The organism is Granulicella aggregans, assembly GCF_025685565.1.
GTDB lineage: Bacteria > Acidobacteriota > Terriglobia > Terriglobales > Acidobacteriaceae > Edaphobacter > Edaphobacter aggregans_B.
Window position 1 is genome coordinate 54,300 of sequence record NZ_JAGSYE010000004.1, and the last position, 115,343, is coordinate 169,642.

A 115,343-nucleotide genomic window follows, 5' to 3' on the forward strand; every position below is an offset into this window, starting at 1 on the left:
GACTGCAATCGTGACGGGATCGGCATCGGGGATTGGGCAGGGTATCGCGTTGCGGTTTGCCAGCGAAGGAGCGAACGTCGTGATCGACTTTCGTAGCCACCCGGAGGCCGGCGAAGAGACGCGGGCAAAGGCGGAGGCGTTTGGCGTGAAGGCGATCCTGGTCCATGCTGATGTATCCAAGATCTCTGATACGCAAAACCTGGTCGAGCAGGCATGGACTCAGTTTGGCGGCTGTGACGTCCTGGTGAACAATGCTGGAGTGGAGAAACATGCGGCGTTCCTTGATGTAACGGAAGAGGACTATGACACTGTTCTCGATACAAACCTGAAGGGCGCGTTCTTCCTTACACAGGCCTTTGTGAAGCGGCTGCAAAGCGCGAAGAAGCCGGGTGTGGTGATCAATATCAGTTCAGTCCACGAGGACATGGTCTTCCCGAACTTTTCGACATACTGCGCGTCAAAGGGTGGCATACGCATGGTGATGCGCGACCTGGCGGTGGAGCTTGGGCCCATGGGGATCCGGGTGAACAATATCGCTCCGGGGGCGATCGCAACGCCGATCAATACGGCATTGATGGCAGACAAGCCGAAGCTGAATGCGCTACTGGCGAATATTCCACTCGGACGCATGGGGACGACGGACGATGTGGCGGGGTTGGCGGTTTTTCTGGCGTCCGAGGATGGCGGGTATGTGACGGGATCGACCTTCGTGGTGGATGGCGGGCTGATGCGCAACTATCATGAGCAGTAGGTTTTGATGGGAGTTGCGGATTGAAGTTGACGCTGGGGCAGGTTGCGGATTTTATCCATGCTGAGGGCGAGTTCCGTTCACAGGATGAGGCGGTTGGATACTCGATCGACTCGCGGACGATTGGGGCGGGGGAGCTTTTTTTCGCGGTGAAGGGCGAGCGGTTCGACGGGCACGATTATGTCGAAACGGCGCTGTCGAATGGTGCTGTCGCAGCAGTCGTCTCGATGAGCTGGATGCCGTCGGATGAGCTTGATCCGTGTCTGCTGCTGCGGGTACCGGATGATTGCGAGGACTGCGTGCTGAGGGCGATGCAGCAGCTTGCGAACGCCGTGCGACGCCGTTGGGGCAAGAGGGTGATTGGAGTTACCGGTTCGGCGGGTAAGACGACGACCAAAGAGGCCGTCGCGACTGTGCTGGGCAGCAGATTCCGGGTGCTGAAGTCGGCGGGGAATCTGAACAATCACTTTGGCCTGCCGCTGCAGTTGCTGAAGCTGGAGCCGGAGCATGAGATTGCAGTGATCGAGATGGGCATGAACCACGCTGGCGAGATTCGGGCCCTGGCGAAGATCGCGGAGCCGGACTGGGCGGTGGTTTCGAATGTTGCTCCGGTGCATCTGGAGTTCTTTCCGGAGGGGATCGCGGGGATCGCAAAGGCGAAGTATGAGTTGGTGGAGTCCCTGCCTGCTGATGGGATTGCGGTGCTGAATGCGGACGACTCATATGTGGCTGCGTTTGCGCGGGGGCTGGGGGACCGGGCGATTTTGTATGGAATGTCCCAGAGCGCTGCGGTAAGAGCGGAGAATGTCGTCGATGCCGGGCTGGATGGGGTGCGATTCACCGCCGTCGCGGGCGAGGAGCATGCGGAGGCAAGGCTACGCGTGCTCGGGCGGCACAATGTTTCGAATGCGTTGGCGGCGATCGCGGTTGGGTTGAAGAGCGGGATGTCGCTGGCGGAGTGCGTGGCGGCGGTGGGAGAGTTCCGGGCCGGGGATCGCCGGGGCGAGGTGCTGACGTGGAATGGCGCGACGGTCATCAATGACTCGTACAACTCGAACCCGAAGGCATTGGATGCGATGGTGGATGCGCTGATGTCGGTGCCGGCGAAGCGGCATATTGTGGTGGCCGGGGAGATGCTGGAGCTGGGGCCGGATGCGGCGGATCTTCATGCGGCTTGTGGGCGGAGGATGGCGGAGCGCGGGGTGTCGGTTGTGGTTGGAGTTCGGGGCGACGCGAACGCGTTGGTGGATGGAGTGAGGGAGGGTGGCGGAATGGCGGAGTTTGTGGCGTCCGCTGAGGCTGCGGGGAGCTGGATGAGGGAGAATCTGCGCGAGGGAGATGTGGTGCTGCTGAAGGGATCGCGTGGGGTAAGACTGGAACGGGCGTTGATTGCTTGAGGAGGCATCGCTGGTTCGTGGTGGGAAACTCCCTCTGACCGTGTCTCCGTGCCTGTTAAGATGGGCCTGTGTCCCAAATAGGCTGTTTTCGTGGGGCGCTCCATCTTGAGGGGCGGAATCGACTTTGCTCTATTGGCTGCTGTACCAGAAGCTGTTTCCCTACTTCCGGCTGTTCCGCATCTTCCACTATCTGACCTTTCGGACGGTGTTCGCGAGCCTGACGGCGCTGTTGACCGGGCTGCTGATCGGGCCGTTTCTGATCGCGAGGCTGCGCGAGTTCCAGATCGGCCAGTACATTCGCGAGGAAGGGCCGCAGTCGCACCAGAAGAAGGGCGGGACGCCGACAATGGGCGGGCTGCTGATCGTGATCTCGATCCTGGTGCCCACGTTGCTGTGGTCGGATCTATCAAACCCGTTTGTGTGGGTGGTGACGCTGTCGATGCTGGCGTTTGCCGGGATCGGGTTTATCGATGACTACGCGAAGGTGACGAAGCGGACGAACAAGGGGCTTTCGGCGCGCGGAAAGCTGATACTTCAGTTCCTGGCGAGCGGCGGGGTTGCGGTGGCGCTGGTGGCAATCGAGCAGCGAGGGAACTACTCGACGCGGCTGATGGTGCCGTTTCTGAAGCGTTTCCGGCCGAATCTTGTGATCGACAGCTTCCTGCATATGCCACATCTGTACTGGCTGGCGTTTGTGCCGTTCGTGCTGTTCGTGATGGTGGTCATTACGGGGGCGAGTAACGCTGTCAATCTGACGGACGGGCTGGACGGCCTGGCGATCGGATGCACGATCATCGCGGCGGGCGCGTTGACGATGCTGACCTATGTCAGCGGGCATGTGGTGTTTTCTGACTATCTCGAGCTGCAGCGTATGCCTATGGTCAGTGAGCTGACGGTCTTCTGCGGAGCGATGGTGGGGGGGAGTATTGGCTTCCTTTGGTACAACGCGCATCCGGCAGAGGTATTTATGGGCGACGTGGGATCGCTGGCGCTGGGCGGGGCGATTGGGACCGTTGCGGTCGTTATCAAGCAGGAGCTGCTGCTGCCGTTGATTGGCGGCGTCTTCATCATGGAGCTGCTCAGCGTGATCCTGCAGGTGGGTAGTTACAAGCTGCGGAACGGTAAACGCATCTTCAAGATGGCCCCGCTGCACCATCATTTTGAACTCCTGGGGTGGTCGGAGTCGAAGGTGATTGCAAGGTTCTGGATTCTGGCGCTGATCTTCGCGTTGCTGGCTTTGACGACTTTGAAGCTAAGATGATTCATTTGGGCATTCGGCAGAACGTCTATCCGTCCTCGTTTGTCCAATGGTTCACGAGAAGAGCGTTTGTCGGGACCAACCTCCAGAAATAGAATGTGAAGATGAAAGCGCAAGAACCAGTGCTGGAAACCGCTCTTGATCTTGTGCGGCGCTTTGTGGCCAGCTACGCGCCTGCGCCGCCCTGTGTATTGTTGGCGGGTTCGCGAGGGCGAGGCACAGCGAAGAAAAACTCCGATTACGATCTGGTCTTTCTTTATTCCGAGCTTCCTTTAGGAGCCTGGAGAGAGATGACTTTGTATGAAGGGGCAGATCTCGAAATATTCGCTCACGATCACCGTAGCCTGCAGTACTTTCTGCGTGAAATTGAGCGTCCCTCCGGCGAAGCAAGCTTAGCCTGCATGGTTTCCGAGGGAATCTCCATTCTTGGCGCGAATGGCGTAATTGAGAACAAGGCAAAAGATATTGCGCGAGAGTTTCTCGTTTCCGGACCATTACCTCTCGATGATGTGAGATCGTCGCAACGCAGATACGCGATCACGGATCTCGCCGAGATGCTGAAATCCGCAGACTCAACTGCGCAGCGGATTGCGATTGGCAGTGCTCTATATCCCGCCCTGGGCGGCTTCGTGCTATCCGCAAACGGGCGCTGGACGGCCACTGGTAAAGCCTTACCAGCCGCTCTCCGAAACTTCAGCCCAAGCCTGGAACTCGAGTTCACAGATGCATTTGAGCATCTCTACACAAGCGGAAATGATTCGTTGTTGCAGAATCTCGTCGATGACATTTTGAAACCGTTCGGCGGTCGATTGCGCAGTGGCTTCCGTCAGCAGGCACCGGCCTCTTGGAGATAGAGGAGCGTCACTCCTGATAAGTCGGCTTATCGCACCCGACTTGGTCAATCCCCATCGAGCAACAGGACGTTCCCAGAGTACTTCGGCCCCGCCAGATGAAGAATCGCCTTATCCATCGTGACCAAGACGCCGTCTTCGCGCACCGCAAGGCCGAGCAGGCAGGTGTCCGTGATCTGCTGATGGCCGGAGAGTCGCTCCGCAAAGGGCGCGGAAAGTGTGCTCCAGTCGTCGACGACAGGCCAGAACCAGTGTCCGGGATGTCCTGGAAGAAGCGACAACGCCTCCATTGACTCGGCCATGGTGTGGCCGCCGATTCTGGGATTCGTCATGACTCGGATGAACCCGGCCTGTGTCAGCAGACAGGTTGCCCAACCAGCGCCGCTCCGTCCCTCGCTCAACCGCGTATCGAACCATCTGTGCGATGGTGGGGATGGGCGCCGTCGTGGAGTGCAATGAGAACGTTGACGTCGGCAAGATGCGCCGCGTCAGTCAATCTCGTCTTCCTGAGCGGCCTTGACCATCTCTGGTGTCAGCACTCGCCCGTTCGCCGGAAAGAACGCCAGCCCGTTGTCTGCAATCACCATCCGGGACGGACGCGGAGATGGCTGTGAACGGCGCATCGATTCGAACTCGGCCATGATCTCGGCGTGAGAGATCGTCTGGCCGGGATGTGCGGCCAGCCATGCCTTGGACTCGGCGACGGCGCGGCGTTCGTCAGCGCTTTCCGGTTCATCGTCAAGTGGGGCGTTAGCGATGGCGCGGGAGACGGGATCGAGCGTCGTCTCCGGCTGCCATACCAATCGCGCACGGCCCCGTGGTAGCGAGGCGGTCGGGTCCATCGGACGGACTGTTCCGCTGTCGTCGATTTCGACCTCAATCGTCATCGTCACAAGAGACCTCCTCGCTGACACAGAGCATACCAAACCCCCGGGTAGAAGGCCGTCACACGGATGCATTAAGCTGGTACGCATGGCATCGATGGAACTGAAGAATAAGCGCGTTCTGGTGGTTGGTATTGGCAAGTCCGGCATCTCGGCGGCGATGTTTCTGCGAGGGCTGGGGGCGCGGGTGACAGTGTCCGATACGCGGTCGGCGATTGCGCTGGCGGAGCAGATTCCGGCGCTGCTGGATGCGGGGGTAATGGTGGAGTCGGGTGGGCATGGGTTGCTGACGTTCCGCCGGCAGGATTTGATTGTGGTTTCGCCGGGGGTGCCGCTCGACACGCCGGAGGTGAAGCAAGTGATCGGCTACGGGCTACCGGTGATCGGCGAGCTTGAGCTGGCGACGCGCTTCCTGAAAGGGCAGATCGTGGCCGTAACTGGGTCGAACGGGAAGACGACGACCACCAGTCTGATTGGGAAGATCTTTGCCGATGCGGGGCGACCGACGCAGGTGGGTGGGAACATCGGACTGCCGGTGATCGAGCTGATTGCGGGAAGCACGGACGAGACGACGAACGTGCTGGAGGTCTCGAGCTTCCAGTTGGAGACGACCGAGGAGTTTCATCCAAGGATTGCGGTCATTCTGAACATCACGCCGGACCATCTGGATCGGCATCACAGCTTTGAGGCGTATGTGGCGGCCAAGGAGAAGATCTTCGCCAACCAGACGGCAGACGATGCGCTTGTGCTGAGCGCGGATGATCTGACGACGCAGATGTGCGCGGGTAAGACCAAGGCGCGGGTGTACTGGTTCAGCGCGACGAAGGTGGTGCGGCAGGGAGCGTTTCTACGCGATGGCGTGGTGTGCTGGGTGGAGAAGGAGGGCGGAAAGTCGGAGCCGATTCTGCCCGTGGCGGAGATTCACCTGAAGGGGACGCACAACGTCGAGAACGTGCTGGCGGCGGTGTGCGCGGCGCGGCTGGCGGGCGTTCCGGCGGAGCAGATTCGTGCGGCTGTAGCGAGCTTCAAGGCGGTCGAGCATCGGCTGGAGTACGTGCGGACGGTGAAGGGTGTGGAGTACTTCAATGACTCGAAGGCGACGAACGTGGATGCGGCGATGAAGGCAGTGGAGTCGTTTGCCGGGTGCGTGCATTTGATCCTTGGCGGGAAAGATAAGGACTCCGACTACACGCAGATGGCGCAGGTGGGTGGCAAGCCGTTGGGTGAAAGGGTCAAGAGTGTTTATACGATTGGTTCGGCGGCCGAAAAGATTGAGCGGCAGCTGGTGGGGGTTGTCAAGATAGTAAGTGCCGGTACGCTAGCAACGGCGGTGGCGAAGGCGGCTTCAGGCGCGACGGCGGGCGATGTGGTGCTGCTGGCGCCGGCCTGTTCGAGCTTCGATCAGTTTGATAACTATGAACACCGCGGCCGGGTCTTCCGGCAGTTGGTGATGGACCTTCCGGGCTGATGCAGTGGTCGGCGAAGGGAGAAAAGCGGATCCTCCGACTTCGTCGAAGGATGACAAGACGAATTTGTTGAAGGATGACAAGTTCAGGGTTGGGAAGCAGGCGGAATGGCGAAGCGCGTTGGCGTTGACAAATGGCTCTTCGGAACAGTTCTGCTGCTGGTGCTCTTTGGGCTGGTGACGGTGTTTTCGGCCTCTGCCGTGATGGCGAAGGACCAGTATGGGTCGCCGTACCCTTACATGCTGAAGCAGGCGTTCTGGGCAGGGATGGGCCTGATCGCGCTGGTGGCGCTGATGAAGGTCGACTACAAGCGCTATAACAATCGCAAGTTTGTGATTGGCGCCGTGAGTGTGACGACGCTGCTACTGGTGGCGGTATTTGCCGCGCCGGGGTCGCACCACACGCACCGGTGGTTTCGGTTTGGCGGACTATCGACGTTCCAGCCTTCGGAGCTGGCCACGCCGGTGATGATCCTGTTTCTTGCGTACTTCCTACAGACTCGCCTGCACCAGATGGACGACTACAAAGGAACCATCCTGAAGGCGGTAGCGCCGCCGCTGCTGATGATCGCGCTGATCTTGAAGGAGCCGGACCTGGGGACGGCGCTGGTGTGCGCGGGAGTGATGCTTTTCATGCTGTATCTGGCAGGCATGCAGATGCGGTACATCTGGATTGGCGGGCTGGCTGCGGTGCCGGTGCTGGGATACATGCTGTTCTTCGTGCCATGGCGGCTGGCTCGTATGAAGGTCTTTCTCGATCCTGAGGCCGATCCGCGTGGCGCCGGGTTTCATATCCTGCAGTCGCTGATTGCCGTGGGTACGGGTGGGATTCGCGGGCTGGGACTGATGGAAGGGCGGCAGAAGCTGTTCTATTTGCCGGAGCCGCATACGGACTTTATCTTTGCCAATGTGTGTGAGGAGCTGGGGCTGATCGGTGCGCTGATGCTGGTGGGGCTCTTTGTAGCGCTGGCGTATCGCGGGATGCGGGCGGCGTATCTTTCGACCGATCCGTTTGCGCGGTTCATGGCGTTTGGAATTACCTCGGCGATCATCATCCAGGCGTTTTTCAACATGAGTGTCGCGGTCGCGCTGGTGCCGACCAAGGGTATTACTCTGCCGTTCATCTCGTATGGTGGGACGTCGCTGTTTGTGACGCTGGCGTGCATGGGTGTGTTGCTGAACATTACGCGCGAGATCGACTAAGAACAGGGTGTAGGGAATAGGGTGTAGGGAGTAGAAAGACAAGGTCGATGCGGGTTTTGATTGCGGGTGGGGGGACTGGCGGGCATGTGATTCCGGCGCTGGCGATCGCGCGGGAGGTTCGCGATGCTTACGGGGCCGAGGTGCGGTTCGTGGGAACGGCGCGAGGTCTGGAGACGCGGCTGGTACCGGAGGCCGGGTTTCCGCTCGAGTTGATTCATGTCGGGCAGTTGAAGAATGTGAGTCTGGCGACGCGGGTGCGGACGCTCGTTGATTTGCCGCTGGGGATTCTGAGGTGTGTCAGCCTCCTGCGGAGTTATCGGCCGCAGGTGGTGGTGGGTGTCGGGGGGTATGCTTCGGGGCCGGCTATGCTGGCGGCTATCCTGTTGCGCGTGCCGACGCTAGCGTTTGAGCCGAATGCAGCTCCTGGGCTGGCGAACCGGCTTGCTGGGCGGTTTGTGACGGCGGCGGCGGTGAACTTCGAGGAGACGACGCGGTACTTTCGCGGAGCCAGGGTGACGGGGATTCCGGTGCGGGAGGAGTTTTTCTTGATTTCGCCGAAGGCTCATGGCGCGGCGAAACGGCTGCTGGTGTTTGGGGGGAGCCAGGGGGCGAGGATTCTCAACCAGATCATGCCGACGATCCTGTTTCCGCTGCTGCGCGATGTGCCGGGGCTTACTGTGCTGCATCAGTCCGGGCCGAGGGCGGAGGAGGAGACGCGACAGGCGTATCTCGATACCGGAGCGGACGAGTCGCGGTGGCAGGTGAGCGCGTATCTCGAGGACATGCCGGCCCGGTTTGCGGAGGCCGACCTGATTCTTTGCCGCTCAGGGGCAAGCACGATGGCGGAGCTTGCGGCGGCGGGGAAGGCTAGTTTGCTGGTGCCGTTTGCGGCGGCGACAGATGATCACCAGAGGAAAAATGCTGAGGCGTTCGTGAATGCGGGCGCAGGGCGGATGATTCTGGAAGGCGAACTGAGTTCGCAGGCGCTGATCGATGCGCTGATGGCTATGCTGCGAGATGAGAGCGCGTTGAGGGCGATGGGGGAGAAGGCGCGGACGCTGGCTCATCGGGATGCTGTGAAAGAGATTGGAGCTATGGCGCGGGAGTTGGCGGGATAGGATGAGCGCGCATTCTTGCCTGAAAGCCTGAGAGTTAATGGGTCGTTCAAGCGGACTCGGGGTCCTTCAACTGCATTCGTCGCAAAAGCGCGACGAACTTCGCTCAGGATGACGGATTTTTGCAAGAAGCAGGACAGCAAAGGCTGGGATCGATTGATCCCAGCCTTTGCTGTCCTGCGCTTGAAACTTAGTGGTGCGGGCCACCGTGATTTCCGCCACCACCGCCGCCTCCGTGGGGAGCGCCGCCACCGCTAGGGGCTGCATGGCCGCCTCCGCCGAAGTTAGCGCGGGGCGCGGGCTGGCCGCCACCGGAGTTACCGCGGGGTTGTGCCCCGCCGAAGCCCCCGGGATTGCCACCCTGGCCGGGGCGGAAGCTGGAGCCGGGGTTTACAGCCTGGCCCCGTCCGCCGTTGTTGAAGCCATTGCCGTAGGCGCCTCCGGGGCGAGCCTGTCCGGGCTGGTTGAAGGACTGGCGGTTGTTATTGGCGAAGCTGCCGTTGCGGTCGTTGACGCCCCCGTAGGCTCCGCGGAGGTTACTGCCATTGGCGACGCGGACACCGTTGCTGGTGCTGGAGAAGTTGCCACGACCGTCGTTCTGGCCAAAGCCGCCGCGGCCAGCGGTGTTGAAGGTGCCGCCACGGTGATCGTTGCCAACGCCACGGGCGAAGCTGGAGCCGCCGGGGCGACCATCGAAGCCGTCGATGTGGCGACTATAGACGTTGACGCTAGTGAAACGACCGCCGAAGTGGTTGTATTCGCGGTTATAGAAGAAGTGGTTGTGGTTCCAGTACCCGCCGTAGAAGCCGACGCCGAAGTAGCCGAAGCCGTAGTTGATGCCGCCATAGTATCCGACGGTCGGACCCCAGTATCCGGCATTCCAGAAGTAGCCGCTGCCGCCGTAGCCCCAGTAGCCGGGGGTCCAGAGCGCGCCCGGATAGGGGGCGAGAACCCATTGGCCGTCTACCCACTCGTAGCCGTCGTCGGTGTACTGCCAGTAGCCGGGAGTCCAGATGTAGCCGTCGCCGGGACAGACGGGTTGGACGTAGACCGGAATAGGGGGAGGAGCGAAACCGACAGAGATAAAGACGCGTGCTTCAGCGGCCTGAGGCGCGAGCATAAGCGCACCGGCCAGCATTGCCGTTGCGAGAGTGTTTGTGATGATGCGCGTGAACTTCATGGCTTCTGCCCTGGCCTGCCTCTCCTTCGTTTTCCCGGTACCGCTTTGCTGCTGCGGGTTGCGCGGAGGGTAGAGCCTTTGAGTCTCGGCCGGTAGGTTATCGGTCCGGGCTCACAGCTATTTAGACACAAATTGTGTCCAGTTGTTGCGTTTACTTCACTTCAAGCTGCCGGTGAACAGTGACTTCGGACACATCACATGGACACCACTTTTGGTATCAACAAGTTGGGTGATGTCTACATCGCAGGCGGTGGAGATGAGGGCGTAAGCGTCTTCGCGTGAGAGCAGCGGATGGTCGGGATTCTGCTGCGACAGGAAGGTGATCATGTTGCGGACGGCCATCTCGGTGGCCTGCTTCAGGTCTTCGTTGAAGCCCATGGCGATGTAGGCGGTAGGCGTCTCGGCGCGGGGCCAGCGTAAGGGGGCCGGATCGTCCGGCTTGGCCTTGTGGAGGATGAACTGGAAGGTGCCGGTGAGCTGGGTCTCGAGGGCGGTGATGTCGACCTCGCCGTTGCCCTGTCCGGCATGGCCGTCGCCGACCTCGAAGAGGCCGCCTTTGGCGTTGACGGGGATGAAGAGGGTGGTACCCGCGACCATCTCCTTGTTGTCGATGTTTCCGGCGTGCATCCATGGCGGAGCGGAGTTGTACTTGCCCGCACCTTCGGGTGGGGCGAGGCCCATGCTGCCGAAGAAGGGATGGAGCGGGATGGTGATGCCGGGAGCGAATGCGGCGGTCATGGTCTGGCGGTCGAGCGGGATGATTTTGGTGCGGCCGTAGGGGAAGTCGTCGGGAAGAAAGCCGCGGCCAGGGCCGAAGCCGTTGCAGGCCCAGGGGACGTCGATCTGAACCTTCTGGATGCGGACTTCGAGCACGTCGCCGGGTTCAGCGCCGGTGACGGCTACGGGGCCGGTGAGAATGTGGCCGCCGGGGCCGCGGTCGGTGGCGGGGACCTCGGTGTAGATCTTGCGGACGGAGTCGGGGATGTCAGCGGGCTTCACGCCGAGGGATTCAAGGCGCTCGGCGGGGCCGCAGGTGGAGAGCGTCTGGATGGTAACGGTGTCGCCGGGATTGACCGTGAGTACCGGCTTCGCCTTCGCGGAGTAATAGCCCCAGGCCACGGTTGTTGGGGTGGCGAGCAGTGTCTGCTGGGCGGGAAGCGTGGTTGCGGTAAACGAGGCGGCGAGAGCGGCCAGCGGCAGAGCGAACAGTTTGAGCGGCATGGGATGGGTATAACACAAAGCTATGAGGCCCTCGGCTCTGGCTACCTGCTTCGGTCAGGCCAAGCTCGCATCTGATAAACAGAAGGTACCCATGACGACATCTCTGAAAGATCAGGCAACAGTTGAGATCGACCCGGTCTGTGCCATGAAAGTTGACCCTGCGAAGGCGGCGGCTACAGCGGAGTTCGAGGGCAAGGATTATTACTTCTGCGGCAAAGGGTGTGCGGCAAAGTTCCATGCCGATCCCGAGAAGTATCTGAGACCAAAGCCTGGGACGACAGTCAAGGATCCGGTGTGTGGGATGACCGTCGATCCAGCGAAGGCTGCGGGGAGTAAAGAGTACAAGGGTACGACGTACTCCTTCTGCGGCAAAGGCTGTATGGCAAAGTTTCACGCCGAGCCGGAGAAGTATCTGAAACCGAAGGCTGCTCCATCTCTCCCGCCTGAGGCGGTGCCGGGGATGAAGTACACGTGTCCGATGGACCCGGAGATTATCCGCGACAAGCCTGGAGCTTGCCCGAAGTGCGGCATGGCGCTCGAGCCAATGACGGTCACGCTGGATGAGTCGAATCCGGAGCTGGACAGCATGATGCGGCGGTTCTGGATCGGGGTGGCGCTCACACTGCCGCTGCTCGCGATCATGGTGTCGGAACTGCTTGCTGGGCAGCCCTTGCAGCATCTCCTGGGCGGCGGGTTGGGATGGTTTGAGTTTGCTGTCGCAACGCCGGTTGTTTTGTGGGGGGGATGGCCGTTCTTTCAACGGGGATGGGCTTCGATCGCCAGCCGCAACCTGAATATGTTTACGCTGATCGCTATTGGGTCGGGCGCGGCGTATCTGTATAGCGTTGTGGCCGTGGTCGCTCCGGGAGTCTTTCCGGTGTCGTTCCGCATGGCGGACGGGATGGTTGGGCTCTATTTTGAAGCAGCGGCGGTGATCACCGTGCTGGTGCTGCTGGGGCAGGTGCTGGAGTTGAAGGCGCGGAGCCAGACGGGCTCGGCGATCAAGGCGCTGCTGGGACTGGCTCCGAAGACGGCACGGCGGGTCAACGCCGATGGAAGTGAGCATGATGTCGACCTCGCCGAGGTGCATGTTGGCGACCGCTTGCGGGTCAGGCCGGGCGAGCGGGTGCCGACCGACGGCATCGTGATCGATGGGGCAAGTTCGGTCGATGAGTCGATGGTCAGCGGTGAGCCGATTCCGGTGCAGAAGGAGAAGGACGCGAAGGTGATCGGTGGGACCATCAATGGGACGGGGACGTTCACCATGAAGACGGAGCGCGTCGGAGCCGATACGCTGCTGGCGCAGATCGTGAAGATGGTGAGTGAGGCGCAGCGGACGCGCGCACCGATCCAGCGGCTGGCAGACCGTGTGGCTGCGTACTTTGTGCCGGCGGTCTTGCTGGCTGCTGCAGTTACGTTCGCTGCATGGGCGATCTATGGACCGGCACCGCAGTATGCTCATGCCCTGGTGAATGCTGTAGCGGTGCTGATCATCGCGTGTCCGTGTGCGCTGGGACTGGCCACGCCGATGGCGATCATGGTGGGCACGGGCCGGGGAGCACACGAGGGCATCCTGTTTCGCAATGCCGAATCGCTCGAGACGATGGAGAAGGTCGACACGCTGGTGGTCGACAAGACTGGGACGCTGACCGAGGGTAAGCCGAAGGTGAACTCGGTTGCGGCGGCGGGGGGATTTGACGAGACCGCAGTTCTTCGGTTCGCGGCGAGCCTGGAGAAGGCGAGTGAGCATCCGCTGGCTGCGGCGGTGCTCGCGGCAGCGCGGGAGCGCGGGCTAGAGCCGGCAGCGGTGGAGGGCTTCCAATCTGCGACGGGTACAGGTATCTCGGGTACTGTCGAGGGGAGAAGCGTGATCGTGGGGAATGCCTCTGGCATCGCGAAGTCTGGCGCATCGATTGACGGATTGCGCGAACGGGCCGAGGCGATGCAGCGCGAGGGGCAGACGGTGATGTACGTCGCCGTCGATGGCGCTTTGGCGGGATTGATAGCGGTTGCCGACCCGATCAAGGCGACGACGGAAGAGGCTCTGAGGCAGCTGCGGGACAAAGGCGTCAAGGTCATCATGGTGACGGGCGACAACCAAGCTACGGCTGCGGCGGTCGCGGGCAGACTGGGAATCGAGTTTGAGGCAGACGTGCTGCCGCAGCGGAAGGCCGAGATCGTGAAGCGTCTGCAATCGGAAGGCCGGATCGTTGCGATGGCGGGCGACGGAGTCAATGACGCTCCGGCGCTGGCGCAGGCAAACGTGGGCATTGCGATGGGTACGGGAACCGACATAGCGATGGAGGCGGGCGGAGTGACGTTGGTGCGTGGCGACCTGCGCGGGGTCGCTAAGGCTCATGCGTTAAGCCGGGCGACGATGCGAAATATCCGGCAGAATCTATTCTTCGCCTTCTTCTACAACGCGATAGGTGTTCCGGTTGCGGGCGGCGTACTGTTTCCCTTCCTGGGCGTTCTCTTGAGTCCAATGATCTCTGCTGCAGCTATGAGCTTCAGCTCAGTTTCAGTGATCGCGAACTCCCTGCGCCTGCGCTCCACCAGGATCTAATGTTGGCCATCCATGCGGGCGCACGCAGGAAAGTTGGTGCAGTGAAGTGCAGCCAAAGTCCCGCAGGGTGCGTTGTTTGAGGACTTTATTTAATCCGGCCCGAACGAGTAAGGTAAGAGATGGTTTTGATCGTGGAAACTCTTACGGAAGGTTCACTGAGAGGCCACGCTTTGGGGGCGGCATCCGCCATCGTGCAGCCGTCAGTAACTGACCGGAGAATGGAATGTAGCCATGTTGGATCCTGTTGCCTTGATGCCTCACGCTGTCTGCTGGGCTGCCGCGCCAAAGCTGATCTGGACCATGGTGGTCACGAACGCGATCACTTTTCTGAGCTATCTCAGCATCTGTCTGACGTTGCTGTTTCTGGTCAGGCGAACCGGGCGCGTCATTGCTCGCGACTGGGCCTACTTCCTTGTGGGCTTCGCCCTGTTCATCGTAGCCTGCGGATCGACCCACCTGCTTGAAGTGATCACGACCTGGACCCCGGTCTTCTGGGTGGATGCGTGGACGAACATTCTGACGGCGGTGCTTTCGGCGTACGTGGCGATCATGCTGATCCGACGCGCGGGCCGAATCGGATTTGGCGTGAACGACTACGCGGAGAGGCTTCAGAACTCGGAGGCGGAGCGGCTGCAGTTGCAGGAGAGCCTGATCTCGGCACAGAAGATCGAGGAGTGGAGCCGCATCTCCGCAGCGGTAAGCCACGAGATTCGCGGGCCGCTTGAGGCCATCCAGAACCTCCAGTTTCTGATCCAGAATGCAGAAGGGATCTCGCCGGAGATTGCTGATATGGCACTGAGCACCACCGAAGAGGCGGCACGGGTGCTGGCGATCTCTGATTCCACGCTCTCGTTTATGCGGGAGACGAAGGGAAGAGAGGCGCTCGACATCGCGAAGGCGCTCGAATCGGTTCGCTTCCTGCTCAACCCGCTGATTCGGGAAAAGGGTCTCGACTTCCAGGTAGAGGTCTCCGGCAACTGCGTCGTCGAGGCTTATCCGGGGGAGATTCGCCAGATCCTTCTCAACATCATTCGCAACGCGTGTGAGGCAGCGGTTGGGCGTGGGTCGAGGGTGTTGATACAGGTACAGGGCGAAGAAGACGGGGTGCAGGTGACGGTAAGCGATACCGGCCCGGGGATCGACCCGGAGATCATGCAGAACCTGTTCAGCTTTGGTAAGTCGACCAAAGGGAGCAAGGGTAATGGAATTGGATTGTGGACGGTCAAGCACCTTATGGACAAGCATCATGGCGAGGTGAAGGTCGACTCGGTCGTCGGAAGAGGGACCAGTTTCCGGTTGTGGTGGCCGGCAAAGGTGGAGCAGGAGCGCGCCGACCTGCTGATGGCGGGCGATTGAGTCGACTGCAGAGAAGCTCTTCGAGCGATGCCGCCAATATATATAATGGGGATGTTGCGGGAGTAGTTCAGTGGCAGAACGTCAGCTTCCCAAGCTGAATGTCGCCGGTTCGATCCCGGTCTCCCGCTCCAACGACTTCATCGCGAAAGTCATCAAGCACATATACACTCAGCGATTTTCAATGCGCGATGCGATGATTTCCAGTCGAGAGGCTTCGACGCCGATGCTCCTGGAACGCAGAAGCAGTTCAAAGTAAGGAATAGATCCGTCAGGATTGCGGATCGACCGCAGAAATGGCAGCAGATAGCCGTCGTCGAAGACGAAGTCCGCTGCGGTCTCCGTGCCGGCCATCGACTGGCCTTCCAGGATAAGGACATTTTCGGACCCACTCAGCGAAGGACGATAAGCTACGAGACCGTAGACCGTGTGTTCCGGATCGTTGTTGAGCGCGTCGTACTTTGGCTGCTCACCCGGTCGCGGGGCGCGGTTGACGATCGAGAAGACTCCGGCGGCAAGGTCGTTCTCGAAGTAGAAGTTCATCGACGGCTCGAAGAGCTGGACCCAGGGAGTCGACTCGTATGTGCCGAGGAGTACGAGATTGCCCTGTTTGATGTCGTCCATGCGGAGATCGCGGGCGTAGCGAAACTGGGTCCGGTCGAGATCCAGGCCGGGCATGCGAAAGAGTCGGTTCTGGATGTTGACGTCGACGATGGAGGTATATCGCCGGATACCAAGGTTGATCGTCTGGGCGACGGGGTATGCGGTGGGCGGCAGATTCTTGAGATAGTCGCCGTTGAGATAAGTGTCGAGGGTGATGCGGCGCCTGGTCAGGTTTTGCAGGATGACAAGGCCGCTGTCGGCAAGGATGACATTTGTCTTGTGGTTCGCGTTGAAGAGGCTCGACCAGAAGAGCGGGACGCTTTCGCTAACGGCGACGGTAGGTCTTGCGTGCCGGCGCTCTAACACAAGAGCGCCGATGCTGGTCGCGGCGACGAGAGCGGTCGCGATGAGGGCGATGGTCAGGATTCTGATGAGGGATGTTTTGCGCGGCGTCTCCTGCGTGACCGGGAGTGACGGTGAGACGGGCGATGGCGCAGGCTCGGCGGCGACAATGATTCCGGGGTTGGGAAAGGGCTTTGGCGTCTCCGGTTGAGAGGATTCGGTGTGAGGATGCCGCGGCTCGAAGACCGGGATGTAACCGCCCTTGGGAATGGTCAGGAGAAGCTCTTCTTCGGCACCTTCTTCAGCGAAGTATTGCCCGAGGCGATGACGGAGTCTGCTGGCGTGGGAGCGGACGATGCTGTCGATGCCGGGATCGTAGTCCGGATTGCGGCCGAAGACGACGGAGCCAATGTACTGTTCGTTGATGTTTTGAGTCTGTCCGCTTTGCGCGAGCTGGCAGACGCAGGTGAGAAAGCTTGAGAGTCGCTCTGATTTTGCAAAGGACGGGGAGGCGACGATGCGTTCGACCAGCTGCCAGCGAGGGTCGTCCTCTGTCTCAGGCGACTGGGTGCGGCGGTTCGGTTTGGTTGGAGTTGCTATCAAGTCTGCCAAGAGTTCCTAGTCACGCAGCACTATCAAGTGGAGTTATTTAGGGGTAATGTGAGGTTAAATGAACGTCGTGAAAGGACGGTAAATCACTGTTTGTAATAGGGTTATATCGTTTAACAGCGAAGTCGCTGCGAATTGCCTAGGTCTATCTCCGGATGCTGGCTAGAGTTCGAGTCATCACAGCCAACTCTGGAGACTACCTCGCCATGAACCCTTGCCGCATAAGTCCTTCGTCCTCTTCCACGTTTTTCCTGCGATTGCCTGCAAGGGTGATGCTGCTGATTCTGTTCCTGATTGCGGGGGTGTCGGGTCTGCACGCGCAGTTCGATGCCGGCGCGGTGCTGGGAACGATCAAAGACCCTTCGGGATCGAATATTCCGGCTGCGACCGTGCAGTTGCTGAACCTGTCCAAGGGTGTGAAGGTGGTTCGCCTGACGGATGGGAATGGCGACTACGAGTTCGATAGCATCCAGGCGGGAGAGTACACGTTGACGGTATCGGCTCCGGGATTTTCGACTTCGACGACCGATCCGTTCACGGTGACGGTGGGGGCGCGGCAGCGCGTAGGACTGACGCTGAAGCTGGGCTCCAACAGCGAGAGCGTGACCGTGTCGGGCGCAGCGAGCCAGCTTGAGACCGAGACCAGCGACCGGGGCGAGACGGTGCAGACGGCCGAGGCGGTGACGTTGCCGCTCAATGGGCGATCGTATGCCGATCTCTCGGTGCTGGTGCCCGGAGTTCGTAAGTCGCTGCTGGGTACGGTGGCGTCGAACCCGCCTCGGGACGCTTCGTACAACGCTAACGGCCTGACCTCGCAGTCGAACAACTTCGAGCTGGACGGCATCGATAACAATGCCTACCAGGAGGCGAACCAGGGTTACTCGAATGAGGCTGTGATCCCGTCGCCCGACGCGATCCAGGAGTTCAAGGTGCAGACGGACAACTACTCGGCTGAGTATGGGCGGGCCGGCGGCGCGATCGTGAATGCCACCACGCGCAGCGGCAGCAACAGCTTTCATGGCGGCGTATACGACTATCTTCGCAATACGAACCTCAACGCCTTTGGGCCTTTCATCGGCACAGGCGTGAAGCCGACGCTGGTGCAGAATCAGTTCGGAGGGACCTTTGGCGGGCCGATCCTGAGAGACAAGGCCTTCTTCTTCGTCGACTATGAGGGGCTCCGGTCGAGTGCGCATCTTCTAACGACCGCCATTCTGCCGACGGCCACGGAGCTGACTGGCCTGTTTACGGTCGATGGCACGGCGGCAGGTGCCCCGGTGCCGGTGAAGAATCCCTATACGGGAACTGTTTATGCGAACGGCCAGGTTCCGCTGAGCGATCCGAACATCGACCCGGTTGCGCTCGCCGTGTTCAAAGTGCTGCCGACCCCAAACATCCCAGGTGCGGCGCTCACCGCCAATAACTACCAGTACCTTCCTGCCAGCACTACGAAGGACGACAAGGGAGACGCCCGTGTTGACTTCAACCTGAACTCAAAGCAGAACGGCTTCTTCCGCTATAGCCAGCGCGCGGTGCAGTTCTTTCAGCCGCCGAGTTACCCCGGTCCTGCCGGTGGAAACAACAATGGGACGCTTTACGCGCGGACGCGTCAGCTGGCGGCTGGATATAACTGGACGGTGACATCGAGCTCGATCCTCGAACTTCGGTTTGGCCAGACCTGGACGGAGAGCGGAAAAAGCCCGGCCTATCTTGGACAGCCGAACTTTCTCGCAGGCATCCCGAACGTTCCGCAGGACCCCAGCTATACCGGTGGGTTGAACACGCAGACGGTCACGGGCTTTACCGCCTTCGGAGAGCAGGCGACCAACCCGCAATTCACCAACCCGACACAGGCGAATCCCAAGGTCAACTACACCTGGATCAAAGGCCACCACAGCTTGAAGGTTGGCTATGAGTACGGCTGGCTTGCGCAGGCCATTTCGGACTTCCATCCAAAGTTTGGGTCTGATACGTACTCCGGTCAGTTCAGTTCGGCGGGCAAGACGACGACGCCGCAGGCTGCCAATCTTGCCGACTTCCTCTTCGGAGCGCGGAACAACTACTCGCTAAATGCGGTGAATGAGGTGAACTACAAGCGCTTCTGGCACATGGGTTACGTGCAGGACGACTGGAAGCTGCTGCCGAAGCTCACCATCAACGCTGGACTGCGGTATGAGTTCATGTCGCCGAACTTTGAGCAGGACAACAAGCTGCTGAACTTCGATCCTGTGAATCAACAGCTTCTACATGCCGGAACTGGCACCGACGTGAATAGCACGGCGACAGGCCACGTCTACAAGCTGCACTACGTCGGCGGGAGTTCGCTCGCAGACCGGGCGTTGGTGAACCCGGACTACAAGGACTTCGGGCCGCGCCTTGGCCTCGCTTACCAGGTGCTGCCGGGGACCGTGGTTCGCGGCGGCTACGGCATCAGCTATGCGTATCTCTTCCGATTTGGCGGTGAAGGACTGCTCGCCTACAACGGGCCGGACAACTACTCCGCAACGCTGCCGGTCAACCAGACTCCGAGCCAGGGCATCTGCACCTCGCTGACCCAGGATCCGACTACCTGCTTCCGTCGCACCCAGGATGGATATCAGACTAACTTCGCCGGACCGACCAACTTCACGACGACGCGCGCGCAGACGCGTTACACGCCGAAAGACTTCAAGAACGGATATGTGCAGGCTTACCACGTCTCCGTGCAGCAGCAGTTACCGAAGGACGCGACGCTTGAAGTCTCGTACGTGGGCAACCACGCGGTGCACATCGCAACCCTGGAAGACACGAACCAGGCGCGGCTCTGCACGGCGGCTGAGATCTCCGATGGAGCTTGCGTCTCGACGGGAACCGCATCGCTGCTCAACCGGCGTCCGATTCAGAACTTCACTGACATTCTCACCGAGACCAACGCCGGCTTCCTGGTCTACAACTCACTGCAGACGAAGCTGGAGCGCCGCTTCAAGAACGGACTGTTCCTCATCAACTCGTTCACCTGGTCGCGCGGTATCAATAACTCCTCCGCCGACCTCGAAGCGAACAACGGTGATGGTGCGGTGACAAACATCGCGAATCCGGCTGGAGATCGCGGCCCGTCGGGATACAACCAGCCGTTGAACGATACGACCTCGGTGATCGCGGACCTTCCCTTTGGGCATGGACGCAGGTATGGCTCCAACGCGCCGGCATGGCAGCAGCAACTGCTTGGAGGCTGGCAACTGACGGGCATCAATATCGTCACCAGTGGCGTGCCGATTGACTTGACGTACACGGCGAACACGAATCAGGTGGTATCTACGACGAGCTCTGTCTATGCGCTGCGGCCCAACCTGGTCACGACTGCGGGCGCGGTCTACGGCAGCACGTTGACGAAGTCCAAGAGCGCGCTTGGCGGCTACCTCAACCCTGCGGCGGTCTCCGGACCTACGGGTGCGCAGCTCTTCGGCAACGCTGGCCGCAATGATCTTCGCGGGCCAGCATTCGCGCAGTTTGACCTTGCGGCGCATAAGAAGTTCACTCTGCTGACGGATCGCCAGACGCTGGAGTTCCGCATCGAGGCCTTCAACGTGCTGAACTCGACCAACTACATTAGCCCAAGTGCCAACATCGGCACGGAGAGCGCGACGGGGACGTTGAGCCCAAACGCCAGCTTCGGGACCTTCAGCGGAAGCACCAGCGTCTTCCCGTCACGACAGGTGCAACTGGCTCTTCGTCTCGCTTTCTAGCTCAAACCGAACCTGGCAATCAGGACGACAACCGCCTTCACCTTTGGGGGCGTGGGTCGTCCTGTCTCAAAAAAACTCGTAATTAAGGATTTCTTCATGCCTCATGAAACACAGCTCCAGAGCCGTCGTAATTTTCTGATCAATTCATCGGTCACATCTCTCGCTGGCGCGCTTCCAACCTCGTTGTTCGCGGAGATTGCAAAGCCCCAGGTGGCGGACGACCACGATCCGGAAGCCACCCCTACTCGCGACACACTCCTCAAGTTCTATCCCGATGGCCGCCGCCGGGCGTTTGCGGGCAATACGGTCATCTGCCACTTGCCTCAGCAGAGCTATACCCGTGACGCGATCACTGCTCTTGGCGACGCGCTTCGGACAAGTCCCTTCATCCATAAGCTCGGCATGTTGCCCAGCGAGAGTTACCACATGACGGTGTTTCCCGGTGCGAACGATCAAGGACGCACGGCTGAAAACTGGCCGTCGGATATTCTGCGCGATGCACCTATCTCCGAATGCAATCACATCATCGGTGAGCGCATGAAGAGCTTCCATACGGAGTGCCAGCTTCCTATTCGCGTGTCCGTGAACCCCAGCCATACGCTCGGCTATGGCCGTGCCTGTACGCTCCGGCTATCGCCTGCTGACGATGCGGAGAACCGCAAGCTGCGGACTCTGCGGGACCGGCTCTCGGACGCTTACAGGTTCAGATTGAAGGACCACGCCACATACGCCTTTCACATGACCCTGGCCTATCAGGTTGCTCCCTTCACTTCGCAGGAACAAAAGGAGTATCAATCGCTGTTGGAACGGCATGTTCCAGAGATTATTGGGACTGCGCCCATCCTCGAACTAGGGGTGCCTGAGTTCTGCACTTTTGAAGACATGTATCGATTTGAGATCAAGACGCTGTTGCAGACCTAGCGGCTAAGTCTGCGACGTTGTGGCTTTTACTTTATCGCTGCTAAGCCGCCCAATTATGTAGTTTGGAGTGCACAGAAGTCGCTCTTTCCAGAAGCTAGCCGCTGCAGACGAATCCGAACTCAGGAGGCTTTTTTAGTTTCGGCAACTAATCGCTAGAGTGTGCCGCTTCGCCTGCCAGGGCAGCCGAAGCGACTCTTAAGTAATCATTCTTTTTATTTTTTTCATAGCTAGGCAAATCTCGTGATAGATTTCATTCATCCGCCTGAAGCTATCTTTTTTCATAGAAAGGCTTAGGTGCATAGGGCCCCTCGTAGAGCGTTTGTGATGGAAGGTCCCTATGACACCGAGTCTCCACGGTGCTGGGCGGAGCTTTGCCGCCAAGACCGTTTGCCCATTTTGGTTAGCCGGCACGGCTGCGCGATTTATATTGAGGCAACGCGGTTTTGTAGGTGGTTCGACACTTAGCGATCCGGCTGGTAGCGCAACCTTCTATAGAACGGTGGACGCAGGTCCGAAGCCGAGCCACGCGAGCAAGCCGTCGCGTTGGACAGCGCTGTCCTTCTACCTATTGGTCTTTATTTTGTGTATGCCGCACGTCGCTGCTCACGCGCAGACGACGCTTTCGGCGACTGCGATTGACTTTGGCGGCACTACTGTCGGCCAAGTCAGCGTGGTGCACCGGATTACGTTCACCAACACCCAATCGGTGGCATTGAGTATCTCCTCCCTGACGGTATCCGGCAGCGGCTATGCGCTCGACGCTTCGACGACGTGCGGCCATCCTGGAACGCTGGCCGCAGGGCGGTCGTGCCTGATTGGGGTGACGCTAACGCCTGCAGCCCTGGGGCCAGCGTCGGCAGGTACCCTTACGATTGCGACCAACGCCGCGAACAGTCCACAGACGGTGTCGCTGTCGGGAACTGGCGTGGCGCAGACGACTCTGTTTGAGACGGCGGTGGCGTTTGGCAACGTCGCCGTAAACCAGGCCAGCGCGGTGCACACCGTCTTATTTCGGAACGATCAGTCCGTTCCGCTGACCATCACATCTTTGCAACTTCCCTCTGGCGGCTACGCGTTTGCCACGCCCGTCTCACAGTCCCCGCAGTGTCCGGCCTCAGGCTCGCTCGGCCCAGGCATCACCTGCGCTATTGGACTTACGTTGACCCCGGCAGCATTGGGGCCGGTGCCGGCTGGCGTCTTGAGCATTGCCAGCAGCGCGGACACCAGTCCGCAGACTGTGGCCCTCTCCGGCACAGGCGTCGTTCCTGTCACTCTTTCCGCCTCAGCGATCAACTTCGGGAGCACCGCGGTTGAAGAGGCGAGCGTGGTGCATCGGATCACGCTGACCAATAACCAGTCGGCTGTGCTGTCTCTCTCCTCACTGGCAGTGTCCGGGGACGGCTATTCACTCGATCCTTCGACGACGTGCGGTCATCCCGGGACGCTGGCGGGAGGAGCGTCGTGCGTGATCGGGGTGACCTTGACGCCGACGTCGGTGGGACTCTCCCTGGCCGGCGCGCTGACGATCACGACGAATGCGAACAACAGTCCCCAGACGGTGGCCCTGAGTGGGATGGGAGTGTCGCAGACGACGGTGTTTGAGACCTCAATAGCGTTTGGCAATGTGGCGGTGAACCAGGCTAGCGCGGTGCATACGATCCTGTACCGGAACAATCAGGCCATCCCGCTGACCATCTCCGCTTTGCAACTGCCGGCCGGCGGTTACGCGTTTGCGACGCCGGTCTCACAGTCTCCAGTGTGTCCGGCTTCGGGGACGCTGGCCGCGGGAACTACCTGCGCCATCGGCCTTACTTTGACGCCAACGGTTCTGGGGGCGGTTGCGGCGGGCTCTTTGAACATCGTGTCCAGCGCCGACAACAGCCCTCAGACGGTGGCGCTCTCCGGAACTGGAGTGGTGCCCGTCACCCTATCGGCGACGGCGATCGGTTTCGGCGGTACCACCGTCGGTCAGGTAAGCGTGGTCCACCGGATTACCCTTACCAATAATCAGTCGGCGATGTTGAGCATCCTTTCCTTGCAAGTCTCGGGGAGTGGCTATGCGCTCGATCCTTCGACGACATGCGGCGATCCTGGAATGCTTGCCGCGGGCGCGTCCTGCTTGATTGGAGTCACACTCACTCCCTCGGTGCAGGGACCTGCAGCGGCCGGAGTTCTGACCGTCGTGACGAACGCGGCGAACAGCCCGCAGGCGGTGGCTCTGAGCGGCACGGGCGTGACGCAGACGACGCTGTTTCAGACCTCAGTAGCGTTCGGCAACGTGGCGATCAACGAGGCCAGCGCGGTGCATACCGTTCTCTTCCGGAACAACCAGTCGGTTCCGCTGATGATCTCTTCGCTGCAGCTTCCTTCGGGTAGCGGCTACGCGTTCGCGACGCCGATCTCGCAGTCGCCACAGTGCCCGGCTTCTGGCCCGCTGGGCGCTGGGATTACCTGTGCCATCGGACTTACGTTGACTCCGGCGGCGCTTGGGCCGGTCCCGGCGGGCGTGTTGAGCATAGCCAGCGACGCGCTTGTGAGTCCACAAACTGTGACGTTGTCGGGTGCGGGCGTCGTGCCTGTCATTCCGTCCGTTACATCCGTGACATTCCCTGCACAGTTCGAGGGCGTTACGAGTGTGCCACAGACCGTGACCTTCACCAATCAGCAGGTGTCCGCGCTGGTGATTTCATCGCTGGTGATTACCGGGCCGAATGCTGGCGACTTCGCCGCCACCAACCTTTGCACGGGCGCGGTGTCGGTCAATGCAGTTCCCATCTGTTCAGTTTTGTTGACCTTCACGCCGACCGGGACGGGAACCAGGACAGCCACGCTCACGATCAATGACGGAGCGCAGAACGCGCCGCTGACGATTACGCTATCGGGCCAGGGCAACGCTCCGTTGATCGTGTCGCCGACGGCTATCACAACGTATTCCGCGCCGGTGGGAACGACGAGCGCCTACCAGACCGTCAGCATCATGAACGCCACCATGGCGCAGACGTTCCATATCAGCGCGCTGCAGTTGACAGGCGACTTCAAGCAGACGTCGACGACCTGCGGATCGCTGCCGTACGCGATCGTGCCTGGGGCCTCGTGCAATGTGACGATCAGCTTTGCTCCGACGGTGAGCGGTACGCGCACCGGGGAACTTCAGGTGGTCGATGACGCTGTTACAAGTCCGCAGGTGGTGAACCTGTCGGGGACGGGGACTTCGCCGATCACGCTCTCTCCGGCATCGTTGACCTACACCGCCCAGAAGCTGGGGACGCTAAGCGTTCCGCAAAATGTAACGCTGACGAACTACGAGAGTCAGCAGGAGACGTTTACGCTGACGCCAAGCGCGAACTTTACGGCGACGAGTATCTGCACCGACGGCGTGATCAGGGCGAACTCGTCGTGCGCCGTATCGGTGGTCTTTGCTCCTGCCGCGACTGCGACGCCGGGCCCGATCACAGGAACGCTGACAGTTACGGACTCCGCGACTGGGGCGGGTCCGCTCTATGTATCGCTGATTGGCTCTGCGACGACGCTGGATCCGCCTGCCGCCGTAGCGGTGGTCTCACCCGCTGCGGCAGCTGCGGGAGCCGTGGTTCCGGTGACCATCACAGGCAATGGGCTGACGCACTTCAGCAACGCTTCGACGATCAAGTTCACGGATACTGACAATAGTTTGACCTCGTCAGGGATTACGTATTCGATCACGGGTTCGTCGTCGCCCAATTCTTTGAACGCCACGCTAACGATCGACACAGGCGCGGTCTCGGGCGCGCGCGACATTGAGGTCGACACGCCACTTGCAGGAGGTGGTACGGAGACGGCACTGCTGAACTCCGCGTTCCTCATCACCGCGCCGTCGAACGTTCATACCATCACGGCGGTCAATCCGTCTTGCGGCAACCAGGGGCAGACCCTGAATGTCGACCTGACGTTCTCCGGAATGAACTTCGTGGCGGGCACCAGCTATGCCATCTTCGGCGATGGCATCACGGTCAACTCGCTGGCGGCGGGAGCGACGCCGAATGACGTCGTAGCGAGCATTAGCATCAGCAACACAACGCCGGTGGGTGGCCGCACTGTAACGCTGGTGACTGGGGGCGACTTTGCGACGTCGACCTTCGGGGCTTGCCAGGTTGGAGCGAACAACGCGACGCTGCTGAGCGTCACCCCCAACTCTGAACCACAGGGATTTAGTGGCTCGATCACTTTGACTTCTTCAGGGACGCACTTTCTGCAGAATGCGACGACGGTGTCGATTGGCGGCGGCGTGATCGTTGGCGACGTCAATGTGAGCACCACGACCCCGACTACAGCGACGGCTGAGGTGACGGTACCGGCCAATGCGTCGATCGGAGCGCAGGACGTGACGGTTGCGACCGGAGGTGAGATCGCAACGCTGGCCGGTGGATTTACGGTGGTAGGAGCGACGCCGTTGCTGCTGTCGGAGACGCCAAACTCTGCGCAGCAGGGTCAGACGTTGAATGTGACGATCACGGGCAACGCGTACACCAACTTCCTGGCAGGCGTGACGGCGCAGTTTGGTGGCGAGATCCAGGTGAACGGGTACTCGGCGATCTCCGCGAATAGCGTGACGGTGAACATCACGGTGAGCCAGAACGCCAGTGCCGGATCGATCACCGCAAACCTGATCGTCGGCCCGACCGGGAACCAGCAGATCTTCCCGTTCTCCTTCACGGTGACGCCGTCGAGCGCGGCGATTGTCAACGTGGTTCCGGGTGGTGTGCCGCAGGGCGGGCAATTGACGCTGGCGGTAACGGGCCGAAATACGCACTGGGTGCAGGGTGCGACGATGGCGACCTTCATTCAGACTCCTTACTGCGGCATTGCGGTGAATGTGGGTACATTCCCCGATACGACTGACGGGACGTTGAATGTCAGCGTTCCTGCGAACTGTCCGGTGGGTGGCTATACGTTGCAGATCGCCACGGGCGGAGAAGTCGTCTCGGCGACGGTGCAGGTCTACGCGAATACGCCATCCGTCGCGATGAATCCGTCGAGCGGACTGCCAGGTACGAGCTTCACCGTTACCTTCACGGGCGACTTCACTCACTTCAGCTCGAGCACGACGGCGGTGGTATCGGGTGAAGGCGTGACCTTGTCGCCGCTCAACCTGACGCCCGGGCAGACCATTACGGCGACGATCACGATCGCCGCCGACGCCCCGGTCGGAGGGCGCACGATCACACTGACGACCGGCACCGAGGTGGTGACCACCGGCTTCGAGGTGAGTGGCACGTCCATAAGCGTGCTTTCGCCGTACGAGGGTCCGCAGAGCACGACGCAGGACATCGTGATTACGGGAGTGAACACGCACTTTGTGCAGGGCACGACCACGGTACTTTTCGGGCCTCAGATCACGGTGAACTCGGTAACGGTGATCAGTCCGACAGAACTGACGGTCAACATCACGACGAGCTACCTGCTTAACGGTACCTTGACCGCGACACCGCCAGGATGGCAGTCGCTCTATGTGAAGACAGGTTCGGAGGAGGAGACTGCCTCTTTCCTCATACTTGCGCCGTTGAATCCATCGATTTTGAACGTTGACCCATCGAGCGCGGCACAGGGATCGACGGTGACGGTCACCATCACGGGCTCGCTGACGAATTGGGTCCAGGGTGTGACCGAGGCGATCCTGGGGTCGGGAGTGACGGTCAACAGTCTGACGATCAACGGGCCGACGACGGCAACTGCGTCGCTCTCCATCTCGCCGACGGCTTCGCTGGGAACGAACAGCGTCGTGATGATTACGGGCTCAGAGATTGAGATCGGTGGCGGGTTCACCGTGACACCCGGCGCGGCGAACGTGGTCAGTGTGGAACCTCCGGGATCGCTGACGCAGACGGGAGTGTGGGTGGTCTCGCAGTTGCAGACCTCCACGCTGAAGCTGACGGCTGTTGGAACTCACTGGGTGCAGGGCGAGACGACGGTGAACTTTGGCCCAGGTGTGGCTATCGACGAGTTGACAGTCATCAACTCTACGACAGCGACGGTTCAGATTACGGTGCTCTCGAGCGCGCCGGTTGGCTTCGCGACGTTGACCGTGGTGACGGACGGTGAGGTTGTGAGCTTCCCGCAGGCTCTGGATATCGAGGAAGGTTTCGCCTCGCTGTTGAGCACCAGCCCTGGAGGAGGCCAACAGGGAGCGACGCTGAACTTGCAGGTACTGGGCCGGTTCACTCATTGGCAGCAGGGCGTGACGACGGCTGCGTTTAGTCCGGCCGGAGATATTACGGTGAACTCGTTTACGGTGGTCGACTCCGAGAACGGGATCATCAACCTGACGGTGAATCCGACGGCGTACGTCGACACCACGCCCTACTGCGACAGCATCACCATCACGACGGGCTCCGAGCAGGTCACACTACCCCCACCCGGACAGCCGGGGCAGTTCTGCATCCAGCAGGGCCCAGCGCAGATCATGGCGGTCTCCCCCGCGACAGGGTTGCAGGGGACGACCGGGACAGTGACGATCACGGGCGGCGCGACGAACTTTGCACCGGGCATCACGCAGGTGAGCTTCAACGATCCCGGGATCAGCGTTGGCACGGTGACGGTGACCAGCCCGACGAGCCTGACGGTGCCGGTCTCGATATCGACCACTTCGTTGCTCGGTTATCACACGGTGACGGCGACGACTCTGGGCGAGACGGCGTCGCAGCAGTTTGCCTACCAGGTGAACCCGAACGTAGCCACGTTGAATGAGGCGATCCCGAACTCCGCGGTGCAAGGCGCGCCGCTGACCGGGCAGTCGCCTCTCGTGGTCCGGCTGATCGGGCAGTACTCGCACTTCAGTGCTGAGAGCACGGCGGTCTTTGGCGCGGGCATCACGGTGCAGTCGGTGAGCTTTGTGAGCTTGACGGAGATCGATGCGACGATCGTGATCGATCCGCTCTCCTACATCGGCGTCCGCAACGTGACCGTGACGACACCGAATGTGCCGTGCGCGGAGCTGACGGCGGGCAATGCCTGCCGGTCGGGTGCGACGATTGGCAGCGAGATCGTCTCAGCGGGCGTCTTCAGTGTGGCGACGGGCCCGGCGATCATCAGCACGGTTGCGCCGGGGACGGGCAACCAGGGCCAGGAAGTGGTTTTTATGGTCACCGGTTCGGGCACGCATTGGCAGCAGAACTTCACGCAGTTCTGGATGGATGGCATTGGCCAGGACCTGACGGTGAACTCGGTGGTGATCAACAACTCGACCAGCGCCACGGTCGATATGACCATCTCGCCGACTGCGGTTCCCGGTGCGCGTACCGTGTCGATGGTGACGGCGGGTGAGGCCTTGTCCGACGCCGGAGCTTTTGTCGTGACCGGGGGCATCCCGGTGATCACTTATCTCAGCCCCAACAGTGCGAACCCGGGGACGAGCCAGTTGCTGGTGACGATCAATGGGCTGGACACGATGTGGGACAGCACGTCGACGGTGGACTTCGGGCCGGGGATCACGGTCACGTCCTACCAGGTGGACGACCCGACTCATATTGAGGCGGTGATCAATATCGATGCGGCGGCGCAGATCGGCTATCGCACAGTGGTCGTGACGACCGGAGCGCAGAAGCTTACCGGTAACTTCCTAGTTGCCGCGCCGGCACCTCCGCCGACGCCTTACATCTCGTTCTACTATCCTTACTCCGGTCTGACGGGGCAGACCTTGACGATCCAGTTTACCGGGCAGTTCACGCACTGGGATCCAGGGCCGATCAACACGCCGACGACAGCAACCTTCGGCGACGGAATTGCGGTGAACACGTTCCAGGTCACGAGTCCCACCTCTGCCGTCGCCACAGTGACGATTGACCGCGCAGCGGTTACAGGACAGCGGCTGATCGTCTTCACGACCGGATCGGAGATGGAGAGCGTGCCGTTCAGCGTAGTCTCTACGACGCCGGGAACTCCGGGCAGTGTCGTGCCTGTGTTGAGTCTCGTCGATCCTGGCTCAGCGATCCAGGGCGCCCAGAACCTGTTGGTCACCATCCTGGGCCAGTACACGGCGTTCGACAGTACGACGACATTCAGCTTGGGGCCGGGAATCACGGTGAATGGACCACCTATGATCCTGGGATCGACGGTGGCCAGGCAGTCGATCAGCATCGGACAGGAGGCTGCGACGGGCGGATATACGGTCACCTCAAATACGCCAGGCGCTCCGGCGGGGGCGCAGACGGCGGGTGGCGCAGTGTTCTATGTGACTCCCAGCCTGGCTCTGGTCTCGGCTGTCACGCCGAACATCGCCAAGCAGGGAGACACGGTGACGGTTGAGGTCTCCGGACAGAACACGCACTGGGATGCGACGACGGTCTTCCAGTTCGGCGCGGGCATCACAGTGAGCCAGCTTACTGTGAACAGCGCGACGGACGCGACGATGACCCTGTCGATCCCGGCGCTGGCTTCGCTGGGGCCGACGAGTGTTACAGCGCAGACGGCTGGCGAGGTTGCAGCGCTGAACAATGGCTTCGTCGTCCAGGCGGGAACACCGCTGCTGCTGTCTTCGGGGCCGAACTCGCTGCCGCAGCAGAGCAGCGCGACGTTCACCATCCTGAGCCAGGCAACAAACTGGACGGCGGCGAATCCGCCCGCAGTAACTTACGGGTCTGGTGTGACGGTGACGAACGTCAACGTTACGAGCGCTACGTCGTTGACCGCGTTTGGCTATATCCAGCCGACGACGAACCTGGGGTATCGCGATCTTACCGTGACCAGTGGCAACCAGGTTCTTGGACTGCCGAATGCTCTGTATGTAACTGCTGGGCCGGCGGCGATCAACGGTGTCTCGCCGTCATCGGGCGGACAGGGTGCGAACCTGACCGCAGTCCAGATCATGGGCACGAATACGAACTGGCAGCAGGGCGTGACTTCGCTCAGCTTCCCTGAAGTCTTGGTCAACAGCTTCACGGTAAGTTCGCCGACCTTGATCACAGCAAATATTACGGTGAACCAGAGCGCGACGCCGGGACAGGTCTCGGTGACGGCGACGACCGGTGGCGAAGTAGCGACGGAGACGAACGCCTTTACCGTGATCCAGACCGATGCCGAGCTGTTGAACGCGAATCCCAACAGCGGAGCGCAAGGCCTGACCGAGAACGTCACGCTTGCCGGGTTCTACTCGCACTTTGGCGCGAACTCGGTTGTGAGCTTTGGGCAGGGCGTCACGGTGAACTCTGTGACTGCGAACAGTTCTACATCGCTGACGGCGAACATCACCGTGCAGCCGACGGCGGCGATCGGATCTCGCACGGTTGCGGTGACCACCGGGACCGAGTCCGTCAGCCTTATGAACGGATTCCAGGTGACGACGGGTCAGGCGGCGATCCTGAGCCTAAGCCCGGCCAGCGGAGCGCAGAACACGAATGTGATCGTACAGGTCACCGGTAGCCAGACAAGTTTCGCGAGTGGCGAGACGACGGCGGCAGTCGGCGGAGGCATCACGGTAACGGGTGTCACCGTCGCGGATCCCAAGCATGCAAGCCTAAACCTATCGATCCCCGGCTCCACGGCGACAGGGTCGTACAACGTAACCCTGACGACGGGTGGAGAGGTGGCGACGATCCTGGGCGGGTTCACCGTGACAGCCGGCACACCGCAGGTTTCGTCCGTAAGTCCGGCGACGGGCCACCAGGGAGATACGAACCTGAGCATAGGGCTGACCGGACTGTTCACTCACTTTGCGAACGGAACAAGCACGGCCAGCTTCGGGACGGGAATCACGGTGAACTCATTGACTGTGACGGATGCGACGGACGCGGTGGCAAACATCACGATCAGTCCGTCGGCTGCGGTTGGCTCCCGGACGGTGACGGTGACAACGGGGAGCGAGTCGGCCTCCATCACTGGCGGCTTTAGCGTACTGGCCGGTCTACCGGCGCTGTCCTCTGCGATGCCGGGGACGGCGCAGGCGGGTGCCACGGCGAATGTGGTGGTCACGGGAGCGTTTACGAACTTCCAGCAAGGCAGCACGACCGTCAGCTTCGGTGCAGGCGTGACGGTGAACTCGGTGACGGTGTCGAGCTCGACTCAGCTCTCGGCGAACGTGACTGTCGATCCTAATGCGACGGTGGGAAGCCGCGATATCGCGGTGACGACGGGCACCCAGACGGTGGTGCTGAGCGGTGGCTTCACGGTGACTCCGGGAACGCCTGTGGTGACCGTGATCAATCCGAATATTGGGGTTCCTGGATCGGTGGTTTCGGTCACCATCAACGGTCTGTATACGAATTGGGACCCGGGCACGACGAAGGTGGCGTTCGGACCCGGGATCACGGTCGGGTCGGGAGTCGCGGGGGGTGCGGGTCCGGTCGCATCGGGCAGCGCCAACAGCATCGTCGTGAACCTGTCCATCGATCCGGCGGCGGCGCTTGGTCCGCGCGATGTGACGATCACCACGGGCAGCGAGGTGGAGACGGTCGCGGCAGGATTCACGGTGCAGGCGACCACGGTGACCCCGCCGACGGTGATCTCGGTCAGCCCGGCGGGGAATGCGGTTGCGGTGTCTACCAACAGCAGTGTTTACGCGGTCTTCAGTCAGCCGATGGACCGCACGACCATCACCACCAGCAACGTATTGCTCTATCTGACCAGCAACCCGGGGGGCAACATTGCCGTTCCCGGCAGCGTGAGCGTCGATGCTTCAGGAAGAGAGCTGACGTTCACGCCGGCCGCTGCGCTTGCGGTCAACGCGTCGTACTATTTCGTCATCACCAACGGCGTCGCAGACGCCTCTGGCAACGCACTGGGCTATTACACTTCGTACTTCTACACGGGCTTCTCGGCCAGCACGACGTCACCGACGGTGGTGTTGGCTAACCCACCGGTTGGAGCGGGTGGCATCGGGACAAACGTAAGTATTCAGGTTGAGTTCAGCGCGCAGATGAACCAGGCAACACAGGCTGGTTTGACGGTGACTGCTGGCGGCGTTGCGGTGCCAGGCAGCTATACGTGGAGTAATAACTCTTACACTCTCTACAACGGCTATTACTACTACTACGGCAACTACGCTTGCGGATACAGCTACTACTACTATTACAACGACCCGTCCTACGCAGCGACATGCCCGAACCAGGGAAGCGTAGTCACGTTTACGCCTTCGGCACCGCTCCTGCCAGATACCACCTATACGGTAGGCTATGCCGCGACGTTGGCCGATACCGCGGGAAATGCGCTGAGGCCGGGATCGTTCACCTTCTCGACGGGGGCGGGCGCGGACACGGCCTACAACGGATCGGGTCCGGACTTTACCAACTACGCCACGAACGTGGGGACAAACTTCGCGCCTACGATGAACTTCGCCAAGCCTGTCGATCCGCTCGCTATCAACGCGGGAACGCTCTACCTCTACAACGTTGATGGCAATAAATACATCCTGGGCAAGGTGACTCTGGCTGCTGACGCCATGAGCGCTACATTTACTCCCTCGATGCCGTTGTTGCCGAACACGCAGTATGACTTCCACATGAGTGGTGGCTACTTCGACGTTGATGGGAACTATCTCGACGGCACGGATAGTTACTTCACTACTGGGGCGGGCGCGGAAATTGCGCCGCCACAAGTGTCCTCGGTCTTCCCAGCTGATCTAGGGAAAGCCGTCCCGCTGAACGCGCAGGTAGTCTTCCACTTTAGCGAGCCACTTGATCCGAATGTAACGCCGACCGTGCAGATCACGCCGAATGGAGGCGCAGCCATCGCCGGGACGGCCACTCTGGCAAGCGATCAGGTCACGCTTACGTTTGTTCCGGCAATGTCGCTCGCGCCGGGTACCCAGTTCACGGCGCAGGTGAGTCACTATCAAGACATGGTGGGCAACGTCGGCGCGGCATTCAGCAGCAGCTTCACCACGGCGACATCGGTGGCACCGCTGTCGGTATCAACTGGTATCGACGCATCCGGGAACCTGATCACGACGGGTGATACGGTTGATCCGCATTGGACAGCGATCAACTCGAACTCGCCGAACCCCCAGCCTGTTGACGTGGTGACGCCGGCGAACGTTGGCTGGTACTCCGGTTGGCCAGCGAACGGACCCATGTCTTCGTGGATTACGGTCAGCCCAGATGCAGTGCCGGGGCCGATCAATTCGACCTACTCAACGACCTTCAATCTGACCGGATACAGCCTGAGCAATCTTTGCCTGGCCGGCTTTATCGAGAGCGATCCCTATGGGACGCTGCTGCTCAACGGCAATGCCATTACGCCGCAGCTTTACCCGTTTGCGTATAACGGATACGGCCCGTATCCGCTCTCGATCGCGCTGCCGGTTGCGGACCTGAATACTGGAGTCAATACGCTCTCGTATCAGTTCTCGAGTAACTACAGCGGTTACGAAGGCCTGCGGATTCAGGCCAGTGTGCAGACCTGCGGGGCCACCCTCACCGGGGGCCTGACACTGACCTCAAGCGATCCCGTGAACGGTGCGGGCGGGGTTCCCACGAACGCGAGCGTGACCCTGACCTTCAACAATCCGATTGATCCGGCCACGGTGAATTCCAGCACGATTCCAGTGGAGATCAACGGAATTTACGACCAGGTGGTAGCTGGCAACTATACCGTGAACGGGAACCAGGTCGTGTTTACGCCGGATAGCCCGTTCCCTGTGGGCACGGCCCTCTATGTGAACGCCTGTCCCGGACTGAACGATCTGGCCGGAGACAGTTATCCCTACTGCCAGACGGTGGATGCCTTTACCACCGCCGGGACGGCCACGCCGGTAACTCCGGTTACTCCGCCGTTCCAGGTAATAGCGTTTGCGCCTGCGGCAAACGCAGGCAACGTGGGGCTGCGCGCACCCGTTGTCGCGACCTTCAACAGATCGGTCAATCCTAATACCGTGAACACCAACGGCAACACCGACTTTGCTCTGTTCCAGGGAGATGGGCAGTCGCCGTGGTGTACGACTTACATGAAGTCGCAGGACAACGCGACGCTGCAGTTCAGTTGTGGTGCCCTGCCGGCAAGTTCGCTGATGACCGCGTCGTTGAATGGCGGCCTGCAGGACTTCTCCGGCAATTCGCTCGCCAACTTTACCAGCCAGTTCACATCGTCTCAGGCGGACTCCAGCACAGCGGGCTCGCTCTCCGGTGCGCGGCCTGGCACGGGTAGCAGCGGAGTCTCGCCAAACGCGCCCCTGGTGCTCTTCTTCAATCTGCCGGTCAACGCATCGGGCGCGAACACTGGGTTGCAGGTGGCGCAGAATAATGTGGCCATCACAGGTTCGGTGCAGGTGCTGGACAACGGCTACACACTGCAGTTCACACCAAGCACTCCATTCGTGGCGGGGGCGTTGATTCAGTGGTCGACGACCAGCAGCCTGACAGACTCTACCTACGGCAATCTGTTGAGTCCAGCCTCCGGGTACTTCACCATTGCCGCCGACACAAGCGCGGCTACGCCGGTGGTGCAGGTCGTCTCGCCGGCTCTATACACCTCCATTGCTCCAAACTCGACTGTCGATATTCAGTTCAACGTGCCGCTGAATCCGTCGACGGTGAACAGCACGAATGTCTATCTCTACGACACGGTAGCAGGGGTTAATGTAGCCGCTACTTACTCGCAGCCACAGCCGAACGTGGTGCGGATTGTGCCCCAGGCCAATCTGACGGCCAGTGCGACCATCTATCTCTACGCGACGAACGGACTCCAGAGCACGACGAGCGTGCCGTTCGGCGGATCGGCTTACCTCGGATACTTCTACACCTTAGCTGTACCCGATACGACTTCGCCGACGGTAGTCAGCGCCGTGCCCTACAGCGGGGCGCCCGGCGTTGGCGTCAACGTGCAGCCGGGATTTGTGTTCAGCAAGCCGATCGACCCGATCAGCGTAAACGCGAGTACGTTCCAGGTACTGAACGGCACCACAGCTTTGCCCGGCAGCTACTGGGTCAGCTCCGACGACACCAGGATAGAGTTTGTGCCGAACTCGCCGCTGCCTGTGAGTGCGACCCTGACGATGAGTCTGACCGGCGTGCAGGACCAGGTCGGCAATCCACTCTCGTACACTTCGCACTTTACAACTGGGGCAACGCCGGACGAAATCGCTCCGGTTGTGGTCCAGACGAGCATCCCCTCGAATGCCACGGTGCCTATCAACTCGAACATCACGGTCCAGTTCAGCGAATCGATGGATGTGACGACGTTCAATGCGACTGACTTCCGGCTCTACGACGACGACAGTACCTCCTATGGCACGGTGGCCTCGACGCTTACCTGGAACTCGGCTCAGTCCGTGGCATACCTGGTGCCGGCAGCTCCATTGAAGGCTGGCCATCAGTACACCCTCTATGTGAATAGCGGCACCGACCTTGCGGGCAATGGGATGCAGTCCTACTCCTCCTACTTCTATGCGGGCTTTGCTTCCGATGCGGCGGCTCCCAGCGTGACTGCCTTCAGCCCGTTGGCGGGTGCGACTGGCGTAGGTACGAACACGGTCATCGACGTCGCATTCAGCGCTCCGATCGATCCGACGACGCTCTCGGGGGTAACCCTGTCCGCAGGCGGAACGACGGTGCCATCGACTGCCGTTCTAGCCGGCGGCAACACTGTAGTTCAACTTGTGCCACAGGCACCTCTGACGGCAAACACAAAGTACGTTGTGACCATCGCGGGGGTGAAAGATCCAGCCGGCAATATGGTGGCCACGGCGACCAACAGCTTCACGACGGGCGCGACCTTCAACCTTACGGCAGCAACGGTGGTGTCGGTCGATCCACCGAACTATCCCCCGGTGGGAACGAACGTCACTCCCAGAGTGACGTTTAGCAAGCCGCTGAATCCGGTCTTTATCGCCAACAGCAGCTTCTCGATGTACCTTGTCGATACGGCGCAGTTCATTCCATTGACGGTGGCGCTATCGAGGAATGGGCTCCAGGTCACGCTGACTCCGCAGATTGCCCTTCTGCCCAACACGGAGTATCGCTTCAACGGAAACGGCGGCATCTACGATCAGGATGGCAACGCCGTAAGCGGAGGCTACTACTACTTCTACACCGGGGACGGAGCGGTCACATCCAGTCTCACCGTAACGGGAGTGAGCCCGACCGCAGGTGCGACGGCGGTACCTCTCAACGCGCAGATTGCCGTCACGGTGAGTGCGACGCTCGATCCAACCAGCGTGACGCAGAGTTCGCTGCAACTGCTGGATAGCTCCAGCCACGCCGTTCCGGGGACGGTCAGTCAGACGGACGGCCAGACGCTGACGTTCGTGCCGACCGCGAATCTGCTGGCGGACGCTGCTTATACGGTCAAGACGGGAAGCTTCACCGACGCGAACGGCAACGCGGTTGTGCCTTACGCGAGCGGCTTCTCGACCGGTGCCACCGCGGCGGCTACAGGCGGGCTGACGCTGATAAGCTCGAATATCGCGAACGGCGCGGGGAATGTGTCGACCACACAACCGGTCACGCTGGTCTTCAGCCAGGTGATCAACGCTGAGACGGTGAATGCGAATACGTTCTTGGTTACTGTGAATGGGTCTACTAGCTACAATCTGGCGGGTAACTTCGCGGTGAACGGGAACACGGTAACGTTCACCCCCGCGAATCCATATCCAGCAGGGGCGGTTCTCTTCGTTTATGGCTGCGGGATCACGGACGTCCTGGGCGAGGTTTTGAGTAGTGCCTGCAATCAACTGCTTAACTTCACGGTCACGTCCGGCTCGGTGGACACGACGCCGCTGCAGATCTTGTCGGTAAGTCCGGCGAAGGGCGCGGTCAATGTGGGGCTGGAGCACAGCGTATCGGTGACTTTCAACAAATCGATCAACCCAGGTAGCGTCAGGTACGCATCCAACGGAGCGCTGCTCTACGCAGGGCAGAATCTTGTAGACAACGGAAGCTTAAGTTTCTCGGCGGACAATCGGACGCTGTACTTCAACACTGGTTCGCTGCAGAGCGGGGTGGTGTACACGATCGAGTTCCCGGCGGGCGGGGTCTCAGATTATTCGGGAAATGCCCTGACGAGCAACTTCATCAGCAGCTTTACGACCAGTACGGATCCGGTCTCGGGGACTGGAACCGTCGTTGGAACGAGTCCCGGAAACGGTGCTACAGGGGTGCCGGACGGCCAACTGTTGACGTTGTATGTAAATCGACCGGTGGACGCCTCGACGCTGAACGGCAATTTCATCGTTACCGTAAACGGACAGGTGCAGAGCGGGACGGCGCAGGCTCTAGCAAATGGGTACGAGGTGCAGTTCACGCCGTCATCGCCTTACCCGGATGGTGCGGCGATCGAGTGGTACTTCACGAATGTTCAGGATATTTACGGGAACACCTTCAATAGCGACAGTGGGTATTTCTACGTGGCCGTGCCGGTCGATGCGGCTACCGCGCCGCCTCAAGTGGTAGCCACCAGCCCTTTTTACGGATCGAGCACTGTGCCAGTGAACGTACAGCTTGACATCGAGTACAGCCAGCCGATCGATCCGGCGACGCTAAACAATATCAACGGATATTACAGTAACTTCCCCGCGTCGACCTACTCACTGCCGACACCGAACGTTCTGCGTGTGACGCCAACTTCTGCCTTGAGCCCATCCACTTACTACTATCTCTGTGTGAACGGTCTGGTTGGGACGAACGGCGTGCCAGCAGCTAACGCCTGCTATGCGGGGACCTTCACCACGGTCAGCAACAGTACGCCGGATACGACTGCTGGGACGGTCAGCATCGGGCCGCCGAACGGTTCGGTGAATGTGGGTACGAATGCGTACATCCGGTTGCAGTTCTCGAAGCCGGTGGACCAGACGACCGTGAACTCGGCGAACGTACAGATTACGGCTGGCGGCGTCGCGATTCCGGGTACCTGGAGCTACAACAACAGCGCAGGCGACGTGATCGGCGCATACTTCAGCCCCCTGAACCCACTGCCTGCATCGAGCACGATCCTGGTGAAGACTAGCGGGATGCTGGACTACGCAGGCAACACATTCTCTGTGGCGCAGTCGCAGTTCACCACGGCGGCGATGCCCGACTACACGACCCCTGTGGTGGCGCTGGACTTCCCATACGACACGACAGGGATCGGAACCAATGCGAAGTTTACCTGCCGGTACTCCCAGGCTATAGACCCCGCCAGTATCACGTCTTCGGGCACGTATCTCTACGACTATGCGGCGAGTGCGAAGGTTCCTGTGACCTACTCGTTCTCTTCGGATCTGATGTCGGTGACGATGACGCCGACATCGGCTTTGGCAGCGAACTCGAATTTCTACTATTACTGCAACTACGCCATCGATCTGACGGGCAACGGGCAGAGCGGCGGCTCTGTCTACTTCACCACGGGCAGTGGCCCGAGCAGCACCGGGCCGACGTTGGTACAAGTGAATCCGCCGAACGGATTTACGAACGTGCCACTCAACTCAAACGGTGGGCCGTTCTATCCCTACACAACGTCCCTGCAGGTGCAGTTCAGCGAGCCGGTCGCGGAGAGCTCCCTGGGCGGATTGACTCTGACGCCAAATGGAGGCAGCCCGATTCCGATCTCACCTTCAGCCCAGGACGCAGATACGATCGTTTCTGTGCAACTGCCGTCCGTGTTGTTGCCGAACACCACGTATACGTTGAACGTGTCGGGTGTGGCGGACTACAACGGGAACCTGATCACACCGGTAACCAGCAGCTTCACCACGGGCACGGGCTATGACTTTGTCAATCCAACTGTGAGCGCGGCCAACTGGACCAGCGTCTCCGCAACCACGCCAACCGCTTTGAACGGCGCATCCGGGGTCGACGACAATCCGACGCTGTCACTGGTCTTCAGCGAGCCCATGGATCCCGTGTTGATCGACGGAAGCCACATTTACTTGCAAGTACACAATACTCAGACATTGGTGCCTGCCACCCTCAAGCTTTCGCCCGACTATGCCACCGTGTACCTCGCGCCGTCGTCACCGCTGGCCGCGGCGACCATCTATGATCTGGTCACGGAAAATCCTTACTGGAATTTGACGGACATCGCAGGAAACAACTATTCCGCACAGGGAGTGGTGGCTACGTTCACCACGCAGTAAGCGATCAGCAGGGCGCTCATCGAGATGAGCGCCGTGAAGTGCCTCAAGATTTCAGCGCTATTGGAAGAGGTTCGCTCTCGCCTAGACGTGATCTTCGGGCTCAGAGGTATGAAATCCGGGCACGGCCGGGAGGCTGCTGCCCTTTTGGGTTACAACGTAGGAGACGGCACCGGATCGGATCTCGTCCTGTGCAACGCGGCAGGCCTTCATCGACTTGGAGACGCCGAGAGCGGGCGCGCCACCCTGCAGTTGACGGGCGCGGCGTGCAACGCCCTTGACCAGGCTGTACTTGTTGTGGAAGGCATTCTCTATCGTCATGCTTTTCACCCCGTGCGGAGAGGGTAACGCACCACGAACGAATAGCCAAGGCAATTCGCAGAATCGATGCCCGGGTGCGACCCGTAAATGGCGAAGGATCATGAGTTGCGGAAGGTTGCGAGAGCGGCTTCGAGTCGAGGTGAGGGAGTGGAGGTCCGGCAGGTAGCTGCCGTCGTAGCGTCGAGATCATCGGCCTGCGATCGCTCGCCCGAGGCGACGACGCGTTCGCTGAACACGATGGCGCGAAGCTCCGTGGCGGCCTGATCGAGCACATCGTTGACCAGGGCATACCGGTAGTGGCTGAGTTGCTTGAGTTCTTCACGCGCTTCGGTGAGGCGGCGCTCGATGATGGATTCGATGGTCATGCGCTCGGCCTGGCTGCGGTTGCGAAGGCGCATCTCGAGTACCTCCGGACTGGGCGGAAGGATGAAGATGGAGACGGCTTCGGGAAGCTTCTTCATTACCTGAAGCGCGCCCTGGACATCGATGTCGAGCAGAAGGTCCTTGCCCTGCTCGCGAGCATGAGCAAGGGCCGAAGCGGCGGTGCCGTAGAAGTTGCCGAAGACTTCCGCCCATTCCAGAAATTCCCCAGCATCGACCATGCGAAGAAACTCTTCGCGGGTGGTGAAGTGATATTCGCGGCCATCGGTCTCCGAGCCACGCGGGGCGCGCGTGGTGTAGGAGATGGAGAACTCGATGCCTTCGACGAGCGTGAGCAACTGGCTGACCAGCGTTGACTTACCAGAGCCTGAGGGTGCCGAGATGATGAAGAGTATGCCTGCCATGGGATCGCATTAAGTGTACCTGTTGTCAGATAACCCAGGCGTTACAGTAGACGTGTGACCCATCTTGTCAACGCCGCCGATCCCAAGCTGATACTGATCACGCTGCTGATCGAACTGGGTGTGGCGGCGGCGGTATCGAGTTCGCTTGCCAGGTCCATCCGCTTCAAGCGGCTGCTGTTGCAGAAGGACAGAAAGCCGCGGCAGACGTTGAAGCTGCTGGCGATGATCTGCGTGCCGTTGATGCTTGGCGTGTGGGTAAGAGTGACGGTGCCGAACTTCCTGGCGGCCGACATCAGCTTTGAAGCGACGATTCTGCTGGGGCTGATTATGGGGCCGGCCTATGCCGCTCTGGGCGGTGCGGCGATGGCCTTGCCTGCGGTGCTGCACCATGAGTACTGGGCGTTGCCGGTAAATCTTTTGGTAGCGGCGGTGGCGGGGAGTTTCAGCGCGTTCGCCGACGAAGAAGATATCTGGCTCTTTTCGCCGCTGATCGATCTCAGTATCTACCGGTGGTTCAAACGCAATGTAAGGCGTCCGCACTTCGATCGACAGATCATCCTGCTGGTGTTGATCACCGTGATGCAGTTCGCGATCAGCATGTTTGCTCGGTTCTATCCCCAGCACTTTTTTGACTTGTACTCGGACTCGTGGCCTATTCAGCTTGCAATCTGTGCCTCGGCACCGGTGGTTGTGGGTATACCGTTGAAGATCTGGAATGCGATCCGGATTGAGCGGCAGCTTGAAGAGCAGGGAAGGCTTCTGCTCGAAGCGAGGCTGGATGCGCTGCAGCGGCAGATCAATCCGCACTTTCTGTTCAACACGCTGAACTCGATTACGTCGCTCGTGCGGTCGCAGCCGGAGCTGGCGCGGGAGATGATCGTGAAGCTGGCAAACATCCTGCGCGTGCTGCTGAAAGATCGCGAGGCGTTTGTCCCTTTCAGCGAGGAGCTCGCGTTTACCGACGACTATCTCGCGATCGAGGTGGTTCGGTTCGGATCGAAGCTGCGGGTGGTGAAGGAGATCGCCGAAGATACGTTGAACATCGTCGTCCCGAGCATGCTGCTGCAGCCCTTGATCGAGAACAGCATCAAGCATGGTCTGGAGCCGCGGATCAGTGGAGGAACGGTGACACTGCGCAGCCGTATCCTCGATGGGCGGCTGGAGATCGAGGTAGAGGACGACGGAGTGGGCATGGCACCGGAGAGCACAGCGGCTTCGCCGGTGAGCGGGCTGGTACGGCCGGGGACGGGCATCGGGATGCGGAACGTTCGGGAGCGGATGGAAGTGCTCTATGGGCACGAGGCGGAGGTGTCGATTGAGAGCCGGCCAGGGCGCGGAACCAAGGTGGTGCTGCTGATGCCGATTCTGGACTCGGGAGCTGGGCCGTGGGCGGAGCTGGGGGCTGTGGCGCAGGTGGGATGGGGCGCGGCAATGAAAGTGATCTCGCGGGGATAGAGTTTACGTCCCACCCATGTGCGATGAAGCTGAGCATGGATGGGGCACCCGGCGCATGGATGGGGCACCCGGCAATGAAAGTGATCTCGCGGGGGTAGAGTTTACGTCCCACCTATGCGCGATGAAGCTGAGCATGGAGGGGCACCCGGTAACTACAAAAGCAGATCCTCCGCTTCGCGAAGGATGACAAGTCTTTTGAAAGTTGATTATTGGATGGCTACGGGTGGCTGGCGGTCCGTTCGATCACGCGCTGGTAGTACTCCTCGTAGAGCGGAATGATGCGCGTAGCGCAGAAGCGATCTTGCGCGGTGCGACGTGCGGCGTGGGCCATCGTGCTTAGGTCGATACGGTCGTTGAGTAGGGCTATCGCGGCGGTTGCCATACCTTCGACGTCGCCCACTTCGAAGAGGCGGCCGGTGACGCCGTCGTCGATGAGCTCAGAGACGCCGCCGACGCGGGTCGCGATCGCGGGAACGCCGCAGGCCATGGCTTCTAGCGCTGCCAGGCCGAAGGACTCCATCTCCGAGGGCATGATCATCAGGTCGGCTAGCGGAAGGAGCTCGTTGACGTTGTCCTGTTTGCCGAGGAAGTGGATGCGGTCCTGGACGCCGTGCCGCATGGCGAGGTACTCGGCTGCGGAGCGGTCTGGGCCGTCGCCGATGAGCATCAGGCGTGACGGGACCTCTTTGGCAATGCGAGCGAAGACTTCGACGACGTCGGTGACGCGCTTGACCGGGCGGAAGTTTGAGAGATGGACGATCAGCTTTTCGTTTGGCGCGGCGTAGCGGGGGCGCATCTCGGCGACTAGGTCGGGGTTGCGGACGTAGACGTCGCAGTTGACGAAGTTGCGAATGACTTCGATCTCGGAGTGGATGTCGAAGGCCTCGCGGGTGCGGTCGCGGAGATAGCTGGAGATGGCGGTGACGCCATCGGACTCGGTGATACCGAAACGTGTGATGGGTAAGTACGACCGGTCGAGGCCGACGAGCGTAATGTCCGTTCCGTGCAGCGTGGTGATGAAGGGCAGATGCTTTCCCTTCGCGGCCAGCATCTGGCGAGCAAGTAGGGCACTGACCGAGTGCGGAATGGCGTAGTGGACGTGAAGGAGATCGAGCGAGTAGAACTCGGCGACCTCGGCCATGCGGGTGGCGAGGGCGAGATCGTAGGGCGGGTGCTCGAAGAGAGGGTACTGGTAGACGGCCACTTCGTGGAAGAAGATGTTGGCCTCTCGGCCGGTCAGACGGAAAGGCTGAGACGAGGTGATGAAGTGGATCTCATGACCGCGCGCGGCGAGCTCGATGCCGAGCTCGGTGGCGACGACGCCGGAGCCGCCGTAAGTTGGGTAACAGGTGATGCCGATCTTCATAGGTCCCCATAGTGGATGAGCGCGGGCGGGTTTGGGTGCGAGAGTATTTCAGGGATGACAGCGAGCAGGGCGTCGTACTCGATCTTGCGATGGCTGCGCAGGCGAGTTGTGATGCCGTCGAGGTCAGCGTCGTTGTAGCCGGGATGGCAGACGAGCTCCCAGGTGCCTTCGGGCAGCTTCGCCATGATCTCCGCAAGGGTCTGCTGGTTCAGGTCGCCGGTGGCGGAGATGCCGATGCTGCCGGTCGTGGAGGTGACGGCCTCGAAGAGTATCTCCGGCTGCGCGTTGAAGGGGTGTCGGAGCTGGTCGAGGATCTTCATCTGGACGCGCCGGGAGACGCCGCCGTGGCCGAGCGACCAACTCCATCGCGCTTCGAACGGATTACGGATCGCGCGGATGCCGTGGGCCTCCGCGACGCGCAGAAGCGGGCGCGTGACCTGCGGGAACATGTGGGTGTGCTTATGGCTGTCGATATGGGTGACGGTGACGCCGGCGTGTTGCAGCTTGCGAATCTGGGCGGTGGCTTCGCATTCTATTTCGAACTCGCTAATGCGGCCGAGGAGGAGATCGGATACGAAGCCGAGGAGCTTTGGGCGGAGGGAGCGATGATCACGACCGAGGAGTGAGGGGATGGATTCAGGCGGCGAGATCGGTTCGCCGTCGGTTAGAACTATGTGGCAGCCTACGCCGAGTGTGGGGTTGGCGTGGGCGATGGCGACGGCGTCGTCGAAGGCGGCGCCGTTGGCCATCAGCGTGGCCGAGGTGAGAACGCCCGCGTGGTGGAGCTCGGCGATGGCGCGGTTGACGCCGGGGGTGAGGCCAAAGTCGTCGGCGTTGATGATGAGGCGGGTCGGCATCGGGTCAGACTTGGGTACCCATGATCTCTGCGTGCGGCTGGGAAGCGTACTCGGCCCACGATCCATCGTAGAGGCTTACCTGCTTTGCGCCCGCGAGGTCAAGACCAAGTGCGAGGACGGCGGCGGTGACACCGGAGCCGCAGGTAGTGGTGATGGGCTTGTCGAGATCCAGACCGCGTCGCTCGAAGATGGAGCGCAGTTCATCGGCAGAACGGAGGCGGCCATCCTGTAATAGTTCGCCGAAGGGAAGGCTGATCGCGCCGGGCATGTGGCCGGAGCGCAGGCCAGGGCGTGGCTCTGGGGCGGTGCCGTTGAAGCGGGCTGCGGAGCGTGCGTCGACGATCTGAGCGTTGTGGGCGAGGGCGTGTTTGACCGCGGCGAGGTCTTTGACGGCGAACGGATCGAGCACGGCGGTGAACTGCGCCGCTGGACGATGCACCATGCCTGATTCGGTCGTGCCACCGGAGGCGATCCAGGCGGGAAGGCCGCCATCGAGCATAGAGACGCGTGCTGCGCCGAAGGTGCGGAGCGTCCACCAGGCGCGAGGCGCAGAGAAGACGGGCTGCTGCTCGTAGACGACTAAGTGTGCCGCGCTGCTGACGCCAAGCTCCGCCATGCTGCGGGCAAATGCCTCAGGCGACGGCATCATATGGGGCAGGGAGGTCTCGTGGTCGGAGATGGCTTCGATGTCGAAGAAGGCAGCGCCGGGGATGTGCGCTTCGAGGTAACGGGCATGGACATCGACCACGGGAGTGACGCCGACGGCGGGGAGCGTCGCGTCGAGGACGGTGACGTCCGGGTCGGACAGGTGTTCCTTAAGCCATGCCGGCGAGACGAGGTGGTCCATAGTGCGCTCTTTCGAGGGGAGACGGCAGAGCAGATGATGCCCGGCGGGGATTGCGATCTTTGCCGCGAATCGACTCGCATCGCGACGGCTTCGAAACAGGTTTGCCTCTGTCGCCTATCGTAGCAAAGGTGCCGGGCCACGCGGTTCTGCCTGAGTGCTTGTAGAGAGCGGCTTGCACATTCCAGTGGCCCGGACTTATAGTGGGTGCGCCTTCCAGATGCTCGCAGAATCGCCCTGCGAAATCGATTTACTTCTTCGATTGTCCGCTGGCGAATACGAGACTAGCGTTTCGAAGTTTAGGGGATTTGATCTCAAGCAGGTTCAAGGAGCCAGACAAGTGAAGCGATTGTTCGCAGTGTGTGCCGTTCTTCTCTCGGGGCAGGTGCTGGCACAGACCACGCCCGCGGTATATCAGGATGCGTCGCAGCCGGCGGCGGTGCGGGCGCACGATATCGTGTCGCGTATGACGGTGGAAGAGAAGGCCGCGCAGCTTGAGGACTGGGCCACGGCCATTCCTCGGCTTGGGATTCCGGACTATCAGACCTGGAGCGAGGCGCTGCACGGCGTCGCCAACTCGGGTTACGCGACCGTGTTTCCACAGGCGATCGGCATGGGCGCGACGTGGGACCCGGCGCTGTTGCATAGCGTGGGCGACATCATCTCGACCGAGGGCCGGGCGAAGTTCAACCAGGCGCAGCGTGAGGACAACCACCGCATCTTCTACGGTCTGACCTTCTGGTCGCCGAACATCAATATCTTTCGCGATCCGCGCTGGGGGCGTGGACAGGAGACCTATGGTGAAGATCCGTTCCTGACTGGCAAGATGGGCGTCGCCTTCATTGAGGGCGTGCAGGGCGATGATCCTGACCATCCGAAGGCGGTTGCGACGAGCAAGCACTTTGCCGTGCATAGCGGGCCGGAGTCGACACGGCACACGGCGAATGTGGATGTGAGCCCGCGCGACCTGGAGGAGACCTACCTGCCGGCGTTTCGTTCGACGGTGATCGACGGCCATGTGAAGTCGGTGATGTGCGCTTATAACGCGATCGACGGGATGGCCGCGTGCGCGAACACGATGCTGCTGAAGGACCATCTGCGTGATGCGTGGGGGTTCAAGGGATTCGTGGTCTCGGATTGTGCAGCGATCATGGACGTGACGAACGGGCATCACAATGCGCCGGACATCCTGCATGCGGCGGCGATCTCGATCAAGGCGGGGACGGACCTTTCATGCAGCATCTGGGCTCCTGGCTTCAACACTCTGGCCGATGCGGTGAAGCAGGGTGTGGTCTCGGAGGCGCTGCTGACGCAGGCGGCGGAGAGGCTGTACACGGCGCGCTTTCAGCTGGGCATGTTCGATAAACCGGGGATGAATCCGAACGACAAAATTCCCTTTTCCGAGACTGCGTCGGAGCCTCATCGCGAGGTGGCGCTGAAGGCGGCGCAGGAGACGATGGTGCTGTTGAAGAACACCGGCGCACTTCCGCTGAAGAAAGAGACGCAGTCAATTGCTGTAGTGGGCCCGACGGCTGCGCTACTGACCTCGCTGGAGGGCAACTACAACGGCGTCTCTGTGAATGCGGTCTATCCCGTGGATGGCATCATGAAGCAGTTTCCCGGCGCGGCGATTCACTACGCTCAGGGAGCAACGCTGGCGACCGGATTTAGCGTGCCGGTACCGCGGACAGCGTTCGGCGAAGGTTTGAAGACGGAATACTTCGCCGATGCTGATTGGACGGGAAGGCCGGTGGCGGAGCGCATCGAGAAGGACATCCAGCATGACTGGCGCGATGCGGCACCGGTGCCGGAGATCCAGACGCACGACTACTCGGTTCGTTGGACGGGGACGGTGAGTGTGCCAGCTCCGGGCAAGTACACGTTTGTGGTTCAAGGGGGCGAGAGCTTCCCTTACTCGCCGAACGAGGGCTACAGCTTTGCCGTCGATGGCAAGGTGCTGGGTGAGGGCAGCATGACCGGTAACAAGCTGGACATGGGTAACTTCAAGATGGCTCCCGGCGCATCGCCCTCGGCACCGCCGGTGATGAAGGGGCCGAAGCCGCTTCGCATCGAGATGACGTTTGAGGACACGAAGCCGCACGCCTTCGAGATGAAGTACAGCCACTCGGGCGACCTTGCCGGAGGCGGTGCGACGTTGCGCTGGGAGGCCCCGGCAGGTGGGCAACTGGCGGAGGCTGTGGCTGCGGCGAATGCTTCTGACGTCGTCGTCGCGTTTGTCGGGTTGTCTCCACAACTTGAAGGCGAAGAGATGCCGGTCAAGATGGAGGGTTTCAATGGAGGCGATCGCACAAGCATTGCGCTTCCGAAGTCGCAGCAGGATCTGCTGGAGGCGGTTGCGGCGACGGGCAAGCCGGTGATCGTGGTATCGCTGACTGGAAGCGCTCTGGCGCTGACATGGGCGAAGGAACATGCTGCTGCTGTGATCCAGGCATGGTATCCGGGCGTCGAGGGCGGCACAGCGATCGCGCAGACGCTGGCGGGCGAGAACAATCCTGCGGGAAGGCTGCCGCTCACCTTCTATGCGTCGGTCGACGACCTCCCAGCGTTTGCCGACTACACGCTGAAGAACCGGACGTATCGCTACTACACGGGGAAGCCTCTGTGGGGCTTCGGATATGGGCTCAGCTATACGACCTTCAAGTATGGGCCGGTACAGTTGTCTTCCGCTACAGTCAAGGCGGGCGATCCGGTGACGGCGACCGTGGCCGTGACCAACAGCGGCAGTGTGGCGGGCGACGAGGTCGTCGAGGCCTATTTGAAGACGCCGCAGAAGGGGGGGCCGATTCACTCGCTGGCCGGCTTCAAGCGCGTGCACCTTGCACCGGGCGAGAGCCAGAGTGTGACCCTGGAGATTCCGGCGCGATCGCTTTCGAGCGTGGATGATTCGGGGGCGCGTTCGATTTTGGCTGGCTCGTACAAGTTGAGCATCGGTGGCGCTCAACCGGGGGAGACGATGAGCAAGTCCGAAGTGTCGTTCACGATGAATGGGACGATGGCGTTGCCGAAGTAGCTTCGGAGTCTCAGCGCAGATTGCCAAGCGTCTGCCGGAGCGCTTCCGGGTGGTTCGAAACGAGTATGTCTACTGGGCGGTCTTTCAGATACGCACGGTAGACATCCTCTCCGTTTGCAGCGAACTGCTGGTCAGGACCATCCATCAGATCGGTGATGATCGTCTGCCCTCGCTGGTGAGCGTACTGAAACAAGGCGCGCTCGGCGGTGCGGGGCAGGTAGAGGTCGATGGGATGCTGGCCTGCGGTCTTCAGTGCCTCGTCTATTTCGGCCTGCGTCTTTGTGAGAATTGAGACTCGGACCTGGGGATCAGAGGCGAGAGCCGCGCGGGCCGTGGCGTCTTCGAAGGTGAGCAGGATTGCGCGGCTCAGGAGCCCGTACCGCTTCAACGCAGCAACAACCTGGGCTGGTGGCGCATCCTTCAGGTCGACCATCAATTCAATCTGTTGATGTTGCGCCCAGACCAAAAACTGATCGAAGGTCGGGATTGCTTCCGCGAGACGCCCGGTCTCTGGTTCCCGGAGATGGACTCGACCGAGATCCGCTGCAGATTTGGAGCGGATTGGCCCAGTCGCGTTGGTCGTCCTGTCCAACGTGGCGTCATGCAGCAGATAGAGACGCCCATCGCTGCTTCGACGCAGGTCGAACTCGATCATGGCAACACCGGCGCGGGCAGTCTTCTCCATGACAGGCAGGCTGTTCTCAACCTGCGCGGGCGAGAGCCATCCGCGATGAGCGCACACGATCGGTTGTTGCTGCGGTTGTGGCGGGGGCGACTGTTGCCCGTGGAGGGCGGTGGCAGCGGACCAGAGCAGAAGCGTTCTAAGGGTAAGCATCTCGTTTCCATCAACGTACCACTCCATCAGGCGAGAAATCATGCGAGATGAGTTCAGTGGCTTCTCCTCGTGATGATTGCGAGGGATTCTGTTGCCTATGGGCAAACTCGACAAGCAATGACAACCCTGCCTGCGAGCTACTCATTGGTGGTTATTGGGGGTATTAATGCCTGTATTTTAGCCAGTTTTCGCATAGGCAATCTATCAACAGAAATGAGAAGAAAAGGGCGGGTGTGCCCCTAGTCTCCGGCCAGCGCAGATGCGCTGAAAAGGAGACTTACCTTGTTTAAAAAGATCGCCACCTCGTCCGCCCTTGCCATCGCCCTTCTCGTCGCGCCAACCACAAAGATGTTTGCCGGAACCGTGCCCACGCCGTCGGCGGTTACTGGTGGCGACCCTCAGCCGACCGGTGAGTCGATCATTGCCATCGCCTCGATTATTCCTTCACTCGCAGTTCTGTAACTGTCGTAAACTTACTGACGCCGAAGTGATCGTGCCCAGAGGAGGACATAGTGCATCTTTCGAGCCTCGACAATCTCTTCTGGGCACTCTCCTTCTTCGGGCACTGCATCCTGCTCGGCGTGCTTCTCATTCGCGGCAGGGCGTCAGCGTTTCCGGTCTTCACGACTCTGATCTCCGTGAATATCGTTCGCACGATCGTCCTGTTCTTCACGCTGCGTTATGGGTCGAAGGGTGAGTACTTTTATACGTACTGGACCCTCGCTTTCGTCGACATGGCGCTGCAGCTGGCACTTTCGTACGAGCTTGCTACGCACGTCTTCCAGCCCCTTGGAGCATGGGCGCCGGATGTGCGGAGAAGTTTTCTAGCTTTGGTCGCGACCAGCGTGGCGTTGGCGGTTGGACTTGCATGGCTTGCCGCCCCTCCGACCAAGACACTGCGGCTGGCCATTATGATTCGGGGAGACCTGTTTACCTCGGCCCTGATGAGCGAGATCTTCGTTGCGATGGTCGCGCTTTCGGTGACTCTGGGACTTCCGTGGCGAACGCATGTCGCGAGGCTCGCCCAGGGGCTGGGAGTCTACTCGCTCTATGGGATCGTTACCGATGCAGCCCATACGTTCTTTCCAGGTAACAGCGCGTACCGAACACTCTCGCAGATGCAGATAGGGCTCTATATCGTCTGCCTCGGGTACTGGGTGGTCACGTTAGCGATGGAGGAGCCTGCGCCACGCAAGCTGCCTGCTGCCCTGCATGAGGAACTTCGCGCCCTTCAGGTGAGAGCTGCGATGGTTCTACGAAGCTTGCGTACGACGGCGAGTGCATCATGAGGCAAATCGTCTTTCTCTTTATCGTGGGGGCATTCGTGTCGACGCTCATCGGGATCACACTCTACTTCATTCTGCGGGCCCGCAGAGCCTCGAAGAACGCCTGGCGGATGATCCTCGGAAGGCTGCGACAGATCGATCGTGACAAGTTCGCCGAGGTTGCGCTGGACTTATTAGACGATCGTGAGGACGAGCGTCATCTAGAGCCGGACCGGATCTTCGAGATGATCGGCGGCATGAACGGGCTCGACGCCCTCGAAGAGAATTGCGACGTCTTGATCGACCTGGCGACCTACGTTCAGCGTTGGTACCCGGATGCGCTCCAACTCTCCGAAGAGTTGCGCCTGAATGCGCGAGAGATCAAGTGGCATATCGGCCGGCTTCGTGGAGCTTCGGCGACCGGCCACCTGCGGGAGCAGTTTCCCGTCTATGCGCAGCGCGCAGTCGCTACGTACTACCTGATGACGCGGAGCCTGCTGGTGTTATACGAAGGCGTAAAGCTGCCTGAGCTTGCTGAGCTGCAGCAGGCGCTCTAGCCAGGTTGAGTCAGTTGGTGCGACGGATGACGGCCGCGACCACCGTTCCAACCACTTCAATGTCCTTCCGATATCGCCAGCGCCGGTTGGACTCGAACGAGAGCGCGTGCGGTATGACGGTGAGCCAATCGGACTCCTTGTCCAGCTCGCAGAATCCGGAGACGTATCCTTCGCGCGTCATGAGGAAGTAGATGGGGCGGTCGAACTCGTGGTTCCATTCGCGACGGGTAGCGATGGAGCGCTTCTGCGTGTCTATGAGAACGATGGAGCCGGCGCGGATCATGGGTTCAAGGGTGCGGTCTTGTCTCCCGATGACGGCGCGACGGTAATGGCTGGGAAGCAGGCCTTGCTCCGCAGGCAGGAGCGCAGTCGCTTCCGCGGGAGCCTCGGTGACCAGGGTATCGGGCAGCCAGACCTTCGCATAAGCGTCGAGATTGCCTTCCGCAAGAAGGGTCGCATTGGGGACGGAGAGGTCCTCTGACGGCGTAAACGCTGCGTCCGGCGTGGGGCACATGCCAAGCATCTGGTCGGGCGTGAGGCTGTAGATATTGGCGAGGACGATGAGCTTGGTTGCGGAGAGACCGCGATTCTCGCGTTCCACGCGATCCAGCCAGCTGGCAGAGATCCGGTAGGCTGGGTTCCCCCACTGCTGTGCAAGGCGCAGCGTACGCTGTTCAACTTCTCTCAGTGTGAGCTTCCAGGCGAGGCGTGCTGCCCGAAGTTTGCCACCGATACCTTCCATGGATTTCTGTCCCTATGCTCTGTGTAAGTAGAGGCGAACGGCCTGAAAAGGAAGACGACGGCTCCGTGTCGAACGAGGTTTGCGCTTTAATTGTCATGCTATACCACGGCAGCCGCTTGTTGCGGATAAGCAACAAGAACCTGCGAGGGGCCGATATGTAGTGCTGAATAAAGCTGATATCCGCCGCGATTTGGCGGTAAATCCTGCCGCTCGATATTGCAAATTGTGTAAACGCAACAAGGATGGAAGCAAAGTTCGTATCCTCAGCGAAGTGGGAGACGATCTGTTCTCGCAGCCGGTTCGAAGATCCAGGGTGCGAGAGCATAGCGGAGGAGGAATGGAACGACAGGCGGCCTCGCAGTGTCTCTGCCTGGCGTTCCGCTGCTCCCTTCCCCGGGATCGGCGGACGGGGTGTGTAGGGACGCTGGGCTGACTGGGCGACGCGATCGGGCGTAACGCCGTCGCACAGTCAGACAGCGTATCTCGAGGCGTGTCCAAGACAGTCAATGTGCCTTTGCGATCACGCCCTCACCTTCACCTGCGCGAAGAGAGGCGACTAGATCCAAACCTTCGATTCGATGACGGCTCCCGATTTTTTACGACTGCCGGTGGTAGCGGTTATGCCGGCACCAGCGTTAGGGTTGATGATCGCAGGAGACGAAGGTGCGGCGGTTTTGGCGGACTGGCGGTTCGGCTTCGCAGTGTTGTTCGTCGATCCTGGCGCGTAGTCGATGTCTTCGCGTCCCGGATACTCCTGCGGAGGCGGGACGCGGTTCATGCGCGCGTAGTTTGGAATCGCAACCATGGGGGAGCCGTCCTTCCACTTGCCGGTCATCACCATGATTCCACCCAGCAGGTCGGGCTTCCACTCCATCGATAGGGGAGCGTCGCCAAGCTCGCGTTCGATCTCCTGGTTGTCCGAGGTCTCGACGTTATAGACGAGCGGGCCGTACTTAAGGGCAACGGTGCCGAGATCGGCCTTGACGCGATCGTCAGCCACCACGCGCTGCGGTTCCATGGGAAGCTCAAGCTCGATCGTGTCGCCTGCCTTCCACTCACGCGTCACGACCGCGTAGCCTTTTTCGATATGCGGAGTGATCTGCTTGCCGTTGACTGCGAAGCTTTTCACGCCACGGATCGCAGGTGTCTCCGTATAAAGTTTGCTCGTCTTACGGTTTGGAATGCGCACGAAGACGGTAAACGTGGCCGGCTTCTCTGGATTGACCGTGATGCCGATCGCACCCTTCCACGGATACTCCGTCTTCTGCACCATCTCCACGCTCGTGCCGGCGATCTCGCCGACGCGAATGCGGCTGCCGACGAACATGTTCACGTAAACGCCCTGCTTGCTCTTGACGTAGGACCACGTTGGCATCATCAACAGCGTGCGTGGGATGTTGCCCACACAGCAGGGGCAAGTGTGCCACTTTGCGCGCTGCGTGTTGACCAGGGGATTGGTGTAGCAGAAGCTCTTGCCATCGAGCGCGACCCCGCCCAGAAGAGCGTTGTACATCGTCTGCTCGTAGAGGTCGGCGTACTTTGCGTCGTGATAGGCGAGGTTCAACTTGTACTGGAAGAAGACGAGGCCGCAGCTCGAGCAGGACTCGCAATACGCCTCGTTCCGGAGGGAGTAGTTCGGCCCGAAGCCCTCCGATGTCTCGCCGCTCCCGATGCCGCCAGTCAGATAGTATTTTCGGTTCACCATGTTGTCCCACAGAGACAAGACCGCACCCTGGTAGTCTTTGTCGCCGGTCTCGGCGGCGACGTCGGCCATGCCGGAGTAAAAGTACGTCGCGCGCACCGCGTGGCCCACGGCCTCGTACTGCTGTCCCGGAGGAAGATGGCTCTGGTCGTACTCGGAGCCGCCACGACGTGAGTCGAGTAGGAACTTCGCGAGAGCGATGTAAGCGTCTCCGCGATGATTGCCTTCCTGGTCGTTGACGAAGCGTCCGAAGCGCACCAGTGCCTGCTCCATCTCCTGGTGGCCGTCGAACCAGTCCTTCTTGCCCGGCCCAAGATTCGCGACCCAGCAATCGGCAAGCTTCTTCGCGGCGTTGTAGAGCCGCAGATCCTTGCCGTCGGTCAAGGTGTAGTGATTGATCGCCGACTCGATGAAGTAGCCCGACACGTAGCCTTCGTGGTTGCCGCGATGATCGGGCGACCAGCGCTCCGGCCATTTGCTGCGATCAGTCAGAGTGAAGGCAGTCTGTAGATAGCCATCGGACATCTGCGCGCCAAGGATGATTGGTATCCAGCGCTCCAGTGTCGTGCTCATTCTTTGTTGCGCCGCGAGGATATCCTGATCCCCCCGGGCATCGACCATCAGTGCGATGCACATCGACTCTACGGTCTGATGTACCCAGGCGTTTGAGAAGACATAGCCCTTGTGCGGAGCATGGGCCTCGCCACGATTCGCCTTCCCCGCCTCGATGAAGTTATCGATTCCGCCATCGCCCTTGTTCGTGGGGATGTCTGTACGTTCGCAGTGGTCGATGCAGTGGGGAATCCAGTCGACGATCAATATCTTTGCCCGCGCTCCCCAGAGCGGGCTGTCGATGCTGTATTTGCGCGTGTAGACGACGTCGAGGCGGTCTGCTGGCGGCGGAGCTTCTGCATGGACACGGACGGTCGCCTTCGGCTCGCTGCCTCCGCCTGAACCCATCAACGCCAGGACATAATCTCCTGGAGCGGAGAACTTCGCCGTCGTGACTGGTGCCGTTGCCTTGGCAAATGTCACCGTGCCGGGACCGGAGACCTTGGACCACCGCGCGACGTTCTCCGGACGGTCCTCCAGCCAGATCGCCTTGCCTGAGAGATAGGTCTGTCCGCCGATCATTACGGAGCGGTCGATCCCGGCATGAATCACCGGAGGCAGCACCGGTACAGGGCCGGCGTTGTAGACGCGCCACTCCAGCACGCCCGCTGGCTTTTCGACCTCGGGATTGACCTGCAGGCGCAGCCGGTCCGTCTTGATTTCGTTGAAGCTGGTGGTATTGAACTGGTCGGCTGCGGTGCCAAGTCCCTTGGCGTTCTCCACCGGAACATAGTCGCTACCGTTCCAGTAGAGGATCTCGTAGGAGGTGGGAGCGACGAGCCTCGCCCATTCGGTGCCGGGAAGGCCCTTGGCGCGGGGGGCGTCGATGGCCCAATAGATGTCGACCGCGTCGATGGCGACGGGCGCGCTCCACTGATAGTCGATCCACGGCGCGGCTTCGTCCGCGGACTCTTTCCTCAGAGCGTAGAGGCTGTTTGAGCGGTCGCGGGAGTTCGAGGGAGTCTGGCCGTCGTTGACAGCCGAGATGCGGTTCTCGCTGGTGGTGACCAGGCTGGATGGAGTCGCAATCTTCGCCAGGTTCACGCGGCTTGCGGATGCTTGAGCGAACGCGTTCGTTGCGCCTCCGTGGGCCAGCATCGCCGTTCCTGCAACACCTGCCAGGAAGCTGCGGCGGCCTACAAGATGGCTTGGTTCTGCGCTATGGGGTCGATCGATTGAACCATGCGATGTGTTGCTGACAGTCTGGATGATTTCTTCCCGGTCTTTGTTGCGAAGCATGGTCCCTCAATCTGCTGCGGAGTTTGGAGCGGTGGCGAGACCCCTGCAATCAAGATAAACGTGAACTTCACATTCTCAAGATTCCGGGATCTCACGCCACACTGGCAGAGAAATTGTAGGGATTGGAGACGAAATGCGAATGGTCCATTTGACCCATGGGCTTCCCAAAGCAAACGGGCCGCGCATCGAGTATGCGCGGCCCGCTGGTTTTCTCAGCCGATGCTAGTTGAGGGAGAACCAGTTAAAGTTGCCAACGGCGTTGTAATAGCCGCCGCTGTCCATTACGAGTTGCAGGGTGTGCTGGCCCTGCGGCAGTGGAACATCGGGGACCTCCAGAGTCTGCCAGGTCTGATATCCACCTGTCTCCGGAACGGAGATGGCAGGAGTGACGCGTTCTCCATCCAGCTTGAAGTGGAAGACGCCTCCACCGACACCGTTGGCCACGCGGACCTGGAGCGTGTATCTCCGGGCCTGCGAGATGTTGACGGTGTAATTGAGCCAATCGCCCGGTTGCGGGTTGCCTACGTCATAGCCTCCGCCGGTGTCGGAGGAGGTTTCGATGTATACAGTCTCGCCGGGACGATAGTTTGCGCCACCGCCGTTCTGCGTGGCTCCGTTCCAGTAGGCGATGGACTTGCCGCCGGCATCGAAGTCTTCGGCCTGGATGAGTCCTGGGATGGACGATGCGGTACCGCTAAATGCGGTGCTCGGCGCGGGGGCCTGCAGCGAGAACCAGTTGAAGTTGCCCATGCCTCCGGTCGGACCGTTGCCGTCTAGACTTACCTGCATCACGTGCTGCCCCGACGTCAGTTGAAACGACGGAGAGACCTGGGTCACGTACGTCTGAAAGCCGTTCGTGACCGGGACGAAGAGGGTGCCCGTCTTGTTCTGGCCGTCGAATGAGACGTGGTAATAACCGCCCGGGCCGGGCGACGCTACGCGGGTCTGAAGGTTGTAGATGCCCGGCTGCGTGACATTGACGGTGTAGCGCAGGTACTCACCTTCCTTCGTGTAGCCCACATCGTAGCCGCCGCCAGTATCTCCCGTGCCTTCGATGCCGACGGTCGTTCCTGGGCGATAACCGGGCGCGCTGCCCTGATCTGTGGCGTCGAGGTTGAAGTAGCCGACGTAGTTACCACCGTTATCGAAGTTTTCCGCCTGAATCAGGCCGGGAACCGTCGAAGCACTTCCGAGGTAGGGCGTCTCCTGCCCGCCGACGGTGAGGTTGACCGTGGAAGTGGCCTCGGCGTTACCCTGTCGGCCGGTGATTGTGACCGGGTAGCTTCCGCTGGCGACGCTCTTCTGTGTCTCCAAGGGTAGGAAGTATTTGTTGGTGAAAGGAAGCGGGTAGAGCTCGGAGTACGCTCCGCCTGGAAGCCCGGTGACGCCTAGCTTTACATTACCCTGATCGTTGCCGTAGTGGTTTACATCCACGGTGAAGAAGGTGTGGCCGCCGGGAGCCACGGTTTGCGAAGCGGGCCCGGAGGTGACGTCGAAGGTGTTGCCGGTATAGCCTGCCCAGGAGAATGTAGCGACCGAGCCGGCGGGCAGCGTGTAGCTTGCTGTCTTGCCCTTCCAGTTGAGGCTGAACTGGCTTGGCGTCGACGCTCCATTGAAGACGAGCACGGCGATGGAGCCGTCAGGATTCTTGAAGGCGACGTCCTCGACGTTGCCGCTGCCGAAGGTGTTGGATTCGATGCGATAGGCACCTGTCTGGACGTACTTTGCGAGGTGGCCGAGAACGTAGTACTCAACATTGCGAGTGACAACGGCAGTGCTGGTGCTGTCGTCGATGGTGACCACGCCGCGGCAGTTGGTGCAGCCGTGTTGCACGGTCGGGCCACCATTCTGATCGAGTGCGAGGTTCCAGAAGACTACGGTCTTGCCCCAGTTGCGAAGGACATTGATGACCTGCCCCTCGGTATCATTCGCCAGGTTCTGGCCGAAGTACGGAGCGTAGGAGCCTCCGGTGCACTCTGTGAAGTAGATGGGCACATCCGCAGCGAGATCATGCAGTGCGTTCTGCGCGTCCGCCACGTTGCCTGCGTAGCAATGGAAGGACACGCCAGCTAAGAATTGACGTACTTGCGGATTTTCGGCCAGCGTCTCCGGATACTTCGGGTTGTCCCAGTTGTGCTCGTAGCCAAGGATTCCCGGGGGCGCGTCTTCCCGACTTCTCAGGTTGCCAGCAAATGGTTGGGCCGCGAAGTTCCAGTCGGCATTCCGGAAACGGCTGTGTTGGAGCTGAGGGCCCAGATACCTGGCGATGAACTCGCCCTCGTCCGCGGGGTTCATGAACATAGAGGGATAGCCGCTGGTCTCATAAAGCGGCTCATTCTGGACGGCGACGTAGTCAACCGGAATGCCGTTGGCCCTATAGGCCTGGATAAACTTGTCGAAGTAGAGCGCCAGGGCAGGGAAGTTGGCTTTATTGAAGCTCCCGCCATCCACCGTTCCTGTGGTCTTCATCCAGGCGGGCGGCGACCATGGAAGAGCCAGCACCTTGATGTCAGGGTTTGCCGCAAACGCCGCTTTGATCGTCGGAATGATGTAGGCCTGATCGTGCGCGATAGAGAATTGGGCCATCTCCGGATCGGTCTCGCCAGGGGCGACGTCATCGTAGGTGTAGGTGCTGAGCGAGAGGTCCGTCGCTCCCATCGGCTGGCGAAGGAAGCTGAGATGAATTCCGGAGGGGCTGAACAGGTCGTTCATCAGATCGGTGCGCTGTGTGGCCGAGAGCTTATTCATCACGAGATAGGCGTCGGAGTCGTTGAAGGTTCCGCCGACGCCTTCGAGTTGCTGGTACTTGATGGTGTCATCGATATTGATGGCAGTCTGGGCGGCTGTGCCGGTTGTGAAGACGAGCGGTGTTTGCGGAGCGAGGAGAGCTGACTGATCGCCGTTGGTTTGCACGACGTTGACCGTTTGCGCTGCGCCCGTCAGGCACCCAAGCAGCAGCGCGCTCATGCAGAAAATCGTTTTAGACATATCGAATGGACGAACGCGCATCTTCGCTACCCTCTGGCGATCTGAAGTGATTGCGCTCAGACAATCGATTGTCTAAGCGAACAACAGATACACGAGCACCTGCGCGTCCGTCAAGGCGGCCGCCTCTTCATATCGCTGGGATGCGCGAGAATACCTCTCGTTCGTTGGGTTGATGAAGTGTTCGGGGACTGATGCCGCACCGGCCGCAGATCTCCTCGTGGACTGGACCAGTTTGCGCGGAACTCCCGGACAGGAGAAAACTTGTCTGGATAGGACAACGAACGGACGTCAAATCTGATAAACTCATATTTGTTGTTCCGACGACTCACTTGGTATCCGCTTCGTGCGCGTAGACGCCGAGCGTCAAACCGAAGTTTCGATAAGTTGGGAGAGACCGTCTCACACGTCGTGAAACGTTTGATCCTAAAGGTTTGTTATCGAGATAGTCGAAATCAACTTTGGGGACGTAGCTCAGTTGGTTAGAGCGCTGCCCTGTCACGGCAGAGGTCGCGGGTTCGAGCCCCGTCGTCCCCGCCATACAAAGCAAAGAACTTAGCTTCGTATGGGACCTAAAGTGACAACCCATAACCCATCCCACAAATTACTGCACTAAACGACTTCCAAGCCCTACCGCGCTTAGGTAAGCCCCTTGTGCCGCCTGCTTTTCGTCCCTGTCATCCTGCATATAGAGATTAAGCGTGGTCTTCACGTTGGCATGCCTCAGCATGCCTCGGACCGTCTTTGGAGCGACCTTACCCTGATTCACTAGACACGTGGAAAGGCTGTGTCTCAGGTTGTGGGTTCCAAAGCGCTGGCCCTTCGTGATCGCCACTCCGGCGGATATGGCTGCCGGTCGCAGATGGTCGTTGACGAAAATGGATGAAGAGAGCGGCACTTTCCCGAATGCCCTCAGTGACGGGAATACGAAGTCCGTATCTCGTCCATGGGGCGTGATGATGTGCCAGTCCCTCAGATACTCAGCCAGTACCGGATGCATCGGTACATGCCCGTTTGAAGCCTCTGTCTTGGTGTCGCCGTCTTCACCCTTCGCCCAGCGCTTCGATATCCGGATCTGTCCCTCTTCCCAAAGCACGTCGGACCAGCGAAGCGACAAAACCTTGGAAGACCGAAGCGCCGTTTTGCCGGTCATGATGGACGAGGTCGGTGTAGCGTCCTTGAGGATGTGGTCGAGAGCGGCTTGCTTGTTCATCCCCGCGGTGGTGAAAAGCGGGTTGCATCCGGAAGTGGCATAGCCGGTAAAACCGTCCGGTGTCATGGGGTCACGGCGTATCTGAAGCGATATCTTGCATGGTCCGCGCTCCGGCGTTGGTTTCGGAGCTATTGGCAGTATTCGAGCCGCTGACGGTTTAGCCGGCGCGGGTGGGTCGCTGAAGGCGATACGGGCATTGTGAATAGCCCACGGGGCGATATAGAAGACGCCGAAGAGGGCGGCTCCTGCCCAGATTAATTGCGCTGTTTGTCAGTTACTTGCATGGGGCTCTCCTTTGGGTTCGGGAACCGTTCGATGGCTTCAAGGGGCACTGTCAAGTAACGATGCTCAGGTGCAAATGAGTCGGAGGCTAGCGAGATGATGAACAGGAATGTAGGAAGAACGATCTTCAAGAGACTGCGGAATTTCTTCGGAGTCGGCGCTCTGATTTTGGCAGGTTGCGCGGGGTCTTGGATCTCTGCTGTGGCGCAACAGCCTAGCGCCACAACTGTCCAAACGAGCGCCGAAACTCCAGCGCTTCCATCTCCGGGGACGTACACGATAGATCCGCGTCACAGTTTTGCCTATTTCAGCGCCTGGCACCATCTGGTGGGACGTGTGCCTGGCCGTTTTGACCAGGTTTCAGGGACCATCACCGCATCGCCGTATCCAGCCGCTTGCAGCGTCGACGTCACGATCGATGTTGCTACGATCAGCACGCAGGTCAGCCAACGTGATGACGATCTTCGCACTGACTCCTATTTTCATGTGAAGAAGTTCTTGACAATGACCTATCAAGGCCAGGGCATCCATCGTGTCTTGGCAGATCTCTGGAGGATGGACGGTCCGCTGACCGTGCATGGCGTTACCAAAGTAGTGCCGCTCACCTTCAAATACAGCGGCGTCTTCTCCGATCCAAGACCGAATCAGCCGGCGGGAGTCGCGTTCCATGGAACCGCAGCCACAAGTGCGTTGAATTCGGCATGGGGGCGCGCGACAATGCGGCAGAAGTGGGCGACTTAACGGCACCCGATGTCGAGATCGACGTTGAAGCAGACGCAAAACCCACTACTCCCTAAAATGAGTCTCCGCAATTTCCGTTGTGGGCAAATCGCTGATGCACTCATCGACGGCAGACTGGTCGCCGGAGACTAGCGTACTAAAAGTTGCGAAGACTTCCTCTTCGGCAACTACTGCTCCAGTAGCCAAACCTCGGCTACCTGTCTTCCGCGCCCACTGCCGCCGCTGCCATCAGGACCGATCCAGCTGAGGCTCAACTTGCCGTCGGCGACTGCTCGCTCTGGGATTGAAAACTCAACCGTCTCAGGGTTGGACTTGCGAAGGCGGGCAGGATGGATCTCCACGCTGCCATTTGCGACAAGGCGGAGCGGCAAGGCATAGTCTTCACCTGCATAAGTGACGCGCAGCAGATAGGAGCGGCGCGGGTCGAGACCGTTGTACTTCAGCTCGAGCCGCGTCTCATAGAGCGTCTCCGCATAATCGAGCCATGAGAGCCGCCAGCCGTCGGCTAGCGTGCGGTCGGCTATCCCGTCGATAGCGGTCTCATACATCTCTGGATCGCTTTGCCAGACCGCACCGCGCACCAGGTGTGGCTCCGCCGCAGGATCGCCGAGATCGTCGTAGATCGCTCTTGGCGAGGGCTCGCTCCAGTGTGCGATGCGATGCAAAGCCGCGGTGCGAGCCGTCTCCCCCGGAAGCTTCAATGCTTCATCCATCGCATGGTTCAGCCACGCCGACTCAATCAGCGGCGTATCGACGCGGTCGAGATTGGCACCGCGCTCCCAGTTCGATGCACCATAGAGCTTCACGCTGAGTTGAATGCCTATGTTGTGGAACAGCAGTCCCGCCAGCGTAAACAGCCGGTCGTGTTCGCTCTGTTCCATCGCATCAGGAGCGCTGCCGTCGAGCATCTTGCGCGCAACAGCAACTCGGCCGGCACTCGGTCCGGTGTTCGCATCCAAAGCAGCAAGTGCCTCGGCCTCGCTTTTGCGTTCGCGGCGGAGTTTGCGCTGCAGATAGTCGTCGTAGATCCCGCGATAGAGCAGCATCTCCCATGCACCGTTGCCTTCGGTCTGAATTGGCGTTGATTCTCGTTGAAGGGTCTCAAGCGTTTGCACTGTTCGAGGTATTTGAGGGTTCATCTCCAGAGGTCCCAGCCAATTATCTTCAAGTCCCTTTATGGCGTTGACCGCAAGCTGCCGCTGGATTCCGTCGCGATGGAGGAAGAAACTGGCGTACTCGCTCAGGATCGTGTCCACGGGTGTCTTCGAGGACCATCCAAGCTGGCTCCAGACAATCTTGTTTACGTCGTCGTTCACCCCTTCGGAGTAGGTGACGAAGCCGCTGTGAAGCGATTCGAAGTGGTGATAGATGGAATCGAAAGCGGCCGGTCGCGGGCAGACCGGCTCCCGTCCTTCGGTGAGCGCGAAGATCGGGTCCCACTGTGGGACGGGAAACTGTGCGTGCATCGTATGCGCAATGTCGGGATAAAACTGCATCGCGTACCGAGTGGGGATGCGCTTGCGCTGGGTAAAGAAGCTGTCACGCGACTGCGGACCAAAGAAGACTCCGGTAAGCCACTGAGGACGAGCATCAAGTAACTTGTAAAACTCTTCGTATCGGTCGCGATCAAATCCCTGCGCCGAGACCCAGATCTTTGCTCCAGGGTGGTACCGGTGCAGCACCTCCGCCTCGCGAGCCAGCAGCGGGAACAGCACTTCCGGCGGAGTGTGGCCGGGGTCGCCCCCTGGAACATAAAGCGCATCGAGCCGGGGCATCGCGCGGACAAGCGCTTCGAAGTCCTTTAGCTCAGCTTCAACAGCCGCTGGGTCCGTGTAGTTCTTACGTATCTCCGGATAGTAGAGGTCGCAGTCCAAGCCATACTTCGCAAGGATCTTTGAGATGCCAAGCAGGGTATCGAGCGCCGGCGCAGGGAACAGCGGGCTGGTTGGCTGATCGTCCGAGACTGGAGCGATCAGCTGGATCGTATTCGTTCCGAAGATCGCCAGATCGCGAATGCCTTGCTCGAACTGCGCCAAGGTCCAGGCGTCATAGGTGTTGTTCTTTAACCTGTAGCCGATCTGGTGCCCGCGGACGGGCTTTTCGGGCGCTTCGAAGACCAGAAGATGGGGCGGAACCTCAGCGCCAGTCTCGTTGAAGCGGATGTGTCGTAGCAGCCAGCCCGCCCCGAAAAGTTCGCCACGGTCGTCGTTGCCCGCGACAACGGTCAGTCGTCCGGGGAATGTGATGATGCTGAACCCTTCGGCGTGCTCGGTCGGGTGCAGCGATTTGAGCTCCCGATGCCATTTTGCAGCGAGATTCGCAGGCAGCAAGGAGGGAACCGCAGCTCGATTTGCAAGGACAACAGTCTCCGTCTCGCCATTGCTTGAGGCAAATGGCCCGGTTTCGATCTCAGCGGCTCTCCCTCCGATCGTGCGCCGGGCAGCTTCCTCGACGAGCATCATAGTCGCCGCTCTCTCCTGAGAAGTCTGGTTCCGCGAGACCACCACGCGAAATGGCGCGCTTGACGCGAACGCCAGCGGCACGCCGAAGAAAAGCACAGTCGTGAACAGCGCTCCGAGATGAAACTGAAGGCGAACACTGCGGTCAGGCGAGGCGCATGCCTGATTGTTTCTTCGTAATATGCTCATTTTGTTGCGACGATAGCACAGGATCGATTCATTCTGCATAGCCTATCCTAAAAATATGTCGACAAAAAATATGTAATTGTCGACAGATTTTGCTTGCATCTCGCTCCTTCGTGCCTTAGTTTTACAAAAACGTTCACCCGCGCTATTTCTACTCAGCAAATTGTCCACAATCTGCTCAATAGTCCAAAAACTCTTGAGCGATGGATGGTTGCAGGTGCGTGGAGCGAAGACGAATGAGGAGGCAACATGCGCAATTTGGTACTCAAGCTGAGCCTGGTGGTAGTTCTTGTCCTATACGCTGGCTTCTCCGCCATTGGCCAGACCATCACCGGCGATATCGTTGGCACGGTCACGGACCCCAGCGGAGCCGTAGTGGCAGGTGCAAAGGTTACGGCCACCAACGTTGCGACGAATGTTGCCACATCGGCCACAACGAATCAGGATGGCGTCTACAGCATCCGCTTTCTGCAGATCGGCACGTACAAGGTCTCGGTGACGTCGAAGGGCTTTACCACGCTGGAGACCACTCCGTTCCTGCTTGAGGTTGCCCAGGTTGCTAAGGTGGATGCAAAGCTGAAGCTGGGTAGCGAGGCGAGTGTCCAGGTGAACTCGCAACTGGCACCCATCCTGAACACGGAGAACGGCACGATCAGCACCAACATTCCCGCTACGCTGATCAACGATCTGCCGGTAAACGGCCACAGTTTCATGGAGCTTGCGCAGTTTGCGCCGGGTGTCTCGGTCGGCGACCAGAACCAGTGGAACGGCGCTACAGGCAGCCCAAACAACTCCGGCGAGCGTCCTCAGAGCTTTGCCACCTTGCCGAACATCAACGGCAACCGCACCTACAACAACAACTACTACATCGACGGCATCGAGAACACGGACAGCGGCGCAGATTTGGGGAACGGCTTCGGCGAGCCTATCTACGATCCGGACCCGGATTCGCTGGAGTCGGTAAATATCTTTACCAGTTCCGCTCCGGCCGAGTTCGGGAACGCGACGGGCGGTCAGATTGTGTCAGTGCTGAAGAGCGGAACGAACCAGTTCCACGGCAGTGCGTCAGGCTACCTGCAGAACTATCTGATGGACGCGAATACCTTCGGCAACAAGCGCAACTACAACGTCATCAGTGCGACCAGTACCACGCCTGGCACCATCACGCCGCGAAGCCCTTACACGCAGACGATCTACTCCGGCACGTTTGGCGGACCTGTTGTGATTCCGAAGCTCTTCAATGGAAAGAACAAACTCTTCTTCTTTGCGGACTATCAGGGCTACTTCAAGCCAAGCGGATCGATTAGCCAGACGAACGTGGCGCTGAATGCGTGGCGTGGAAACACGACGAGCAACGACCCTAACGATCCCAGTGTCTCGCCGCTGGCCGGCTATGCATACTTCGGCAGTGCGTTGGGTAAACAGCTCTACGATTCGCAGAACGGTTTCGCCCCCTTCAACCAGACGATCAACGGAACGACCTATCAGAACCTGGTGCCGATCAAGAACCCGGTGGCGACGTACCTGTTTGCGCACCCCAACCTATATCCGCTTGCCAACACGCCGATCACCGGCCTGATCCAGAACGGATACACGGGCACGGTCAAGTCGCTGACGGAGAACAACCAGTTCGACGTGAAAATGGACTACTCGCCGACGGACAACGATCGCATATCCGGCAGCTTCTCCTACAGCAACGCGCACGACGGTCAGTCGCAGTTTCTGACTCCTGTCTCGTTTCCGACGCTCAGCTACTTTCCCTACAAGGCGCTTCGGCTCAACTACGTCCATACTTTCTCTGCTTCTGTCGTGAACGAGTTCCGCATTGGGTTGACGAGGAATCACTACAACCAGCTGCCCGCGACGAACGCTTCATTTGGTGCCAACGGCGACGGCGTAGTCGGTATCAACTTCCCGAACCAGACCGCGCTCGGTTTCACCCAGCAGGGTTTTAGCGTCAACGGGGCGCAGGGCATCAACTCGTTCGGCACAAGCTCCGCGTTCAATACCGGGGTCGACAACACCTTCCAGTACGAAGACAACCTCACGATCCTTCGCGGACACCATACCATCAAGGCTGGCGCGCAGCTGATCCGCTACCAGAACAACTACTTCCCCGGTGCCAACTACGGCGGCGCTTTGGGAACTCAGAGCTATACAGGGCTGTTTACCGGTGATCCCGCAGCGGGCAGCGCTACGGGTTATGACTTCGCAGACTTCGTGCTGGGTTACGTGAGCAGTTTGACCGTATCGCAGTCGATCGGCGACGTGGGTGAGCGAGAGTACCGCTCTGCCGTCTTCGCGCAGGACGACTGGAAGATCACGCCGACCTTGACGCTGAACCTGGGTCTGCGCTACCAGTACACGCAGCCCGTTTATGAGGTGAACAATAAAATATCGAACATCAATCTTGCAACGGGCGCGATTGTCCTCGCTGGACAGGACGGCAATAGCCGCTCTCTGTACAGTCCGGTCCACAATGAGTTCAATCCCCGGCTGGGCTTCGCCTGGCAGGAACGTCCGCGTCTGGTGATTCGCGGAGGCCTGGGGATCACGACGTTTATGGACTTCAACGCTCTGAGCCACACCGGCAACTTTCCATTCACGGCGAAGGTCGCTGAGTCGGCGGTGAATCCCACGACGACCTCCGGTGGCACACCGTTTTTTACCGCAAATGGATTTCCTACGGCGACCGGCACCAACACGAACTATACAGCGTGGACGAACCTGAAGCCGCAGTTCGAGACGCAGTACGACCTCGTCAGCGAATATGAGTTGAGCAACACGTCGTCTTTGACGCTCGCCTATGTGGGCAACTTTGCCAACCGGCTGTTGGACGTCCGCAACCCGAATCAGTGGACGTTGATCGGTACACCTTCAAGCGCTCCTTATTTCAGCACGCTGGGCAAGGGTTCGGTAAATCTCTATGAGTCGGAGGGCGCTTCGAACTTCAACGCGGCCGAGGTCAGCTACAGGCAGCGTCCGACGCAGGGGCTGGAGCTGATCGTCAACTACACCTACTCGAAGAACCTCGCCGACACGACGGGGCCTATCGCGATCAACGATATCTCGGGGACGACGACCTTGCCTGAGGACAGTTACGACCTTCATCGGGAGTACGGCCCGGTGGGTTCGGACCAGCGCCACCAGTTTAACGGCATCGCCAACTACGCGTTACCGTTTGGCAGTGGCAAACGCTTCTTCTCCGGGGCGAACCGTGCGGTCGATGAGGCGATCGGTGGTTGGAAAGTCTCGGCCAGCTCGGTGCTTCTCGGCGGATTCCCGCTGGCCATTCGCGCCGGAAGCACAGGGAACATCCTGGGCGGCGGTGGGTACATTCGGGCCCACCAGTACCGCAAGATGAAGATCGTCGGCCGGAAGTATGGCTATATCGTGGGCAACGGGCCCAATTCAGCGGGAGTTGTGGGTAACTATCTGCAGAGCTTCCCGAACAATGAGGTTCTGGCGGGAGCGTTCGGCACTGACCCGAGCGCGACCCACTCGAACTATATTGGGGCGGGCACCTGCAACAACTCTGCGCTGCAGCAGGACGACGGTTCCTGCGCCTACGGCATTCCGTTCGTCCTGACGGAGGCAACCGGTCAGGCGCCGAACTTCAACGATACGGTACGGATCGGGACGGAACGCGCTCCCGCCTTCCGGGGAGTGGACGGGACGCTCTCAAAGGACTTCCGGGTCTACGAGACGAACACGCTGCAGTTCCGCTGCAACGCCTACAATCTGGGCAACATCACCAGCTATAACAACCCGAACGTGATCATCAATGGCAGCAACAACTGGGGCATCGTGCAGAGCACACGGTCGCAGCAGAGGACGCTTGAACTTCAGTTGACGTACAAGTTCTAGTGCCTTCAATTAGGCCGGGGTCGTGCGCTCGCCAATTCCTATACGGATGAGACATGACCCCGGTTGTTCCTGCGCCGGATGAACCGAAGTATCTTGTCCCGATTTAGTTCGGCGCTACGTGGCCGCGAACTCGATCGGGTAGTTGCGCAGGGCGTTCTCCCGCTTCCAGAAGTCGAACTCTTCGAGGCGCTCCTTCAGGCTGGTGTGAATATGTGCCGAAAGATAGCTCACAGCATCGTCCGCCCGGCCCTCCGCGACCGCCTGAACGATCGAGAGATGCTGCCGGTGGATCTCTTCGAGTTTCTCGACCTCATGGCCCGACCGCCGCATGGCGAAGATCCGGACCAGCAGTCGCGTGTCGACGACGATCCGCTGCATCCGCACGTTCTGCGCCGAGAGAACCAGCATCGAGTGAAACTTCATGTCCAGGTTGGAATATCTGGTCGTCTGCTCCTCGTTCAATGCCCGTTCGCCGCTCATCCGCAAATGATCCAGCATCGCCTGCAGCTCACCCAGGCACTCCTGCAGTTGCGCGTAACTCCTCGCCGGAAGACCGCGTTGCGCCACCTTGTGCACGGCATAAATCTCCAGCGCCTCACGCACCTCGTAGAGGTCAATGATGTCTTCTCGTTTAAGATCTACCACCACAGCGCTCCGGTTGGGTGCCTGCTCCAGCAGGCCGTCGGCGATCAGTTGCGCGATCGCCTCCCGCACCGGAGATCGGCTCGTCCCCAGGTCACGCGACAACTGCAACTCAGAGATCACCTGGCCGCCTGGAAGCTCGCCCCGACTGACCTGTTCATGAACGTGGTTATAGATTCTTTGCTTCGCCGGCACGGCGTTCGTCTCTGCCGTTCTCTTTTTGGAAACCCTCTTGATTGTCACTGGCGTCATCCCAACCTGCTCCATACTCGTAACGTGCTCCGCATCAGCACCTCTAATCGATAAAACTGTCGACAATTCGTCGTCAAAACGATCATAACAAGCGCAATTCTGGAGGTCCCCATCCATTCTGCCCATCCCAGTCAACGCCCACTCGTCACGGGAGTGTTCGCAGCCATGACGGTTCCTCGTACCAACGACGGAGTCGTGGAGATTGCTGCCTTCGCGCATCACATGGAGTTTCTCCTGCGCTGCGGTATCACCGGCTTCGCACTCAACGGCGCAACCGGAGAGTACTGCCTCACCTCGCCTCAAGAGCTTGGGGAGATGCTGCGCAAGGCCCGGGAACTCGGCGGCGCCGACGTCACGCTTCTGAGTGGTATCGGCGGCGCCGGTTTTCATCAGGTCTCCCGACTGCTCGAAACCGCTCAGGCGTCCGGTGCCGACGGGCTTCTCCTGCCCATGCCTCACTTCTTCCCTTACGGACAAGGCGATCTCGACACCTTTGTTCGCGAAGTCGCACAGCACGCATCCTTACCTGTGCTGCTCTACGATCTGCCAGGCTTCACAACGCCGCTTAATTCTGAGACCGTTCTTCGCCTCGTCCAGGAGCTCCCACAAATTATCGGTCTTAAGGACAGCAGCGGATCGCTGCTCACGTTGCATCGCCTGAAGGCGAGCGTTCCGGGAGCGAACTGCGTGGTCGGCAACGACTCCGCGCTCTTCGGAGCTCTTTCGGAGTCAGTCTGCGATGGCGTCGTCTCCGGAGTCGCCTGCGTCCTGCCCGAACTCATGCAGGCCTTCTATCGCGAAGCGAGGACCGCACCCCATAGTGACAACGCCCTAGCTCTGAAGGGGCATCTCGATCGATTCATCGAATGGCTTGGACAATTCCCGGTTCCCTGGGGTCTGAAGATCATCGCCGAGGAACGCCGGCTCAGCGCGGCGGACTTTCCCTTTCCTTTGTCGCCGGAAAGCACAAGGGCCCGTTCGCAGTTCATCGAATGGTTCCGTGCCAGCAAACCCGATCTGATGATCGAATAACTAACGCAAAGCCAGGTGCCCTATCCAGCGCCCCAATCTCTTAGGCGGTTGGCGCGATGGATGAAGCCCCTGACCTGTACGAAACGTTCCGTGCCGGCCATAGCATCGGCACGGCGAGAACAAGATAAATCATGGAGGTTGCGCTCAAGCACGCGCTGAAACCGAATAGCTTCGCACCGGCTGCCGCGGCGATTGGAGCGGCACCGGCGCCAAGCCATCCGATCGAGTTCATCAGTCCCGCCGCCACTCCTCGCCGCGAAACCGGGACAACGTCGTACAGCGACGCCCAGATGTTGGAGTCGTAGATCCCCTTGCATAGCCCGAAGCCGATCATTGCAGCCAGCAGCGTTCGCATCGTCGGTGCGCGTCCGAGCAGGAACAGACAAGGCACGCCGATCACCAGGCCGCAGCCCTGCACCTGTCGCCGCGTCCACCGGCTGGATAGCACGACGCGGTCGGCGGCAAAGCCGCCCAGCAGCACGCCTGCAATCGATGCGAGCTGCAGCGAGAGCACACTGTTCAAGCCAGCGCTGGCGAGCCCCATGTGGAACTTATCGCGAAGAAAGGTCGGCAGCCATACCATGAAAACCACCGCGACAAAGTTCGCTCCGGCAAAGACACCGGTCAGCAGCAGCACCTTGCGGTTCGTCAGCACCTCGCGGATGCTGGTCCAGAGGTCCGCCGGCTGTCCCGTCTCGGAGACGGTAAGCAGGGCTGCCCGCGGCTCGCGAAGCGTGAAGGAGAGAACCGCGGCGAGTGCCACGCCGAGAAGGCCGAAGAGAAGGAAGCCCTGCCGCCATCCTGCTTGTTCCGCGACGATCGCGGAGAGAGCGCCTCCCGCAACTGTGCCCACATACACCGCCGACTGGTGGATTGCCATCGCCCGCGAACGCGTCTCCGCGCCATGGTAGCGGGCGATCAAAGTCATCGCGGCGGGAAAGTAAAAGGCCTCGCCCAAACCGCCCAGGGCGCGGACCGCGGTGAGGATGTGGTAACCATCGGTGAACGCGGTGAGTGCGGTCATTGCGGACCAGAACGCGAGCGCGCTCAGCACTAACCGCTTCCCGGAGACACGGTCGGCAAGCCACCCGGCCGCCGGCCCGAACGCCGCATACATCCACATGAAACTTCCAGCGATCACGCCCAGTTGGACGTCCGTCAAATGAAACTCCACCTTGATCAACGGAAAGACGGAGTAGATCGATTGACGGTCCGCGTAGTTCAACAAGCAGACGGTCCAGAGCATGGCTACGACCAGCCAAGGGTAGATCCGCACCCTGACCTCACGCTCTCCTGCTCTGAACTGGTGCCTGGGTTCGTTTTGCGATAGAGGCATGTTGTGCCTAAATTCTATATAAGCGTCGCTAAAGGCCTCGACCGACGGATTGACCGGCCCCTAAAGTGGCAGGCCAACCTGCCGGAGCAGAGATTGAAAGCGCGGATCGGGGTGCAGGGGATCGAGAAGAGGATCGATCTTGAGATAGGTGAGGGATATGTCGTTCGCCTGGCAGGCTTTCTCCAACCACTCGAACGCCTTATCGTTTTCTTGAGACCTGCATAGACCAGCGCAATCTCATATCGGCCTGCGCCAGTGGTCTCTACATATTCTTCTAGCCTCGCAATCGAAGTGTGAGCTTCGGTCTGGGCACCCATCCGGGCATAGGCAGTGCCCACATGCCCTATGACATAGACGGGATTGTCACCCAGCTTTTGGAATTGCTGAATCGCTTGACCGTACATATCTTCTTGGATATGAACAAGGACTGATGTATTCATGATTTCGCTGCCGGCATGTAACGCGACGGCATGATTGATCTCGTCGAGCGCCTGATTATATTGGTATGCGATATAAAAGTCGTAGCCGGCAACGGCACGGGGATGGGGCGAAACAGGGTCGAGTTCGATGGTCAGCTCGGTCTCAGCAATCGCTCTGAAATCCTACCCAGGCGTAACAGACATTCGGAATAGGCCTCGTGGGCGACAGCTAGACTGGTGTCCAGTTGAACGGCACGAAAGAACTCTCTGCCTTGAACATCCCAATTCCACCCCTGACTCATCGCAACATAGCCAAGCTCAATATGGGCTTGAGGAAGAGACTCATCGAGTTCAAGAGCTTTGCGCGCCTCGGCATACTGCTGCGCGAAGCCCTCCGAGCGAGGCATCAGGCCGCTGCTCCCTGGCCATCCAAAGCATTGGGCCAAGGCGGCGTGCGCCGGCGCGTAGTTGGGATCGGATAGAACTGCCTTCTTGATACAGGTGAAGGCGGTCTTTTGGTCACCTGCGAAGAAACGCTCCTTGCCCCGCAGGTAGAGGTCTTCTGTCTCAGGATTTACCGGGCGGACGCGCGTGAGGTCGGCCTTTTCCTCGTGGCTTAGTTGGACGCGGATCTGCTTGGCGATGTCCCGTGTCACCTCGCTCTGCAGTTCCAAAACACCGGTCATATCCTCTATGAATAGCGGGCTTGAACCGGAGAAGAATAAAATAACCCTCTTTGGCAATCCTTGAAGCAGTTGTATCGACTGCACCGCAGGCAGCAACGCAGGTGTTATTACTGGAGAGGCATCGCGAGCAGCTCCGAGACAGTTGCAGTTCAAAGCTCTCATCAACTTCTAGGGGGCGAAGGGCGCGTTGCCGCAGGGCGCGCCCTCCGTCTTCTCTCTCTTAACTTGATACGCTTCAGCCAACTACCAAAGGATCTCGTGAATCATTTCAGGGTCTTTCTTTCGATTGCATTTTCTTCAGCCGCTCTGCATTCAAGTGCCTGCGCTGCCCAGATGCCCGGCCAATCGCTCCCTGTCCAGCCCCAGGTCCAAGCCACCGCATCGGGCACTGGACTGGAAGCGACAATCGGCGAGGAGACGATGAGAGTGACGGTCTGCTCGCCCTCATTGATTCATATTGTCACCCGACCCCATGGCGGCAACGCCCAGCATCCGCAACCCTGGCTTCTGCCGGCGGAGCAATCTTGCAAGGGCGCCCCTTTTGAATTCTCCCAGGACGAGAAGACATTCTCGGTGAAGACTGCCAAGCTGACCGCGACCCTCAGCAAAGAGCGAGGGAATCTGAGCTTCCTCACTGCCGACGGGAAGCCGCTTACGAACGAAGGCGATGCAGTTCCGCGAACTTACAAGGCCGAGACGCTGAATGGCGAGCAGACCTATCACATCGTCGATCGTTTCCGGCCAGACAACTCGGAGGCCTTTTACGGCCTCGGTCAGCACCAATCGGGCATGTTCAACTACCGCGGTGCAACGGTTGAGATTGGCCAGAACAACACCGACATTGCGATCCCTTTTCTCGTCTCTTCGAAGGGCTATGGGATTCTTTGGAATACCGCATCCTTCACCTATGTCGACAACCGGTTTCCATTGGAACTATCCTTCGACTCTCTCGCGGGGCAGGGTATCGACTACTTCATCGTCTACGGTCCCGAGATGGACGACATCATCCATGAGTACCGCAATCTGACGGGCCATGCTCCGATGTTGCCACGCTGGTCTTATGGGTTCATTCAATCCAAGGACCGCTATAAGTCGCTCGATGAGATCAACGGAATCGCCAGCCGCTACCGCAGCGAGCACATCCCGATGGACACCGTGGTCCAGGACTGGTTCTGGTGGAAGACCGAAGGTGATCCCTATTTCAACGAAAACTATCATGATGTGCCGGCTGACTTAGCGAAGCTGCACGACAACCATGTTCACACCATGATCTCTACCTGGGGCTTGATCGATCCTGCAGCGGAGACCTACAAGAAGCTCGACGCAAAGGGACTCTTCGTTCCTCATGCGAACGTCTACGACGCTTCCAGCCCTGAGGCTCGCGCGGTCTATTGGAACTCCCTTACCGTGAAACTCTTCAAGCAGGGATGGGACTCGTTCTGGCTGGACAGCGCGGAGCCGGAAGAGTTCTGGCCACACATGGGAGATTCCATTCTGCGGGACAGGAAGATCGCCATTGGCAACGGGGCCGAGTACACGAACATTTATCCCCTTGTTCATAACGAAGGCATCCAACAGCACTGGCGCGAAACCACCGACCAGAAGCGCGTCTTCCTGCTTACCCGTTCTGCATTTCTGGGCTCGCAGCGCGTGGGGGGGACGGTTTGGTCGGGCGATGTTTACAGCAGCTACTGGGGCCTGCGTCACCAGATCGCGGGTGGTTTGAACTACGCGCTAACCGGGCTGCCTTACTGGACGACTGACATCGGCGGCTATTGGCCGGGAGAGTTCGACGGCAAGACCACTAGCCCGGAGTATCAGGAACTCTATCTCCGCTGGTTCCAGTTCGGTACCTTCTGCCCTGTCTTCCGCTCGCACGGGCATCGCCCTAACAACGAGATATGGACTTACCCAATGGTCGAGCCATCTCTCATCGCCTTCGACAAGCTGCGTTACCGCATGATGCCGTATATCTATTCGCTCGGCTGGAAGGTTTCGCATGACGACTACACGATCCAACGCCCGCTGGTCATGGACTTCCGCAACGACGCAATCACGCACGACATCGCAGACCAGTTCATGTTTGGGCCCGCTGTGATGGTGAATCCGGTAACTGAGGCAGGTGCCATCGAGCGGCGTGTCTATTTCCCGAAGGACAGCCTCTGGTATGACTTCTGGACCGGCGAAAAGATCCAAGGAGGCAAATATATCCAGGCACCGGCGCCACTTGAGCGCCTGCCGCTCTACGTGCGAGCAGGTTCGATCCTGCCGCTTGGTCCTGATGAAGAGTATGCCGATGAGAAGCCAAATGGCCCGCTCGAACTAAGAATCTATCCTGGAGCGAACGGGACCTTCACCCTTTATAACGACGAAGGCAACAACTATAACTACGAGAAAGGTGAGTTTTCCACGATTCGCGTCACCTGGTCCGAAGCGGATCGCACCGTGACGATTGGTGCCCGTACAGGGCGCTACCCCGGAATGCCGAAGACGATCTCTCTACATCTCTTCCTTGCGAGCGCAGGCAAAGGCTTCGCTGCCTCATCGGAACGGGAAGGCAAGTCCGTGCAATATGATGGCTCGGAGCTGAAGATCAAACTGGATTAATGAGAGTCGAAGTCGTAGGAGCAACGTGCCTTGGGGAACCGTATCCTGATGGTCTCCCAAATTCTGCGGCATCTGGTCTTCCGCCTGCTGTCGGCAGGTGAAAGACCTCTCGGCTCTTGTGAAGCAGATAGAACAACCGATCGACATGGTACATCCGGATGCTGAACTCGATAAGTTGAAAGAGGTTACTGCCATACCTGGAGTAGCGCGTGTGCGGGATGAAGCTCTCTATGCGATTAGCGGGCATATCGAGGCGGACAAGGTGTTAGACACGCCGATCAAGATTCGATCCAGACGACGCCACAGCCGTAAAGCTGCGCGGCCTCGCGCTTTCCCGGCTTGGGTGTGCTGCGGGAAGAGTTAAAGTTGCTCGCAAAAAGATGCAATTGCCACAGACGCAACAGACTGACCACACCCAGTAATTGAGGTTTCCAAATGAAGACATACTTTGCTCAAACAACTCAACGAAAGTTCGAGTTGCCAATACGGTGCGTTCTCTTTCTGTTCGTGCTCGTATCGGTTGTGGGGCAAGGGGCCAACGGGCAATGGGCACCGATAATATTTGATTCAACTGCAGCTTCTCGGCGATCTGCCGAAGGCACTGCGGCCGAGTGGCGCGCGTCGCCGGCCTCTTGTCATCTCTGCTTGCCCGCGAACGGACGCAATCGGACGAAGATCGACACGCCAACGGGATGAGATCCGTAGATCGACTGCAGCACCTCCGGAACGCCGTATGTCGTCACTTGTGTCCCCAGCGCTGTTCTCACGTGGGGCAGTAGATCGATGTCCCTGTCATAGCCAAAGGTGTAGGCGGCAACGTGGCCAATCGGTCCCTCCTGAAATCCAGCAGGCAGAGGGTTCGCCCCGTTCACCAACTCGTTCGAACGGCCCGCATTCTCCATTCGCGTCCACGCATAGTTGCGCGTCTTGAAGCGAACCAGCGACTCGAGCAGATAGCTGTTCTCCTTTGAGTCATCGGCTAGTGACCGCGTTCTACCCCACAGCAAGGTGTTCGACCAGTTGCCTTCGTGGAAGGGCCGGTTGTACATCGCGGAGGCGGTCGTCCGGGCCTGGTCTTCGTTTGGGAACAGCTGCTCCGGGCTCTTTAGGCGAGCGTAGGAGACCTGCCCGCTCCAATTCTGCGCGGGTTGCAGCGTAAGCCGCGTCGACCAGGAGTCGATCTTTCCCTGATCGATGTTCCAGCGAAACTCATCCGGTTCGCGACCGTGGAAGCCACCCACCTCGATCCGCGCAATGCCATGCGTCACTCCGACCGTGACGACATCGCTGGCGATGTGGGTCGAATCTTCCTGGTGATGCCCAAGGCTGCCAACGGGATCTTCCGAAGCAGAAGCGCGATGTGGATACGCCGTCGGCCCAATCGCGGGATCGCCGATGGGCGCCGCGTAGAACGAGAGCAGCGTCTTCTCACCAAGCTTCACGTCGTACAGCGCGCCAAGCTCCATAAAGAAGTCGTGAGGATGCTGGCCGTCCGCGATGGGCTTGCCGAACGCGGTCTCGCCTTGCTGAAAGAGCAGCGGATACTGCCGTTGCGAGATCGTCGCCGGCTCAAGGCTGAACATGGCGCGCAGTGTGAGCTGTCCCGGACCGAGGCGTCGTTCCGCCATGGGCATGAACCAGTTCGTCGAGTAGAACTTATCCGCGCCACGCGGCCCGCTCTGCTGCGTATCCGTGATGAAGACGTTGGCGTGGAACATCAGCATCCACGAGCCCTTCATGGTCATCAGCATCGGCGTTGCGGTGGAGTTTGGTTCGGCGCTGGTACCTGAAGAGGCGTGGTGCATGATCTGCTGAATGAATCTGTGCGGATGCATGTTCTGCATCATCTCATCCATGCCGGGGTTCATCTTCATCCCCGGCATCGCGGCGCTACTATCCTGCGACGGATGAGGGCACATGCTCATCCCCGGCATGTCTTCGACGCAGGGCTTGGGTGCCGTCTGCGGACTGATCTTTGGCGGATACATCTGCATTCCCTGCATGGAGTCCGAAGGCTTGGCGTCCTGTGCACTAATTGACAGGCAAGAGAAGAAGGCGGCGATCGTTGCGGCACAGATTTGTTTCATCAAAGAAGTCCCTGCTTCACATAGGGATATGCGAAGTTGCTCTGCTGCTCATCCTGGCTATCGAAGAGTGTGGCGCTGTTGTACGCTGTTGTACGGAGCGCTACTCTGCGAACGTTGAACGGTTGCAGGCTGGACTAGACGCGGAGAGTGACAAGCAGGAGATTGACCGGCGGCAGAAGAGGCGGCGCATTGGAGCTCGCCGCGATGCGATGGGCAGCGACCGGGACCTGTGAGGGCAACGGCCCAACGACGACCCACTGTACTGCCTTAACGGTCTCGCTGCGTGAGATGGAGTTCAACGTTGCAGGTGACGCAAGATGCGTGCAACGTCCGCCATCACGGCCTTCGGCGCGAATGGAAGGTGCCGCGACCTTCGACGCGTGGGCACTCTTCATACCAGAGCAATGCATCGCTGGCATACCAGCCATCGCCTCATCCCCTGATGAAGACTGAGCAGAGACCGTAGCGGCGCCGTGACATTGGATCTTTCCACCCAGATTGCACGCCAGCTCACACACCGCACTTTGCGTGCCCGCGCCCAGAACCAGAAAGGCCAGCAGCAGAGTGAGCACGGAATGGAGACGCGAACGCATCTTCTTAAGCATAGCCGAAGACACCTCCCGGAAGCGACCTTCGCTCAGGATCCGCTCTCAGAATCGCTGAGCATCAACTGTTCTGAGGGATCCTTCAACGCTGTTCCAGTCAAACGGAGGAGGCCTGCTTCTTTGGCGAAGAACGCGATGCGTTGCGCGGCTGCCTGCGGAGACAGACCTTCTGTGCGGATGTTTGAGATGCAGTTGCGTTCGGCGTTTGTGCGGCCGATCCGCGGCTCCCATGTGATGTAGGCACCAAGCGAGTCTGCCGCAGACAAGCCCGGCCGTTCCCCGATCAGCACCACCGTAAGCTGCGCTCCCAAGGCCTCGCCAATCTCGTCGCCGAGGGCGACACGCGCCTGCTCCGCGATCACGATCCGCGTTAGCTCCCACTCGGGTTGCACCAACGGCAATAGGGAATCAATCACTGCGATGGCGTTCCGGTCGGTTGCCAGCGCCGAGAGTCCGTCCGCGACGATGATCGTAAGCCGAGGCTTAGCGTTGTCGCCGCGCTCTGATTGAAGCGCCGCCTTGGCCGAAGTGCTTAAGGTTCGGCCAAGGTCTGGTCGCCTGAGGTACGTCGCGCGATCAGGAGCCGCGCTCTTCACCGCGACCGCCTCCAGTCCACGCGCCCGAAGCTCGTTGAGCAGCGTTGGCAAGCTCAGATGCGCGTGTACCGCGTCGCGGGCCTGCGCATGGTCGCGGGCGAAGGCGAGCGTGTCATGTGTGGTGATGCTGTTGCCCGTTCGTGCCAGCGCTACCCGGGCGGGCGTCAATGCGCGCAGATCACCTTCAATGAGAGTGGCATCGCCCTTCGTCGCCAGCGCCGCGCGGTTGTCAGACAAGGATTGCCGATCCATCCTTCGCCTCACTTCCGAAGACCCTGCGATACCGCGCGATCTCCTCCGGCGGCCCCGTCGCCTTGCGAAGATTGTCGGAGAGCTTCACGGCCGGCCGCCCCTCCACTGACTTCAGCTTACAGACGAGGCTGATCGGTTCCAGCGCATCGTCGCCGCGCGGATGACAGCCGCGGAAGTCGTTCGTCAATAGCGTGCCCCAGCCTGCGCTGAACCGGATGCGCTCGTTGAAGTAGGCGTGAAGCTCGAGAATCTGTTCGACATCCAAACCATCGGAGGCGATGAAGCGCTTCTTCCTTGCGTCCCTGCCATGCTTCGTTAGCCACGCAATATACTCATCGCCAGCAATCAGCGGGTCTTTGCTGTCGCAACGTTGTCCGGTCCAATCCGCGACCCAGTCGGGTGCACCTTCGAGAAACTGCGTGGTGCCAAAGGTGTCGGGCAGCATCACCAGAAGTTCGCCGCCGTAACTCTGTTGCCATAGCTCGAGCACTCGATACTGCGAGGCGTGCACCTCCGCATCGTCGTTCGCCAACGCGGCCAGTGCCATCGGCAATTCGTGCGCGTTGGTGCCGATCGCTTCGAGGTCGTGCTTGTACGCGAGATGCGTATTCGACGACCCCGTGAAGCTGGCTCCAAGCGAGGTGCGCAGAGCGACGACGACGTACTCCTGCCACAAAAAAGAGTGACGGCGTCGCGTTCCAAACTCCGAGAGCCGCACCCCCGGCACGGTACGAAGGCGCTCAATCTTATCCCATAGCTTCGTCTTCGCTCGCGCATACAGCACATCAAGTTCAAGTTCAGAGAGCACAGCAAGCGCCGACCGGGTCCGCATCTCGCTCACTAGAGCCAGAGCATAGATCTCCCACATCGTCACCTCGGACCACAGGCCGGAGAATCGGAGCATCAACTGTCCCTCCTGCTCGCCGTTGAGCGGAAGGATCTCATAGTCAGATAGTTTGAACCCATGTTCGAGCCAGTCCAGAAACGCGGGCTCGAAGATGCTTCTTGTTCCGTAGAAGGTGTTGCCTGCCAGCCATATCAACTCCGATTTGCGGAAGCGTAGACCGCGCACATACTCCATCTGCTGCCGCAGCAGGTCAATAGGAATATGCTCGGCCAGCTTGACGGTCAGCGTCCGGTTGAAGACTTCTGAGGTGACATGCGCCTGCGGAAAGTTCTTCCAGATGAACTGCAGCATCAGCAGTTTGTAGAAGTCGGTGTCGAGCAGCGACCTTACGATGGGGTCGAGCTTCCAGTTGTGGTTATGCGCGCGCTCCGCGAAGTTAACCTGCATGCGTGGATTGTCTCGTGTTTCGGTCGTTAGCGAAAGTTTCGTCCGTTAGCGAATGACTACCTCGGTGGCTGTGGTTGAGGCCGGCACGATGATGCTCGGCGATGTCTTTGCGGGTTCAAGCGATACACTTTTTCCGTTGATTGTCGCGCTGTGCTGGGTTGCAACAAGTCCATAGACCTCGACACGTAACTGCGTCCACCACGGCGTGAAGCTACCGGTCGGCGCGTCCAGGCGCACGATCACCGAACCGTTGCTCTCTTCTGTGCAGGAGAAGTGCTGGCGGAAGAACTTGCCCTCGCGATACGCAAAGCTAGTCCCATCGTCCTGATAGATCGAACCCTCGCACGTTCCTCCCGCCATGTTCGGGTATACCCGTAGCGTCAGCGGCCCGTCGGGCTTTTCCATCGTGCTCTGTGTTAGCGGAGCGATGGGGATAATCGATCCACCCCGCACATACACAGGCAACTCTTCGAGCTTCGGTGTGACACAGATAGGTTTGTTGAGCAGCGCCGCATCGCGCTGCTCGAGATCGCGCGCTGCGACTCGAGCGATCTTGGCAAGCCGCTCGCCGGTCCAGTAGTCATACCACTGACCCGGCGGAAGATGAACCTCGTAGGGCGCTACTTCTTCCGGCGACGGAGACGCTGCGACGAGGATGCGATCACCGAAGAGGAACTCACCCGTAGCGTCGTTGTCCAGCGGATGGCCATCGGTCGTCGCATCAGGAAACTCGAGGAAGAGCGGTCGCATGATCGGCAGCCCGGTGCGCGAAGTCTCTTCAGCCGCGGTGTAGAGATAAGGCATCAGCCGATAACGCTCCTCGATGAAGTGCTTGCGAATCGCCTCCTGCTCCGGCCCATCCACCCAGACCTCGTGGTCTCGCGTGCCCTTCGCCGAATGGTCGCGATCGATAGGCTGGAACGCGCCAATCTCGATCCACTTCGTCAAGAGATCGGGAGGTGGAGAGCCAGCGAAGCCGCCCACGTCCGCACCAGTCATAGCAAATCCGCTGAGGCCTAGGTTCTCGATCTGAGGCACCGTCTGCCGGAGATGGTTCCAGGTCGCGCTGTTGTCGCCGGTCCACGTTGCCGCGTAGCGCTGGCCGCCAGCGTAGGAGGCGCGGGTCAACACGAACGGCCTTACATCTGGTTGCAGCTTCAACAGTCCCTCGTAGGTGCCGCGCGAGTTCTCCATGCCGAAGACATTGTGGATCTCAAGGTGCGTTGCTGTGCGCTTGGCGAAGCCCGGTTCATCGATCCGGTGCCGGATATTGTCCGGCATTGTCTTGGTTGGAACCTCAAAGACCGCGGGTTCATTCATGTCATTCCAGAAGCCCGCAACGCCTTCATCCGTGAATCCCTTGTATAGGGTGCCCCACCACTCGCGGGTAAGCTTCTGCGTAAAGTCAGGAAAGACCGCCGGTCCTGGCCACACGATTCCCGAGTAGACCGTTCCATCGGGATTCTTTACAAAGTGATCGCCCTCCATGCCGCTATCGAACGGGGCGTAGCCTGCGTTCGGTAGGTTGGCGATATGCAGGTCGGTGATGACGATCAGGTGGAAGTGGTTCTTCGTAAGATCAGAGACCATCTCTTTGAAGCGCGGAAACGCCTTGGTGTCGACGGTGAACGGCCGGTTCTTCTCCTGGAAGTCGATGTCGAGATACAGCGCGTCGCTGGGGATCTTATCCGCGCGCAGCCGGTTCGCCGTCGTCATCAACCTTGTCTCCGTCTCGTAGCTGTATCGCGATTGCTGAAAGCCCAGCGACCAGAGCGGCGGCAGCGGAGTAGTTCCCGTCAGCCATGCATACGTTTCAACAACCCTCTTCGGTTCTGGACCATTGAAGAAGTAGTAAGTCATTGGGCCGTCAGTCGCGCCAAAGGTGTACTCGTTCGGATCGCTGCGGCCAAAGTCGAAGTTCGTCCGAAAAGTGTTGTCGAGCAGCAGCCCTGTCGCGTGCCCAGCGCGGAAGTTGATGAAGAAGGGAATGCTCTTGTAGATCGGGTCGGTCGACTCCTGCCATCCGAACATATCCGTGTTCCACATGGTGAACGCCTCACCCGCGCGATCAAGAGGCCCGGGCTTGTCGCCAAGGCCGAAGAAGTGGTCGTCCTGATGTTTCTGCTTCGCTACCGTGAAGCCATGCTTGTGCCACTCAATCGGCGCTGCATCGTCCTGGAGGATGTTGCCCGCAAGATCACTGATGGTGATCCTCATATCTACGGAGATGCTGACCTGCAACGAGTTTGTGCGGAAGCCGACAGCGCGATCCGGGCTGTTCGGCCCGGCAACGACCTTTACCGACGCAGAAAGCGCCGACGGGACGACCGCCCAGGACGCCTTCTCTGGAAACTGGCCTCGCACATGGCTGGCGGTCACGCGCAGCACATCGTCGCGCAGCGCGGTCACCATGAGGGTGTTTCCGCCATGCGAGACCATCAAGCCATCGGACAGCACCGAGACCGCGGCGGGCTCCGCAATGTTGCCCGCGGAGGCACGAAGCGGAACTTCGGACCCAAAGGGAAGGAGGACGATGGCAAGAAGGGCGAATCGGCATTTCATCCGAACATGAGACCTCAAACGATCAACTCTTAGCAAGCCTCTTATGCGACGCAACAATGAATGACAGAAGGACATCCGGTTGACAGGCTATACAAGTAGCGCAGATACACTGATACAGATCATGCATTGCCTGGCCGCTGATCTCGCACAAGCACTTCGCAACCTATAGGGAGAGGTCCTGAAGATGAGTCGCCGCTGGTTCCTGCCTATCGTGGCTGCGTCATTGCTCTTCCTCTGCGCTACATCGCGGAGCAGTGCACAGACACCGCATGAGATTCACGGGCAGGTGGTCGATGCGACAGGCACACCTGTGGCTGGAGCCATAATTCTGCTGGGTGGTGTCGAGCAAGCGAAGACTGATGCCGAGGGAAGGTTTGCTGTTACACCCCTGCCCTCGAATGTGCCACTCATGGTTGTCTTCGGCGGCCTTCATGCGAGCGCCACTGCGCCGTTCGGCACCGACCTCCATCTTGTCCTTCTTCCAGCGACCGTCGAACAAAGCGCCACGGTCACAGCGACGCGATCCTCAGTCGAGATGGGCATCGTCGCGGCAACCGTTGAGACCTTGTCTTCCGCCAAGTTGACCGAGTACCCGGCGCTGACGCTCGATGAGCGCCTGCGCCAGCACGCCGGCTTCGAACTCTTCCGGCGCTCCAGCAGTTGGGTTGCGAACCCGACCAGCGAAGGCATCTCGCTTCGTGGACTCGGCTCGACTGCGGCCAGCCGCACACTTGTCCTCTCGGACCTGGTTCCCTTGAATGACGGCTTCGGCGGATGGATCCACTGGAACGAGCAGCCCCCGGAGTCGATCGACGCGGTCACGCTCGCTAGTGGCGGAGGCTCTGATCTCTACGGATCGAGCGCGGTCGGCGGCGTCATCGATATTGTTCCCTCTCAGCCCGGCCCATTGCTGGCTTCGGTGGATATAGCCGGAGCCTCTGAAGACACGACGAACTACAGCGGACGGACCGATCTGCGCCATGGGCCTACAAGCGCAATGATTGCGGGGCAGGGCTTTCGCACGGCTGGCTACACCATCGTTGCACCCGCGATCCGCGGCAAGGTGGATGTGCCCTCAAACGTCCACTATCAAAATGGCCGAGTTGACCTGGCACGCACTTTGCCGAAGGAAGGCCGCGCGTGGCTGAACGGCAATCTTCTCAATGAGGATCACGGCAACGGCACGCCCATCCAGACCAACGGCACACGCCTTTGGCGTTACATCGCAGGCGATAACTGGAAGGCCGGCTCCCACATTGACGGCAGAGTGAGAGGCTACGGCAGCGATGAAGGCTATCGACAAAGCTTTTCTTCCATCAATGCCATACGCTCAACGGAGAACCTCACACGCTTGCAGCGGGTGCGGACGCAGGAGTTCGGTGTCTCAACCGACGCCGCATACCACTTTGAGCACGTTGCGCTGATCGCGGGTGGCGATCTTCGCGATTTGCGGGCGACTGACTTCGAGACGCCTTACTCCGCTGGTTCTCCCACCGGCATTCAGGACACCTCGGCGAGGCAGCGGTTTTACGGTGGATTCGGCGAGATCGTCGCGGAACGACACGGTTGGTCGGGCGCTCTCTCGCTGCGCGGCGATGAGGCCGAGAACCTCGATACCAACGCCATCGTGCAGAGCGCAGCAAAGGCTCCGACGCTCACCCATACGCCGGACCGTCATGAAGCCGTGCTTAGCCCACGACTGGGAATCTCGAAGCAGCTTCCGGCCAGCTTCGAGCTTCACGCCTCCGCCTTTCGTGCCTTCCGCACGCCGACGATGAACGAACTTTACCGCACCGGCCAGGTCGGTCAGCAGACGACGCTTGCGAACTCGGAGCTGCTCTCAGAGAGGGCAACGGGTGTCGAAGGCGGTGTCCATTGGACGTCGCCGCGAAAACTTGCAGCGCTGCAGGCGACGTACTTCTGGACGGAGATCAACCGGCCAGTATCGACCGTCTTTCAGAGCGGCACAGCGACCTCTACAACCCTGCTTAGAGAAAACCTCGGCCAGATCCAGAGCCAGGGCGCGGCACTTGGCGCTCAGTTTCAGCCGGGCCACGGCCTGTCTCTGGACTTCGGCTATCAGTACGCCCACGCGGTCGTCACGGCGTTTCAAGCGCAGCAGTCGCTGGTAGGGTTATGGATTCCTCAGGTTCCACGCCATACTGCCACGGGTCAGCTCCGCTACCAGCGCGGACCACGCAGCTTCACCCTTGCGGCACGCCAGAGCGGTCGTGCTTTCGACGATAGTGCCAACACGTTCGAGCTGCACACCTTCTTTGTGCTCGACGCTTACGCAGAGTACAGAGTGCACACACACGTCAGCGCCTATCTATCCTTCCAGAATCTGCTGAATCGCAGCATCGAAACCGCGCGAACTCCCAACCTCACGTTGGGCACACCATTCCTCGCGCAGGGCGGGGTGCGATTGAACTGGGGCCGCAACTAAGCACCCAGTTCAACCGGACTTGAGGCGGTCTATTGCAGACTGACGAAGACCGCCGTCGTCAGTCCGGGCACGACAACGGTGCCGGTGCTGCGATCGAACTTCGATGTCTTCACGATGCTGTCGGTTGATATCTGCTGCTCCGGATGCAGCCGGAAACCCATCCCTTCGAGCGATGGAGCCGTGAAGTTCTGTTGCGAGGTGCTGGCGTTGAAGACGACGAGGATGTGTTTGTACAGCCCATAATTTCCGCCATTTCCATCCAGTTGCATCACAATCAGATCTGGAGTCTGCGAACTTCCGTTATTCAGGAAGTGAAGATTGCTCTGCACCTCGTTGAAAGTACCCATGCGGAAGAGACCCGAACTATCGCGGATCTTCAGAAAATCTTGAAAGGCACTCGTAGTCGATTGAATCTCCGCCGGTGTGGGCTTCAAGGCAGAGTTTGCCAGCAGCGGCTGCTGGAAGCTCCACTGGCTGCTGTTCTGGCTGGCAATTGGTAGACCAATGCCCCAATTATTTCCTTGTCCCGTCCAGTCGATCTTGTTGAACCAGTCTCCCGAGTCATAGCTGTTCTGGTCCATGTCCTTCGACCGCAGCAGATCGTCTCCCGCAGCGAAGAAGGGAACTCCCTGGCCCAGCGCGACGATGCTCATTGCCAGCACCTGCCGCCTTGCCCGGATTACAGCCGTGTCAGCCTCCGAAGACTTGATCTGCACCGTATCGAAGAGGTTCTGGTTGTCATGCACGGAGACGTAGTTGACCGCCTCGACCGGCGACCCGGTGTAACCTGTCGGCTGTCCCTGGTAATCAAGCAGTGCTCCCGTAATGGTGGCTCCTGTCGAGTCGGTGAAGCTATAGTCCCGCAGATTGCCGGTCAGACCAACCTTGATCCAATCCGTACGATGCAGCAGGGTGCTCTTCTGGTCGAGGAGCGCCGTCTGCTGCGAGGTATAGCTGCTGGGATCATCGAACAGGCCGGTGGCGAAACCTTGCACGCGCTCGTCATCGAACGGGCCGCCGCCTCGCACACCATCGCGGATGCGGTCGTTGAACGTCCCAATGCCGTTGCCGTAGAGGTTGATCTGGTTGGCCTCGACGCCGAGTACATTATTCGCGGTATCCCCAAACGTAAAGCCCTCGCCGTAGATGTAGATCTTCGATCCATCGATGCCGTCGCGCTCAAGCGTCAGCTTCGCCAGCGCCTGGTTGATCTGCTGCAGGTTCTTCACAAAGGTGAAGCTCATGATGTCGAAGCGGAAGCCGTCGATCTTGTACTTCTTTGCATTCCAAAGGATGGCATCCTGCTGCAGCTTGCCCATCATCAGGTGCTCGGTTGCGGTGTCGGCGCAGCATGATCCAGTCTCGAGGTTGCCGTCCATGTCCAGCCGGTTGTAGTAGTCAGGCACGACCTCGTCGAGGATGGAGTTGGTCGCTTCGCCAAAGCCGCTGGTGTGGTTGAAGACGACGTCCTGGATCACGCGTAGGCCCGCGCGATGCAGCCCCATCACCATCTGGCGATACTCCTTCACCCGCTTGTCTGGATTGACGGCATAGCCGCCCTCGGGCGCGAGATAGTGGTCAGGATCATAGCCCCAGTTGTAGGCATCGTTGGCTTGTACCGCAGCCACGGCAGCCTGTTGCTGCTGCCCGTCCGGCGCATAGATGCTCAGGTCGGGCGTCGTCTGCCACGTCGTCTTGTCTTCGTTGATGCTGTTGAAGTGGAACGTCGGCAGCAGGTGGACTGCCTTCAACCCGGCAGCCGAAAGCTGTTGAAGATGTTTCATACCGTTGGAGCGGAAGTCAGTAAAGGCGAGGTACGTACCGCGATGATCAGCCGGCACCGTAGCGTCGCCCACGCTGAAGTCGCGAACGTGAAGTTCGTAGATGCTGAGGTCGTTGGTCCGCGCCAGCCATGGCGAGCGGTCTTCGTCCCAGCCTTCGGGCTTGTTGGCATCAGCGTCGATATCAGTCAGCCGGCTCTTGGTTGCGTTCAACGCCAGGTCGATCGAGTAGGGATCGGTGACCACGTTCTCGACGACGCTGCGAGCGCTGGGCGCGTACACCTTCTCGTCGAGCAGGTAATACTTTCCGATCCAGTATTCATCCAGCGACGCCGACCACACGCCCTTGTCTTCCTGCATGACGATCGTCTTTGCAGGAGCCGTGTCCGTCGCCAGTTTGAACAGTTGCAGGCTCATTGACTGCGCCGTTGGAGCCCACACCTTCACCTTGACCGCCGCACGGTTGCCCCTGTCGTCATCCTCATCCTCAAAACAGCCACCAAATCCATGGTCACGAATGACGACGCCAAGTTTGCCTGAGTAGGCGTAGAGATCGTCGAGCACACCCGCGTCCTGCACGCCCGTCGCGTAGGTCAATGTGCCGTCCGCGTGCTCGACGAAGACTGCGAGTTGTCCCTTCACCAACGCCGCATAATCTTTGGCCTTGAGCGTCTTGGGAAGTTGCAATACCGCATAGCCGGTGGCCAGTTGTGGGAAGCGGGCGATCTGATCTGCGGTCAAGGTGCCCCCTGAAGTCAGCGGTATATCAGTTCCCCCTGTCACACCTGTGGCAGTCAGTTGCAGGTTCGCCGCCGGATCGCTCGCCAGGAAATACTTTCCACCCGATTGCAGATACGCCTGTTGAATCAGCACAGTGCTGTGGTCGATCCAGAACGCCTGCAGCTTCAGAAAGCTTCCATTCAGCAGTTGTGCGGCAGTCGGTTGCGTCAGGTAGACGTTGCCATCGCCGGATATCTTCCACGCCTCGTTGTAGATGTCCACGTTCAGGTGAAGATCATCCGGCGTGTCCTTGGTGCCGTTCACAATGTTGTGGACGATGAAGCCAAGGTCCTGCGGATTGGCCGAGAGCGGAACGTCATAGTATGCGCCGTAATCATCGCTGCCCGTCTGCGGAATCGGCCCGCCGTTGTAGTTGCCGGTGTCAGCGGTGGTGTCGTTGAAGGCGTAGACATACCATCCTGCAAAGTTGTTGTCGGGCCGGTAGTAGTGAATGCGCGCGACGTTCGCGGGAATGTTCGGATTCTTCGCGGAGGAGGTCTTCGGTGGCGCAGTCATCAGCCCCGTCGTGTTTGAGACCTGCCAGTACTCGTTGCCCTGCGCCGACGGATTGGCGTACTCATTCGGGCCGGGATCTTTCACGCCGCTTTGGATATTGTGCACAATGATGCCGACACTCTTCGCGCCGCTTGTCACGCCTACGTCGAAGTAAACGCCGAAGGCGTCCGTCCCTGCGATCTGCACCGGGCCACCGTTGTAGTTGCCTTGGTCTTCGGTCGTGTCGCCAAAGGCGTAGATGGTCCAGCCGGTGTAGGCATTGTCCGGGCGGAAGTAATGAATGCGGATATGATTTGCCGGAATCGGGGTTGCAGCGTGAGCCACAGCAACCAACAGAGATAGCAGGCACATCGCAAGAGACGCCGCGCGCAGACGCAGAAGCAGGAACATCGGATCCTCCGAGAAGCGGATGTTTCGCCGGCCCGGTCGTCAAAGGCAGCGAAGTGGCGGAATACTAGACCGCCGCTGCTGGGAAAGTCCACACTCCTAAAAAATTTAATCATTCCAGGAGCATCTCGTCTTCGACCATCTGGAGATCTCCCGTAACTAGCGCCCGGGCATAGCGTTGTCTCGGAGGCGCATTCCATATTGGATAGATGGCCTTAGCTTGCTCAACAAATAGCCGTAGAAGTTGGCAATGATCGCCACTTGTGCAGGAGCGCCGGCGGTGGGGTGCGGGTAGACTGAAGGCCAAACGTGCCGTTGTTATGATATCGTTCACACGTTTAGACAAATAGCCTAATTCACCTCATCCTTTCTAAAGGAATGCGCATGCTGATCTCCTTCCGCACGAATCATGTTGCACGCGCTGCTTTGTTCGGTGTCCTGTTCTTGAGTCGACCGGCTGCATCGGCGCGGGCACAAGAGAAGGTGCCTTATCTCGAGACTCCAATATCGATGACCGCGCAGAGAGCCGGCCTGGTCGCAGGACCGTTCAATGGGTACTTTCTTCGTGGTGGGATAGGCCTTAGTAAAAAGTTACAAGAACATGCACCGATTCTTGATGGCCGATCCGCGTGGTCGCTGGGCCTTTGGTTCCGTACCGATGACGCCTCGGCCACAGCGCTACTGGCTGGGGTGGGGCTGCCGGATGAAGTGTCTCCGCGGTTCGTCGGACTCATCCAGGGCCGGCCGTTCTTCTGGTCCGGCGGGGGGAAGGAGAACCTGGTCGAGGGCAAGACTGCGCTTGCGGCAGATATCTGGCACTCTCTTGCAGTTTCGTTCGATGCGGAGGGCGTCGCGCATCTATTTGCCGATGGTGTACCGGTTGCGAGTAAGACTGTCGTTCTGGGTAGGTCGTCGAATGTCCTGAGTCTTGCTTCCGTAAAAGCGCCGCCGATGGCGGGCTTTGCGCATTTTGGTGGATGGCTGGCTGACGTCACCCTCTCGGATCGTGCACTTGTCGATGAAGATCTCGCCGGCATGAAGCAGCCGCTCGCTGGTCTGAATAATCTGCCGTTTGAGGAGGGGTCGAAGCCGTGGCCCGTACAGACTCGGGCCTCCGCGGGACTACAGGCTCCGCAGGATCCTGCGACCCTGCCGCATAGCGAGACGCCGCCGGAGACTCCCCATGCGGTCGCGCCACTGGCTGGCAAAGACGAAGCCACCAAAAATCGCTCCGCTTTGATTCTGCGTCACGGATGGAAGATGGCAGAAGCCTCGACGATCTCAGCTCAAGGCGCGGAGATATCCCGGTCGACTTATCAAGCGGACTCATGGATGGCGGCAACTGTTCCCGGCACGGTGCTGACGACATTGATCGATCGCGGCGTCTATCCCGATCCCGACTTTGGGTTGAACAATATGGCGATACCAGAGTCGCTTGCTCGCAAGAGCTTCTGGTATCGCGACGTCATCACCGTTCCCGCAAGCATGGGAGGTCGTCATGTGGAGTTGACGTTCCTTGGCATCAACTATAGAGCCACTATCTGGGTGAACGGTACACGCGTAGGGGAGATCCTCGGCGCGTTTCGCCACAAGGGGTTCGATGTAACGGCACTCGCGCAGTCGGGCCAGCTAGTGGTGGCAGTGCGGATCGATCCGCCGCCGCACCCCGGCATTCCTCACGAGCAATCCATCGCAGCGGGCTCGGGACCGAACGGCGGCATGATGATGCTGGATGGCCCTACCTTCGGCGCGACGGAGGGGTGGGATTGGATACCTGGCATTCGTGACCGCAATATGGGGCTCTGGCAGGATGTACTGCTGACGTCGCGAGGTTCCGTCGAGGTGCAGGTGCCGAGGATCATCACCCATCTACCGCTGCCCGATACGAGCCGGGCTGAACTGACGGTTATGGTGCCTCTAGCGAACAGCTCCGCGTCCAGTGTGCGTGGGACCGTTGAAGTTGCCTTCGATGGAGTACGCCTTGCCAGGGAAGTCACGGTGCCACCTGCAGGGACGACGCTGACTTTGAAGCCGTCCGAGTTCAAGCAACTCGTGATTGAAAATCCACGGTTGTGGTGGCCGAACGGTTATGGCAAGCCGGAGCTGCACACGATGACGTTGACCTTCCGCGTGGCGGGAAGGATCTCCGACGAGCGCAAAGAGCGATTCGGAATTCGCGAGCTTACCTACGAGATCAGCGCCTTGGATAGCCGTGGCAAGCTCCGCAGGGTGGAGGTCTCACCGACCGTCGGACAACTGCTTGGGTCATCCTTCCTGGTCAATCAGACGCATGAGGGCTTTCGTGAAACTCCTGAGGGCTGGGTGCCGACGCTGGTCCCGGCGATGGAGCATTCGGTCGCTGTGAAGGAGCTCACGGACCTCAGGACCGCGCCGTTTCTCGTGCTCCGCGTAAACGGCGTGCGCATCGCCGCGAAGGGCGGGAGTTGGGGCATGGACGACATGCGGAAGCGCGTCTCGCGCGAGCGGCTTGAGCCCTACTTCCGTCTAAATCGGGAAGCTCATCTCAACATGGTTCGCAACTGGATGGGACAGGATACGGAAATTACGTTCTATGATCTTGCCGATGAGTACGGTCTGCTGGTCTGGAATGACTTCTGGACCTCGACTCAGGACTATAACCTTGAGCCTACGGATACGCAGCTCTTCCTCGATAACGCGAAAGATGTGATCACGCGTTATCGTAACCATCCTTCGATTGCGGTGTGGTGCGGACGCAATGAAGGCGTTCCACCACCGGCCATCAACGAGGGTCTGGCTCAGATCATTGGCGATGAAGATGGCACACGTTACTTCTCTGCGGACTCAAACAAGATCAACCTGCACGACAGCGGTCCTTACAAGTTCCAAGAGCCGGAGGACTACTTCACGAAACTCTCGTCAGGGTTTGCCGTGGAGGTCGGCATCCCCTCGCCTCCTACGCTCGAGTCCTTCAAAAGCTTTCTTTCAGATAAAGATCAGTGGCCGATCAGCGATGCCTGGGCGTATCACGACTGGCATCAGGACGGTAATGGTGATGTGGCCCCGTTCATGCAGACGATGACCGAGGAGTTCGGTGCGCCGACGAGTCTTGCAGACTTCGACCGCAAGGCTCAGATGCTGAACTACGTAGAGCATCGCGCCGTCTTCGAGGGGATGAATGCTCACCTCTGGGCACCTAACAGTGGGCGTCTGTTATGGATGACACAACCGGCATGGCCGAGCTCAGTTTGGCAGATACTCAGTCATGATTACGATACCCATGCCTCTTTCTACGCGGTAAGGCTGGCCGCAGAGCCCGTCCATGTGCAGATGAACCTTCCGGACTATGAAGTCGTGGTGGTCAACAATACTGAACGCGTGCTGAACGCGGTGACTCTGAAAGCGCGCGTCTTCGATCTTGCGGGCAAGGTGTTGCTTGAGAAGACGGCTGCACTTTCTGCGGAAAAGAACGCCGTGACTCTAGGGTTCCGAACTGGGTTGAAAGAGTTGCTGGAGACAGCGGGGGTAGCTCTCGTCAAACTGGAACTCTTCGACGCGAATGGCGCGATGCTCTCGAGCAACTTCTATTGGCAGGCAAATGCAAAAGGGAAGTACCGACGCATGGATGACATGCCGATGGCTAAGGTGATAGCGACGGTTCAGATGTCGGCTCCGACGGCCGGAGAAGATCATCTAACCGTTCGGTTGACCAACAGCGGGACCACACCCGCGCTTGCGGCCAAGCTCACGTTGAAGAACGCGGCGAGCGGAGAGCGCATTCTTCCGGCGTACTACAGCGACAACTATGCGTCGCTGATGCCTGGCGAGAGTCGGACGTTTGACATTGCATTTCCTGAATCTGCTAAGACCACTCAAATGTGTGTCGAGCTACGCGGTTGGAATCTGGAGCCTGCAGCGATTCCGATCTCGCACTGAGCCGCGGAGCTTATGTGTGTGTCCCGCATGAGTCGCGAATGACCAACTCCAGCGGAATGATGATGCGTCTCGGCCGTTCTGGGGTGGCATCGGTTGAGATCCTTGCAAACAGGAGTTCGGCCGCAGTGCGTCCCAGAATATCCGCGGGCTGCCGTACAACGGTGACTGCGGGCCGAATGATATCGGCCATGTCGAAATCGTCAAAACCGACCAGAGCCAAATCCTGAGGAATGACTACGTTCAGTGCGGAGAGCGAGTGGAGCGCGTTTCTTGTGGTTAGGTTATTTGTACAAAACAGCGCCGTAGGAGGCTTTGGACGCCCGAGAAGTGTCTGGATGATCTGTAGCATCTCATCCTGCGATTCAGTGATGTTGTGGGAGTCGGGCTTCAGACCAGCAGCGGCCATCGCGGCCCCGTAACCATCTATTCGTTCCTTGACAGTCCACAAGTGTTTGCTGAGACCGACGCATGCAATCCGACGGTGGCGATGTCCGATCAGATGGCGTACCGCCAACTCCGCTCCACTCTTGTTGTCCACAAGAACGCAATCGAACGCGCTGCCGGGAATCGGCCGATCCAGCGTCACGATGGGCATCGCTGTAAACTCGGCGGCGAGCAGCTTCGATCGATGGGATGTTGGGACTACGATCAACCCATCGATATGCCGGCGGAGCATGCGCTTCGCTTCCGTGTGCTCGATGACAGGGTCTTCATCAGACGTTGTGATGACGGTCGAATAGGCATGCTGCTTTGCGATGATGCTGATGGCATTCGCGCATTGGGCGAAGAAGGGATCGTGCAGATTGGGAACGATAACCCCGATCTGATGCGTGCTGCTGCTTCGCAGAGAGCGCGCTACCTCATTGGGCAGATAGTTGAGCATGCTGACTGCCTTTAGAACCCGCGCACGTGCGTCTTCGCTTACCTTCACCTTTCCATTGAGCACTCGCGATACGGTCATGACGCTGACGTCGGCAAGCTTTGCAACGTCGCTCATCCGGGCAGGACGATTCAAGATCATTCTCCAACAAGCAATTTCAGAGTCGGTGGCAAGAATTGCCAGAACCTAGCTCAAACAGTAGTCGAGTATAGCGCAGAGTCTCTTGCTGTCGAGGTCACTCGATCTCTGCACCAGGCAACTTCTTATAGACCCGAGGTATGTAGAAAGGACATCAAAGGCAGAACCCTAGCTCACGGAGCATCGGAGAAGAGTGTGATATCGTTCACAGGGAAATCGATTTGGCCTCCTGATGCGCGGAGGTTCGCACATGGAGGTCAACGTTGCGCCCGTCTATCAGGTTGAGGCTTGTAACAATCCTTCTCGGCGCCACTCTGGTTATGCAGGTATCCGGGCAAAATCTGGACGGCCCATCCCCTGGTGTTGGCACCACGATTCTGCAGGCCAGCACGCAGCTCGTCATCGTGGATGTGGTCGTGCAGAGCAGAGATGGCCGCCCTGTCCACGGGCTGAAGCAGGAGATGTTTCACCTGATAGAAGGGAGCGTCCCTCAGCAGATCCGGCACTTTGAGGAACACTCGGCGACACAACGGGCTGCGACGCTAAATCCTGAGATGCCTAAGCTCCCTGCGGGAACGTTCACGGATTACTCTCCTGTCGCGCCGGATGCCACACTGAATGTTCTTCTGCTCGATTCACTCAATACGCCGGTGACGGCTCAGAGCTACGTCCGAGACCAGTTGCAGGAGTACATCAAGCATGCCAACCCTGGAACGCGCGTAGCGATCTTCGGGCTGGCGAATCAGTTGGTTCTGCTGCAGGGATTTACTTCCGATCCTGACACGCTCAAGGAGGCCATCAAGCACAAGTTGATCCCGCGCTACTCTTCGCTCTTAGACGACCCCGGTGGGAACGGCGTTGACCATGTCAGTCCTTCCGACATCACCGGCGCGGGTGCTGATCAAACCTCGCCTGCGGGTGCGGCACCTCTGGTGGTGGAGGCGGCTGCAAACTTCCAGCAGTTCGAGGCAGAGACGACAGCCATTCAGACCCAGATGCGTTTGCAGTACACTCTCGATGCGTTCAACGCACTGGGCCACTATCTTGCAGCTTTCCCCGGCCGCAAGAACCTTATCTGGTTCTCCGGCGCTTTCCCGCTCAATGTGCTTCCAGATGCTTCACTGCAGAACTCGTTTGCGGTTGCCAACGTGAATCAGGATGCGTTTCATGAGATGACAAACCTGCTGGCCAAGGCTCAGGTCGCGGTATATCCGGTTGATGCCCGTGGTCTCACAGCGCCCCCTGTCTACAGCGCATCCAGCTCTGGCCGGCGCTACGGCACGAATCCGCAGGCCATCAATAGTCAACTTAGCCAGTTCAACACCAGCCAGGCCTCGGAACATACGACGATGGATACTCTTGCGGAAAACACCGGTGGCCGAGCTTTCTACAATACCAACGCGCTGTCCGATGCTGTGTCGAAAGCGGTCGATGCGGGAGCGAACTATTACACCCTCACGTACAGCCCAACAGACCACACTCAGGATGGAGGTTATCGCAAGATCACAGTCGAATGCACCGGCGGTTCAGCGGGGGCGAACCTGCACCTTTCCTATCGTCATGGCTACTATGCAAGCGATGCGGCACGGAAGCAGGTGAGCGGGCAGAGCGCAGTCACCCTCTCTGGGAGTACCGGAGGTCCCGCCGCCATCGCTTTGGCCTACCAACGAGCTGCAATGAGTCGCGGCGCGCCAGCCCCACAGGAGATACTCTTTACAGCGCGCGTGCTGCCAGCAGCAAACACCACGGAAGCTACGCCCGTTCAGAGCAATCGTTTGAGCGCAGGTGTCTCGCCAAAAGGGCCGTTCCGCCGCTATGACATCGACTACGTCGTTCTGCCCAAGGATGCCACGCTTACCTTGCAGCCCGACGGACGCCGCCAAGGAGCTATAAACTTTATGGTGTACGTCTTCGATGGGGCCGGAGAGCTACTCAACGCGGAGTCCACAAGCCTCTCTCTTAACCTTAACCCCAAAGACTACGCAACGTTCCTCCACAACGCCCTTCAGATGCATCTTGAGGTAAGCGTTCCCGTCAGGGGCGAGAGCTTCTTACGCATTGGAGTGAGCGATGTTCCTTCTAATCGTTTCGGAGTGGTAGAGATACCCGTGGCCGCTGTAAGCAACCTCGCGCCACCGGTGTACCCGGGCGTTCCGAGCACAGCCGAGTCCTCGCACTCCACTTCACCACAGAACTGATGGTCCGATCAGCACGGCTGGCTATGGGGTCTTTTGCCGAGGTGCGGGTGCGACGATCTGCGTTTGGAAGCGCTTCCCTGCAGGTTTGATCGCGCTGGTCGCGGCGCTGAGATCGTAGTTCACGAAGACCCTTCGATCGCTGACATGATCCAGTGCCAGGAACGTCGAGGTCCCGGACAGCGCCCTTGAGTTCGTGATGGCCACGCCAGAGCCGTTCTTGAGAGCGATGGCTGCGCTGTTCCGCGTCGCTCCCTGGCGGCCTGTGAAGTCATCCACTGTAAGATCCTTGAACTCTTCCAGCCGAAGGCCGTCTGTGAAGTAGTCCGGCATCGTGTTCGCCCAGTCGATCTGCATGTCCCTGATGCGCAGACCGTCTACGTGCTTGCCATAGAGCGCAGGAATATCACTTTTGATGATGCCGTCGCGGGGAACGATCGCCGTCCAGCGAAGATCGAGGTTGCCGCCGATGCTATCAGCCAGGTCCGGGTCGGGAGAGACCATATGCAGTCGAATTCCGTTGAGTTCCACGCCGGTGATGGGAGTTTCCGGCGCGCCCCAGAAGAGGATGCCGTTCTCTGCTTCGGCAGTGATGTTGCTGAAGGTCACCTTGCGCACTCTGGGCTCACAGGGCGCGCTTGCATCGCACGGCTGCACGGCAATGTAGATGGGTTCGGCCTTGCCCCACCAGCCACCGGGGATCAGGTGAGTTCGAATGACAATGTTCGAAAAGAGAACGTCTTCGGTCGGTCGGTCCTTCTGTCCCAGATAACCGTTTGCGAAGATCGCGATGCCCCGGTTGGTGTCCATGGTCAAACCGCTGAAGGTACTTCTTTGGGTGCTCTCGAGACGTATCGCCGCGGACCGGGATGAGAGAGAACAGTTGGCGACGTTGACGTGTTCACTGGCTACGATCGCAAGTCCGTCATCGCCGGCATCGATGTGGCAATCAGAGATCTGGACATGCCTGCAAAGCATGCAGTCGATGCCATCGTTGTTCGGAACCTTCGGGTCATTCAGAATTTGGAACCCAGAGAGGGTCGCATCTTCCACATCCTGTAGGTGCAGCGTCCAGTTGGGTGCTTTCCTAAGGGTTATCCCGTGGATATGAACGTTCTTGCAGTGATAGAAGACAATCATCGTCCCGGGCCGATCGGCGGGTTCGATCGGCCCATACTCCAATGTGCTCATAGCGGCCTGAAAGGCCTCTGGATTGCGGACGTACTGTGCATCGTAGTCGTTGCCGCCGTGGGATGTGCGCGGACTCATGAAGGAGTCGCTCTGGCCATCGATCTCGCCGTCGCCTTCGAGGGTGATATCGGTCGCGTCCTTGGCTATCAGCATTCCCAGGACAGCACCTTCGCCGGTGATATCCACCCCGTAATGTCTGGCGAAGCCGAAGGGTGGGCTGGGCAGATACTCCTGGATGTTGTGGCTGCCAACTAATGCCGCACCCGCATCCAGATAGAGGCGGATGTGGCTCTTCAACTGGACTGTTCCGACGGAGTATCGGCCGGCTGGAAAATAGACGGTACCCCCGCCGCCTTCGGCACATGCCGAAATTGTCTTCGTAACGGCGGCTGTATCAGAGGCAATTCCGTCGCCCTTGGCTCCGAAGTCCTTCACATTGAATACTGGCATGCGCGTCGCGGAGCCTTGTGAGAGGGCTACTTTTGGGCATGTCGCTGCGACGAGCAGTGACGCCGTCAACATAAGGCAGGAAATTTTCATTCGTTGACCATATCTCAAACCTGCGGTCCCCGCTCGACGGAGTCTCGATCCCAAAAAACGCTCTCTTGCTAAAACGCTTTATGTTTTCGATATCTTAACCCGTTACGGACCTCGAAAGCCGGTCGTCCGCCGCGGCCGGATTACCTTCCTGCAAGCACTGAGAGCCCGTTCCGTGGACAGGAATTTCTGCCCGGCCTGCCCATGGGCCTGATTGACCATGCAGGAGCCGCTTCTCGGCCTTTTCCTGGCCGGCACCTACTCATTCGCTCGAAAAAACGCTTCTCTCTCAAATTTACTTGACACCTTTGCTCAAACCTCTCTATAAATTCGTTCGCTGATATCGATCACAAAATATTGTCGGCTGACCCCATTGCGAAGGGTGGGGCATTACTCGGAGGACTATGCGCGCACTACAGAATCTGGTTTCGAATCAAATGAGAAAGCGCTTCATGGCCTGTGTCCTCCCGGCCCTGTTGCTCTGCTTCTCCAGCCTTGGCTCCGCTCAGGTGACGACCGCGACTCTGACGGGCATCGTCTCAGACCAGAGCGGCGCTTCTATCCCCGGCGCAAAGGTGAGGGTGGTGAACCGCGCAAACAAATTCGCGCGCACCGTAGTGGCCAACAGCAGCGGCGTCTTTACGTTTCCGGGACTGGACTCCGGGGACTATCAGATCGTGATTACCTACACCGGCTTCGAGACCTACGTCCTGAGCGACGTCCATCTGGATCCGAACGACACGCGGAACATCACGACGATCCGCATGAAGATCGGAAATGTCAACGAGACCATTACGGTCAATGCTTCCGGTCAGAACCACGTGGAGGACGACGGTTCACGCAGCGCCCTGATCACCGCTGAGGACCTGCAAAAGCTGTCGCTCGAGGGGCGCGAAGTTACGGAGTTGCTCAAGATTCTCCCGGGATCAGCGATCAATACCGGCGTTGGCAACAATACGGGCGTCTCGAACAGCAGCTTCGATCCGGGCCAGGTTGGCTTCGGCGGCGCAGCCGGTTCGTACTCGGTGAGCGGTTCGCCGGTCAACGGCGTGGCCATCCGTTCCGACGGGGCCAATCTGACCGATCCTTCAACCGGCGCGGGCGGCCTGCAGACGATCAATGCGGAGGCGACCTCCGAAGTGAAGATTCAAACCTCCAACTTCGGAGCCGACAACGCAAACGGCCCTCTGGTCATCAGCGCCGTTGGAAAGTCGGGCGCCGCAGACTATCACGGCTCGGTGTACTCCTACGGACGCACGGGCCAGCTCAACTCGACGGACTCCATCGCGCATGTATTCAACTCGGTTAAGCCCCCCGACCGCTATATCTACCCCGGCCTCTCGCTTGGCGGCCCGATCAAGATTCCAGGCACAAACCTGAACCACAACAAGCATCTGACTTTCTTCGTCAGCGGCGAAGACTACATCCAGAGGAACGTCTACGCCTACAACAATGTTGCGAATGCCGTCACCCACGCGCTGGTTCCCTCAGCCAAAATGCGACAGGGCGATTTTGGCCTTGGGGAGATTCAGAACTACCTTCCTCCTGGCCTTCGGCAGTATGCCTGCGACCCAAGCCAACTTAAGGGTGCAGCGAAGTGCGCGAACCTGAACGATAGCGTTACGTATCCGGCGGGGAATGGCACCACGGACGGGTACAGCGGAGCAGCCAGCAACTGGAACAATCTCTACCAGGTTCCTGTTGAGACCTCTGACGGTGTTTCGATCAAGGGCAACTGCAATGACCAGGCCGGGGACTGTCTGGCGGGACACCTCGATCCAGGAGCCTCCGCGTTCTTCCGTCTGCTTCCGCTTCCCAACACCCCGGGCGGCCAAACCACTCCGCTTGGGTATAACTACACCCATACGGATCTGGTAAACAACGACATCTACGAACTGCACGGCCGTCTCGACTACGACAAAGGCCGTTCGAAGTTCTTCGTGACCTTCACCCCGGAAAACGGCGGCACGAATATCCCGCAGGCGAACGGATACTTTGCCTCCGGCAACTCCGGTGGCGTCAATACCCCGGGCGGGACGATGCAGAACACGTACACCTACAGCGGCTCATTCAACTGGAACCTGACCGCCAGTTCCACGCTGAATAATGAATTCTTCGTGAGTGGCCTGTACAGCAACGTCATCAGCAAGGCTGCAAAGCCGAATCTCCTCTTCGACGATGCTATCGGCTATCCCTATACGGGCGCCTACGACAACGGCACCAAAGAGTTTCCGAACCTTGGCACCTACGGCAACGAAGGCATTCCGCTCGGCTACTTCCCGGACTTTAGCTTTGGCGGCCTCTACAATCGCACGTTCAGTCCTGGTCTTGGCGATAACCTGAGCAAGCAGCTAGGCAAACACACGCTGAAGGCCGGCGTAAACGTCGAACGCCCGCGGATCAACGGCACCCTGGCCTACGACGGCAGCGCTCCAACGAATGGAGTGACGTCCATCTACTATGTAGGGCCGCAGTTCCAGCTCCCCGATCCGAGCAAGGTCGATGGCGAACCGTACATCAAGTACTACTCCACCTGTTACGACGGGGACAACGGGGACGCGAACTGTGACAAGGAGAACGGCAACAGCAACAACCTCGCGAACTACCTTGTGGGCGACCTGGGAAATTTTGGCTGGAGCCAGGCGAACATCATTCCCAAGCTCAGACTGCATGCCTGGACAACGTCCATGTACGCTACCGACGATTGGAAGGCGTTACGGAACCTGAGCTTGACGATCGGAATTCGCGTGGAGCACATTGGGCGGTGGGTTGATGACCATAACTTCGGATCAGCGGTCTTCGATCCCACAAAGTATGCTGCGGAGTCTGACGAGCTGAACAACCCGCTGGTCCCTCTGCCGGGCTTCCGTTGGCATGGGATCGATCCGACCGTGGCTGTCAGCGGCTTCAAGACGCGCGAGTTCTTCTATGAGCCTCGCGTTGGATTCAACTGGGACGTCTACGGCACAGGGAAGACCACATGGAGCGGTGGCTGGGGCATGTACCGGTTCCGCGACGGCCAATCAGACGCCATCAATAGCATCAAAGCTTCGAACGGACTTCGCCAGATCTCGCTTGCGCCGCCAGGACAGGACCCCGCGCACCATGCTCAGGGCGATCCTCCCAATCAGGGTGGCAACCGCGCCTCGTACATTCAGTCGCTCCATCTGAGCACCAAGCCAGGCATCGCCACTTCGACGTTCACGACAACGGGAGGCAATAACTTCCTGAACGCGGGCCAATACAACACGACTTACGCCGTGGACCAGAATGATGACCAGGTGCCACTGACCACCAACTACAGCTTCACCGTAACCCAGCAGGTACCGCGCGGCATCACCCTCTCAGTCGGGTATGTAGGGAATCGAAGCAATCACCTTCTGGACGACAACTCAGGCGGCGGCCAGCTATCGATCTCCAATATCAACGCCATCCCGGTGGGCGCGTTCTTCCTTCCCGATCCGAACAAGGAAAGCGCATTGTACGGTCTTACTTACGAGTCCTCCCAGATCGGCGGCAACAACTTTGCCAACGACGACTACCGCCCCTATCCGCGGTACGGCCCGATTCAGGTCGAGCAGCACATCCTCAAGGCGCACTACGATGCGCTTCAGGTGACGGTCGAGCGCTCCAAGGGAGCCTTGTATCTCAAGACGAACTACACCTGGAGTAAGAACTTCGGACAGCGCGGCGGCTACTCCAATGGCGTCGCCGGCGACTCTTTCAACCTCGCGAACGACTATGGTCCGCTGGCGTACGACCGCACGCATATCTTCAACCTGGCCTACAACTACGACTTTGGTTCCAACCACTCGGGTCTCACAGCTTTGCGTCCGCTAATCAATGGATGGCAGATCTCGGGAATCACCAATCTGCAGAGCGGGCCCGATCTGCTCGCCACGAACTACACCTCGAACTTCAATCTCAGTGGCCGGAACGATTTCTCAAGTATTCCTATTGGCGGATCGCAGTTTCTGGGTACATCAGATGTCAATCTGCAGCCAATTCTGACCTGTGACCCCAGGTCACATCTTGGCCCGCGGCAATATGTGAACCCGAACTGTTTTGCGCTCCCTTTGCCTGGTGGCTACAACGGTGCCTTCCGTATTCCTTACCTGCATGGCCCCGCGTTCTTCCAATCGGACATGACGGTCGTGAAGGACTTCAAGATGAAGGAGTCGCGGCAGTTGGAGTTCCGCGTGGCAGCGTTCAACTTCCTCAACTACAAGCTGAAGACCTTTACGAACGTTCATCCCAACGCGCTGAGCTTGACCTACAACGACGGGATACCTCAGAACGGCGTCTTCGGGATCTCCTCGGATAATGCTGGCAGGCGCGTCCTGGAGATTAACGCCAAATACAGCTTCTAGCGGAACGTTACGGAACAACAAAGACTTAGTTGGAATAAGGAAAACCATGACCCTGATAACGAAGATCCTAAGCAACTTCCGTAGCCACGCTAGGAGAACCACTGCGGTGAAAGAAGGCCACCCCAGTTTGAATCGGCAGACGGCCAGGGCGTTCTGGAAGGGAGCTGCTCTGTCGGCAGTGGCCCTCCTTACGGCTATTGGCTCGTCACGTGCCTCTGCGCAGACCGCGCCTGCCTACGTCGTCTATTCGCAGACTGTATTGAGCAGCAGCTTCAAGGGCGCAAGCGCGAACTATGCGGTCAACTCGCGCGGCGACTTCTTTGTGAATGACGGGAATAGCCACGTTTTGGAGTATCCGGCAAATGGTGGCGCGCCGATTACGCTGTGGACAGACACCAACAACTACGGTGCTTCCGGAGTTGCCGTCGACCCCTTCGACAATCTGTACATTACCGTCTTTTACTCGCCGGGCGGCAACAACGATGCCGACTCGCAGGTGTATGAGTTCCCATCGACAAACGGCTCGTATCCTGCCCCTTATGTCTACAGCAGCAGCCAGCCACCCGGAAGCTGCACGCCTGCGTCGCCTGCCACTTCCACGACCCCAGCCGTTCCGGCGAACACCGGCGTCTGCGCAGTTGGATTCTATATTGGCGCTGCGTACTACTATTGGCAGCCACTCGGTATAGCTGCTGACGGCCAGGGCAACACCTACATGTATTCGAACTACGACAATACGTATGGGTCGACCAGCCTTGGAATCTTTCAATGCCAGCCTGCTTGCAATGAACAACTGGCAGGCAACGGTGCGACCGCCTATACGGTGAAGCTATCGAAGACGATCACCTCGATCATTGCGGACTATGCCGGGAATGTCTACTTTACCGATGAGTCGAATTTAAATGTTATCCCTGCAGGCAGTCCGTCTACAAAGAATACCCCTGCCGTCTTCGATTCGAGCTTTTCGAGTCCCTATGGCGTCACTCTCGACGCCTCCGGAAACATGTATGTCTCCGACCAGAACGGTATCTGGGAGGTCCCTGCGGTAGAGACCACTGGCGGGGCTCCCTGTAAAGGGGGAGCGGATCCCTGCAAGCTTTTACTGAGTGCAAAATATAAGCTCATTCCCATGTCCGGTGTTCCCGGTGGTTCAGCGGCAAGTGCCGCAGTCGATAATCGCGGCAATATCGTTTATTCCCAATATTATGGGAATTTATCCAAGGCCAGCCTGTGGTCTGGCAATTTTCCCGTAGCGCAAATCGGCGCAACCGGTAGCACCTCCCTCAGCTTCACCGTGTCTTTCAACAGCGCCACTACAATAGGCGCGTTCAAGGCCGTCCAGGGAGTTGCAGCCTCTACCGAGTTTGCTGTCTCTGAAGGAACATGCACCGTCGGCACGGCCTTCGCCGCCGGTTCAACCTGCACGTTCAGCGCCAACTTCACGCCAAACGGCCTCGGAGTCCGTACCGGCGCGGTCGTGATCACCGACTCAACCGGCGCCGAGACGTATACCTATCTGACGGGTGTCGGCACAGGCACGGGAGTTACCGTTGACCCAGGAACCCCTACGCAGATCGGCAGCGGCCTGAAGACGCCGGAGGGCATCGCGGTCGACGGTGCGGGCAATGTATATATCGCGGATGCCGCAGCGAATACTGTGCAGCAATTCCCCGCCGGCGGAGGTGCCGGCGTCAGCCTCGGTACCGGCCTCAATGTACCGACCGGTGTAGCGGTCGATGGCGGCGGAAACGTCTTCATCGTCAACCAGGGAACTGGAGCCACGGGCGGTTCGGTGGTTGAGGTCCCGAGCGTTGCAGGCGTGCTCACCAGCAGCGCACAGAAGACCCTTGTCTCCGGGCTGAACCTGCCGACTGACATTGTTGCCGACGGAGATGCCAACCTCTATGTCTCCCTCACGGGCAGCAACGAGGTCGTGCAACTTGCGAACCCGAGCCGCATTGACGCCTCCGCAGCCATGGCCGTCCGGGGCTACGGCCTCAGCGGCCCAACGGGTCTCGCCCTCGACGGTTCCGGCAACCTCTACGTAGCCGACACGGGCAACAATCGCGTGCTTCAGCTTGGCGATGGCTTCCAAAACAGCGTGGGCAACGGGCTCTCCGCGCCTACTGGAGTCGCCGTCGATCCATCCGGCTCGGTGATGATCGCAGATGGCACCGGACGCCTGATCCGTGTTCCGAACGAGAGCTTCGGGACGAACGCTGTCGGACTCAACCAGGCCGATCAGCAGGTCCTGGGCAGCCCGCTCAGTTATCCCTACTCGCTGCGTACGGATGCTACGGGCAACCTGTACGTCAGTGACAATGTTGCGGCAGTGGTGTATCAGCTACAGCGCACTACCGGAGCCATCGACTTTGGCAGCTGGAACCTGAACACCGTAAGCAACGCGCAGACCATCGTCCTTTCGAATATCGGCAACCAGGACGTGACCGTCGGCAACCCGATCTATCCGGCAGTTCCAGCCTCCAGCGAGTTCGCCGTGACGGCAGGGTCTAACTCCAGTTCCTGCAGCAGCGGTATCTTCCATAGCGGCTTTAACTGCACCCTGCAGGCTACATTCGCCCCCACTGCTCAGGGGCCAAGTACCTATCCTCTGGTCATCAGCGCGCCGGCACAGAATGCGTCGTCAACGACCATCAACCTTACCGGCAACGGCATCAATAAGGCCGCTGCCACCCTCAGTCTGATTCAAGTCGCGCCCACCACCTCAACGATCAGCTATGGCCAGCAGATCATCATCAGTGCCAAGGTTGCACCTTCAGGGTCCTCGGCGACGCCAACCGGGTACGTGGTCTTCACCTTCGATGGCCAGAACCAGCGCCCCATCAAGCTGGACGCGACAGGCGCAGCGTCGATCACCTTCAACGGCCTGAACGCCGGCCAAAACACGCTGTCAGCCTTCTACGAGGGCGACAGTAACTATGGTGCGCTCGACTCGGCCGTCCTGCCGTTGAACATCAACTTAGCTACGAGCATGAATGTATTGACCGCCGTTGGCGACTCCGCAGATCCGCTCAGCGTCCAACCCACCGACACATTAACGCTCACGGATACACTCACGCCAGCCGTGGTTGGATCCTTCTCAGGAACGGTAACGTTCATCGATGTCGCGACGAACCTCCCGTTGAACGGCATGCAGCCGATACGGCTTGGTTCGCCAGATCCAACGACAGGCAACTACGTGGTCAGCTATCAATTGACGGGTGCGAAGGCTGGCAACTACAACGTAAAGGCTGTCTATTCAGGAAACGTAGACTACCTCTCCAATCAATCCTCAACAATCCCTTACATTGTCATCAAGACTACGTACACCGTGACAGCGGACAATACTACCGTGACCGCGTCGGCCACAGCCCCTGCGACCATCAACCTGGTCGTGACCGATTACTCGAACTACCAGGGCGCTGTCTCCCTGCAATGCAGCGGGCTTCCGGCGAACGCGTATTGCGTCTTCCGTCCAGCCAGCGCACAACTGATTCCAGCCTCGGGTGTGCTGCCGAATACGCAGCTAACGCCGCTAACCATTTACCCGGTTCCAGTGGTGCTCCAGATCAAGGTCGATCAAAACCTAATTCCTATCGAGAGCTCCTCGTTCTTCTGGATCGTAGCGCTGGTATCGGGCTTGGCGATCGCCTGGCGCCGCCGGCTTACTTCCGGCGGGCTCGGATTGCTGTCTCTCATGGCACTCCTTTGCTTCGCGGGGCTGACCGTGATGAGCGGTTGTGGTTCCAGCATCAACAACAACTTCCCGACCCCCGCCGGATCCTATCCGGTCACGATCACAGCTACGTCGACGCCACTTGTCAATGGTGCCGAGCCGACCTGTTCCTATCAGAACTGCAACCTGCCGCCAGATCCGGTCACGAACCCTTCCATCAATGTGGTCCAGACTTTGTCGGTCAATCTCACCGTCAAGTAACGCCGGGAGTTGGATCTGGCAATTAGAGATTAGGGGAGCGCTTCGAATGAAAGAGCAACTCGGAAGGCAGCTCCTTATGCAAACGAAATTCAAGATGTATGGAGTGAATCATGATGAAGCTTAGCGTTCGGTGGATGAGCTATGCGGGTTCCCTGGGTCTCCTGGTTCTTCTTGGAGCCTTTTTGTCGGGCTGTTCGGGCACCAATGGGTCAGCCCTCTCCGGGCCTCCTGTCTACGTCCTTTCTGTTACCTCGATCGCGAGTCTGCATGACCAGATTACGGCCATCAGTCCGGCGGACAACAACGGCGTGGCCTCAGGTACAACCGGCCTGTCGCTGGTCTATAGCCCCGGCACTACGGTGACGGTTACGGCAGCTGCCTCCGATTCCACCGGGCCATTCATCGCATGGTGCGATGCCAGTTCAGCAAGCTCGAGCCCGTTCGTTTGTGCCCCGCCTCCTTGTGATAGCGTCTCTGGCCTGACTTGCACGGTAAAGATGACCGCCAGCAAGAATCTGCTGGCCACCTACCCGGGTGTCACCAGCGTGACGGTGACGCCAATCTCTCCGACGGCCGTCGTTCCAGCGACGACCCAGTTCACCGCGACGGTTCATGGGGTGGGAACCTACGTCGACAGTAACGGGAAGACGCAGAACTACGACGGCTCTCCTTATAGCTTCAGCCTGACGGGACCTTCTGGTTTCAACACTTCGTTGGGGACGATCTCTGCCACCGGCCTGTACACTCCGCCTTATCCTATCCCGGCGACCGTTACTCTCAGGACAGCCAGTGTCGCCAACCCGAGCGCTGCGACCTACGTCACAATTACGTTGAACGCGCCGGCGACGACCACAGGTCCAGCTTTGAGCGTCGATGTGGGCAGCCCCACCCACGTGATCAGCCCGAACATCTACGGCATGGACGACTACGGGCTGAACCCTGTGGTTCCCGCGGAGGTCAATCTTCCGGTGGAGCGCTGGGGGGGCAACTCCACGACGCGTTATAACTACCTGGTAGACGCCACGAACTCGGCGTCTGACTACTACTTCGAGAATAACTACCCAACTACGACCGGATATCCGGTTGCCAGTCGATTCAACAGCCAAGTCACACAGGATGAGAAGACGCTAACCAACACACTGGCGACCGTTCCACTTATTGGCTACACCACGTTGCGGAAATCCGCGTGCAGTTACTCCGTAGCAAAGTATGGAGCCCAGACGGTGACCGACCCTGCGAATGCGGATTGCGGTACCGGCATTCTGACGACCCCGGTAAACGGCAGCACCACGATCGTCAACGATCCGACCGACACCAGCATGCCGATCGATGAGACCTTTGTCAGTGGATGGGTCAACTTCCTCGTAGGCCAGTTCGGCACAGCGGCCCATGGCGGTGTCGCCCTCTACGGTCTGGACAACGAGCCGGAGTACTGGAACGGCGTCCACAAGGACGTTCATCCAAATCCGTTTACGTACGACGAGCTCTCAAACAAGGGCATCACCTACGCAGCGGCGATCAAGGCACAGGACCCCTCGGCGCTCGTGACAGGTCCTGTCATCTCCAACTGGATGAATTACTTTTACTCCGCTCAGGATGTTGCGAACGGTTACAACCACAATCCTTCCTGCCAGAATGCGAACCCGACCGACCGGCTGGCCCACGGCAATATCCCGCTGATTGAGTACTATCTGCAGCAGTTTCAGAAGTACGAAACTACCAACGGCAAACGTCTCCTTGACTACGTGGATCTGCACACCTACTTTGCCGCACCGGGTGCCGCGTTCGCACTCACCGGAGACACCACGCTGCAGCAGGCGCGCTTGAACTCGACGCGCGTCTTCTGGGACCCCACCTATACCGACCCGGCCTACACAGACCCCAACAACAACACTTGCACGGGGGCAGCGTATCCGCCGAACCTCATCAACCTGATGAAGGGATGGGTCGCGAAGGACTATCCGGGCACCAAGCTTGCCATCACCGAGTACAACTGGGGCGGCCAGGAGGCCATTAACGGAGCACTTGCGCAGGCTGATATCCTCGGCATCTTCGGGCGCGAGGGTCTAGACCTGGCCACACTTTGGGGCCCACCGGATCCTTCTCCGGCGGATACGAGCAAGCCAAGTCAAAAACCGGGCTTGGTTGGGTTCCAGGTCTACACCAACTACGATGGTAAGAACGCCCACTTCGGCGAGACAGCCATCACATCCACCAGCTCCGATCAGGGTGTCCTCGCAGTCTACGGAGCGACGCGTGCAGCGGATAGTACCGTAACGATCGTCGTCATCAACAAGAGCTATGGTGATTTGACGAGCACGCTGTCCCTCGCCAACCTGAAGCCGAACGGAAATGCAAAGGCCTATCTCTACAACGAAGCGAACATCACAGGGATTTCGGCGCAACCGGATGTCACTGTGACGCCCCCGACAGGGACAAGTACGACAAGCACACTTAGCACGCTTTTCCCGGCTCAGTCGATCACGATACTGGTCGTTCCGAAGTTATAAGTCCACACATGGAGATGCCGCGGCCTCAACCTAGAGCGCCGCGGCAGTCTTCCAAGTCACAACAATCGAAGTCTTCGACCGGGAAGGGGCTCTCTTGCGTCATCTGTGGACTGCGATCGTGCTCATGGGAGTATCGCTTCCGTATACATCGTTCGCGCAGCAAATTGTTGTGGGTGCGGAGTCGGCTCAGCTTGCAGGGCCCGATCTTCATCTGGTCTTGCCGATCGATCCTTCTAAATCGCCAGCGCCGGATCCTCCGGTAACCCCTGCCCCGAAACCACCTGCTGAAGTCCAACCCGTCCCAGGCAAGGCTTTCGTCACCGGATTTCTAAAGGACTCCGATCACGCGGATTTCACTGTCAAAGTTCCCTCGAGCGGCTTTTACGATCTCGACGTCGCCTTTCGCTCCATTGGGACGAAGGGCTACAACATTGCCATCAATGGCCTGGAGATCTCCGGCACGATCAGTGCGACTCCGAATCATGACTTCGTATCGCAGCGAGTGGGCATGGTTGAACTGGAGAAGGGAAGTAACGTCGTCCAAATCAATAAGGGCTGGGGCTTCTTCGATGTCGCTTCGATCCAGTTGACTCTATCTGAGGGTGCGGTCAAGGTTACAAAAGCTCCGGCCAAGGCCGTGGACGCACAGCTCACTCCGGAGGCGACAGCGCTTCTAGGCCGGTTGGATACGAGCTACGGAAAGACAACCATGCTTGGCGTCTACAGCGATGACGACGCGCAATACGTATCCGATCAGACGGGTGCCCTGCCAGCCATCATGGGCGGCGACCTCCTCTCCTACAGTCCGCAGGAGGTTGCACACGGATCGCACCCCGAAAAGAAAGACGAAGTAGGCCGTCTTATCGCAAAGTACAGGGCAGGGTATGTGGTAACGCTCTCCTGGCACTGGTGCTCTCCTTCGGGTCTTATCGATTCCTCGGAAAAGCCGTGGTGGCGAGGCTTTTATACGGACTCGACCAACTTCGATCTGGAGAAGACGCTCGCTGATCCCACATCGACGGATTACGCCACCATGTTGAGCGACATCGACGCAATTGCAGTTCAGTTGCGGAAACTCCAGGACGCGCACGTACCGATCTTGTGGCGTCCTCTGCACGAAGCCAGTGGGGGATGGTTCTGGTGGGGAGCGAAGGGGCCGAAGCCGTTCGTGAAGTTATGGCAGTTGCTCTACGATCGCCTGACGAACGTCGACGGGATTCACAACCTCATCTGGGTCTATACCGGCGATGGCAATACGGCGTGGTATCCCGGCGATCGCTACGTCGACATCATTGGTATCGACGCTTATCCGAAGGACCTCCGAGATCCTCAGAGCCAGCTCTGGACCGCTCTGCAGCGGAGCTATGGCGATCGCAAGATCCTCGCCATCAGCGAGTTTGGCGGAGTTCCCGATGTGCCCCGGATGCAAAGGATGGGAGAGTTCTGGTCCTATGCCGTCTCGTGGAGCGATAAGGAAGGTCCGAAGAAAAATACCCCAGATGATCTGAAGCAGATCTACTCCAGCCCGTCAGTCACGACTATCCCGCTCACGACCAACAAAGCTCCTTTGTAGCGAAGCTGGCTCGGGTAACGACTACTTTGGTCTACTCCTCGTGAAGGCGCTTACTCTGAAAACACACTACATTTGCGGGTCAATGCACGAACCTCCGCATCCACGCCAAACAAGCCGATAGCCAGCACAGTCATCTCCGAGGTTGATCTATCGGCAAGCAACGAAACGTACTCGTCAAAGCTATTGTTTAGACCTCTTCCCTCTGCCGTGAAAGCGATTGCTGCTACTGGCGTCTCTCTCGCGTCAGCGAGGATGCGATCCATGTGCGAAGAGTTCTTCGCGCTCAAAATCACAACGTTCCAAACTACAGCCGCGTGCGCAGTCCCAGTCTTGTCGGTGACCGGGTTGGTGAACGCCTCACAGCGAAGCCCCGCCGTCACGATCGCGGCTGCATTCGCAGCCTCTCCCCCACGCAGCCCCGGCCTGAGCACGACCGCCACTCTATTCGCCACTTCCGTCATCCTTACCTCCCTCGGAACTCCTGGTTGGACGTGCTCTTATAGAGACGCGGCGTCTCGAATAGCCACAGGCCTCGCCATCACAACCGCGATTACCGCCAGCAGCATGGTCACGCTACACGCAACGAATATGGGGGGATAGCCAAACCTGTCGATGATGGCGCCGATCGCCGGCTGGGACAATGCGCTGGCGAGCGTCCCTGACGCGCCAGATAGACCGAACAAGAATCCTACGCGCTCCATGGGAACGGCATCGATGATCGCGCCGTAGAGAAGGGTCAACCACGCCAGATGTCCGAAACAGGCCACGCTAAGCGCCAGAAGAGCTAAGGGCGAATTCAAAGTGAAAGCCGTCAAGCCGCCGGCCATCGCAAGGAGACCTGCTACAAGAAACAGAGGCCGTCGACCTTCATGTGCATCCGCGTGCTTTCTCATCATCAGACTCAATGCTTTAGCGGAAGCGATTGCACCTGCGAAGCCCGCCGTGTAGGGCACCCAAAGGTAATGGCCGATCTGAGATTGGTTGAAATGCTGTACGTCATGAAAGTATTTAGGCATCCAGAAGACGTAAAAATAATACGCGGCATCGGTAGCGGCCCGCACAAGAAGCAGGCTTATAAAGACCTTGCCTATCCGCCCTATTTTCGTTGGATCTGCACTTACTCCCGGGTTGGGGATCTCGATGTCGATCGGTTTACTCCGCAGCGGCGACCCGAGGGCAAATTGGCAAAAGCCCAGGAGCACCAAGCCGCATAAGCCCACTAAAACGAATGAGGCTCTCCACCCCACATGAGCTGCTATGGCAGACATCGTCGGGGCGGAAAGGATGGCACCCACTTGTCCGGCCGACAGTATCAGTGCGAGGGGATTAGCTCGCTTAGCAGATGAAAAGCGTTGGGAGAGCGCTTTCGCGGCGATCGCATAGAATGGACCTTCGCCCGCCCCCAGCAGGGCTCGCACAGCGCATAGAGAAACCGAGCCGGAGACGAAACCCTGTAAGATCTCAGCGGTTGACCAGATTCCCAGCGATAGATACAGCACGGGAAGTGGTCCAAGCTTATCCGCCAGTCGGCCACCGAATAGATAAAAGACGGTGTAGCTGGCGAAAAATGCGTTCCCCGCAAAACCAAATACCAGATTGGTTATATGCAGGTCAGGTCCGACGGTCGCGATGAGAGCGCTGAGCGATGTGCGATCCAGGTAGTTATAGGCCGAGATGACGACCAGGATCCAATAGAGTCCGGAGTCCGAACGAGCCACCCTCTGGAACGCGGGCCATGCGCGTTTGTCCCAGATGTCAGTCCGACTTTCTTCCATGCTTCTCCCGTTCAAGACCACGAGCCCGATTCCACCACTGCGAAGCGACAGCTTCCATCGATAAATCTACTGGACACAAGCCTAAGTTGTGCGCGTAGTGAAGACGTCTCTCTTAAGGGAGCCCAGCGGCTACGACCCAGGATTCGCTAGGATGATATTTCGCTGGAAAGTCTAGTGAAGCGGATCCATGGCATCTTGATGCCCAGGCGAAGCACCTTAAGGACCGGCATGCTGTAGTGATCTGCGCAAAGTGCGTTGGTGATGGCGATGGAATGGGAAGATTGATGCGCGGCCTTGCAGGCCTCGATATTGGAGGTAACGGGGACTGCGGTTTGGTAGGGAAGGCCGACTTCGGTGAGCAAAGGGGCGGTCGCAGGATGGTGGAATACCGTGACGGCTTCTCGGAGTCCCTGTTGTCCCACTACTACAAGGGGCGGAATGCGGGTACAAAATGTCTCGGCAACTTCAAGTTCTGGATCCATGATGAAGAGGTTGGTGTTCGGATAAGCTGCCGGGACGAGAAACGACTCGGTAACGCCCGATTTCGTTGCTTTGGCCGCAAGTTCAAAACGCTCGAATGGAATGATCTGGATCGAGCCGTAGTGCCGCCTTGCTGCGTCCATACTGCACGTCAGACCGGTAGAATCACCCAGGGTTCCAAGTGGCCCATTTGCTAAATCGACACGCGGCGGTTCCGGCATACATCACCTCTGGCTCGGGCCCATTTTGCGTCCTTGGAATAGTATCTTGCTGTCCAATCGTTCAAGTCAGGGCGTCTTCCCGGGACAAAGCGCAACAAGACTCCCTGAAGGGTGCGCGGATGGAATTTCGGGGATCCGCTACTCGCAGGCAGTGTACACTTCGGTGGACGTTTTGCAAATGGATATCTGGAGATTGGCTGGGGATTCGTCGCCACTTGCGCCGATCACGTTCGAACCAGCACAGGAGCGATTCATGCCGAACCGGGACCCCGCAAAGCTAACGAAAGTTTCCCTAAGTCTTCCCTTCGGCATGGGTAAAGCCGAATGGGAGTCCGACCCCGCGGAACGGAAGGCCGCCTGGGCGCTCTATGTGGAACTCATCACGAGAGTTGCCGTGCAGAAGCCGGAAGGGGAGTTTTGGCTCTACAGGGAGGCATTATCTTCTCTCTATTCATTGTTCGACTCGACCCGAGGCATCCTGAGAGAGGGCGGTCCTACTTTGGGTGGTACGAGAAACTCGGTTGGAGGGATCGCAATGGCCGTGCTGAACGTCGGACTCAGGCCATTTCTATCAAAGTGGCATCCTGTCCTCCTAGCGTGGGAATCGAAGCGGGGAGAGCAAATAGGCGTCTGGGAGCATGAATCGAACTGGCCAGAAGCCGAGAGATTTCGGTCGGAGATGGAGGCCCTCCGTTCCGAACTTCGCCTCTACGCTAAGGCTCTCGCGACGATGTGCGGCATTACCGTTTCTTGATCCTGGTGATTGGTTTGGCGGAGTGGAGGTTCTAGGCTATGGCCGGTGCAAGTACATCTCCTGCGAATGCGGTCACCTCTCCCCTCTCTATCGGTCAGTCGCCTTTTTCGGATGTTTTCTTATCGCACAATACGGCAGATAAGCCCATCGTCGAGGAGCTGGCTAGGCAACTGCTAAATAGCGGGATTACGCCGTGGCTTGATATGTGGAACCTCATTCCCGGGGAGCCTTTTCAGGAAGCTATCGAAGAGGCGCTCGATCGCTGCACAAGCTGCGCTGTCTTCGTCGGTCCCAGTGGCGCGGGGCCCTGGCAGAACGAAGAGATGCGTGCAGCCATTGATAGGCGAGTTCGCGATAGCACAGGAAAATTTCGCGTGATCCCCGTCTATCTGCCAGGGGCGCCCCGGAGGTCGGACAGGCAGTTGCCGGTTTTTTTGCGCAGGCAGACCTGGGTGGACTTTCAAGCGGGCACCGCCGATGACGAGGCCCTTCGAAGATTGGTATGCGGGATCCAGGGAAAGGCACCCGGCCCTGCGCGATCTGCCCCTCAACATGGGGAGTGCCCCTACCGCGGCCTTCAGTCTTTTGATGTCGGTGACTCCAGGCTCTTCTTTGGACGTGAAGCGTTAACCACCCGGCTTGTGACCAGACTCTGCCCAAACCAGGGTTCGATGCAGAGGCTCCGGTTCCTGGGAGTTCTCGGCCCTTCCGGCAGCGGTAAATCCTCATTGGCACGCGCGGGACTTATCGCTTCGATTCAGAATGGCGCCATCGAAGGGAGCGGCCAATGGCCGACTGTTGTGTTCCGGCCCGGTGCCGACCCGATTGAGAGTCTCGCAATTGCCCTATCATCCATCTACAAACCTCTTTCCGATCTCTCCGCGCTTATGGACTTTACGCGCAGCTGTCTTCAGGACGAGCGAGCCCTCCATCTGATATCGCGTCTAGTCCTTCGAGACCGAAACCCGGACTGCCATATCCTTCTCGTCGTCGATCAATTTGAGGAGTTCTTCGCGCTCTGCAGTGATAGTGCTGTCATGAAGGCATTCATTGATAACCTCATCTATGCGTCGGGAGTCATCGGGGGCCGCATCATTACCTGCGTGGTGATGCGCGCAGATTTCTACGGTAAGTGTGCGGCACATTCTGCCCTGGCAACTGCCTTATCAAACAGCCAGGTGCTTGTGGATGCGATGTCTGCTGCCGAGATGCGGAGCGCCATCGAAGAGCCGGCGCTCCTGACCGGATGCAGGTTTGAACCTGGGCTGGTCGATGTTCTTCTTGAAGACTCTATCAAGGAGACGACGACCTTACCTCTTTTGCAGCACGTGCTACTTGAACTTTGGGAGCACCGCAGGGGAAACACCCTGACCCACGATGCCTACAAACAAATCGGTGGACTTGAAGGGGCGCTCGAGCGAAGAGCAGAAGAGATATTCAGCCGCCTCGCACCGAGTGAGCAGTCCGCTGCAAAGCGCCTGCTGCTCCGTATGATCGAACCTGGCCACGGAACTGAAGCGACGAAGCGAAGAGCGCCGCTAACGGAACTCAACACGATTTCGAATGGGTCGTCGGAGACCGCCACCATTCTTTCTCTGTTCACAGCGCCAGACGTTCGGCTCGTGACAACCCAGGCGAAGGATCTGATTGGGGGAGAGGCCACCGTAGAGCTATCGCACGAGGCACTGATTAAGCGATGGAAACGCTTGCGGGACTGGATAGAAGAGGACCGGCAAAATCTTGTCGTGCAGCGGCGTCTCACCGAGGCGACTCAAGAGTGGATCGCCTCTGGGAAGAACGATGCTTATTTATACCGGGGTCCATTGCTCGCTCGAGCGAATGAATGGGCTGAACTATACCCTGGCGAGGTGAATGCCGAAGAGCAGGACTTCCTCTTGCAGAGCCTCGACGCCTCTGCGGAACAATCCAGGATGAGCGACGCTGCCGCGCTGGATCAAATGGAGGCAGTGGCTGGCAGGATATGGCTGGATATTCCTCAGATGCAGCAGTTTATAGCTCGCGGTCAGCTCCTAAGCACCCGTATTGAAATGCATGGCCGTCAACTTGAGAGATATCGGCGGGAGGGTCAATTGAATGCGGAGGGTTCCTGGCGGCATGAGAGCGAGGAGATTCAGTTTGAACACGATACTTTAGAACTGCACGTAGCTCGATTAAAACGGTTCCGGAGTGGCTTGTTGGCTGCAGCCGAGCATGTGGTCGCCCAGGTGGAAGCGCAACAAAATCCATTGTCCGAGGAGCATCGGGCGCGTTGGGCGGAAGCGATCGAGTCGATTGAGAAGAGCCCGAAATATAACGGATTGAAGATCTCAAGCCAGGAAGGTCTCTTACCTATTGGCGAGGATGCCAGGTCAGGCTTGTGGGAGTTCGCGGTCCTCGTCACCGGTAGCGTTCCCGGCAGAGATCCAGACGGTGGTCTGGCTCTGGAGGATATGTCGGCGTTGATTCTGGTGCTCGTGCCCGGTGGAACATTCCGGATGGGGGCCATTAGGCCTAGCGATTCTCATCCTCTTGGGTCGCCAAACGTAGATCCCTATGCACTTGACCGTGAAGGTCCCGTACACACGGTGACTCTAAAGCCTTTCTTCATTTCGAAATTTCAGATGACTCAAGGACAGTGGCTCCATGCATCAGGAACAAATCCGAGCATGTTTCGTCCCGACAATCAACCAGGTCTGACGTTGGTGCATCCGGTCGAATGCGTCAGCTGGAACGACTGCTCCATAGTGTTGACCCGCGTGGGGCTTTCGCTGCCGACAGAGGAACAATGGGAGTACGCGGCTCGAGCAGGAACGACCACGATTTGGTTTACGGGGGATGATCCGGAAAGACTCAAGGGTAATGCCAATCTGAACATGGCAGGTCATACGCCTGTGGGGTCATTTAATCTACCGAATCGCTTTGGGCTCTTCGATGTAGTGGGGAATGTGTGGGAGTGGTGCCTGGATAGCTTTCGGAATTACAACGTAGGCGATGACGAACCCAGCGTCAAGGTGGGTTCAGAGGACGATTTCATGCCTGGGTCGAGGGGAGGGAGCTTCTTCAACGACGCTATCTTCGCCCGGTCCAGCATCAGATATTTTCGGACGGTCCCGGGAGCCAAGTTCAACAATCGCGGTCTCCGTCCAATGAGAGATCTGAGATAAATGATGAGGGTATTTCGATGGGGCGAGCACAGAAATGTCAAAAGATAGAGTGATATTGGAAAGCGCCGATTCAATCAAAGTTGAAATGTACCCAGGTTTTGCGCGGCAAGTCCTGGTACACAACCAAGAACTGATGATGGTCTTGTTTACCTGGGGGAAGGGTGCGGTACTCCCTGAGCATTCACATCCGCATGTACAAGCGGGATTTGTTGTCTCGGGAGCCGTAGAACTGACGGTTGAAGGCACCGAATACACTACCCGAAGCGGATGCAGTTATTTGATCCATGCGAACGAACGACACTCAGCCCGAGCGTTGGAGGATTCAGTCGTCCTGGATGCTTTCACTCCATCTCGTCAGGACTACATTCTTCGGGGCGTGTGAAGGCCTACTAATGCCGAGGCTGGGATCCTCTCCAAGCTCTTGCCGGCGAGCGTCCAAATGACCGCGAGAGCAACACCTCTTGATCAGGAACGGCTTTCTCAGGGCGAGGATCTTGTGTGAGCGTCCCGGCTTGAGTGACGTTCGAGCCAGTGAGATGGCCTACGCGCGGCGATTGGCGCGAACCGCCTGCGCGACTGATCCGCCGAGGTTCTGTTCTGGAAGAACTTGATACTATATCTAGAG

At 59.2% G+C, this 115,343-nt stretch carries 61 protein-coding genes, 2 tRNA genes and 1 pseudogene (1 of these 64 only partly in view); 33 read left to right on the forward strand and 31 right to left on the reverse strand.

The genetic code is table 11. From position 1 onward, the window contains the following. From OHL18_RS19935 to OHL18_RS19950, 4 genes are all read left to right on the forward strand, one after another. Positions 1-751 carry the 3' portion of a glucose 1-dehydrogenase gene (locus OHL18_RS19935; protein ID WP_263376639.1) on the forward strand. It extends 26 nt beyond the left edge of the window, so only the last 751 of its 777 coding nucleotides appear in the window; its start codon lies beyond the left edge, outside the window; its stop codon occupies positions 749-751. 20 nt (positions 752-771) lie between these two features. Continuing rightward, on the forward strand, positions 772-2,145 hold the full coding sequence (locus OHL18_RS19940; RefSeq protein WP_263376640.1) for a UDP-N-acetylmuramoyl-tripeptide--D-alanyl-D-alanine ligase: 1,374 nt from the start codon (positions 772-774) through the stop codon (positions 2,143-2,145). Between the two features lie 124 nt (positions 2,146-2,269). Beyond that, a complete protein-coding gene (mraY, locus tag OHL18_RS19945) occupies positions 2,270-3,406 on the forward strand; it encodes a phospho-N-acetylmuramoyl-pentapeptide-transferase (RefSeq protein WP_263376641.1) in 1,137 nt (378 codons plus the stop codon). Positions 3,407-3,507: 101 nt separating this feature from the next. After that, positions 3,508-4,257 (forward strand): nucleotidyltransferase domain-containing protein, encoded by a 750-nt coding sequence (locus OHL18_RS19950; RefSeq protein WP_263376642.1) that lies wholly within the window; start codon positions 3,508-3,510, stop codon positions 4,255-4,257. Positions 4,258-4,301: 44 nt separating this feature from the next. Here the strand turns inward: OHL18_RS19950 and OHL18_RS19955 are convergent, their stop codons facing one another. Beyond that, a complete protein-coding gene (locus OHL18_RS19955) occupies positions 4,302-4,586 on the reverse strand; it encodes a PIN domain-containing protein (RefSeq protein ID WP_263376643.1) in 285 nt (94 codons plus the stop codon). Positions 4,587-4,742: 156 nt separating this feature from the next. Next, on the reverse strand, positions 4,743-5,147 hold the full coding sequence (locus OHL18_RS19960; RefSeq protein WP_263376644.1) for a hypothetical protein: 405 nt from the start codon (positions 5,145-5,147) through the stop codon (positions 4,743-4,745). A gap of 88 nt (positions 5,148-5,235) precedes the next feature. Here OHL18_RS19960 and murD point away from each other — a divergent pair, with 88 nt between their 5' ends. The 3 genes from murD to murG all read left to right on the forward strand — a co-directional run bounded on the left by murD (position 5,236) and on the right by murG (position 8,924). Beyond that, positions 5,236-6,606, forward strand: coding sequence for a UDP-N-acetylmuramoyl-L-alanine--D-glutamate ligase (gene murD / locus OHL18_RS19965; protein WP_263376771.1), 1,371 nt, complete (start codon positions 5,236-5,238; stop codon positions 6,604-6,606). Positions 6,607-6,711: 105 nt separating this feature from the next. After that, on the forward strand, positions 6,712-7,806 hold the full coding sequence (gene ftsW / locus OHL18_RS19970; protein WP_263376645.1) for a putative lipid II flippase FtsW: 1,095 nt from the start codon (positions 6,712-6,714) through the stop codon (positions 7,804-7,806). Positions 7,807-7,853: 47 nt separating this feature from the next. Beyond that, entirely contained in the window at positions 7,854-8,924 is a 1,071-nt protein-coding gene (gene murG, locus OHL18_RS19975; protein WP_263376646.1) for an undecaprenyldiphospho-muramoylpentapeptide beta-N-acetylglucosaminyltransferase, read from the forward strand. A gap of 187 nt (positions 8,925-9,111) precedes the next feature. Here the strand turns inward: murG and OHL18_RS19980 are convergent, their stop codons facing one another. Continuing rightward, positions 9,112-10,101 (reverse strand): YXWGXW repeat-containing protein, encoded by a 990-nt coding sequence (locus OHL18_RS19980; protein ID WP_263376647.1) that lies wholly within the window; start codon positions 10,099-10,101, stop codon positions 9,112-9,114. 156 nt (positions 10,102-10,257) lie between these two features. Continuing rightward, positions 10,258-11,322, reverse strand: a complete 1,065-nt coding sequence (locus tag OHL18_RS19985; RefSeq protein WP_263376648.1) for an acetamidase/formamidase family protein — start codon at positions 11,320-11,322, stop codon at positions 10,258-10,260. A 91-nt stretch (positions 11,323-11,413) separates the two neighbouring features. Here OHL18_RS19985 and OHL18_RS19990 point away from each other — a divergent pair, with 91 nt between their 5' ends. From OHL18_RS19990 to OHL18_RS20000, 3 genes are all read left to right on the forward strand, one after another. After that, positions 11,414-13,888, forward strand: coding sequence for a heavy metal translocating P-type ATPase (locus OHL18_RS19990; RefSeq protein ID WP_263376649.1), 2,475 nt, complete (start codon positions 11,414-11,416; stop codon positions 13,886-13,888). 231 nt (positions 13,889-14,119) lie between these two features. Next, positions 14,120-15,244, forward strand: coding sequence for a sensor histidine kinase (locus OHL18_RS19995; RefSeq protein ID WP_263376650.1), 1,125 nt, complete (start codon positions 14,120-14,122; stop codon positions 15,242-15,244). Positions 15,245-15,300: 56 nt separating this feature from the next. Next, a tRNA-Gly gene (locus tag OHL18_RS20000) sits at positions 15,301-15,375 on the forward strand. Positions 15,376-15,412: 37 nt separating this feature from the next. Here OHL18_RS20000 and OHL18_RS20005 read toward each other — a convergent pair. Next, positions 15,413-16,798, reverse strand: a complete 1,386-nt coding sequence (locus tag OHL18_RS20005) for a hypothetical protein (RefSeq protein WP_263376651.1) — start codon at positions 16,796-16,798, stop codon at positions 15,413-15,415. Positions 16,799-17,001: 203 nt separating this feature from the next. On the opposite strand from OHL18_RS20005, the gene OHL18_RS20010 reads away from it, so the two are divergent. From OHL18_RS20010 to OHL18_RS20020, 3 genes are all read left to right on the forward strand, one after another. Next, positions 17,002-20,520, forward strand: a complete 3,519-nt coding sequence (locus OHL18_RS20010; RefSeq protein WP_263376652.1) for a TonB-dependent receptor — start codon at positions 17,002-17,004, stop codon at positions 20,518-20,520. A 96-nt stretch (positions 20,521-20,616) separates the two neighbouring features. Continuing rightward, positions 20,617-21,441, forward strand: coding sequence for a DUF1868 domain-containing protein (locus OHL18_RS20015; protein WP_263376653.1), 825 nt, complete (start codon positions 20,617-20,619; stop codon positions 21,439-21,441). 499 nt (positions 21,442-21,940) lie between these two features. Continuing rightward, entirely contained in the window at positions 21,941-39,457 is a 17,517-nt protein-coding gene (locus OHL18_RS20020) for an Ig-like domain-containing protein (RefSeq protein ID WP_263376654.1), read from the forward strand. Between the two features lie 81 nt (positions 39,458-39,538). Here the strand turns inward: OHL18_RS20020 and OHL18_RS20025 are convergent, their stop codons facing one another. Both OHL18_RS20025 and gmk read right to left on the reverse strand, forming a co-directional pair. Then, positions 39,539-39,775: a DNA-directed RNA polymerase subunit omega gene (locus tag OHL18_RS20025; protein ID WP_263376655.1), complete on the reverse strand. Its 237-nt coding sequence runs from the start codon at positions 39,773-39,775 to the stop codon at positions 39,539-39,541. Between the two features lie 98 nt (positions 39,776-39,873). Further along, positions 39,874-40,560: a guanylate kinase gene (gmk, locus tag OHL18_RS20030; RefSeq protein ID WP_263376656.1), complete on the reverse strand. Its 687-nt coding sequence runs from the start codon at positions 40,558-40,560 to the stop codon at positions 39,874-39,876. Positions 40,561-40,614: 54 nt separating this feature from the next. Between gmk and OHL18_RS20035 the strand changes: the two genes are divergently transcribed. Next, on the forward strand, positions 40,615-42,015 hold the full coding sequence (locus OHL18_RS20035; RefSeq protein WP_263376657.1) for a sensor histidine kinase: 1,401 nt from the start codon (positions 40,615-40,617) through the stop codon (positions 42,013-42,015). Positions 42,016-42,232: 217 nt separating this feature from the next. Here the strand turns inward: OHL18_RS20035 and bshA are convergent, their stop codons facing one another. From bshA to sseA, 3 genes are read right to left on the reverse strand one after another with little or no spacing between them, the layout of a single operon-like run. After that, a complete protein-coding gene (bshA, locus tag OHL18_RS20040) occupies positions 42,233-43,381 on the reverse strand; it encodes an N-acetyl-alpha-D-glucosaminyl L-malate synthase BshA (protein WP_263376658.1) in 1,149 nt (382 codons plus the stop codon). Further along, entirely contained in the window at positions 43,378-44,238 is an 861-nt protein-coding gene (locus tag OHL18_RS20045; RefSeq protein WP_263376659.1) for a ChbG/HpnK family deacetylase, read from the reverse strand. The genes bshA and OHL18_RS20045 overlap by 4 nt, the downstream gene beginning before the upstream one ends. A gap of 4 nt (positions 44,239-44,242) precedes the next feature. After that, complete coding sequence (gene sseA, locus OHL18_RS20050) at positions 44,243-45,085, reverse strand: 3-mercaptopyruvate sulfurtransferase (RefSeq protein ID WP_263376660.1); 843 nt, start codon at positions 45,083-45,085, stop codon at positions 44,243-44,245. 337 nt (positions 45,086-45,422) lie between these two features. Between sseA and OHL18_RS20055 the strand changes: the two genes are divergently transcribed. Continuing rightward, positions 45,423-48,113 (forward strand): glycoside hydrolase family 3 C-terminal domain-containing protein, encoded by a 2,691-nt coding sequence (locus OHL18_RS20055; RefSeq protein WP_263376661.1) that lies wholly within the window; start codon positions 45,423-45,425, stop codon positions 48,111-48,113. Between the two features lie 10 nt (positions 48,114-48,123). Here the strand turns inward: OHL18_RS20055 and OHL18_RS20060 are convergent, their stop codons facing one another. Next, complete coding sequence (locus OHL18_RS20060; RefSeq protein WP_263376662.1) at positions 48,124-48,948, reverse strand: glycerophosphodiester phosphodiesterase family protein; 825 nt, start codon at positions 48,946-48,948, stop codon at positions 48,124-48,126. A gap of 282 nt (positions 48,949-49,230) precedes the next feature. Between OHL18_RS20060 and OHL18_RS20065 the strand changes: the two genes are divergently transcribed. From OHL18_RS20065 to OHL18_RS20075, 3 genes are read left to right on the forward strand one after another with little or no spacing between them, the layout of a single operon-like run. After that, positions 49,231-49,410, forward strand: coding sequence for a hypothetical protein (locus OHL18_RS20065; RefSeq protein WP_263376663.1), 180 nt, complete (start codon positions 49,231-49,233; stop codon positions 49,408-49,410). A gap of 50 nt (positions 49,411-49,460) precedes the next feature. Next, complete coding sequence (locus tag OHL18_RS20070) at positions 49,461-50,237, forward strand: hypothetical protein (protein ID WP_263376664.1); 777 nt, start codon at positions 49,461-49,463, stop codon at positions 50,235-50,237. Next, entirely contained in the window at positions 50,234-50,770 is a 537-nt protein-coding gene (locus tag OHL18_RS20075; protein ID WP_263376665.1) for a hypothetical protein, read from the forward strand. Before OHL18_RS20070 ends, OHL18_RS20075 begins: the two co-directional genes overlap by 4 nt. A 10-nt stretch (positions 50,771-50,780) precedes the next feature. On the opposite strand, the gene OHL18_RS20080 is transcribed toward OHL18_RS20075, so the two are convergent. The 3 genes from OHL18_RS20080 to OHL18_RS20090 all read right to left on the reverse strand — a co-directional run bounded on the left by OHL18_RS20080 (position 50,781) and on the right by OHL18_RS20090 (position 58,032). Next, positions 50,781-51,512: a helix-turn-helix domain-containing protein gene (locus OHL18_RS20080; RefSeq protein WP_263376666.1), complete on the reverse strand. Its 732-nt coding sequence runs from the start codon at positions 51,510-51,512 to the stop codon at positions 50,781-50,783. Between the two features lie 556 nt (positions 51,513-52,068). Next, positions 52,069-55,065 (reverse strand): glycoside hydrolase family 127 protein, encoded by a 2,997-nt coding sequence (locus OHL18_RS20085; RefSeq protein ID WP_263376667.1) that lies wholly within the window; start codon positions 55,063-55,065, stop codon positions 52,069-52,071. Between the two features lie 222 nt (positions 55,066-55,287). Then, positions 55,288-58,032, reverse strand: coding sequence for a carbohydrate-binding protein (locus OHL18_RS20090; protein WP_263376668.1), 2,745 nt, complete (start codon positions 58,030-58,032; stop codon positions 55,288-55,290). Between the two features lie 481 nt (positions 58,033-58,513). Between OHL18_RS20090 and OHL18_RS20095 the strand changes: the two genes are divergently transcribed. Continuing rightward, positions 58,514-58,590: transfer RNA gene (locus OHL18_RS20095), tRNA-Asp, on the forward strand. A 64-nt stretch (positions 58,591-58,654) separates the two neighbouring features. On the opposite strand, the gene OHL18_RS20100 is transcribed toward OHL18_RS20095, so the two are convergent. Then, positions 58,655-59,329 (reverse strand): tyrosine-type recombinase/integrase, encoded by a 675-nt coding sequence (locus OHL18_RS20100; RefSeq protein ID WP_263376669.1) that lies wholly within the window; start codon positions 59,327-59,329, stop codon positions 58,655-58,657. A gap of 315 nt (positions 59,330-59,644) precedes the next feature. On the opposite strand from OHL18_RS20100, the gene OHL18_RS20105 reads away from it, so the two are divergent. Next, positions 59,645-60,286: a YceI family protein gene (locus OHL18_RS20105; RefSeq protein ID WP_263376772.1), complete on the forward strand. Its 642-nt coding sequence runs from the start codon at positions 59,645-59,647 to the stop codon at positions 60,284-60,286. A 167-nt stretch (positions 60,287-60,453) separates the two neighbouring features. On the opposite strand, the gene OHL18_RS20110 is transcribed toward OHL18_RS20105, so the two are convergent. After that, on the reverse strand, positions 60,454-62,748 hold the full coding sequence (locus OHL18_RS20110; RefSeq protein ID WP_263376670.1) for a hypothetical protein: 2,295 nt from the start codon (positions 62,746-62,748) through the stop codon (positions 60,454-60,456). A 432-nt stretch (positions 62,749-63,180) separates the two neighbouring features. Between OHL18_RS20110 and OHL18_RS20115 the strand changes: the two genes are divergently transcribed. Then, complete coding sequence (locus OHL18_RS20115) at positions 63,181-66,798, forward strand: carboxypeptidase regulatory-like domain-containing protein (RefSeq protein WP_263376671.1); 3,618 nt, start codon at positions 63,181-63,183, stop codon at positions 66,796-66,798. Positions 66,799-66,912: 114 nt separating this feature from the next. Here the strand turns inward: OHL18_RS20115 and OHL18_RS20120 are convergent, their stop codons facing one another. After that, a complete protein-coding gene (locus OHL18_RS20120) occupies positions 66,913-67,692 on the reverse strand; it encodes a GntR family transcriptional regulator (RefSeq protein ID WP_263376672.1) in 780 nt (259 codons plus the stop codon). 153 nt (positions 67,693-67,845) lie between these two features. Here OHL18_RS20120 and OHL18_RS20125 point away from each other — a divergent pair, with 153 nt between their 5' ends. Next, the gene (locus tag OHL18_RS20125; protein WP_263376673.1) at positions 67,846-68,724 is read left to right on the forward strand and encodes a dihydrodipicolinate synthase family protein; all 879 of its coding nucleotides are present in this window, start codon (positions 67,846-67,848) and stop codon (positions 68,722-68,724) included. Between the two features lie 40 nt (positions 68,725-68,764). Here the strand turns inward: OHL18_RS20125 and OHL18_RS20130 are convergent, their stop codons facing one another. The 3 genes and pseudogenes from OHL18_RS20130 to OHL18_RS20135 all read right to left on the reverse strand — a co-directional run bounded on the left by OHL18_RS20130 (position 68,765) and on the right by OHL18_RS20135 (position 71,318). After that, positions 68,765-70,000, reverse strand: a complete 1,236-nt coding sequence (locus OHL18_RS20130; RefSeq protein ID WP_263376674.1) for an MFS transporter — start codon at positions 69,998-70,000, stop codon at positions 68,765-68,767. Between the two features lie 120 nt (positions 70,001-70,120). After that, positions 70,121-70,264 (reverse strand): annotated as a pseudogene (locus OHL18_RS23360) (TPR end-of-group domain-containing protein); the annotation flags it as partial. 367 nt (positions 70,265-70,631) lie between these two features. Further along, positions 70,632-71,318, reverse strand: coding sequence for a tetratricopeptide repeat protein (locus tag OHL18_RS20135; protein ID WP_263376675.1), 687 nt, complete (start codon positions 71,316-71,318; stop codon positions 70,632-70,634). A gap of 267 nt (positions 71,319-71,585) precedes the next feature. Here OHL18_RS20135 and OHL18_RS20140 point away from each other — a divergent pair, with 267 nt between their 5' ends. Beyond that, positions 71,586-73,772 (forward strand): glycoside hydrolase family 31 protein, encoded by a 2,187-nt coding sequence (locus OHL18_RS20140; protein WP_396274949.1) that lies wholly within the window; start codon positions 71,586-71,588, stop codon positions 73,770-73,772. Between the two features lie 635 nt (positions 73,773-74,407). On the opposite strand, the gene OHL18_RS20145 is transcribed toward OHL18_RS20140, so the two are convergent. From OHL18_RS20145 to OHL18_RS20165, 5 genes are all read right to left on the reverse strand, one after another. Continuing rightward, positions 74,408-75,859: a TonB-dependent receptor gene (locus OHL18_RS20145; RefSeq protein WP_263376676.1), complete on the reverse strand. Its 1,452-nt coding sequence runs from the start codon at positions 75,857-75,859 to the stop codon at positions 74,408-74,410. Between the two features lie 134 nt (positions 75,860-75,993). Beyond that, complete coding sequence (locus tag OHL18_RS20150; protein WP_263376677.1) at positions 75,994-76,464, reverse strand: hypothetical protein; 471 nt, start codon at positions 76,462-76,464, stop codon at positions 75,994-75,996. Positions 76,465-76,496: 32 nt separating this feature from the next. Next, positions 76,497-77,297, reverse strand: coding sequence for an ethanolamine ammonia-lyase subunit EutC (eutC, locus tag OHL18_RS20155; RefSeq protein ID WP_263376678.1), 801 nt, complete (start codon positions 77,295-77,297; stop codon positions 76,497-76,499). Beyond that, positions 77,290-78,606, reverse strand: coding sequence for a nicotinate phosphoribosyltransferase (pncB, locus tag OHL18_RS20160; protein WP_263376679.1), 1,317 nt, complete (start codon positions 78,604-78,606; stop codon positions 77,290-77,292). The genes eutC and pncB overlap by 8 nt, the downstream gene beginning before the upstream one ends. A 45-nt stretch (positions 78,607-78,651) precedes the next feature. Then, complete coding sequence (locus tag OHL18_RS20165) at positions 78,652-81,168, reverse strand: glycoside hydrolase family 31 protein (RefSeq protein ID WP_263376680.1); 2,517 nt, start codon at positions 81,166-81,168, stop codon at positions 78,652-78,654. A gap of 184 nt (positions 81,169-81,352) precedes the next feature. On the opposite strand from OHL18_RS20165, the gene OHL18_RS20170 reads away from it, so the two are divergent. Next, entirely contained in the window at positions 81,353-83,614 is a 2,262-nt protein-coding gene (locus OHL18_RS20170) for a TonB-dependent receptor (protein ID WP_263376681.1), read from the forward strand. A 29-nt stretch (positions 83,615-83,643) separates the two neighbouring features. Here OHL18_RS20170 and pulA read toward each other — a convergent pair whose 3' ends face one another. Then, positions 83,644-87,081, reverse strand: coding sequence for a pullulanase-type alpha-1,6-glucosidase (gene pulA, locus OHL18_RS20175; protein ID WP_263376682.1), 3,438 nt, complete (start codon positions 87,079-87,081; stop codon positions 83,644-83,646). A gap of 507 nt (positions 87,082-87,588) precedes the next feature. Between pulA and OHL18_RS20180 the strand changes: the two genes are divergently transcribed. Next, on the forward strand, positions 87,589-90,993 hold the full coding sequence (locus OHL18_RS20180; protein ID WP_263376683.1) for a glycosyl hydrolase 2 galactose-binding domain-containing protein: 3,405 nt from the start codon (positions 87,589-87,591) through the stop codon (positions 90,991-90,993). Between the two features lie 10 nt (positions 90,994-91,003). Here OHL18_RS20180 and OHL18_RS20185 read toward each other — a convergent pair whose 3' ends face one another. After that, the gene (locus tag OHL18_RS20185; protein WP_263376684.1) at positions 91,004-92,008 is read right to left on the reverse strand and encodes a LacI family DNA-binding transcriptional regulator; all 1,005 of its coding nucleotides are present in this window, start codon (positions 92,006-92,008) and stop codon (positions 91,004-91,006) included. Between the two features lie 323 nt (positions 92,009-92,331). On the opposite strand from OHL18_RS20185, the gene OHL18_RS20190 reads away from it, so the two are divergent. Next, complete coding sequence (locus tag OHL18_RS20190; protein ID WP_263376685.1) at positions 92,332-94,209, forward strand: VWA domain-containing protein; 1,878 nt, start codon at positions 92,332-92,334, stop codon at positions 94,207-94,209. Between the two features lie 21 nt (positions 94,210-94,230). On the opposite strand, the gene OHL18_RS20195 is transcribed toward OHL18_RS20190, so the two are convergent. Continuing rightward, positions 94,231-95,847 carry a glycoside hydrolase family 28 protein gene (locus tag OHL18_RS20195; protein ID WP_263376686.1) on the reverse strand — a complete coding sequence of 539 codons (1,617 nt, stop codon included), beginning with the start codon at positions 95,845-95,847 and terminating at the stop codon, positions 94,231-94,233. 539 nt (positions 95,848-96,386) lie between these two features. Between OHL18_RS20195 and OHL18_RS20200 the strand changes: the two genes are divergently transcribed. From OHL18_RS20200 to OHL18_RS20215, 4 genes are all read left to right on the forward strand, one after another. Further along, positions 96,387-100,304: a TonB-dependent receptor gene (locus tag OHL18_RS20200; RefSeq protein WP_263376687.1), complete on the forward strand. Its 3,918-nt coding sequence runs from the start codon at positions 96,387-96,389 to the stop codon at positions 100,302-100,304. Between the two features lie 106 nt (positions 100,305-100,410). Beyond that, complete coding sequence (locus tag OHL18_RS20205) at positions 100,411-104,241, forward strand: Ig-like domain repeat protein (RefSeq protein ID WP_263376688.1); 3,831 nt, start codon at positions 100,411-100,413, stop codon at positions 104,239-104,241. A gap of 110 nt (positions 104,242-104,351) precedes the next feature. Then, entirely contained in the window at positions 104,352-106,751 is a 2,400-nt protein-coding gene (locus OHL18_RS20210; RefSeq protein ID WP_263376689.1) for a glycoside hydrolase family 44 protein, read from the forward strand. Between the two features lie 94 nt (positions 106,752-106,845). Next, the gene (locus tag OHL18_RS20215; protein ID WP_263376690.1) at positions 106,846-108,324 is read left to right on the forward strand and encodes a glycosyl hydrolase; all 1,479 of its coding nucleotides are present in this window, start codon (positions 106,846-106,848) and stop codon (positions 108,322-108,324) included. 50 nt (positions 108,325-108,374) lie between these two features. Here OHL18_RS20215 and OHL18_RS20220 read toward each other — a convergent pair whose 3' ends face one another. The 3 genes from OHL18_RS20220 to OHL18_RS20230 form a co-directional block, all read right to left on the reverse strand. After that, the gene (locus tag OHL18_RS20220; RefSeq protein WP_263376691.1) at positions 108,375-108,776 is read right to left on the reverse strand and encodes a DUF2000 family protein; all 402 of its coding nucleotides are present in this window, start codon (positions 108,774-108,776) and stop codon (positions 108,375-108,377) included. A gap of 45 nt (positions 108,777-108,821) precedes the next feature. Continuing rightward, a complete protein-coding gene (locus OHL18_RS20225) occupies positions 108,822-110,099 on the reverse strand; it encodes an MFS transporter (protein WP_263376692.1) in 1,278 nt (425 codons plus the stop codon). Between the two features lie 146 nt (positions 110,100-110,245). Then, entirely contained in the window at positions 110,246-110,800 is a 555-nt protein-coding gene (locus OHL18_RS20230) for a hypothetical protein (protein WP_263376693.1), read from the reverse strand. A gap of 253 nt (positions 110,801-111,053) precedes the next feature. Between OHL18_RS20230 and OHL18_RS20235 the strand changes: the two genes are divergently transcribed. From OHL18_RS20235 to OHL18_RS23365, 3 genes are all read left to right on the forward strand, one after another. Further along, on the forward strand, positions 111,054-111,554 hold the full coding sequence (locus tag OHL18_RS20235; protein ID WP_263376694.1) for a hypothetical protein: 501 nt from the start codon (positions 111,054-111,056) through the stop codon (positions 111,552-111,554). A 38-nt stretch (positions 111,555-111,592) separates the two neighbouring features. After that, positions 111,593-114,718, forward strand: a complete 3,126-nt coding sequence (locus OHL18_RS20240; RefSeq protein WP_263376695.1) for an nSTAND1 domain-containing NTPase — start codon at positions 111,593-111,595, stop codon at positions 114,716-114,718. Between the two features lie 136 nt (positions 114,719-114,854). Continuing rightward, positions 114,855-115,100 (forward strand): cupin domain-containing protein, encoded by a 246-nt coding sequence (locus OHL18_RS23365; RefSeq protein ID WP_396274991.1) that lies wholly within the window; start codon positions 114,855-114,857, stop codon positions 115,098-115,100. Positions 115,101-115,343 lie beyond the last annotated feature (243 nt).

What these genes read in the sequence shown, in the direction of transcription:
- bshA (WP_263376658.1), bottom strand. Translation starts at nt 43,381, where the DNA reads ATGAAGATCGGCATCACCTGTTACCCAACTTACGGCGGCTCCGGCGTC.
- sseA (WP_263376660.1), bottom strand. Translation starts at nt 45,085, where the DNA reads ATGGACCACCTCGTCTCGCCGGCATGGCTTAAGGAACACCTGTCCGAC.
- OHL18_RS20210 (WP_263376689.1), top strand. Translation starts at nt 104,352, where the DNA reads ATGATGAAGCTTAGCGTTCGGTGGATGAGCTATGCGGGTTCCCTGGGT.
- pulA (WP_263376682.1), bottom strand. Translation starts at nt 87,081, where the DNA reads ATGTTCCTGCTTCTGCGTCTGCGCGCGGCGTCTCTTGCGATGTGCCTG.
- OHL18_RS20085 (WP_263376667.1), bottom strand. Translation starts at nt 55,065, where the DNA reads ATGCTTCGCAACAAAGACCGGGAAGAAATCATCCAGACTGTCAGCAAC.
- OHL18_RS20140 (WP_396274949.1), top strand. Translation starts at nt 71,586, where the DNA reads ATGAGAGTGACGGTCTGCTCGCCCTCATTGATTCATATTGTCACCCGA.
- OHL18_RS20060 (WP_263376662.1), bottom strand. Translation starts at nt 48,948, where the DNA reads ATGCTTACCCTTAGAACGCTTCTGCTCTGGTCCGCTGCCACCGCCCTC.
- OHL18_RS19955 (WP_263376643.1), bottom strand. Translation starts at nt 4,586, where the DNA reads ATGACGAATCCCAGAATCGGCGGCCACACCATGGCCGAGTCAATGGAG.
- OHL18_RS20195 (WP_263376686.1), bottom strand. Translation starts at nt 95,847, where the DNA reads ATGCCAGTATTCAATGTGAAGGACTTCGGAGCCAAGGGCGACGGAATT.
- OHL18_RS20010 (WP_263376652.1), top strand. Translation starts at nt 17,002, where the DNA reads ATGAACCCTTGCCGCATAAGTCCTTCGTCCTCTTCCACGTTTTTCCTG.
- OHL18_RS19950 (WP_263376642.1), top strand. Translation starts at nt 3,508, where the DNA reads ATGAAAGCGCAAGAACCAGTGCTGGAAACCGCTCTTGATCTTGTGCGG.
- OHL18_RS20115 (WP_263376671.1), top strand. Translation starts at nt 63,181, where the DNA reads ATGCGCAATTTGGTACTCAAGCTGAGCCTGGTGGTAGTTCTTGTCCTA.
- OHL18_RS20075 (WP_263376665.1), top strand. Translation starts at nt 50,234, where the DNA reads ATGAGGCAAATCGTCTTTCTCTTTATCGTGGGGGCATTCGTGTCGACG.
- OHL18_RS20190 (WP_263376685.1), top strand. Translation starts at nt 92,332, where the DNA reads ATGCAGGTATCCGGGCAAAATCTGGACGGCCCATCCCCTGGTGTTGGC.
- OHL18_RS20100 (WP_263376669.1), bottom strand. Translation starts at nt 59,329, where the DNA reads ATGACACCGGACGGTTTTACCGGCTATGCCACTTCCGGATGCAACCCG.
- OHL18_RS20105 (WP_263376772.1), top strand. Translation starts at nt 59,645, where the DNA reads ATGAACAGGAATGTAGGAAGAACGATCTTCAAGAGACTGCGGAATTTC.
- OHL18_RS20200 (WP_263376687.1), top strand. Translation starts at nt 96,387, where the DNA reads ATGGCCTGTGTCCTCCCGGCCCTGTTGCTCTGCTTCTCCAGCCTTGGC.
- OHL18_RS20150 (WP_263376677.1), bottom strand. Translation starts at nt 76,464, where the DNA reads ATGCTTAAGAAGATGCGTTCGCGTCTCCATTCCGTGCTCACTCTGCTG.
- murG (WP_263376646.1), top strand. Translation starts at nt 7,854, where the DNA reads ATGCGGGTTTTGATTGCGGGTGGGGGGACTGGCGGGCATGTGATTCCG.
- murD (WP_263376771.1), top strand. Translation starts at nt 5,236, where the DNA reads ATGGAACTGAAGAATAAGCGCGTTCTGGTGGTTGGTATTGGCAAGTCC.
- OHL18_RS20120 (WP_263376672.1), bottom strand. Translation starts at nt 67,692, where the DNA reads ATGACGCCAGTGACAATCAAGAGGGTTTCCAAAAAGAGAACGGCAGAG.
- gmk (WP_263376656.1), bottom strand. Translation starts at nt 40,560, where the DNA reads ATGGCAGGCATACTCTTCATCATCTCGGCACCCTCAGGCTCTGGTAAG.
- OHL18_RS20045 (WP_263376659.1), bottom strand. Translation starts at nt 44,238, where the DNA reads ATGCCGACCCGCCTCATCATCAACGCCGACGACTTTGGCCTCACCCCC.
- OHL18_RS20025 (WP_263376655.1), bottom strand. Translation starts at nt 39,775, where the DNA reads ATGACGATAGAGAATGCCTTCCACAACAAGTACAGCCTGGTCAAGGGC.
- OHL18_RS19990 (WP_263376649.1), top strand. Translation starts at nt 11,414, where the DNA reads ATGACGACATCTCTGAAAGATCAGGCAACAGTTGAGATCGACCCGGTC.
- OHL18_RS20165 (WP_263376680.1), bottom strand. Translation starts at nt 81,168, where the DNA reads ATGAAATGCCGATTCGCCCTTCTTGCCATCGTCCTCCTTCCCTTTGGG.
- OHL18_RS20240 (WP_263376695.1), top strand. Translation starts at nt 111,593, where the DNA reads ATGGCCGGTGCAAGTACATCTCCTGCGAATGCGGTCACCTCTCCCCTC.
- OHL18_RS23365 (WP_396274991.1), top strand. Translation starts at nt 114,855, where the DNA reads ATGGTCTTGTTTACCTGGGGGAAGGGTGCGGTACTCCCTGAGCATTCA.
- OHL18_RS19985 (WP_263376648.1), bottom strand. Translation starts at nt 11,322, where the DNA reads ATGCCGCTCAAACTGTTCGCTCTGCCGCTGGCCGCTCTCGCCGCCTCG.
- OHL18_RS19980 (WP_263376647.1), bottom strand. Translation starts at nt 10,101, where the DNA reads ATGAAGTTCACGCGCATCATCACAAACACTCTCGCAACGGCAATGCTG.
- pncB (WP_263376679.1), bottom strand. Translation starts at nt 78,606, where the DNA reads ATGCAGGTTAACTTCGCGGAGCGCGCGCATAACCACAACTGGAAGCTC.
- OHL18_RS20090 (WP_263376668.1), bottom strand. Translation starts at nt 58,032, where the DNA reads ATGAGCGCGCTGCTGCTTGGGTGCCTGACGGGCGCAGCGCAAACGGTC.
- OHL18_RS20235 (WP_263376694.1), top strand. Translation starts at nt 111,054, where the DNA reads ATGCCGAACCGGGACCCCGCAAAGCTAACGAAAGTTTCCCTAAGTCTT.
- OHL18_RS20230 (WP_263376693.1), bottom strand. Translation starts at nt 110,800, where the DNA reads ATGCCGGAACCGCCGCGTGTCGATTTAGCAAATGGGCCACTTGGAACC.
- OHL18_RS19995 (WP_263376650.1), top strand. Translation starts at nt 14,120, where the DNA reads ATGTTGGATCCTGTTGCCTTGATGCCTCACGCTGTCTGCTGGGCTGCC.
- OHL18_RS20145 (WP_263376676.1), bottom strand. Translation starts at nt 75,859, where the DNA reads ATGAAACAAATCTGTGCCGCAACGATCGCCGCCTTCTTCTCTTGCCTG.
- ftsW (WP_263376645.1), top strand. Translation starts at nt 6,712, where the DNA reads ATGGCGAAGCGCGTTGGCGTTGACAAATGGCTCTTCGGAACAGTTCTG.
- OHL18_RS20170 (WP_263376681.1), top strand. Translation starts at nt 81,353, where the DNA reads ATGAGTCGCCGCTGGTTCCTGCCTATCGTGGCTGCGTCATTGCTCTTC.
- OHL18_RS20110 (WP_263376670.1), bottom strand. Translation starts at nt 62,748, where the DNA reads ATGATGCTCGTCGAGGAAGCTGCCCGGCGCACGATCGGAGGGAGAGCC.
- OHL18_RS20180 (WP_263376683.1), top strand. Translation starts at nt 87,589, where the DNA reads ATGACCGCGCAGAGAGCCGGCCTGGTCGCAGGACCGTTCAATGGGTAC.
- OHL18_RS20225 (WP_263376692.1), bottom strand. Translation starts at nt 110,099, where the DNA reads ATGGAAGAAAGTCGGACTGACATCTGGGACAAACGCGCATGGCCCGCG.
- OHL18_RS20080 (WP_263376666.1), bottom strand. Translation starts at nt 51,512, where the DNA reads ATGGAAGGTATCGGTGGCAAACTTCGGGCAGCACGCCTCGCCTGGAAG.
- OHL18_RS20015 (WP_263376653.1), top strand. Translation starts at nt 20,617, where the DNA reads ATGCCTCATGAAACACAGCTCCAGAGCCGTCGTAATTTTCTGATCAAT.